The organism is Ruegeria sp. CDSA089, from assembly GCF_059612205.1.
In genome coordinates, this window is sequence record NZ_JBXWQD010000003.1 from 113180 (window position 1) to 223003 (window position 109824).

Below are 109824 nucleotides of genomic sequence, written 5' to 3' on the forward strand. Positions count from 1 at the left end.
CAAGGTCCAGGCGCTTCTTTCGATGCTTCAAGGGCAGTTCGATCCCGTCGCAAATCAGCGGCTCGCCTTCCAACAATTCGGTATCCGGGGCACCGTGCACTTGTCGAAACGCCTGAATCAAACGGATACGTGTCGCATTGCGCCAGACCAGAACCGGGCTGCGCGCCATCAGATCAACCTCGACCCGCTGCCCCCACACAACGCGGTCATCCTGCCGGGCCGTTTGTTCGACCAGACGCTCGAAATCTTCAAACCCCATGGCAGGGTCGGCCAACGCATGGGCCAGATCCAAAATGGGATTGTCTGCCGTCTGACGGTGCACGCGATGCAGGATTTGTTTTCGCGGCTCGGGCAGACCGTCAAACACCATGCTGCCCGATTGATTGACCGGAGCCAGCTGCGCCGGATCGCCAAACAGCAACAGTGTCGGGAAAATCTCCTGCAGGTCCTCGAACTGCCGGTCGTCCAACATCGAGGCTTCGTCCACGAACCCGATATCCAAGGGCTCTTCTCGACGCTTCCAGCCGGTGATGAAATCCGACCCACGCAGCCCCGCCGCGGCCAAAGCACCCGGAATGGATTTGTTGTTTTCATAAAACGCGGCAGCACGGTCCAGTGCCTCGTCCGTCAACCCTTCGATCTCGGGGCGTTCGTCGTTTCCGGCCAGCCACTCGGCAATCCGCTCATATTCGGGGTCATAGACCGGTGTGTAGAGAATTCGGTGGATCGTGGTCGCAGGAACGCCGCGCAACCGCAACACGCTGGCCGCCTTGTTGGTGGGGGCCAGAATAGCAAGGCTGCGTTTGTCCCGCGCCTTGCGGCTTTCAAAATCGCCCGAAACGATCTGAACACCGGTTTCTGCCAGCGCCTTGTAAAGCTCGGCCAACAACAGGGTCTTTCCCGACCCAGCCTTGCCGATCACCGCCATCACACCGGATTTTCCGTTTCCCGGCAGTTTCAGAAGGGCATCGTCATCCAGATCAACGCCTGCCGACCTCAACATCTCGGCGATGTTGTCATAGGCGGCGGCTTGGTCGTCCGAGAAGGTCACTAAAGGCGTAGACATGGCGCGACCCTACAAGGCCGCGCCCGCTATCACCAGATGTGGTTTCCGGTTTTCAACAGCTTATGCCGACAAGGCAAACCGATGCTGCCGACCAGTGCCAAACGCGGTCTTGAACCAAAGGCGCGACAACTCACGCGGGATACCGGCACGTTCGGCCACGCGGTAGCAATCGTCGGATGAATAAGGCCACAGCCCAACCGAGATCTGATCCCGCCCCTTCCCTTCCGAGCCAAGTACGACCGGAGACGACCCTATCAGCCGGTAAATCCGGATCATGCGCGCATCAAACACACCCGCGATATGGGTCAGACCGAACCCTTCCATGATTTCACCCCCGCTCAGCATAATAGCACCGGCGGTATGTGGGCTGGCCGTTCGGGACAGGCAAAAGCGTGTCACCTCCCAGATCAGGGGGCTGTTGATCGGTTCACCCCCGGTCAGATGCCCGAATACTTCGTTCACCATAACGCGCCCAGTGGTAGGCAACACACGCATGGACCCGCCGTGACTACCATCCTCTTCTTCCCAGATAACGTAGAGCGGGTTCAGATCGTCATACTGATCCCTCTCTTCCCCCTTTTCGTTTATACGCACGTCCCAACCCAGCCGGGTTTTGAATTGATCGGCCCGGTCGCGGAACATTCCGTCGGCGAGATCCGGAAACTTGTGAAGTTCGTTGGCAAACAAATAGCGCAGCATGACTTTTTCCCCTTGTCGTCCTGTGCAGGAACGAAGGGGGTACAAAGTCGTGGTTAATTTCCGGTTCGAGGGGCGCGCGGTCGTTAAACGACTATTAATCCCCGACTGAGCGCCGTTGCGATCGCGTGGGTGGTATTCTGCGCCCCAAGCTTGGCGCGGGCGCTTTCGATATAAACACGCAGCGTGTGTTCAGAGATTGACAAGGAATGCGCCACTTGCGCTCGGCTATAGCCCAGCGCCAGAAGGGTCATGGCATCCACCTCGCGTGGGGACAGCCCGCGCGGCGCATCCGGTTGACGGTCGCGTTCAAACTCCAGCGCCTTTCGATTGAAATAATGCGCAATCAGGATCAGCTCACGCCCATGGGTATCGATGAAAGCTTTCCAACTGGCGTCGTCGCAGGTGTGGTTTACGGTGAACAGCGCAAACTGGCCGTTCGGGCCCCGGATCGGGATCGAATAGCCCTGGTTGCCTACCCCGTGCTCCAACGCGTCCTGTAGGAAATTCTTCGCCACCTTGCCGGACCAGTCCAGAGATTTCCAATCCACAGGATGAAAGCGCTGAAAGCATCCCAGGATGACGGGGTCAATACGGTGGTAATTCCGCTCGAGATATCTTTCGGCCCAGGCGTCGGGATAGGTCGTATACCCGTACTGGTCCCCGGCCCCGTCGACCCAATGATAGATCAGATGCTCGATGTGCAATCGGTCGCGTAATCCAAGGGCGACCGCACCCAATTCATCAAGCGTGCTGGTGTTTTCCAAGTCCTCCAGGACCTGAGCCATATCCAGATCTGTTCCCATTCGCGGGCGTCCGAGCCTCATCCTTCAAGGACGCAATCTCGGCCGCTGCGATCAGCTTGGTGTCATCCAACTGCTCGGCAAGGGCGGTCAAACCGTTCTCAACCGCAAAGGCGTTGAGATCCGACAAAACGTCCAGTATCCACTCATTTTTCGCCATCTAGAGTCGCTCCGAAACGGTTAACGAAGGGTTAACACAACCATAACATGTGCAGTGTTTTTTAGGCTATTCACTGGTTTCTACTCCCCAAAAATAGCGGGGCTGGGTTCTGCAAGTCGTTGAAAAGGATCACCTGCGCATAAAACGCAGCGCGCCCGCGAACCTGACTAACGATTCGCGGGCGCGATTTCTGATAGAGCAGGTCGGTTATCCGCGTGCGTCCAGAACCTCTTCCAGAGTCCGCATGCCAGTGCGCGGTGCCTGAACCAGAACCGACATGTTGCCCGGTTTATGTTCGTTGCGCATCATTTTCATGTGGGCTTCGGGCAGCTCGTTCCACGCAAAGACTTCAGACATGCAAGGGTCCAGACGACGTTCGACCATCAACTGGTTCGCAGCGGACGCCTGTTTCAGGTGCGCGAAGTGCGAACCTTGCAGGCGCTTCTGGTGCATCCACATGTAACGCACGTCGAAGGTCAGGTTATAGCCGGTTGTTCCGGCGCAGATCACGACCATACCGCCCTTTTTCACAACGAAGGTCGAGACAGGGAAGGTGCTTTCGCCGGGGTGTTCGAACACCATGTCGACATTCACACCCTTACCGGTGATGTCCCAAATGGCCTTGCCGAATTTGCGGGCCTCTTTGAACCACTCGGCATATTCCGGCGTGTTGACGGTAGGCAGCTGACCCCAGCAGTTGAAATCTTTACGGTTCAGAACGCCCTTTGCGCCCAGACCCATCACGAAATCACGCTTGCTTTCATCCGAGATCACACCGATCGCATTTGCGCCCGCCGTATTTATCAGCTGGATCGCATAAGACCCCAGACCACCCGAAGCGCCCCAAACCAAAACGTTCTGACCGGGTTTCAGGTCATGCGGCTCGTGACCAAAAAGCATCCGGTATGCGGTGGCCAGTGTCAGCGTATAGCAGGCGCTTTCTTCCCAGGTCAGGTGCTTCGGGCGCGGCATCAACTGCTGCGCTTGGACATTGGTGAACTGGGCAAAAGACCCGTCCGGTGTCTCATAGCCCCAGATACGCTGGCTGTCGGAGTACATCGGATCGCCGCCATTGCAGGCTTCGTCGTCGCCGTCATCCTGATTGCAATGGATCACGACCTCATCACCCACTTTCCAGCGGCGCACTTTGTCGCCCACGGCCCAGACGATGCCCGAAGCATCCGAACCCGCGATATGGAACGGTTGACCGTGACCGTCAAACGGGCTGATCGGTTTGCCCAACGACGCCCAAACGCCGTTATAATTCACACCTGCCGCCATCACCAGAACCAGCACCTCGTGGCTGTCCAGCTTGGGCACATCGACCACTTCCAGCTGCATGGCCGTGTCCGGCTCGCCATGGCGCTCCTTGCGGATTGCCCACGCGTACATCTTCTTGGGTACAAACCCCATCGGAGGGATCTCACCCATTTCATAGAGGTCTTTTTCCGGCGCGTCGTAGGTCGCGATACCGCTTTCGGTGTCCAAAGCCATGTTGGCCTCCTTCCATCTCAATGTTTGCCGCGATGCAGAATCGCAGGCCTTACCAGATGAAATATTGGGCCACGGGAAATATTGCAACCAATTTTGTATCTATTTTGTAATTTTATGACCCAGCGGATGCAGAAATTCCCTTTGCGAGCGCAGCATCTCCGAACTCCACATCGCCCGGAACCGAGGCCGCATAATACTCCAGCAAGTCAACCCTTTGACCAGATTGGGATATTTTCCCGTCCACTTGTCTCAGAATCCGCCTTTGGACAAGCTGATCCAAAGCTTGGGTGATTGCAGCCTCACTCGGGTCGGTCAAAGTTCCGTCACGTCGCATGGCCTGCGCGACAAGGCTGCGCACATCATCCTCCAGCAACTCGGTTCGGTCTTGGATCAGCTTGCAGATCGCAGGCAGCGGTACCAACGGGATTGCATCCTTGATACGTCCCATCAAAGCACGGGCGAGGTCAGTCATGACGTCTTGTTCATGTTCGGCCCGGAAGTCCTGCAACGAAATGGGCCGGCCATAGCGCACCGACGCCAGACCAAAGCGCGTATAGCGCCCGATCAGGCGGCGGCCGATCTGCTTCAGAATCCACCCGGTGATCACTCCGATCCGAGCCCGAAACCGCCTCTCACTCCCAAGTGCGGCCTTGGTCAGGATCGTGTCCTCAAGCACCCGGTCATAATTCAGCGCAACAGGAACAAACACCACGTCCTTGCCGCCCGGCTTGGTCCCGTCCAGTATGTATTTCAACAGACCAAGCTTGGGGCGCCCCAAGGCCCCGGTCAGACTAAGCCCCCCTTCAGGGAACATGGCCTGCGTCACTCCCGCTTCGGTCGCGTGTCGCACGTAACAGGCCAGTACCTGCCGGTACAGATCACTGCCCGATCTGCGCCGGATAAAGTAGGCCCCCATGGCCCGGATCAAGCGGCTGAGTGGCCAAACTCGTGCCCATTCCCCCACCGCGTAAGACAGCGCTGAATGTTGCGCGGCCAGATATGTGACCAGCACGTAATCCATGTTGCTGCGGTGGTTCATCACGAACACAACGGTCGCATCCGGGTCGATAGTCTTGATTGCCTCTTCATCCTGATAGCTGAGCCGCACGTCATAAAACGCATTACTCAGCATCCGCGCCAACCTTATGGCGATGCTGAAATAGGCTACGGCTGAAAAGGAGGGCACGATTTCACGCGCATAGCGGCGGGCCATTTCGAAGGCCACCGCCTCGGGCACCCCGGTTTCGCGGGCGTGGTCTTGCACAGCCTGCCCCACCTGCGGATCATAGATCAGACGTTGGATCATGTCGTGCCGCTCGGCCAACTTGAACGGTTGGATCGGGCGTTGCAGGCGAGTGTTCAGACGTTTGACTGCGCGTTCAAGGCGACGGCGAAAGAACCACCGCACCGAAGGGAACAGGAAATGCGAAGCAAATGTGACCGCGGCAAATACCAGGATCAGCAAAAACAGCCAAAGCGGAAGCTCCACGGTCTCAGTCATGCGCGCACCCTGACAGCAAACGTTGCGTCCTACAATCACAAGAACCACATATGCCGCAACGCAGCGAATTGACATATCCCAAAAATTGCGCTTTAGAGGCTTCGTGAGTAATTTTATTGCCCAGGAAAGACACGAGGCCCAGCTATGACGCAGATGCAGAAAGATCGCCCCTGGCTCATCCGAACCTACGCCGGTCATTCCACCGCCAAGGCGTCAAACGCGCTGTATCGCGGCAACCTGGCCAAAGGTCAGACCGGCCTTTCGGTCGCTTTCGATCTGCCGACTCAGACAGGGTATGACAGCGACCACACTTTGGCGCGCGGCGAGGTCGGCAAGGTCGGCGTGCCGATCAGCCATCTGGGTGACATGCGGGTCCTGTTCGACCAGATTCCGTTGGAACAGATGAACACCTCGATGACCATCAACGCGACCGCGCCGTGGTTGCTGGCGCTGTATATCGCCGTGGCCGAGGAACAGGGCGCGGATGTGTCCAAGTTGCAGGGCACGGTTCAGAACGATCTGATCAAGGAATACCTGAGCCGCGGCACCTATGTGTGCCCGCCGAAACCGTCGCTTAAGATGATCGCGGATGTGGCCGAGTACTGCTATACCAATGTGCCGAAATGGAACCCGATGAACGTGTGTTCCTATCACTTGCAGGAAGCTGGCGCGACACCCGAACAAGAGCTGGCCTATGCACTGGCAACGGCCATTGCCGTTCTGGACGAGCTGCGCCCGCGCGTACCGGCCGAAGATTTCCCCGCGCTCTGCGGTCGGATTTCGTTCTTTGTGAACGCGGGCATCCGTTTTGTCACCGAGATGTGCAAGATGCGCGCCTTCGTGGATCTTTGGGATGAGATTCTGAAAGACCGTTACGGGGTCGAAGATCCCAAGTTCCGCCGCTTCCGCTATGGCGTGCAGGTGAACTCGCTCGGCTTGACCGAGCAACAACCAGAAAACAACGTCTATCGCATCCTGATCGAGATGTTGGCCGTGACTCTATCGAAAAAGGCACGCGCGCGCGCGGTTCAGTTGCCTGCCTGGAACGAGGCGCTGGGTCTGCCCCGCCCATGGGATCAGCAATGGTCCATGCGGATGCAACAGATTTTGGCTTATGAGACCGACCTGCTGGAATATGGCGACTTGTTCGACGGCAACCCCGCTGTCGATGCCAAGGTTGAGGACCTAAAGGAAGGTGCACGCGCCGAACTGGCCAACCTGGATTCGATGGGCGGTGCGGTCGCCTCGATCGAATACATGAAATCCCGCTTGGTGGATTCAAATGCCGAACGCTTGAACCGGATCGAGCGGAACGAGACCGTCGTCGTCGGCGTGAACAAATGGACCGAGGGCGAGCCCTCGCCGCTGCAAACCGAAGATGGCGGCATCATGGTAGTTGATCCGGCTGTCGAGCAGGAACAGATCAACCGCCTGAACGAATGGCGGTCCGAGCGTGACGACGCCGCAGTCTCCGCAGCGCTCGCGGCTTTGCGCGAAGCGGCGCAGACCGGTACGAATGTCATGGAGCCTTCGATCGCAGCCGCCAAGGCGGGCGTCACCACCGGTGAATGGGCCGAGGAGATGCGCAAGGTCTACGGCACCTACCGCGGACCCACTGGTGTGTCGGGGTCGGTCTCGAACAAGACCGAAGGGCTGGACGAATTGCGCGCCGCTGTGGATGCGGTCAGCGACAAGCTGGGGCGTCGTCTGAAATTCCTGGTCGGCAAGCCGGGGCTGGACGGCCATTCCAACGGCGCAGAACAGATCGCCTTCCGCGCGCGCGATTGCGGCATGGACATCAGCTATGAAGGCATCCGCCTGACGCCCGAGGAAATCGTCAACGCCGCTATCGAAGACAAGGCACATGTGATCGGTCTTTCGATCCTGTCCGGCAGCCACATTCCCCTTGTCGAGGACGTCATGGCCCGCCTGAACGCCGCCGGATTAGACGTGCCTGTGATCGTCGGCGGCATCATCCCGGATGACGACGCCGAGAAACTAAAAGCGATGGGTGTTTCCGAAATCTACACACCCAAAAATTTCGAACTGAATGCGATTATGGGTGACATCGTGACTCTGGTCGATCCGCAAAATCTGGCGGCGCAATAACAGTTCTGTTTCTTTCTGGATTCTCAATTTCTATTCCTTGAGAAAAGGGATAGATAATGCCTGTCATTGGAATTCCGGTTTGGCTTTGACACCATCCGGAATTCGATTCGAATACAAGGGAAATCAGATGGGAACCAATCTGGAAAACATGTCGCGCAAAGAGCTGATCGCTCTGCGCGAAAATGTTGATAAGGCGTTGAAAAAAGCAGAGAAAAGAGAGCGGCAAGAAGCTCTGAAAGCTGCTGAAAAAGCAGCGGCGGAATACGGGTTTTCGCTGGCTGAATTGTCAGATGGCGGTTCTGTGACTGGAAAACAAGCCAAATCCAAAGCGAAATATCGCAATCCTTCTTCGCCCGATCAAACCTGGTCCGGGCGCGGCCGAAAACCGCAATGGGTGCATGATGTGCTGAATTCCGGCGCCAATATGGCTGATTTGGAAATCTGATTGGAATTGACCTGACATGACAATTCATATTGGCGCTGAAAAAGGCGAAATTGCAGAAACGGTATTGTTGCCCGGCGATCCCTATCGGGCAAAATGGGCCGCCGAGACCTTTTTAGACGACGCAAAACAGGTCAACAATGTGCGCGGCATGTTGGGTTTCACCGGCACGTGGCAAGGTAACCCGGTTACGATTCAGGGCAGCGGCATGGGCATGCCCTCACTGTCGATCTACGTGAACGAATTGATCCGTGACTACGACGCAAAAACTCTGATCCGCATCGGTTCGTGCGGCGGAATGCAGGACAGCGTCAATATCCGCGACGTGATTTTGGCGATGACGTCGACCACACTCAGCACGCCTTCGCGGGGCATCATGAAAGAGCTGAATTTTGCCCCCTGTGCCGATTGGGGCCTGTTGCAAGCAGCGGCGCAGGCTGCGGCTGCCAAAGGCACGCCGACCCATGTGGGCGGCATCTATTCGTCGGACGTGTTCTATGACGAACGGCCCGATCTGAACGAACAGATGGTGCGCCACGGCATTCTGGGCGTCGAGATGGAAGCCGCCGAGCTTTACATTCTCGCCGCCCGTCACAACTGCCGCGCGCTGGCCGTGTTGACGGTTTCTGACCACTTGCTGACCGGCGAGGCGCTCCGCTCATCCGAGCGGGAAAGCAGCTTTGGCGACATGGTCGAGATTGCCTTGCAGGCCGCGTTTCCTGAGGCCTGAATCCAGACGGGCCTACCGTCACTCTCGTCCTTTGAGGCATGCGGTAGGAGAGGTCTCGCCCTTCTGCCGCGCGCCGCAAAAAGCGCAAGTCCAAACCCCTTCTTTACGGTGCTGACGCCAACGGCAATCACGCGTCAGAGTCGTTGTGCGGGATCGCCAGAACAGATAGGCGAAGACACCGGCAGCAAGCAAAAGCAACAGAATGGGCATGGCCTTCCATCGCCCATTCCAGTCGGCGGATCAAGCCGCGTTTGCGTATTCAAACAACTCTGGCTCATGCTGCTCTTGGGTCGAGTTCGGCTCGGGCATGTAGTAGGCCCACGCCTGATCCAACAACTCCAGTGCTTCTGCCGCAGCGGCTTGTTTTTCTGAGGGTTTTTTTTCCATCGGAGCGATCCCTAATTGGTTCAATCACTCCTCCCTGACCAGACTATAAGCCCGATCAACACCCGTCGCAGCGCATGATTTTGCAATCTTGCCATGCGCTTACCGCAAAGCCACAAAGCATGGCTGTACGGGTTAAACCGCGCGTTCGACCATCATCTTTTTGATTTCGGCAATCGCTTTGGCCGGGTTCAGACCCTTGGGGCAAGTCTTGGCGCAGTTCATGATCGTGTGGCAACGATACAGCTTGAACGGATCTTCCAGCTCATCCAAACGCTCACCCGTCGCTTCATCGCGGCTGTCGATGATCCAGCGATAGGCGTGCAGCAACGCGGCGGGCCCAAGATAGCGGTCACCATTCCACCAGTAGCTGGGGCATGAGGTCGAGCAGCTTGCGCACATCACGCATTCATACAGACCATCCAGTTTTTTGCGATCTTCGATGGACTGCTTCCATTCCTTCGCCGGGCGGTTGGTCTTGGTTTCCAGCCACGGCATGATGCTGGCATGCTGAGCATAGAAATGCGTCAGATCAGGGATCAGGTCCTTGACCACGGGCATATGGGGCAGCGGGTAGATCTTTACGTCGCCCTTGATCTCATCCATGCCATAGATACAGGCCAGCGTGTTGATCCCGTCGATATTCATCGCGCAGGATCCGCAAATACCTTCGCGGCAGGACCGGCGGAAGGTTAGCGTCGGATCGATCTCATTCTTGATCTTGATCAGCGCGTCCAAAACCATCGGGCCGCAGCTGTCCATATCGACGAAATAGGTATCCACCCGAGGGTTCTGACCATCATCCGGGTTCCAGCGATAAATCTGAAACTTGCGCACATTGGTCGCGCCATCCGGCTTGGGCCAGGTTTTACCGGTGGTGATCCGGGAATTCTTTGGCAGGGTGAGTTGTACCATTTCTGACCTCGCTAAATTCCTGCCTGTTGATACACTTTGAGAGGCGGAAAGCCAACCTTTTCGCCTTGAAAACAGTCAATAAAATTAGGCATTTTCGCCTTTACAAACTGATTTTGCGCGGGAAACGTGCAAGAAGTGAAATGGCTTGGAATTCCAGCAGGTGCAAACCCGAAAAATGCCGACAAACGTCGCAAATATTCCTTTCGGGACAAAGAACCCGTATCAGAAAATGATGTATTCCGCCTGCGGGCCGGAATTCAATCTGACCACATCTAAGAACGTGGAGTTTTCAGAATTTGCACACCCTGATTTTCAGGAAGAAAACAGGATTCTCCACCTACATTGGGATGATAGGCTGTTTCGAGAATCAGGCGAGGATGATGCGCTTAAATTCCAGCAGGCGCGCGCGCACTTGGACCGGTTCAAGCAAAACGGTGGCCGCTTGATCTGGACCATCCACAACCATCAGGCCCACAGCCATGGTGACGCCAACGACCTATTTTCCGAAAACCGCCGTGCCCTGACGAAAATGGCGGATTTGATCCACGTGCACACGCCTCATGCATGGGCCTATATGATATCCGAATACGGGGCCGAGTCTGAAAAACTGCGCCTGATCCCGCATCCCAGCTATCTGGGAGTTTATGAAGATGCCGAAGTCTCAATGGCCCGTCCCCTCGCACCCCGCCAGATCACGCGGTTTCTGACCTTCGGCGCCATGCGCGGCAATCGTGAGTTGGACCGGCTTCACCTCGCGGCCCGTAAACTCACCAATCGAGGGCACGCGTTTCACGTCTCGATCGCCGGGCGTGTATTTCGAAAGGGCCGCCGATTGGCGCGTCGGCTGGATGGCATCGCCAATGTTTCGGTCATTGCCGATCGCATACCCGACAGCGAAATACCCCAGCTGTTTTCGCAGGCCCACGTCTATGTGCTACCATCGACAACCACCTTCACCTCGGGCACGGCGATGTTGGCGCAAACCTTCGGCTTGCCAATAGTCGGACCCGATATCGAGGCGCATAAACAAACCACACCCGAAACCTGCCACGATCTGCTTTACCCTGCGCAAAACCCCCGCGGGTTGATCCGTATGATGATGCGTATGATGGAGATGTCTGACGCGGAACTGAATGAGAAACGGCTTGCCTGTTTCGAATTCGCCGTCCAACGCGATCCGATGCGTGTCTCGGGATTGTTAAAGAATGCGTTGTCAGAACTTGTTTGATCCGCACACGCGCCAAACAAAAAAGCCACCCCAATTCGGGATGGCTTTGACAGATCAACCGATCAGAAGGTCCGCGCCTTCGGGGCGATTTTCTTTAAGCTGATGCCGCCTTCGGCTTCGGTCGTCAGCGGGTCCGCAATCACAGGGCGATAGCTGAGCTCGACCTTGTTGCCCTCGACCCGGCTAACGGTGTGAACGCGCCAGTTCTCATCATCGCGCTCGGCAAAGTCCTCATGGGCGTGGGCACCACGAGATTCCTTACGCGCTTCGGCTCCGACGATCGTCGCCAATGCGCTCGGCATCAGGTTGCCCAGTTCCAGCGTCTCCATCAGGTCGCTGTTCCAGACCAGCGAGCGGTCGGTGACTTTCAGATCGTCCATCTTGGCTGCAATGGCCGTCATCTTTTCGACGCCTTCAGCCATGGTCTTGGCGGTACGGAATACTGCCGCGTCAGCCTGCATGGTTTTCTGCATCTCAAGTCGCAAGTCAGCGGTCGGGATCGAACCATTGGCGTTGCGTGCCGCATCGAACCGGTCAAACGCCTTATCGACCGACGCCTGATTCAGTACCGGATTCGCAGCCTCGGCATCTACAACCTTACCGGCCCGGATCGCGGCCGCGCGGCCGAAGACCACAAGGTCGATCAAAGAGTTCGAGCCCAAGCGGTTTGCCCCATGAACCGAGGCACATCCGGCCTCGCCGACAGCAATCAGACCGGGAACCACGGCGGTTGGGTTATCGGCAGTGGGGTTCAGAACCTCACCCCAGTAGTTCGTTGGAATGCCACCCATGTTGTAGTGAACCGTTGGCAGAACCGGAATCGGTTCCTTGGTCACGTCGACACCGGCGAAAATCTTGGCCGACTCTGAGATGCCCGGCAGGCGTTCTGCCAGTGCCTCGGCAGGCAGGTGCGACAGGTTCAGGTGGATGTGATCCCCTTCTCCACCCACTCCGCGCCCTTCGCGGATTTCCATGGTCATCGACCGGCTGACATAGTCACGGGGCGCAAGGTCTTTATACTGGGGCGCGTAACGCTCCATGAACCGCTCACCTTCCGAGTTGGTCAGGTATCCGCCCTCGCCCCGAGCACCTTCGGTGATCAGGCAGCCCGAGCCGTAGATACCGGTCGGGTGGAACTGCACGAATTCCATATCCTGCAGGGCCAGGCCCGCGCGGGCGACCATGCCACCGCCGTCACCGGTGCAGGTATGGGCCGATGTGGCGCTGAAATAGGCGCGCCCATAGCCGCCGGTCGCCAGTACAACCATCTTGGCGTTGAAGACATGCATCGTACCGTCGTCCAGCTTCCAGCAGACGACGCCCTGACACTGCCCGTCCTCGGACATGATCAAGTCGATGGCGAAATATTCGATGTAGAACTCGGCGTTGTTCTTCAGCGATTGCCCGTACAGTGTATGCAGGATCGCGTGGCCGGTCCGGTCAGCAGCCGCACAGGTACGCTGTACTGCGGGTCCTTCGCCGAATTCAGTGGTGTGGCCGCCGAAGGGACGCTGATAGATCTTGCCTTCTTCGGTCCGGCTGAACGGCACACCATAATGTTCCAGCTCGTATACTGCCTTGGGGGCCTCACGCGCCAAGTATTCCATCGCGTCAGTATCGCCCAACCAGTCAGAGCCTTTGACGGTGTCATACATGTGCCACTGCCAATGGTCCGGCCCCATGTTCGACAGTGATGCTGCGATGCCACCCTGCGCCGCAACCGTGTGCGAGCGGGTCGGGAAAACCTTGGTCACGCAGGCGGTGCGCAGCCCTTGTTCGGCCATGCCCAGCGTGGCCCGCAGACCCGCCCCACCGGCGCCGACAACGACCACGTCATATTCATGCGTTTCGTATTCGTATGCAGCCATTTCTTTCAGCTCCGGGAATTAGAGGGCAATGCGGGCGATGGCGAACAGGCCCGCCGCAGCCGCGCCATAGGACAGGCAGGTTGTCAGGATGATCAGGACCTTCTCGGTCGTGCCGTGGGCATAATCCTCAAGCATCACCTGTGCGCCTTCGGCGAAGTGTTTCATACCGATCACCAATGTCAGCGCCGCAACAATCGCCGGGAACGGGCGCGAATAATAGTCCAAGACCACATCGTAGGGCTGCCCCAACACGGGACCAAAGGTGAAGATGAACAGCGGAACAAGGATCAGCAAAGCCACCGAGCTGACCTTCATCCGCCAGAAATGGGCTGTGCCCGCTTTGGCCGATCCCAGGCCAGTTGCGCGTTTGCGGTCTGTCAAATAACGCATGGTTGGCCTCCTTTATGCAACGATAATCAGGGTCAGAAGGGTCAGGACAACCGATCCGCCAACTACAGCCCAACCCAATTTAGTAGCAGTGGGAATATCCAGGCCCATCGCGTTGTCCCAAATCAGATGCCGAATACCGGCCAGCGTGTGATACCACAGCCCCCACAAAGACAGCGCCATGACCAGATCGCCCAAAACCGACGTCAGCCACCAGTTCGCGCGCTCGAATGCCTCGGGCGAGGTCGCAGCGGCCAGAAACCACCAGACGATCAGCAAAGCAGCCACGATCATGGCGTTCCCGGTGATGCGTGTCAGGATGGATGTGACCGAGGTCAATTGCGGACGATAGATCGACAGATGCGGAGAAAGCGGGCGATTGCCCCGATTAACATCGGCCATGGCGGCTCCTTTTCGGTTGGCTACCGAACGTTTTACTGGTTTTTGCGACACTGTCACGTGCTGCACATGCAAAAAAGCCGCAAATTGACGCAATATGGCAGATATCGGCAAGTTGTGATCACGCAAAATAATGACGTGATCACAAAATTAATCACGCGCTTGGAATGTTAGCGCCCGAGCCTCGAATCTATTCCAATCCAGCGGTTTGCTGCGTCACCTCGCGCAGCAGTTTTTTGCGGATGCGCTCGGGGTAATCTTCGAACCCGGCGGCCGACACCACAAAGGCACCTTCACCCACGATGACGTTTTCGAAGAAATATGCCGTAAGGTCGGGTTCGCTTTCTTCGATGGCAATGGCATTCACAGTGACGCCGCGGCGGCGCAGGGTCTCGTGAATTTCGGTCGGCTCAACCCCTTCATTGGAAATTCCATCACCCGAGATGTCGATCAAATGCCGCTTGCAGGTGGCAACCTCGTCAAAATTCACCAGAGTCATCTCAAGTGCTTCTCCGATAGCTGTCGAGAAGTTGCGCCAGACCCGAGGATCAGCACCCACCTGATCAGCAAACCGGTCGAGGGTTTCGAAACTGTCGATTTTGGTCCAGGGGATGGTTATTCTTTGCCGCGACGCGCCGGTCCACTGAACCAGCATCAGGCGCGCGTTTCCGCGCACCAAAGCTTCTGAGACGACGGGATCCCGCAATCCTTCCGCCAGCCCGTCCATCTGGATACGGTATTCCGACGAATCGACCGAACCCGAGACATCCACCGCAAGCGCCAATGCCAAATCACACGCCCAGGCGGGCGGCGAAAGCAGAATGCAGGCAGCTAAGGATCGAAGCAACATGCGCGCAGCCTAGCACGATTGTGCCGAGCTGCGATCACATGAATGTGCGCACAGATCAGATTGGCATCAGCGCCCAATAATCGAGGTCTAAAAGCACGCCCGGCATGTATCGGCCGTCCTCATTTTTCAATTCAAATGGTTCGCCGCCTTTCGTAGCAACCAAACGCAGGCGGATGGCACCTACACCCGGCACACCGGTTTCGGCCTTGTCCAGAACCTCGGACCAGGCCTTGATCGTGTCACCCGCGAAACACGGGTTGGCGTGCGCACCGCCGTTCAGACCCACGATCATCTGCGCGTTGGCCAGGCCATTGAACGACAACGCCCGCGCCATCGAGATCACGTGCCCGCCATAGATCAGTCGCCCCTCGGGGCGGAAGGTCAGGTCGAAATGCACTTTGGCGGTGTTCTGCCAAAGGCGGGTGGCGAGCATATGCTCGGCCTCTTCTATGGTGACACCGTCCACGTGGTTGATCTTTTCGCCGATCTCATAATCGCCCCAGCGATGCGCCTCACCGGCTTGGGCAAAATCGTAGTTCGAGAAATTCAAACCCTGCGGAATGACCAGATCACTTGGCTCCAACGCCTTTTTCAACTGCGGCACAACCGCTTCGGGCGCGGGGGCGGACAGGTCTGATTTGCGCACCATCACCCAGCGGACATACTCCATGACTGCCTCGTCGCGCTGGTTCAGGCCACGGGTGCGTACGTAAACCACCCCGGTCTTCCCGTTCGAATTCTGCTTGATCCCAATCACTTCGGATTCCGACCGCAACGTGTCACCGGCATAGACCGGCTTCAGCCAGCGCCCCTCGGCATAGCCCAGATTGGCCACCGCATTCAGCGAGACATCCGGCACTGTCTTGCCGAACACCACGTGGAAGGCCGCCAGATCATCCAGCGGGCTTTGCGGCAGGCCAGAGGCTCGGGCAAACTCATCCGAAGAATACAGCGCATGACGCGCTGGATAGAGCGCGTGATACATCGCGCGCTCACCATCGGTTACGGTGCGCGGCACCGCGTGCTGCAGCACCTGCCCGACGGAATAGTCCTCGAAAAAGCGGCCCGAGTTGGTTTTTGCCATTATTGTTGTCCCAGTTTCATATCGGGTGAATAGTCGGCCGCGACCTCTTTGGTTACAGCCTGCGCACAGCGCATCACGTTATTGGCGGCGTCAAAGGCATAAGACGGGTCGCCATACAGCTCCCACCCTTTGGCCAGCGCGTCGGACACTTTGTGGCAAAAGGCCGAGGTGTCCTCTTCGGTCAGCAGACGATAGAGTTTTGCCATCTTGTTCCCCTCACGATCCGAACGGCGATGGGCCGACCAGCCCATGGATATAGCCGATGAAACCCAGCAGAACGATCGAGGCCACAAAGAACATCGCGTCTTTGCCGTAAGTCCCGGGTTCGCCGGGGGTCCAGTCAAGTTCGGACTTGTTGATCACGATCACTTCGACCACGGCCCAGGCCAGCAATCCGCCGAACAGGATGATCGAGGCCAGATCGCCATTCACCAGCAGATGCGCAAAGGCCCACAGCTTGAACCCGCCTAGCATCGGATGGCGCAGCTTGTTCAGCAGGCGGCCTTTCTTGGGTGCGGGGCTCATCAGGAAGATGGCAATCAGCACCAGCAGGTTGTTGACGTGGATCAGGAATGTGGGCGGCGCCCAGACATAGATGAAATCGGTCATGCGATAGCCGAAGATCATCAGCAAAATCGCCGCCACCAGCGCCAGTGCCACCGCACCTTTGCCGCCATCGCCCATGGCCGCCCGCCGTGCGGGCGCGACGCGTTTGAACAGATGTGCGGCCCACCAAAGCGCCACACCAAGGATCAGAAGAACGAAGCCCATGCTGGCTTACCCCGCTTGCAAAGCTGAAATCGCCTCTGCTTTTGCCAGAATTTCGCGGGCGGTTGCAACGTGCAGGTTTTCAACGATCTTGCCATCCACGACAGCAACGCCCTGCCCCTGCGCTTCGACCGCTTCAAAGGCCGCGATCTGACGTTGCGCCAGATCAATTTCGCTGTCCGAGGGCGCATAGGCGGCGTTCGTGATCTCGACCTGAGCGGGGTGGATCAGCGTCTTGCCGTCAAAGCCCATATCGCGGCCTTGCGTGCATTCTGCGGCCAGACCTTCGTCATCCTTAAAGGCATTGTAGACACCATCCACGATGATCAGCCCCTCGGCCTTGGCGGCCAACAGGCACAGGCCCAGCGAGGTCATCAGCGGCAAGCGGTCGGGGCGGAACCGGGTCTGCAACTCCTTGGCCAAGTCGTTGGTGCCCATCACGAAACCCGCCATCAACGGATGTGCGGCGATATCGGCCGCGTTCAGCATCCCACGCGGGGTCTCCATCATCGCCCAGATCGGGATATCGCCGGTGATCGCAGCCAGCGCGTCTACATCAGCGGCCGAGTTCACCTTAGGCAGCAAAACCACGTCGGCATCCATGTCCCGCACGGCCTCGGCATCGGCGCGACCCCATTCGGTGTCCAGCCCGTTTATGCGCACGATCTTGACCCGCGCGCCGTACCCGCCTGCGGCCAGAGCGGCCTTGAGCGTTTCACGCGCGTTCTCTTTTTCATCCGCTGCAACTGCATCCTCCAGATCAAAGATGATCGCGTCGATTGGCAAGGTGCGTGCCTTGTCCAGCGCCCGATCACGCGAGCCGGGGATATACAGTACAGAGCGATAGGGGCGCTGACGGGGGTCCATTGGCCTCTCCAAAAAGAAATAAAGTTGCGCAGAATGGGGCATTTTTTTTCGGAAAGTTCAAGAGCAAAATCGCCGCATCGCAGCATTCGCGACGCAACGTGCGTTGGTTTAACCGGATTTCGGTGCCTGATCCGCACCCTTTGGGACAGATGGATTCGAAAGGGTGCACGTATGAAGAAGACGCTGTTCAAGATGACAATGGGGCTGAGCATCATGGTTCTGGCCGCCCAACAGGTGCAAGCAAGAACCTGCGCTCCGCGCGAAGACGTGGTCAAGCGGTTGGCCGAAACCTATGGCGAGACCCGGAAAGTTATCGGCATCGCGCGTCAGGGTGCGGTGATGGAGGTCTACGCCTCTGCCGCAAGCGGCAGTTGGACGATCACTGTCACACTGCCGGACGGGGTAACCTGCCTGATCGCGTCCGGTCAGTCCTATGAGGATATGGCCGAGGCGCTGCCGCCCAACATCTAGGTCAGCGCGTCCCAGATCAGTTTGCCGCCTGTCAGGGTCAGCAGGACGTAAGCGATGCCAAAGAACAGGCGCTCGGACATCATGAAATGTGCCCGGACGCCCAACCACGCGCCAAGAATGGCGAAAGGGGTCAGTAGTAAATCCGCCAGCGCGGTGTGCCAGGTGAACAGGCCCAGATAGGCGAAGGGCACAAATTTCGCCGCGTTGATCACCCAGAAGACCAGCACGGTGCTGGCCTGAAACTCGGTCTTCGACAGGCGCTGCGACAGCAGGTAGACGGCGGCGGGTGGGCCGCCAGCATGGCTGACAAAGCTGGTGAACCCGGCCACCAGCCCCGCAAACAGCCCGGCCGAGGGCGGCAACCGGTTGGCAAATCCGCGAATCCAGCCCTTGCTTTGCGCCATATGCCAGATCACGAACCCAACCGAGATCCCTCCGATCAGCAGGCGCAACAAATCGTCATCTGTCACGCGGTACAGCCACGCGCCCAGCGCGATGCCGGGCACAGCGCCAAGGATTAACAGGCGCGAATCCGGCCAGCTCCAGCGCTTCCAATAAGGCTTCAACGTGGCAACATCGATCACCATCAGGATGGGCAACATCAGCGCTAGCGCCTGTCCCGGCGTCAAGATCAGCGCCAGAATCGACGAGGAAGCAAAGGCGACGCCCGACCCAAACCCGCCCTTGGAAATGCCCGCAAAGATCACCGCAGGGATCGCCACCGCAAAAAACAAAAAATTTAACTCAAACATGCGGCGGTTCCGAAAAAGCGTATCTCAAAGGCCGTTTAGCGCAACCAAAGCGACCCAGCAACGGTATGCGGTTGTATGCCACGTCGTGAAACCCTTGCGTATTGCCGCTTTAGCGACTAGCACAACCGCGATTTCAAAATCCATCGGAGATATTCCACATGGCCAGACCCAAGATCGCGCTGATCGGCGCAGGTCAGATCGGCGGCACGCTCGCCCACCTCGCTGCAATGAAAGAACTGGGTGACGTCGTCCTGTTCGACATCGCCGAAGGCACCCCCGAAGGCAAGGCGCTGGACATCGCAGAATCCGGCCCCTCCGAAGGGTTTGACGCCAAGCTTAAGGGCACCCAGTCCTACGAAGACATCGCAGGCGCGGACGTCTGCATCGTGACGGCTGGTGTCCCACGCAAACCGGGTATGAGCCGGGACGACCTGCTGGGCATCAACCTGAAGGTCATGAAATCCGTGGGTGAAGGCATCGCCGCCAACGCGCCCGATGCGTTCGTCATCTGCATCACCAACCCGCTGGACGCAATGGTCTGGGCGCTGCGCGAATTCTCGGGCCTGCCCCACAACAAAGTCTGCGGTATGGCAGGCGTTCTGGACTCGGGCCGTTTTGCTCACTTCCTGTCGGAAGAGTTCAACGTCTCCATGCGCGATGTGACCGCATTTGTGCTGGGCGGCCACGGCGACACGATGGTGCCGTCGGTGCGCTATTCAACCGTCGCCGGTATTCCTTTGCCGGATCTGGTCGAGATGGGCTGGACCACGCAGGAGAAATTGGACGCCATCGTTCAGCGTACCCGTGACGGAGGCGCCGAAATCGTTGGCCTGCTGAAAACTGGTTCGGCCTTCTACGCTCCGGCCACCTCGGCTATCGAAATGGCCGAAGCTTATCTGAAAGACCAGAAGCGCGTTCTGCCTTGCGCCGCCTTTTGCAATGGCGAGCTGGGTGTTGACGGCATGTATGTGGGCGTTCCCACCGTGATCGGTGCCGGCGGCATTGAACGGATCGTCAACATCAAGCTCAACGAAGAAGAGCAAGCTGGCTTTGACAACTCGGTCAACGCCGTGAAAGGCCTGATCGAAGCATGTAAGGGCATCGACAACTCTCTGGCGTAAGCTGCGGACCCAATCCAAATTGAAACCGGTCCAATTCTGGGCCGGTTTTCTTTTGGTCGCGTGTCGTCGCATATCGGTCGCACATGTTGGCGCAAACAGAGTAAATACCGGTTTCTGAATGCGTTACCTATCGCGAAGATGGCGTGCTCGAATCACTTTCCACATCAGTTTATTTTTGTGATCACACCTGAAAATACTGTGATCACAAATAGTGAAAATCTTCGTGAAATACCGCTTTGCTATCAAAAAAGCCTTTAAACTTGTCCCCTACACACCCCTATAAAAGGTCAATCGTAGTCAGACGGGACAATTTCGATGAACATTCACGAATACCAAGCCAAGGCGCTTCTTCGCAGCTATGGCGCCCCGGTCTCCGACGGTCGCGCGGTTCTGCGCGCCGAGGAAGCCAAAACCGCAGCCGGTGAACTGGATGGCCCCCTTTGGGTCGTAAAGGCACAAATCCACGCGGGCGGCCGCGGCAAGGGCAGCTTCAAAGAGGCTGATGCCGGTGAAAAGGGCGGTGTCCGTCTGACCAAATCGGTCGAAGAAGCCGCCGAAGAGGCCAAAAAAATGTTGGGCCGCACGCTGGTCACGCATCAGACCGGCCCTGCGGGCAAACAGGTCAACCGCATCTATATCGAGGCCGGTTCCGGCATCGAGACCGAGATGTATCTTGCCCTACTGGTGGATCGCCAAACCAGCCGTATTTCCTTCGTCTGCTCGACCGAAGGCGGCATGGATATCGAAGAAGTGGCTGCAGCCACGCCCGAGAAAATCCTGTCCTTCTCGGTTGATCCGGCCACCGGCTATCAACCTTATCACGGCCGCCGCATCGCATTTTCGCTGGGTCTGCAAGGCGCACAGGTCAAACAATGCGTCAAACTGATGAGCCAGCTTTACACCGCCTTCGTCGAGAAGGACATGGAGATGCTGGAGATCAACCCACTGATCGTCTCGGACAAGGGTGATCTGAAAGTGTTGGACGCCAAGGTTGGTTTCGACGGCAACGCGGTCTACCGCCACCCCGATATCGCTGAACTGCGCGACGAGACCGAAGAAGACCCCAAGGAACTTGAAGCCTCGAAATACGACCTGAACTACATCGCGCTGGATGGTGAGATCGGGTGCATGGTGAACGGAGCCGGTCTGGCGATGGCGACGATGGACATCATCAAACTGTACGGGGCCGAGCCCGCCAACTTCCTCGACGTGGGTGGCGGTGCCACTAAAGAGAAAGTGACCGAGGCGTTCAAGATCATCACCTCGGACCCAAACGTCAAAGGCATTCTGGTCAACATCTTCGGCGGAATCATGCGCTGTGATGTGATCGCCGAGGGCGTTGTGGCGGCCGTGAAAGAGGTCGGCCTGCAGGTTCCGCTGGTCGTGCGTCTGGAAGGCACGAATGTTGAGAAAGGCAAAGAGATCATCAACACCTCTGGCCTGGACGTGATCGCGGCGGACAACCTGAAAGACGGTGCCGAGAAGATCGTGAAAGCGGTTAAGGGGTAACTTGCGTGCCGTTTGTGATCAAATCGCACCCTAAACAAATTTCGTCGACGCGCACGCCGTCTGTCGAGTTTGTCGAGTGGTCATACGAGAATGCCCAACCTGCTTTGGGTGATGATGCGATTTGGTTTACAGCGGAAACCAGCGGCGGCTTCGGTCTCTACGCTCTTGGTAGAATTACCAGCGACGCAGCGGATGCTGGCAAGAACAACAAAGGTAACTCTTTAGTTTCTTTCGCCGCTGAGTTCTATGAATTCGAGCCGAGATACCCCCTAGGAAAAGCCGACTTTAGAAAGTTAGAGCGGATTGGCGTCGGCTCGCCAATCCAAAACCTAAACCGATGCTTGTGCATGAATTCACACGTAAAGGTTGCTGAAATAGACGACGAGACTTTTCGGTTTCTCGTTTCTCGCTTTTAAGGAGACTCCCAAAATGGCAGTCCTCATCGACGAAAATACCAAAGTGATCTGTCAGGGCTTTACCGGCTCGCAGGGCACATTCCACTCTGAACAGGCCATTGCTTATGGCACAAAAATGGTCGGCGGCGTGACCCCCGGCAAAGGCGGGATGACTCATCTTGACCTGCCCGTGTTCAACTCGGTCCACGAGGCCAAGCATGTGACCGAGGCGAACGCCTCGGTGATCTATGTTCCGCCGCCGTTCGCCGCAGATTCGATCCTCGAAGCGATTGATGCCGAGATGGAAGTGATCGTCTGCATCACCGAAGGCATCCCGGTTCTGGACATGATGAAGGTGAAACGCGCGCTGGAAGGCTCGAAATCGCGCCTGATCGGCCCGAACTGCCCCGGTGTCATCACGCCCGACGCCTGCAAAATCGGCATCATGCCCGGCCACATCCACAAGCGTGGCTCGGTCGGCGTTGTGTCGCGCTCGGGCACCCTGACTTATGAGGCCGTCAAACAGACCACCGATGTGGGTTTGGGCCAGTCCACCTGTGTGGGCATCGGCGGCGACCCGATCAAAGGGACCGAGCATATCGACGTGCTGGAATGGTTCCTGGCGGATGACGAGACCCACTCGATCATCATGATCGGTGAGATCGGTGGCTCAGCCGAAGAAGAAGCCGCACAGTTCCTGGCGGATGAGGCCAAGAAGGGCCGCAAAAAGCCGGTCGCTGGCTTCATTGCAGGCCGCACAGCCCCTCCGGGCCGCCGCATGGGCCACGCAGGCGCGATCGTCGCCGGCGGCAAAGGTGGTGCCGAGGACAAGATCGAAGCCATGCGTTCGGCCGGTATCGTTGTGGCCGAAAGCCCCGCGACGCTGGGTGAGGCCGTGCTGGAAGCGATTGGCTGATGACAAACCGACTCTCCACAGGCGCTGAGGGCAGCGCCCGACCCTGGGTGGGTGCTGCAAGCGCCCTCCCGGGGGGAGGGTCGGGCGCTACCCGGCGTTGCCGCCGGGCGGGTGGGTGCTGATGGGACCAAAATGCGCTATATCGTTGGGTTTTCGAAAGGTCTTTGATTTTTCGGGACGCGCCTCTCGATCCGAATTCTGGTGGATGTTTCTCGCGAGTTTGGTCGTCACTCTGATCTTCCAGATTTTCTCAGCAAGCCTCATAGTCGCGTCACTGGGGTCAAGCGCTTTGGCATCCGGTCCGATAACGGCGGAAAACCTTCCGCTTGGCTTGATGGTCTCAGCTTCCGTTTTTCTCTTTTGTTTTCTAATGCTCCCGACGGTATCCCGAAGGTTCAAAGACCATGGCTGGCGAGGTGGCTGGTTCTACATTGCTGCATGGATAAACGGCGTTTCAGGTGCTGCCCTCACGATTTGCGCGATGCTTTTCCTGGCTGGGCGTGCAGAAACTGCCGTGCAAATCCTTGTTCCCGCCATGCTATTGGGCTTCATCCCCTACGGAAGCGTATTGTGGTGTTTCTGGATTGGGTTTGTAAAACCTGAGAACAGCTCGAATCGATATGGTTTGAACCCTGTTGGAGCAATCCCATGACCTTCTCTGACGCCATCCGCACCTGTTTCTCCAAGTTCTTCACCTTCTCGGGTCGTGCCTCGCGGCCTGAATACTGGTTCTTTTTCCTGTTCATCGTGATCTGGAGCCTCATCGCAGGTTTCATTGACCTTCAGTTTTTCACGCAAGTCGCCACGACCGAGACCGAAACCACGAAATCCGTCGCTGCCACTTCGAGTCAACCGGTGCAGAGCATTGTCAGCCTAATCGTCTTCTTCCCGCATCTCGCGGTCGCATGGCGGCGGATGCATGATACCGGCCGCAGCGGGCTTTATGCTCTGTTTCCGCTGCTCCTGATGGCCGGGGCCGTTGCGGTGCTAGTGTTTGGCATTGGAATGGCGTCCAGCTTCCAGCATGGCGGCAATCTGGATATCTTGTTCACCCGCGCGACTTTACTGATTGTTATACCCACACTTCTAGTCCTGATGATCTCGCCCCTCCTGGTGCTGTGGTGGCTGACCCGCCCCAGCCAGCCAGGCACCAACCAATACGGTCCCAACCCATATGAGGTAACCCAATGACCGAGCACTCGCCCAACTCCGCCTTTCATGCCTCAAGCTTCATGCAGGGGCACAATGCCGAATATCTGGAACAGCTATACGCTCAATACACGCGGGACCCGAATGCAGTAGATGCGGCCTGGGCCGAGTTCTTTCGCGCCATGGGCGATGCCTCACCGGATGTGCAGCGCGAGGCCGAGGGCCCGTCCTGGGCGCGCGCTGACTGGCCACCTATGCCTGCGGATGACCTGACGGGCGCGCTTACCGGTGAGTGGGCCGAGATCGACGCCAAGGCGGCGGGCAAAAAGATCAAGGACAAAGCAGCGGACAAGGGCGTTGCGGTCAGCGAAGATCAGATCAAGCGCGCGGTTCTGGACAGCCTGCGCGCACTGATGCTGATCCGGGCCTATCGTATCCGGGGTCATCTGGCCGCCAATCTGGACCCGTTGGGGATGCGTGCTGCGACCAACCACCCCGAATTGGACCCCAAGACCTATGGCTTTACCGAGGCCGACATGGACCGGCCGATCTTTATCGACAACGTGCTGGGCCTGCAGATGGCCTCGATGCGGCAGATCGTCGATATCGTGAAGCGGACCTATTGCGGCACCTTCGCGCTGCAATACATGCATATTTCCGATCCCGAACAGGCCGCGTGGCTGAAAGAGCGGATCGAAGGCTATGGCAAGGAAATCGCGTTCACCAAGGAAGGCCGCAAGGCGATCCTGAACAAGATGGTCGAGGCCGAGGGTTTCGAGAAATTCCTGCACGTCAAATACATGGGCACCAAGCGGTTCGGTCTGGACGGCGGTGAGGCTCTGATCCCCGCGATGGAACAGATCATCAAGCGCGGCGGCGCGCTGGGTGTGCGTGACATTGTTATCGGGATGCCGCACCGAGGCCGTCTTAACATTCTGGCCAACGTGATGCGCAAACCCTATCGCGCGATCTTCAACGAGTTCCAGGGCGGCAGCTTCAAGCCCGAGGATGTGGATGGTTCGGGCGACGTGAAATACCACCTGGGTGCGTCCAGCGACCGGGAATTTGACGGCAACAATGTTCACCTGTCGCTGACCGCCAACCCCAGCCACCTTGAGGCCGTGAACCCGGTAGTTCTGGGCAAGGTCCGCGCCAAGCAGGACCAGCTGAAGGATGACGAGCGTACGGCGGTGATGGGCATTCTGCTGCACGGCGACGCGGCCTTTGCAGGTCAGGGCGTTGTGGCCGAAGGGTTCGGTCTGTCCGGCCTGCGGGGGCATAAGACCGGTGGCACCATGCATATCGTGGTGAACAACCAGATCGGTTTCACCACGGCGCCTCATTTCAGCCGCTCCAGCCCCTATCCCACCGATATCGCGCTGATGGTTGAAGCGCCGATTTTCCACGTGAACGGTGACGATCCCGAGGCGGTGGTTCACGCCGCAAAAGTGGCGACCGAATTCCGCCAGAAGTTCCACAAGGACGTGGTTATCGACATCTTCTGCTATCGCCGGTTTGGTCACAACGAGGGCGATGAGCCCATGTTCACCAACCCGATCATGTACAAGAAGATCAAGACGCATAAGACCACGCTGTCGCTCTATACGGAACGCTTGGTCAAGGATGGCCTGATCCCCGAAGGCGAAATCGAGGATATGAAAGCCGCTTTCCAGGCCCACCTGAATGACGAGTTCGAGGCCGGGAAAGATTACAAACCCAACAAGGCCGACTGGCTGGACGGGCGCTGGTCACATCTGGACAAAAACAAGGAAGAGTATGTCCGGGGCGACACGGCGATCTCGCCGGAAACCATGGCCGAGGTCGGCAACGCTCTGACCCATGTGCCCGAAGATATCGCGCTGCACAAAACCGTCGGCCGACTTTTGGACCACAAGAAAAAGATGTTCGAAAGCGGCAAGGGGTTCGACTGGGCAACTGGCGAAGCGCTGGCGTTTGGCTCGCTTCTAACCGAGGGCTATCCGGTCCGCTTGTCCGGTCAGGATGCAACGCGAGGGACGTTCAGCCAACGCCACTCGGGCTTTGTGCATCAGGAGACCGAGGCACGATACTATCCGCTCAACAACATCCGGGCCGGACAGTCGCACTATGAAGTGATCGACTCGATGCTGTCAGAATATGCGGTGCTGGGTTTTGAGTACGGCTATTCGCTGGCCGAACCCAATGCCCTGACCTTGTGGGAGGCGCAGTTCGGCGACTTTGCCAACGGCGCGCAGATCATGTTTGACCAGTTCATCAGCTCGGGTGAAAGCAAATGGCTGCGTATGTCCGGTTTGGTCTGTCTGTTGCCGCACGGGTTTGAAGGTCAGGGGCCTGAACACTCGTCCGCGCGTCTGGAACGCTTCCTGCAGATGTGCGGGCAAGACAACTGGATCGTGGCGAACTGCACGACGCCGGCGAACTATTTCCACATCCTGCGCCGTCAGCTGCACAGGACTTTCCGAAAACCGCTGATCATGGTGACGCCAAAATCACTGCTGCGTCACAAATTGGCCGTCAGCACCGCGGATCAATTCACCACCGGATCCAGCTTCCACCGGGTGCTGTGGGATGACGCGCAGCATGGCAACTCGGACACCAAGCTGGTCGCAGATGACAAGGTCAAGCGGGTCGTTCTGTGTTCAGGCAAGGTCTACTATGACTTGCTCGAAGAACGCGACGCGCGCGGGATCGACGACGTCTACCTGATGCGGATCGAGCAATATTATCCGTTCCCGGCGCATTCGCTGATCAATGAGCTTGAGCGCTTCAAAGGGGCCGAGATCGTCTGGTGTCAGGAAGAGCCCAAGAACCAGGGTGCCTGGTCCTTTATCGAACCCAACATCGAATGGGTTTTGACCCGGATTAAAGCAAAACATACACGGCCCCGCTATGTCGGCCGCGCTACTTCGGCCTCGCCCGCGACGGGTCTGGCCAGCCAACACAAAGCCCAACAAGAAGCGCTGGTGAACGAAGCGCTGAGCATTGAAGGAAAATAATGATGTCCATTGAAGTTCGTGTTCCCACGCTGGGCGAGTCGGTCACCGAGGCCACAGTTGCAACCTGGTTCAAGAAACCGGGTGACGCAGTGGCCGTGGATGAAATGCTGTGCGAGTTGGAGACTGACAAAGTCACAGTCGAAGTTCCTGCCCCCGCAGCGGGCGTGATGGGTGAGATCGTCGCGGCCGAGGGTGAAACCGTTGGCGTTGATGCCTTGTTGGCCACTATCACCGCAGGCGAAGGCGCAGCCGCTGCTCCGGCACCGGCGGCGGCGGCCCCGCCAGCTGAGGCTCCGGCCGCATCGGGTGGCAGCGTTGACGTAATGGTCCCCACTCTGGGCGAATCCGTGACCGAGGCGACCGTGTCCACATGGTTCAAACAGGTCGGCGACGCCGTCGCGCAGGATGAAATGCTGTGTGAGCTGGAAACCGACAAGGTTTCGGTCGAAGTTCCGGCCCCCGCCGCAGGTGTTCTTGCGGAAATCACCGCGCCGGAGGGCACGACCGTTGACGCATCGGCGAAACTGGCCGTGATCTCGGGCGCAGGTGCTGTTGCGGTTCCGGCGGCTGCTCCGGCAGCGGCGGCCCCTGCAGCTGCGGCCACGGGCAAGGACGTGTCCAACGCACCTTCGGCTGAGAAAGCGATGGCACAAGCCGGTCTGTCGGCTGATCAGGTCACCGGCACCGGCCGCGACGGCCGCATCATGAAAGAGGACGTGGCCCGCGCCGTGGCAACGGCTGCCGCACCCGCGCCTGCTGCCTCTCCGGCACCTGCCCCTGCGCCGCGCGCGCCTGTGGCCGCCGATGACGCCGCGCGCGAGGAACGGGTCAAGATGACTCGCCTGCGCCAGACCATCGCCAAGCGTCTGAAAGACAGCCAGAACACCGCCGCCATGCTGACCACCTATAACGAGGTGGACATGACTGAAGTGATGGCACTGCGCAGCCAGTATAAGGACCAGTTCGAGAAGAAGCACGGCGTGCGTCTGGGCTTTATGTCCTTCTTCACCAAGGCCTGCTGCCACGCGCTGAAAGAAGTGCCCGAGGTGAACGCCGAGATCGACGGCACCGACATTGTCTACAAGAACTTCGTTCATATTGGCGTGGCCGCCGGCACGCCGACCGGTCTGGTGGTTCCGGTCATCCGCGATGCTGACAGCATGTCTTTTGCTGCGATCGAGAAAGCCATTGCCGAAAAAGGTAAGCGCGCCCGTGACGGCAAGCTGTCCATGGCTGAGATGCAGGGCGGCACCTTCACCATCTCGAACGGCGGTGTTTACGGCTCGCTGATGTCCTCGCCGATCCTCAACCCCCCGCAGTCGGGTATTCTGGGCATGCACAAGATTCAGGACCGCCCGATGGCGATCAATGGTCAGGTGGTGATCCGCCCGATGATGTATCTGGCGCTGTCCTATGACCACCGGATCGTTGACGGCAAAGGTGCGGTGACCTTCCTGGTTCGCGTCAAAGAGGCGTTGGAAGATCCGCGCCGCCTGCTGATGGATCTGTAATCATGGCAACCCATGTTCTCTGGCAGGCCGATGTGGCCGATTTCGATGCCTGGCTGACCGTGTTCCGCGAAGATCAGCCTATGCGCAAGGCGGCAGGTATCCACGACCTGCACGTCTGGCGCGATCCCGATCAGCGCGATCACGCCATCGCCATGTTTGAGGTGCGCGATCTGGAGAAGGCCCGTGCTTTTCTGGATTCGCAGGAGCTGGCGATGCACCACGAACGCGGCGGCGTTGCCCATATTCAAGTGAAACTGCTGAATCCAGTCTGAACTGAAACAAACCGTGTGCGGGGTCATCTCGCACACGGGCACGCAAATACCCGTGAACCCAGCCTGCCTTCGCGCCCGGTGAATGGTAGTCGCAAGACCGGACTGAGATTGACAAAAGGATACCTATCATGTCTTCCGAGCTTTCGATTCTTGCCCTCTATGGCCTAGTGGTCATTATTGTGGTTTTGCTGAATATCCTGACTGCAATGTCTCAGGTCGGGTTGATGACGCTGGGCGGCGCACGCGATGACATGCCGCCGCTGACCGGCGTCGCAGGTCGGGTGGAGCGCGCTTTGGCCAATTCAGTCGTCGCTATGGCCCTGTTTGCACCTGCCATTCTGATCCTGTCCGCCAAGGACGCTTTTACCGGCGGTACGTTGTTTGCCGCGCAGATATTCCTGATCGCGCGGATCGTTTTTGTTCCGATCTACGCGTTTGCCATTCCCGTACCGTTCCTGCGCACAACCGTCTGGCTGGCCGGTTTTTTTGCAACCGCCTATCTATACCTCCAGGCGCTTTGAGGCGTTTTCGGCCGCGGCTTTGACGACGCGGCCACTCTCAGGCCCTGCTAAAATCGGATACCCAAATGACCCCCGAAATCACAGTTTTGACCCTGGCCGCCTTGCTTTGGGCCGTTCAGTTCATTGCCTATCTGGCCGTCAGCCACGGCAAAATGGATGTGAACAAGGCGATCGGGCCCCGCGACACGGAAATTGACCGGCCCGGAGCCTCGGGGCGGATGCATCGTGCGCTCAGCAACCTGACCGAAGGGCTGACCCTGTTTGCCATCGCCGCCCTCGTGATTACCGTGACAGGACAATCGACCTCATTCACCGCCGCTGCTGCCTGGATTTTTCTGATTGCACGCGTCATCTATGTCCCCGCTTATGCGCTGGGTTGGACACCATGGCGTACAATCGTCTGGCTTGTCAGCTTTTTCGCAACTGTCGCAATGCTGCTTGCGGCGCTGTTTTAATCTTGCATCTCACGCTGGTATAAGAAGCCTACGGACCCGGGCGCATGCCCTCCCCCGAGAACAACAAAGGACCATTTGAATGGCAAACTATGACGTCATCGTAATCGGAGCCGGCCCCGGCGGCTATGTCTGCGCCATCCGTTGCGCCCAGCTGGGCCTGAAAACCGCCGTTGTCGAAGGGCGTGAAACGCTGGGCGGCACTTGCCTGAATGTGGGCTGCATCCCGTCCAAGGCGCTGCTGCATGCCAGCCATCAGCTGCACGAGGCAGAACATAACTTTGCCAAGATGGGCCTCAAGGGTAAAAGCCCCTCGGTCGACTGGAAACAGATGCAGGCCTACAAGGACGAGGTGATCGACGGCAACACCAAGGGCATCGAGTTCCTGTTCAAGAAGAACAAAATCGACTGGCTGAAAGGCTGGGGCTCGATCCCAGCTGCCGGCCAGGTGAAGGTGGGTGACGAGGTTCACACCGCCAAAAACATCATCATCGCATCAGGGTCCGAGCCGTCCTCGCTGCCCGGTGTCGAGGTGGACGAAAAGGTCGTCGTGACATCGACCGGCGCGCTGTCGCTGGGCAAGATTCCAAAAAAGATGGTTGTAATCGGCGCGGGCGTGATCGGGCTGGAACTGGGCTCGGTCTACAGCCGTTTAGGGGCCGAGGTGACAGTGATCGAATTCCTCAAGGAGATCACGCCGGGCATGGACCCCGAGGTTCAGAAAACCTTCCAGCGTATCCTCAAGAAACAGGGCCTGAATTTTGTCATGGGGGCTGCGGTTCAAAAGACCGAAGCCACCAAGACCAAGGCCAAAGTCACCTATAAGCTGTTGAAAGATGACAGCGAGCATATGATCGAGGCCGACACCGTGCTGGTCGCCACCGGGCGCAAACCCTTCTCGGACGGGCTGGGGTTGGACGCGTTGGGGGTTGAGATGACACCGCGCGGTCAGATCAAGGTCGGCAGTGACTGGCAAACCAACGTGCCTGGCGTCTACGCCATCGGTGACGTGACCGAAGGCCCGATGCTGGCCCATAAGGCCGAGGATGAAGGCATGGCCGCAGCCGAGCAGGTCGCAGGCAAGCACGGCCATGTGAACTATGGTGTCATTCCGGGCGTGATTTATACTTGGCCCGAAGTCGCGAATGTGGGCGAAACCGAAGCCACGCTGAAGGAAGCAGGGCGTGCCTACAAAGTTGGCAAGTTTATGTTCATGGGCAACGGCCGCGCCAAGGCAAACTTTGCCGCCGACGGGTTTGTAAAAATCCTCGCCGACAAGGACACTGACCGCATTCTGGGTGCGCACATCATTGGCCCCGCAGCTGGTGACCTGATCCACGAGGTCTGCGTTGCAATGGAATTCGGTGCCTCGGCCGAAGATCTGGCCCTGACCTGCCACGCGCACCCGACCTATTCCGAAGCAGTGCGCGAAGCGGCTCTGGCCTGCGGCGACGGGCCAATCCACAGCTGATACGGAAAAGCGGCGCGATGCTCCGGGTACATCGCGCCGCACCTTAACTTGGCGAATTACTCGGCAGGTTCACTGCTGTGAGGTTGCTGCGCATTAGGTTTGGCGCGAAGTTTGCGCCGCATAAGGGTCCATGCGTCCTTGAAGGGCACGAAATACAGTCTCATACAAGTATTCAGTTCCTGGCCTTTGTCTTTCTCGGTCACACCAAATTTCACATCTCGATTGTCGTCCGGCATGACATATGTGCCAAACAACACGTCCCAGACCGGAAACATGAAGGCAAAGTTCTTGTCCAGATGATCCGGGTGACAACTGTGATGCACATGATGATGAGCCGGAGATGGGAAGACCTTGGACCAAACACCAGGCCAACGCAGCCAAATATGGGAATGCCGCAGATTGTAGCCCACGGCATTGAACAAGAACATCAACAGCGGCACACCTAGAATAACGGGAATATTTGGATGATATCCCAGTATGCGAAAGGTAAAACCCGTTACCGCGCCGCTGCCTAGGCCAATCGCCAGGTGATAGAACAGGTTGTCAACGGGATGTTCGCGGAAGTTCGAGATCGGATGCATGACCTCAGCACTGTGATGAACTTTATGAAACTGCCACAACAGTGGAATTTTGTGCTGTAGATAGTGGCAGTAAAAGCCAATGAAATCCAACACCAGAAAGAGCACAAACATATAGACTATGGTGATAGTGGCCCCCACCCAACCTGTGAGGTGTTTGCCATCCTCAACGGTGGAAGGATCAAACCCACCACTGGCCCAATAATAGGATACCGCCGCAGAGCCGGCCAGAAGACCTAGCAATAGGAAATGCCCAATCAGCATGTGGAAGAAGAAATATCTTACGTCCAGCCACGCTGACGGATGTCGCCAGACTTTCTTTGGAAACAGAAACCCGAAGAACGTCGTTTCTCCGTCAACCTCTGAAGACACACGCCTTTTCCGGGCATAGATCCAGAACGCGATGAGGAAAGAAGTTGCCAGATACAGGACATAAACTCGGTTATCTGGGTTAAGCGGATACAAGAACACGCTTTTTGCGTGGATTAGGAACTCTTGCCAATATGTTTGCAACTGCTGCATCTAAGCCTCCGGTTTCGCTCATCCTATTTTTACGTCCGTATTTGTCCACCCGTGTGGCGATACCGTGAAATATTGTGGGCTGATCACCACATCGTTTTCTCGGCGCGCGCGCGCCATTCGGCGTCATAGCGCGCGCCGCCTTCGTCTCCGTTCGAAGCTTCGGCCAGGATCTCCCCCATCGTCGGAAGGGTGGCGCTTTCGTCACCACTGCGCCAAGTACGGGCCCGCATCAAAGCACGGGCGCATTGGGTGTAGACCTCAGCGATGTCGATAACGATCACCGTGGCGGGGTGCTTGCCCTTTTTGTCAAACCGGGCGGTCAAGCTGGGATCCGCAGTCACGCGGGCCGTTCCGTTCACGCGCACCACGTTGTTGGAACCGGGCACTATGAACATCAGCGCCACGCGCGGGTCACGGACGATATTACGCAGGCTGTCCAACCGGTTGTTTCCACGCCAATCCGGCAGGGCAAGTGTCCTGTCGTCCAGCTCCAGAACCACCGGACCATCGTCGCCACGCGGGCTGCCATCCACACCTTCCGGCCCAACCGTGCTGAGGATGCACAGCCGCGAAGCCATGATCCATTGCCGGTAAAGCGGAGTCAGAAGAGGCGCAACCTTGCGCAAAGACGGTGCCGCTGGCGTACCATAGAGCGCCTCGAGCGTTTCGATATCGTCAATGTACTGCATCCAGGTCAAACCCCACTTCCTGCATCAACGCGTTCGAGCGCGTTTCGATCACCTCTTCTAGGCGGGCCAGAAACGGATCGCGGTCAACGCCGGGCTCGATCTGGTCAAGGAAATCGACGATCGCAAGGCCCGGCTTGCGCATAATGCCCGTGCGGGGCCAGAAAACACCCGCATTGGTCGCCACAGGAATGCACGGAAAGTTAAGCCCCTCATACAGCACGGCGGTTCCAACCTTATAGGGTTTGCGCGCGCCGGGCGCGACGCGCGTTCCTTGCGGGTAGATCACCAACTGGCCGGGTTCGGAAAACTCTTTGGCCACATCCTTGACCATCTTGGCCACCGCCGCGCCACGCTTGCCACGATCCACCGGGATACAGCCCAGCCGACGCGCATATATCCCGATGATCGGTGTCCACATAAGCTCGCGTTTCATGATGAACTTGGCCTGTGGCATGGCATTGAAGATCATCATAATATCAAGAAACGACTGGTGTTTTGCCCCAACAACCACTTCATCAACCGGTGGCGTGCCACGCACTTCACAGCGGATACCGACCATCCAGCTAGCCAGCCACATGGTGCTGCGCGCATAGGTCTTGCACGCCCGTCGCGCACCTTGTTTTGCAAAGATTGCATAGGGGGCGAACACGATCCCAAGAATCAGCATCCACACATAGATCACGATCATGAAGATCAGTGACCGAACCCATTGAACTGCCGCCATCACGAAAGCTCCTTCAATTTGCGCGTTGCCGCCGTCCAGGTCGCCAGAAAAGCCACGGCTGCACCGAGGATCGGGATCAGCGCCGGCAACAACCAGCCCAAACCGCGAAATCCCAGACCGGTCAGAAACCCTCCCTCATCCGAGGCTTCGGGCAATAGCAACACCCCGATCATACCGAACAGAACACCGACCACAGCCCCAAAAAAAGCGCGATAGGTGAAACGGCGCACAAAAGCATGGGCGATGAACCGGTCGCGGGCACCGACAAGCCGCAGAACCTCGATAATCTGGGCATTGGCCGCAAGCGACGCATTAGCCGCCAGAGTAATCATTGCCGCCGTTGCCCCTCCGATCAGCAGGATCGAGATCCAACCCAAACGCCGCAGTGACATGGCCGCATCGACCAGCGGTGCGCGCCAGCGGGTGTGGTCGTCCAGAACGGCGCCCGGTGCCTCGGCCCCCAGACGCAGGCGCAGACCGGCCACATCCATGCCGGGCTCGCCCTCGATAATCTCGATCAATTGCGGTACGGGCAGCGTGTCCAGTGGCAGGTCGGACCCGAACCAGGGGGACAACAACGCGATCTGTTCCTCGGCAGTCAACGCGCGCGCCGAAGCCACACCCGGTGTTTGTGACAACACATCCAACGCGGCCTTAGTCTGGGCCGCCATCTGATCTGCCGGGGCATTGATACGCAGGGTGGCCGCACCAGCCAGTTCCGTGGCCCATCGTTCGGCCAATCGGTCAGATGCAAGCGACAGTGCCAGTGCAAACACCGCCAGAAAGGCCATCGCGCCGGACACGAACAGGGTCAGATGCGCCGTATACCCGGTCGGGGGCACCACCCGGTCGGCCCTGCTATCGGGCAACAGCATGTTGCGAAGACTGTCTTGCGTCACAGATCAGCCCCCGCCAGTTGCACGTTGCGTTGCGAAATCCGCAGAACCCGTGCCTGCACCTGGCTTTTGGCCGCCCGGATCAGGCTAAGATCATGGGTCGCGATCAGCACAGTTTTACCCATCTTGTTCAACTCGACCAGCAGCCGCAACAGGCGCTGCGACATGTCCCAATCGACATTTCCGGTGGGTTCGTCGGCCAGAACCACATCTGGCGACAGGATAACCGCCCGTGCCAGGGCGGCGCGTTGCCGTTCGCCGCCGGACAGCTCGGGGGGCAAAGCATCCTGCCGTGCGCCCAGCCCGACCCAGTTCAGCAACTCGTCCATATCCTCTTTCTGCGCGTTTTCACCTTTGCCGGACACCATCAGTGGCAGAGCAATGTTTTCCGCCAATGTCAGGTGATCCAGAAACCGGCAATCTTGGTGGACGACCCCAATCCGCCTCCGTAACAGAGCCATCTGATCCCGATCCAATTCCGCAACATTCTGATCGCAGGCAGTCAACCGTCCCGAAGTTGGCAACAATGCGCCATAGCAGAGCTTCAGTAACGTGGTTTTGCCCGCGCCAGACGGGCCGGTCAGAAAGTGGAAGGACCCCGGTTGCAGATGCAGGGACACATCGCTCAGCAATGCGTCACCACCATAGGTATAGCTGACATTTTCCAGCTCGATCACAGGGGCCCCCAGGTTGTTCACCGCCCTTCTTGCCCGAGCGCGGTTTATGTTTCAATCTCTGCACCGGGTCGAATTGGCGACACTTGTCGTGTGAAACCGAAAACACCCTTTGCGGTCAGGTCTTAACGGAATATCATTCCTGAAAAAACTATTATCGGGCCAATATTGTGGCCAGGAGGCAGTATGCGTCTTACATGTCCGAATTGCAGTGCCCAGTATGAGGTTCCGGACGAGGTGATCCCGGCAGAAGGCCGCGATGTGCAATGTTCGAACTGCGAAAAGACCTGGTTTCAGGCCAAGACCACCGTACCCCAACCTGACCCGATTGTACCCGAGGTAGAGGCAAGCGAACAAGCGCCCGAGCCTCAACCGGCTTCGCGACCCGCGCCGCAGCCAGAACCCGAGCCGCAGTCTGCACAACAACCTGCGCCGCAACCAGAACCCGAGCCGCAGCCTGCACAACAACCTGCGCCGCAGCCGGAGCCCGAGGCAGCGCCACCACAGCCAGAACCAAAGCCCGCGCCGCCGCCTCAGCCGGAACCGGAACCCCAACCCACACCTCAGGCGGCGCCCAAACCTGCGGATACCCCCACAGGCAGCCATGTCGACCCATCGGTCTCCAGCATCCTCAAGGAAGAGGCCGCGCGCGAGGCCGATCTGCGGGCGCAAGAGGCAGAAAGCCTTGAAACGCAGACCGATTTGGCCCTGACCCCGCCAGAACCCAAACCTACGCCGGAGCCTGAACCTGAACCCGATCCGGAGCAGGCGATCCGCGAACTGACCGCCACCGAGGCCGCCAAAGACTCTGCGAAAAAAGAAGATTTGCCGGACGTGGAGGCCATAAATTCAAGTCTGCGCAGCGACGAACCTGTTGCGAAAAAGAAGCCCAAGAAAAAGAAGAAAGAACAGGTTCAGCCTTTGCCCCGCAAGGCCCCCAGCGGCGGGTTCCGCCGCGGATTCCTGCTGATGGTCGTCATTGGCGTGATCCTGTTTCTGATCTACGGCAACGCGCAACAGATTTCCGAAGCTGTCCCTCAAGCCGATCCGGTGCTGGACAGCTATGTCTCGTTAGTTGATCAGGCGCGGCTGTGGCTACAAGCGCAGACCAGTTCAGGCGCGCAGTAAATCAGACCTTGAGAAATCAGAACCGTTCGAGCAGACGTTTGAGGTATTCAAGCTCAAGCTGCGGGCGGTCTGATTCACCGGTCCGGCGGCGGATTTCATCCAGAAGCTCGCGCGCGCGGCGATAGACGTCCTCGCCTTGAAGCATGCCTTCATCGGTCGAGATTGACCCAGACGACCCCGGACTGCGCCCCAGCGGATCGCGGTTATTGGCCTGCATATCACCGTCCTGCGTGCCTTGACCCGGTTGGTTCTGCTGGTTTTGCGCCAATGCCTCGCCCAATGAGCGCATCCCTTCGCGCAGCGCCTCCATCGCCTCGGATTGACGGTCAATCGCCTCGGCCAGATCATCGCCGCGCAGGGCCTGTTCTGCATCATCCATGGCACGACCCGCGCGGTCCAATGCGTCACGTGCGGCATCCCCTTCGGGCGTTCCGCCACCCGGCAGGTTCTGCTGCTGGCGGCTCAATTCATCGCGCAGGGCCTGTTGTCGGTCCGCCAGCGATCCCTGACCCTGCTGGCCCTCGCCCGCCTGATCCGAGCCCTGACCCTGGCCGCCTTGCCCTTCATGGCTTTCGCCGCGCCCCTGACCACCGTTGCGGCCTTCATTGCCTTGGTTTTCACCAGCCTGCGCGCCCGGATTGAACTGTTCCTGCAAATCCCGGAACGCCTGATCGCTTAGTCCCTGCTGTTCGCGCAGCGTCTCGGCCAGTCCTTCCATGGCCTGTTGGCCTTCGGATTGTTGGCCCTGACCCTGTCCTTGGGTGACACGCATATTCTCCATCATCTGCTGGAATTCCTCCAGCGCCTGTTGGGCTTCGGCCATCCGGCCCTGTTCCATCAGCTCCTGAATACGGTCCATCATGCGTTGCAGGTCGTCCTGCGTCATTTGCATGCTTTCGCCATTCTGGCCGGACTGACGCTCTTCGCTATCCCCTTCCTGCGCTAGGCGCTGAAGCTGACGCATGTACTCGTCCGTGGCCTCGCGCAGCTCTTGCATCAACTCCGCGATTTCCTCATCTGTCGCACCATTCTGCATCGCTTCGGTCAGGCGTTCTTGCGCGCGCCGCATCCGTTCCAGCGCATCGGCCAGCGTTCCATCTTCGATCTGCACCGCCAGATCCCACAGGGCCTGCGCAATCTCGGCCTGCTGCTGAGGTTTCAGACCGTATTCATTGAAAGTCTCAAGCCGCCGCAATGTCACGCGCAGCCGCAAGTATGCGGTATCCGAGCGGAAGAAGCCTTCGGGAAGGTGCGACACCGCGCGCAACAGTTGGGAGACTCGCGTTGCGTTGTCCCGTGTCCAAAGCAGGTCGCGACGTTGTTCGATGATTGCCGCCGCCAGCGGGTCAAAGAACCTGCGCGCCGGCAAAGCGGTCATATAGGGCTCAGACTGCGTTTCCTGATCAGCCGCATCGCGCGCGGTCAGGGTAATCTTGACCGGCAGATGCGCCCAAGGGTGCTCCGAGAAGTCCTCGATCAGGTCTTCGATGAAATCAGACCGGTCGCCGGTGATCGGCATCGGTAGCTCCACCGCAATCGCCTCGCGCGGTTCGGGTTCAAGCGTCAGGCCATAGCGGCGATCGACCGAGGCCAGATCAAGTTCAATCAGGGCCGAGCCGGATTCGACCCCATAATCATCCCCCGCTGCGAAAGGCAGCTTCATCCGCCCACCCGCCTCGGACTCGGCGATATCTGCCACCGCGATATGGGGCGGTGCGTCTGCGATGATATCCAGCGCCCAATCCCGGCCTGAGGGGCCGTCGATTTTCAGAACACCCGATTTATCGACAACGATTTCTTGTTCCGGATCGGTCGCGCCTTCGGTGCCCAGAGGCGTGGTGGTTTCAGTCAGGCTATGCGCGCCGACTTCTCCGTAAAACCGCAAAGTAATTCGGCTTCCCTGAGGAATCGACAAGGTCGGGTCGGACTGATCGGCCAGATACAATGTCGGCAGACCGGTATAACGCGGAGGCTCGACCCAGCCTTCCCAACTCGGCCCCTGTCCTGCGACAGCGGCGCCGGGGGTCATCTCGGCCACCGTACCAATACGCCAAAACGACCCGAAGAGCGTTGCGATCACCAGCGCCAACAGGGCCGAATAGCGCAGGGCATAGGGATCACGATCCGCAAGCCGCAGGTTGGGCTTCACCGGCTCAGCCTGCGCGGCACGTGCGGCCATGCGGGATTGGTGCGCCTGCCACAACGCCACAGAATCGGCATCCATCGCACCAATGGCCTGATCATCCATCAGAGCCTGAATCGGCCGCCCTGGCAGGGTCTCATCCAACCGCATCAGCGCCTCGGCCCGGCTGGGGATATGGAATCGCCTTGCGCCAATGACCAGCGCGCCCAACAGACTCAGTAAAGCCAGTGCGCCGACGATCCAGACGGTTTCAACCCGTACGAAATCCTGCAATCCCAGCATCAAAGCCGCCAGAATCGCCATCAGGATCGAGAAAAACGGCCAGAAAGCCCGCCAGACCTGCTCGGCCAACATCCCTGCATGGGTCAGCCACAGGGACAGTCTAGGGATCGGCAGGGTCTGTTTAGCCATTAAGGCGGGCCTCCGTCAGCAGGCCCGCGCGCCTATCGCGTCAGAGCCATTCGGGTATGGTATCGCGGTTTATGATTTCGTCAAAGCTCGGGCGTTCACGAATTACGGCGAATTGATCTTCGTGCACCAGAACCTCGGGGATCAATGGGCGCGTATTGTACTCACTGGCCATCACCGCACCATAGGCCCCGGCGCTGCGGAAAGCGACCAGATCACCGGCTGCAAGCGGCGGCATGTTGCGCTGTTTGGCAAAGGTGTCGCCGGTTTCGCACACGGGGCCCACAATGTCATAGGGTTGCTGTTCCACGCCTGGCGCTGGCTCGGTCACGGCGACGATGTCGTGATGTGCCTCGTACATCGCGGGGCGGATCAGGTCGTTCATCGCACCATCAAGGATCAGGAAATCACGCCCCTCGCCCGATTTCACATAGATCACCTTGCTGACCATTAGCCCCGCGTTGCCTGCAATCAGCCGACCGGGCTCAATTTCAATCTCGCACCCCAGATGGCCCAGTGTTTTCTGGATCAGCGCGCCGTATTCCACCGGCAGCGGCGGCGCGTCATTGGCGCGGGTGTAGGGGATGCCCAGCCCGCCTCCCAGATCAAGACGGCGGATATTGTGCCCTTCGCTGCGCAGTTGCTCGGTCAGCTCAGCGACCTTTGTATAGGCCCGTTCGAACGGCTCTAGCTCGGTCAGTTGCGAACCGATATGGACGTCGATACCAATTACATCCAGCCCCGGCAGGGTGGCGGCATGGGCATACACCTCGGACGCGCGGGCGATCGGGATGCCGAATTTGTTTTCCGACTTGCCGGTGGCGATCTTGGCGTGGGTCTTGGCGTCTACATCCGGGTTCACCCGCACGGTGATCGGCGCAATCACGCCCAAGTCCAGTGCAACCGCGTTGATCACCTCCATCTCAGGTTCGGATTCCACGTTGAACTGGCGGATGCCGCCGGCAAGCGCAGTGCGGATTTCATCCGCTGTCTTGCCAACGCCCGAGAATACGATCTTTTCGCCAGGCACGCCCGCGGCCTTTGCCCGCAGGTATTCCCCGCCCGAAACCACGTCCATCCCCGCGCCCGCCTGCGCCAAAGTCTTCAAAATCGCCTGATTGCTGGCCGCCTTCATTGCGTAGCAGACAAGATGATCCATCCCGTCCAGCGCGTCATCGAACAGCTTGAAATGCCGCAGCAAGGTCGCCGTCGAATAGACATAGAACGGGGTTCCGACCGCGGCTGCGATTTCGGAGATTGGGACATCCTCGGCGTAAAGCGCGCCGTCGCGGTAGAGAAAGTGATCCATACAAGCGCGCTTAGACCAAAAGAGGTCTGCGGATCAATGGATTCCGTGCACGGCGGCGCGGGCCGTTACTTGCGAACGCCGACCCCGACCCGACCATAGCCTGAAATCGAAATGCCAGACCCGCTGGTTTGCGCTTCAGGCTCGGGGCGCGGTGTGTAGGACGGATCACAGGCGGCCAGGAAGAGAACGGGCAGAAACAGTGCGATGAATTTCATATTTGTCTCATGTATTTCGATCCGGTCCTTCAGATCGGGTCAGGTTCGAAAGTTCAGAATTTGAATTGACGATCAGTTACAGCCCCAAGAACACGCCCAGACCGCCTTTACGCAACCCGACACCAACGCCGCCATAGGTGCCGCTGCTGCCGACGCCGATATTGGCGCTCATGGTGGGTTGGATCGGCTCGCCATCCGCACCGCACCCGGCCAGCACCGCACCAGCCGAGACCAAAAGCACCACACGTAAAATCCGCATCACACCAGCGCCTTCCACCGCTTGATCTGGGCCCGCACCTGATCGGGTGCCGTGCCGCCAAAGGATTGACGCGAGTTTACCGAATTTTCGACCGTAAGGACAGAATAGACATCGTCGGTGATATCAGCGTGAACCGATTGCATGTCCTCAAGGGTCAGATCAGGCAGGTCGCAGCCCTGGGCTTCGGCCATGGCAACAAGCGATCCGGTGACGTGATGCGCATCGCGGAACGGCAGGCCCAGCACCCTTACCAGCCAGTCAGCCAGATCGGTCGCCGTCGAGAAACCTGACCCTGCCGCAGCCGCCAAACCGTCGCGGTTGGCGGTCATGTCCTTGACCATGCCCTCCATCGCGGCCAGCGCCAGCATCCAGTTGTCGGCGGCGTCAAAGACTTGTTCCTTGTCTTCCTGCATGTCCTTGGAATAGGCCAGCGGCAAGCCCTTCATCACCATCATCAGCGCGGTGTTCGCCCCGTAGATCCGGCCGACCTTGGCGCGGATCAGCTCGGCCGCATCGGGGTTTTTCTTTTGCGGCATGATCGACGAACCGGTCGAGAAGCGATCCGACAGCGTCACAAACCGGAACTGGGCCGAGGACCAGATCACCAGTTCCTCGGCAAAACGCGACAGGTGAACTGCGCAGATCGAGGCGGTGGACAGGAATTCCAAAGCAAAATCTCGGTCGCTGACCGCATCAAGAGAGTTCGCGGCTGGGCGGTCAAAGCCCAGCGCCTGGGCGGTCATGTCCCGATCGATAGGGAAAGACGTGCCCGCAAGCGCAGCAGCGCCCAAGGGAGATTCGTTCATCCGCGCGCGGGCGTCACGGACACGGGAAAGGTCGCGGCCAAACATCTCGACATAAGCCATCATGTGATGACCCCATGTGACGGGCTGCGCCGTTTGCAAGTGGGTAAATCCGGGCATGACCCAATCGGCCCCAGCCTCGGCCTGTGTCAACAACGCCCGGATCAGCGCCAGCAGGCCGGTTTCGGCCGCATCGAACTGATCACGCACCCACAGTTTAAAATCAGTCGCGACCTGATCGTTTCGCGAACGCCCTGTGTGCAAACGACCCGCGGGCTCTCCGATCACCGCTTTCAGGCGCGCCTCGACATTCATATGGATGTCTTCCAGCGCCGTCGAAAACTGAAACGAACCGGACTGGATTTCTGACAAGACTGTGAGCAGCCCTTCCCGAATAGCCTGCGCATCACTATCACTTATGACGCCTGTGGCCGCTAACATGGCGGCATGGGCGCGCGAGCCTGCGATGTCCTGGGCTGCCATCCGCTGATCGAACCCGATCGAGGCATTGATTGCCTCCATGATCGCGTCTGGACCGGCGGCAAAGCGGCCGCCCCACATCTGGTTCGAGGATTGATCGGTCATGTAAGAAAACCCGGAGTTGATATGCGCCTATTTCGTCTGATCCCCCTTTATATGGCCCTTGCGCTGGGTGCAAATGCGGCTTTGGCCGCAGATATAGAAACTCTTAAGCTATTGCGCGAAGGCACGTTGAAACGGCTGATCCTGCACAAAGAGCCCAAGCCCAAGGCCGCTGTTGAGTTTCAGTTGGAAGATGACGGCGGTACAGCGACACTGGCCGATTACAAAGGCAAATATGTTCTGGTGAACTTCTGGGCCACGTGGTGTGCGCCTTGCCGAAAGGAAATGCCCCAGATCGCTGAGCTTCAGGAAGAGTTCGGCGGCGACAAGTTCGAGGTTGTGACACTTGCCACTGGCCGTAACTCACCTGCCGGTATCAAGAAGTTCTTCGACGAAACCGGTATCGACAACTTGCCCCGCCATCAGGATCCCGGTTCGGCTGTGGCGCGGGAATTCGGCGTGATTGCCCTGCCGATTACTGTGATCCTTGATCCCAACGGAGACGAGATTGCCCGTCTGATCGGCGATGCCGAATGGAACTCGGACAGTGCCAAGGCGATTGTCGGCGCATTGGTGGGCGGCGAAAGCTGATCGCAGTCGACTTTAAAAATGCAGTAACCGGTCCGTGCCTCGCGGGCCGGTCGTTTTCTGCGAAAGGCTTACGCAACGCCACCTTTGACACTGCCGCAGCCGACTTGCACTCTGTCCTGCGGGAGGATGGTCATGCCGCTTGGAATATTGCTGGTTCTGGTGATCGGGGGGATCGCGGGGATCACCTTGATGATGCATCTTGCGGGCAAGTCTCGTGTCACGCAGCTAACCCCGGACGTCGCAAAAGCCGCTTGGTTGCGACATGTACCCGGCGACGAGGTTGTTGATGTAACAATCACCAATGACGGCCATACGGCTTTGATCCGCACACCTGCGGGCAACGGTCTTGTTTGGTCTTTCGGCGCCGACACGGTCGCGCGACACCTTCAGGATTTCGATTGGCTGGACCACCCCAAAGGGTTCGAGGTCCGCTTTCACGACTTCGGCACGCCCCGCGTCCTGATCCACCTCGATGACACCGAGCGCCAGCACTGGCACAACCTGATGGAGCCCGCATGACCGACCAAGTCACCTTTCCGGATGCCGTTCAGTGGGCCGTCCCCTTTTTCATCGCTGCGATTCTGGCCGAGTTTCTTTGGATAGCCGTCAAAGGCAAAGGTGGCCGGTACGAGACACGCGATGCTATAACCTCGTTGATCATGGGCGCGGGGAATATCGCTTCGGGCCTGCTGCTGGGGTTCATCGCCTATGCGTTCTTCATGTGGCTGTGGCAGATCACTCCGTTGGATCTGGGCACCTCGATCCCCGTCATCGTCCTTTGTTTTGTGTTGGATGACCTGCGGTATTACTGGGTGCATCGGTTCGGCCATCGCATCCGCTGGGTCTGGGCCAGCCATGTGAACCACCACAGCTCGCAGCATTACAACCTGACGACCGCGCTGCGACAGACCTGGACCTATACCTTCACTTTCATGATGGTCGTGCGCGCACCCCTGATATTGTTGGGGTTCCACCCGGCCATGGTTCTGTTCGTGGGCGGTCTGAACCTGATCTATCAGTTCTGGATCCACACCGAAGCCATCGGCAAGATGCCCCGCTGGTTCGAGGCGGTGATGAACACCCCCAGCCACCACCGCGCCCATCATGGCCGCAATGCGCGCTACTTGGACAGCAACTATGCCGGTGTCTTCATCATCTGGGACAAGATGTTCGGAACCTTCGTCCCCGAGCAGGAGGATGACCGCGTTGATTTCGGACTGGTCCACAATATCGGCACATTCAATCCGTTGCGCGTGGCGTTTCACGAATGGGTCGGGATCTGGCGCGATGCCTCGCAACCGGGCCTGACCCTACGCCAGCGTCTGGCCTATTGCTTTGCCCCACCGGGGTATAGCCACGATGGAAGCCGGGACAATTCCCAACAGATCAAAGCCAAGCACATCGCCCTGCACCCCGAAGATCGCGGAACGCCCGGATTCGAGCATTTCCGGGCCGACCTGCCCAAATCGCAGGCAGAACAGGCTTAAATTCGCCGATCCACACGGTTTCGTTTCTTGAATACCGATCCGAGCGGTCCATATCACATTGATACGCAGCCGCTTAACCCGGAGATCTGATATGACCCGCATCACGACCCTTTCGACCTTTCTGGGATTGGCGGGTCTGGTCGTGGCCATGTTGTCCGCGCTCAGCGGCGGTGCAGCGCCTCTTATCGCGTTTGGTTTCATTATGATGGCTCTGGGATTTGCAGGCGCAGTCATCGGGGCGGCGATTACGGTCGGTCGTGCCTGGGAGGTTGCCCGTTAGTCGGCAATCGCACCCTCATTAACCTCAAATTCACAAGTTTCGTCTGAAATCCAACCTTGACCTAAAGCGACAAAAGGCAAGGCAATCATGGCGGACAAACACCTGGCAGATTTGCCCGAAGGGTCGGACAGCCCTTTGGACGCGGCTGTGACATCGCGCGATGCCTCAACGGTTCAAATGGCCTCGGACGCCGTGAAGCACAGACAATGCAAGCTGGCCTTTCAGCCGGTGATGCAGGCCAACGCGCCGCACGGCGTCGCCTTCTACGAAGGGTTCATCCGGGTACTGGACGAAACCGGCCGGGTAATTCCCGCGCGAGATTTCATGCCACAGTTGGAAAACACGCCTATCGGTCGGGAACTGGACTGTATTGCCTTAGAGATGGGGTTGCGCACACTGGCCCGACACCCCGATATCCGCCTGTCCATCAACATGTCCGCGCGCTCGATCGGCTTCGCGCGATGGTCCCGCGTGCTGGAGCGGTTCTTGAAGAAAGACACCAGCATCGGCGACCGCCTGATCCTTGAGATTTCGGAAAGCTCGGCGATGACCCTGCCCGATCTGGTGATGGATTTCATGGATCGGATGCAACCGCGCGGTATTGCCTTTGCGCTGGACGACTTCGGCGCCAGCAATTTCAGTTTCCGCCATTTCCGAGAGTTTCTGTTCGATGCCGCCAAGATCGACGGCCAGTTCGTACGCGGCATTGCCGCCAACCGGGACAATCAGGCCCTGGTCCGCGCCCTGATCGCCGTCGCCCGCGAGTTTGAGATTCTTGTCACTGCCGAATCGGTCGAAAGGAAAGAAGACGCAGAGTTTCTTGTCGCAAATGGCGTCGATTGCCTTCAGGGTTTCTTGTTCGGCGCACCCAGCGTATCGGCGCCATGGACGGCAAAGAACATTGAACAATCAGCGGGTTGACCCGCGCGGCATTACCCAACTTCGGCCTGAGACAAGCTGACCGTTGCTGCATGTGCAGCATTGCGCTATTCCATGGACAGTTGGAGCGGGGGATCATGAGGCGCTCTGAACCGATAAGGGCCTTTCCCTATCGCCTGCGCCGTCACGTTTCCCACAGAACCTTGACGGTAAAGGATTGTCTTAATGACCAACGTAGTAATCGCATCCGCAGCACGCACAGGCGTCGGCAGTTTTGGTGGCTCGTTCGCAAACACACCCGCGCATGATTTGGGTACCGCCGTTCTCGAAGCCGTCGTCGAACGCGCTGGGATCGAAAAGGGTGAGGTCAGCGAGACCATCATGGGCCAGGTTCTGACTGCGGCACAGGGTCAGAACCCAGCGCGTCAGGCGCATATCAATGCGGGTCTTCCACAGGAAAGCGCGGCCTGGGGGATCAACCAAGTCTGCGGTTCGGGCCTGCGCGCGGTTGCACTGGGTGCGCAGCATATCCAACTGGGCGATGCGGAAATCGTCGCTGCTGGTGGTCAGGAAAACATGACCATGTCTCCTCACGCTGCCGCGCTGCGCGCCGGTCACAAGATGGGTGACATGAAATATATCGACACCATGATCCGCGATGGTTTGTGGGATGCGTTCAACGGCTACCACATGGGTCAGACAGCCGAGAACGTAGCCGAGAAATGGCAGATCAGCCGCGATATGCAGGATGAATTTGCCGTCGCCAGCCAAAACAAGGCCGAAGCCGCACAAAAAGCTGGTAAGTTCGCAGATGAGATCACGCCCTTCACCATCAAAACCCGCAAGGGCGACATCGTGATGGACAGCGACGAATATATCCGGCACGGCGCAACGATGGAGGCGATGGCCAAGCTGCGCCCCGCTTTCACCAAGGATGGCTCGGTCACGGCGGCCAACGCATCCGGCCTGAATGATGGCGCAGCGGCGACCCTGTTGATGTCGGCAGAAAACGCCGAAAAGCGTGGGATTGAACCTCTGGCCCGAATCGCCTCCTATGCGACGGCGGGCCTGGACCCATCGATCATGGGCGTTGGCCCGATCTACGCTTCGCGCAAAGCACTGGAAAAAGCGGGCTGGTCAGTCGACGACCTGGATTTGATTGAGGCCAACGAAGCCTTCGCTGCGCAAGCTTGCGCCGTGAACAAGGACATGGGTTGGGACCCGTCGATCGTAAACGTGAACGGAGGCGCAATTGCCATCGGCCACCCGATCGGTGCCTCGGGCTGCCGCGTTCTGAACACGCTTCTGTTCGAAATGAAACGCCGCGACGCGAAGAAGGGTCTGGCGACCCTTTGCATCGGCGGCGGCATGGGCGTCGCCCTGTGCGTGGAGCGCGACTAAGCTATTAAGCACTGAACATAGAAAGGGCGCCCCGCAGGCGCCCTTTTTTGTTACATTGGGGCTGACCCAAAGATGCGACGATATTGCCCTATGGGTTTTGTTGATTCTCGACGAAACAATATTGCGCAAGATCACCTATCAAAGTAACAGCATTACCAAGACGACTTAAATTGGAGGAAGCCTAAATGGCACGTACAGCACTCGTCACCGGCGGTTCCCGCGGCATCGGCGCAGCAATTTCCAAGGCGCTGAAAGCCGAAGGGTACAATGTTGCAGCCACCTATGCCGGAAACGACGAAGCGGCCGCAAAATTCACCGAGGAAACCGGCATCGCCACATACAAGTGGAACGTGGCTGATTATGACGAATCCAAAGCGGGTATCGAAAAGGTTGAGGCCGAGGTTGGCCCCATCGACATCGTGGTCGCCAACGCGGGCATCACCCGCGACGCTCCGTTCCACAAGATGACCCCGGAACAGTGGCATCAGGTGATCGACACCAACCTGACCGGCGTGTTCAACACCGTCCACCCCGTCTGGCCCGGCATGCGCGAGCGCAAGTTCGGCCGCATCATCGTCATCAGCTCGATCAATGGTCAGAAAGGTCAGTTCGCACAGGTGAACTATGCCGCGACCAAGGCCGGTGATCTGGGCATCGTGAAGTCGCTGGCACAGGAAGGCGCGCGGGCTGGTATCACCGCAAACGCCATCTGCCCCGGCTACATCGCAACCGAGATGGTCATGGCTGTGCCTGAAAAGGTACGCGAGTCGATCATCGGCCAAATCCCGGCGGGACGTCTGGGTGAGCCCGAAGAAATCGCACGCTGCGTGGCCTTCCTGGCATCGGACGATTCGCAATTCATCAATGGCTCGACCATTTCGGCCAACGGTGCGCAGTTCTTCGTCTGATCCCAAATTCAGAATCAAAAAAGGGCTGGTCACTATGACCGGCCCTTTTTTATCCCGTAAGAACGCGCGCGCTGCGCTCAGCGGGAACCAAATAGCCACTTCACCAAGTCACCGATCGCGCGGGACCGTTCGAAATGGGCACGCCGAAAGGCGCGGGCGACAGAGGGGCTGGAGGTAGCCTCGATCATGACAAGTATCCTTTCAGTTCAGCTTTGTTTGACTTGAGATCAATATGAGGCTTATTTTCTAAAGCGACAAACGAGCTTTTTTCTGATCTCAATTAAGAATTTCTTGCCCTATGAGCGACTACCTTCCGCCGCTGACCGCCTTGCGCGCCTTTGATGCCGCCGCCCGTCACATGTCCTTTGCCAAGGCTGCTGAGGAACTGCATGTCACGCCCTCAGCCCTGTCCTTTCAGATTAAGTCGCTGGAGGAACATCTGGGACGCCCCCTGTTTCGTCGCCTCAATCGGGCGGTGGAATTGACAGAGGCTGGGCGCGCCTTAGCCCCTGGCGCGGCAGACGGGTTCGCCACATTGCAAGCCGCGTGGCAGGCCGCCCGGCGGCAAGGGAATGATACCAGTCTGACCGTTACGGCGGGCCCGGCGTTGACGGCCAAATGGCTAGCTCCCCGACTATATGACTTTGCCCGGGCGCATCCTGAGATCGACCTGAAGTTCTCGGCCACATTACGTAACATGGACCTCGAACGGGACGATGTGGATGTGGCGATCCGCTTTGGCTATGGCGGGGATGAGGGCCTGTATTCCGTGCCCGTCCGCAAGGAATGGCTGACCCCGGTGATGACACCGGATTTGGCCGAACAATTCCCAACGCCTGAAAGCCTGCGGGAGGCGCCATTGATCTTTGACGACTCGATTGCGTTTCTGCGGCCCCCGTCTGACTGGCCCACCTGGTTTCGGGCCGTCGGGGTAGACTTCAACCCACAGCACGGCGCGCATTTTTCCAACGCGGATCATGCGATTGACGCGGCAGTTGCCGGAGTGGGCGTCGTGCTCGGTCGAAGGGCTATGATTATCAAGGATCTGGCAGAGGGCCGGTTGGTCGCCCCCTTCAAGGTCGCAATCGAGACCATGGGACGATTCCGGTTCCTGTGTCTGAAAGGGGCCGAAAGCAGACCTCAGATTGCGGCATTCCGCGATTGGTTCATGTCCGAGATTGAAAAGACTGCGCACTTATCGGATGAGTTCGAAATCATTCCTGTGGAAGAGGTACCCGCACCGTGACAAGAACGCACGCAACAGGAATCGGTTTTGTCGCCGTCCTGCTTTGGGCCCTGCTGGCCCTCTTTACGGTTGGGTCCGCGCCCACGCCGCCTTTGCTGCTGAACGCCCTATGCTTTTCCATCGGGGGGACGCTGGGATTGGTTTGGACATGGGCCACAGGCGGGTTAAGTCAGCTTCGAGAAATCCCCTGGACCACCTATCTGTTCGGGACAATCGGACTTTTTGGCTATCATGCGCTGTATTTCTCGGCTTTGCGAATGGCCCCTGCCGCAGAGGCCGGGCTGATCGCCTATCTGTGGCCTCTGCTGATTGTTCTGCTCTCGGGGCTCTTGCCCGGAGAACATCTGCGCATCGGCCATTTGATCGGAGCCTGTCTGGGTTTCGCCGGGGCCGCCGTGATCATCGCGGGTGGGGGTAGCAGCGGTTTCCAGGCCGAACATTTGCCTGGCTATGCACTGGCACTGCTGTGCGCGCTGACATGGTCGGGCTATTCCGTGCTGTCGCGTCGTCTGGGCGACACGCCAACCAGTTCGGTCGCTGTGTTCTGTGTGGCCACGGCCGTTGCCTCGGGCCTTTTGCACATCGCCATTGAAGAGACTGTCTGGCCAGAAACCATTCTGGGCTGGGGATCGGTCATAGCTCTTGGGCTGGGGCCCGTTGGCTTGGCGTTTTATGTCTGGGATATCGGGGTCAAGCAGGGAGACATTCAAATTTTGGGCACGTCATCTTACGCGGCCCCGCTTCTGTCTACACTTGTTCTGGTGGTCGCCGGGATCGCCGCCCCAAGCTGGGGTCTGGCGATCGCGGCCGTTTTAATCACTGGCGGCGCTACAATCGCCGCCCGGGCCAGTATGCGCCGTTAACTCGACAATCGCTCAATCTCTTCCTTGAGCTTTAGTTTCTGTTTTTTGAGCTGAGCAATGTGAAGGTCGTCGATACCAGGCGAGCGTTGTGCTTGTTCAACTTCAAGACCGAGGTTTTCGTGCTTTTTCTTCAGTTCGGTCAGGTGTGCGCTCACGCTCATGGCGGTACTCCTCTGTTGATGTCTGAGTTTCACGTAAGAAGTTGAGCACATCGTTTCCACCCTGTCACGCTGCGGGTGCATAGAAAATATAACAAATCCGACAAAATCGGCTGGTTAATGCCTGTCAGCTGGAAAATCCAGGCAAGCCAGCCCCTTCGCGCAATACGGCCGAAACTGGCGGAGTGTAACTGTCACCGTCTACCTCATGGCGCTCACCTGAATGGAGAACCAGCGGGGCATGCAGTTGAAACGCGGCTTTTCCGCCCTTTCTAGCCCTCAGAATAACCAGTTCAGCACGTCGACCGACACGGGCAGACAACGGCAATACTTCGACAGACCCCAAGCACCCTTCACAGGCGGCCAGCATATCTGGCAAACGGTCCGCTTTCTGAATCATGTGCAGATACCCCCGGGGGGCAAGGCGTTTGGCCGCAATCTCGATCCAAAGGTTCAACGGCGTGTTTTCACCCAATGCGGCGCTACGGCCTTCATCCGCCGCAGGGCTGTGCGCTCCGGCCCGATAATAGGGCGGGTTCGCAATAACGTGATCGAACTGGCGCTGTTTGAGATCGGACGGCAAAGCGGTCAGATCAGCCTCAAAAACCTCAAGCGCGGTGCCGTTGTCAGCGGCATTCCGACGCGCCAGATCAGCATAAGCGGGCTGCAATTCGACCCCCACAGCCTGCAGGTCAGGCACCCGCACCAGCAGGCATAAAACGGCGGCCCCAGCACCACACCCCAATTCCAGAACCGTCTGGCCGGGCATTGAGGGTACAGATGCGGCCAATAAAACAGGGTCCACGCCTGCGCGATACCCCTTACGGGGTTGCCGCAGGCGCAAACGTCCTCCCAAAAAGTCATTTCGGGTCAGGTCGGCGTCAGCAAACAGTGTCATCGACCCAAAGGGATATCATTGTCGTGCATGACACGTTCGGCGCGGGTCAGGTCATCCGCGCGAACCATCAAGCGGCGAGGGAAGATTCCGATACCACCTTCGAGGATGCTCATATTTACGTCCATCTGAAAGCAGTCTATATCCTCGCCCTCAAGAAGAGCGGATGCAAAGGCCAGAATCGTCGGATCAGTGCTGCGCAAAAGTTCTTTCATGGGGATGGATGTAAGGGCAAGCCGACTGGGATGTCGAGCCTTGTATCAAGGGTGTGATGAATATCGACACGGTCACAAAACCGCATGAGCGTTTGGCGGAAATCCTGACGGGCGAAATGAGCGCGGTCAACGAGTTGATCCGCACGCGCATGGCGTCAGAACACGCGCCGCGCATTCCCGAAGTCACCGCGCATCTGGTCGAGGCAGGCGGCAAACGCCTGCGCCCGATGCTGACCTTGGCGGCAGCGCGGCTGTTTGGCTACGGCGGGGATCACCACGTGCGTCTGGCCGCGACGGTCGAGTTTATTCACACCGCAACCCTGCTGCATGATGATGTGGTCGACGAGAGCGCCCAGCGACGCGGGCGGCCTACTGCGAACCTTCTATGGGACAACAAATCCAGCGTTCTGGTCGGCGACTACCTTTTCTCCCGCAGCTTCCAGTTGATGGTTGAGACGGGATCGCTGCGGGTTCTGGATATCCTGGCCAATGCCTCGGCCACGATTGCCGAGGGCGAAGTGCTGCAAATGACCGCCGCAACCGATCTGGGCACGACCGAGGCGATTTACCTGCAGGTTGTGCGCGGTAAGACGGCGGCGCTGTTCTCGGCCGCAACCGAGGTGGGTGGCGTAATTTCCGGCGCAACCGAGGAACAGGTCAAGGCGCTTTATGACTATGGCGACGCGCTGGGGGTTGCGTTCCAGATTGCGGATGATCTGCTGGATTACCAAGGCGACAGCGCAGCCACCGGCAAGAATGTGGGCGACGATTTCCGCGAGCGTAAGCTGACCCTGCCGGTGATCAAGGCCGTCGCGCAGGCCACGCCCGACGAACACGCCTTCTGGGAGCGCACCATTGGGCGCGGTCGTCAGGAAGAGGGCGATCTGGACCATGCCCTTGGCCTAATGGCCAAGTACAGTACGCTTGAAGCGACGCGAGCGGATGCCTTTGGCTGGGCGAACAAGGCCAAAGAATCGCTGGACGCCCTGCCCGACCACGAGATCCGCACGCTGTTGCGTGATTTGGCCGACTACGTGGTTTCGCGCCTCAATTAAGCTGAGTCGCGCGGCACCACCAATTGGGATGGGCTGCGCCAATCTCATAAGCGGCGAAATGCGCGTCTTTCATCGTGGGATAAAGCGCAAAACAGGTCGAACCCGACCCTGACATGCGGGCCATAAGGGCCGCTTTGGTGCCATCAAGTTCATCCAAAACGCGGGCGACTTCGGGAGCCAAGCCCGTTGTTGGCGGTTCAAGGTCGTTGCGTTGATCCCGCAACCAATCGGCGCAGGGCTCGACAGTCTCAAATTCAGGGATCTCTGCGGGCATTGGCAGGTTGTCGCGGCTTTCCAATGCCGCGAACACGCGCCCGGTGGGGACTTCGACGCAAGGGTTAACCAACAGGGCTGGCAGAGACGGCAGCGAAGCGGGTGTCAGATCGTCCCCAATGCCCCGCATCCGCATGGCCTGAGCCGCGACGCAGACCGGGATATCGGCCCCCAGCGACAAGGCCACGTCGGGCGAGACTGTCCTGCCCTGCTTTGCCGCCATCCGAAGCGTCGCCGCCGCGTCCGAGGACCCGCCCCCAATGCCGCCTCCATGCGGCAGCACCTTGTTCAGGTCGATATGCCCGGTCCAGCCCGCTGCCTGTGCGGCCTTCCAGGCCAGATTGCGGTTGTCCGTGGGAACGCCATCGGCGTGTTCACCCGTCACAGCAATCGACAAATCGTTGCCCGGGGTGAACTGCAGCCTGTCGCCCACATCGGCAAAGACCACCAGCGAATCCAGCAGGTGATAACCATCCGCTCGGCGGCCAGTCACATGCAGGGTCAGGTTGATCTTGGCAGGGGCAAATGCCTCAGCCTTCATTGGCGACCTTCAGCGGCTCGGCCCCTTCTTCGACAAGAACCGCGTCCAGCCCGATTTCCAGCTTGCGGCGTATGCGATCCGGGTCAGCCTCACCATCGGTGTCTTCGGGGTCGATGAAGGACAGGGCGCGTTTCCACTGGAACTCAGCCTCGCGCGCGCGGCCGACAGCCCAGTAAACATCGCCCAAATGGTCGTTGACCACCGGATCAACCGGCATCAGCTCGACCGCGCGTTCCATATGGCCCACGGCTTCGTCATAGCGGCCTAGACGGAACAGAACCCAGCCCAGGCTGTCAACGATATAGCCACTGTCCGGGCGGGCTGCCACGGCGCGTTCGATCATGTCCAGCGCCTCATCCAGCTTTTCCTGCCGCTCGACCAGCGAATAGCCCAGATAGTTCAGCACCTGCGGCTGGTCCGGGTTCAGTTCCAACGCGCGGCGGAAGTCGGCCTCGGCCTGATCCCATTGCTTGAGACGCTCATGCGAGATGCCTCGGGCGTAGTGCAGGAACCAATTGCTGCCCGCACCTTCCTCGATCAGTTCGATGGCCTTGTCATAAGTCTGAACGGCCTCAGCGTAATCCTCTTGCCGCCGCTGCAAATCAGCCAATGCCACATGCACGCTGGGCAGATCCGGGCTCTGCGCGGCGAGGGATTGCAATACTTCGGCCGCGGCATCGGTTTTGCCTGCCCGGCTTAGAACCTCGGCCCGACCCAGTTCGGCGGCATGGTAGTCGCTGCTGTCAGCGGGAACCCGGCGATAAGCTTGAACCGCCAGATCATATTGCTCCAACGCATCCAGCAGTTCAGCCGTCAGCAAGATCGCGTCGACATGGTCTGTGCGCAGGAACGCGGCGACCTGCGCATATAGCAGTACATAGGTTTGGGCGGCTTCGCTGCTAAGCGCGGCACCGACGGAAAAGAACACCTCGGCCATGCCATCCTGCGGGGTACGGACATGGGTAAATGGCAAGGTCTCGCCCGCGGCCAATCGCGCCTCATACCCTTCGATGGACGGATCGCTTCCGGCGGCAAACACGGTGCTGAGGAAAAGCAGTGCATCCTCGTTTCGGTCCAGTTGCGACAATACCTCGGTTCGGGCCAGCGCGGCACGGCGCGTGAACCGCGCGACCGCATCGTTATCCGCCGAAAAGATCGCCTCGGCCCCTTCGAAATCCCCGACTGAAGCCAGCGCCAGTGCCTTGTGGTACATCGCGAATTCGCGCAGGCCTTCCTGGGTCGAGACCTGGTCGAACTGTTCCATCGCCTTGGTCATCGCACCCTGACCCATATGGGCCCAACCCATCATCAGGCCATCGACCAGCGGCCCAACACCCTGCGTTTCCGGGTCGCGCGCCAGAAATTCCTCCAACGCGCCATCTGCGACCATATTGGCCGCAATCACCATGCGCGCCGCCTGGCTTGGCATGCCACGCTCCTCTATCGCCTCAGCGACAGGCAGGGCACGCTCGATCTCGCCCAGCGATAGACGGGCCACGACCACGCTTTCAAGAAGTTGGTTGTTTTCGGGATCGGACCGCAGCGCCTCGGAATAATACTGCTCGGCCGCCGCGTAATCGCTTTGGAAAATTGCCTGACGCCCGGCAAGATACGCCCCGGACCCCGTGTCTGCGAGTGACGGAATGGCAAAGGTAGAAGTAAACAGCACAGCCAGTGCTGCGCGACGTAAACGGGATGCCACCGAAATCCTGCCTTGCTATTGTTGACTGCCACACAAGCTAGGGCTTCGGTCGGAAAGAGGCAATGGCCACGCCTTCACGACGCCGCCATTGCCTGTTTTTTGCTTACATGTTGGGATAATTCGGCCCGTCACCGCCCTGCGGCGTGGTCCAGGTGATGTTCTGGCTGGGATCCTTGATATCGCAGGTCTTGCAGTGAACACAGTTCTGGAAGTTGATGACGAATCGCGGGCCGTTCTCATCTTCGACCATTTCGTAGACACCCGCCGGGCAGTAGCGCTGTGCCGGTTCATCGAACTTGGGCAGGTTGACGCTGACTGGGATCGCCGGGTCTGCCAGCTTCAGGTGGCAGGGTTGGCTTTCTTCGTGGTTGGTGGCCGCGAAGGAGACGTTAGTCAGACGGTCGAAAGACAGCACACCATCGGGTTTGGGATAGTCGATGGGATTGTGTTTGCTGGCGTCCTCAGTCGCCTCGGCGTCGTTCTTGCCATGGCCCACGGTACCGAACAGCGAAAAGCCCAGCGTATTGGTCCACATGTCCAGACCACCCAGCATCAGCGATGCGGTCAGGCCCCATTTCGACCAGATCGGTTTGACGTTGCGCACCTTCTTCAGGTCTGCACCGATAGCGCCGTCGCGTACGTCGGTCTCATAAGCGGTCAGTTCGTCACCCGAGCGGTCGGCTTTGATGGCGTCAAAGGCGGCCTCGGCTGCGGCCTTGCCCGACAGCATCGCGTTGTGGTTGCCCTTAATACGAGGCACGTTGACCATGCCCGCCGAACAGCCCAGCAGCGCCACGCCCGGAGCCACCAGCTTGGGCATCGACTGATAGCCGCCCTCGGTGATCGCACGGGCACCGTAGGCCACGCGCTTGCCGCCTTTCAGCAGTTCGGCCACCATCGGGTGATGCTTGAAGCGCTGGAACTCCATGTAGGGATACAGGTGCGGGTTCTTGTAGTTCAGGTGCACCACGAAACCGACATAGACCTGATTGTTTTCCAGGTGATAGATGAACGACCCGCCACCCGCATTGCTGCCCAGCGGCCAGCCCATCGTGTGAGTGACCGAGCCTTCTTTGTGCTTGGCTGGGTCGACCTCCCAGATCTCTTTCATGCCGACGCCGTATTTCTGCGGCTCTTTCCCAGCTTGCAGGTCGTATTTGGCGATCACTTCCTTGGACAGCGAGCCACGGACACCTTCCGACAGGAAGACGTATTTGCCGTGCAGTTCCATCCCCGGTTCGGTGTTGGGGCCATAGGAACCATCCGCTTCCAGACCGAAGACACCGGCGACCACGCCTTTGACTTCGCCATTCTCACCATAGACCAGTTCCGAGCACGCCATTCCGGGGAAGATTTCCACGCCCAGCTCTTCGGCCTGTTCGGCCATCCAGCGGCAGACATTGCCCATCGAGACGATGTAGTTGCCATGGTTGTTCATCAGCGGCGGCATGGGGAAGTTTGGGATACGTATCTGACCGGCTTCACCCAGCATATAGAAATTGTCTTCATGCACCGGCACGTTCAGCGGCGCGCCCTTTTCTTTCCAGTCCGGGATCAGGGCGTCCAGGCCGCACGGGTCCAGCACCGCACCCGACAGGATATGCGCGCCCACTTCCGAGCCTTTCTCAAGCACCACGACGTTCAGATCGGCATCCAGTTGTTTCAGACGGATGGCCGCCGACAGGCCCGCAGGACCTGCGCCCACGATCACCACATCATATTCCATCGCTTCGCGTTCAATATCGGCCATCGTGGGCTCCTTAGCTAACTTTCCGAATTGGCGCTGTTTCAGCTTGGCTGGCGCAATTTTGTTTCACGGCTGATTACATGCTGAGAAAGACATAGGTCAATCGAAACACGGCGTAACAATGCCGCTATTCGACACTTCAGCCCTCAGGAGTGTCCCCCATGAGGTATCTGGGGCCGCTTCCTTTGGATTTTGCCCGGTCATCGGGATTGTAGAGCGCGCATTTGGGCAAGCTCAGACAGCCACAGCCGATGCAGCCATCCAGATTGTCCCGCAGCCGGGTCAACGTGTCGATTCGCTGATCCAGGTGCGCGCGCAGCCCGACGCTGATCTCTTTCCAATCCTGCGGCGTGGGAGTGCGGTTTCCAGGCAGGCCCGACAGCACCTGACGAATTTCCGGCAGGGACAGCCCGAATTGCTGGGCGATCATAACAAAACTTAACCGCCGGATATCGGCACGCTGATAGCGCCTTTGCCCGCCCGCATTGCGCCACGGTGTGATCAGCCCCTGCGCCTCATAGTAGCGAATGGCCGACACCGCCAATCCTGTGCGCCGGGCCAAAGCTCCAATTGCCAGTCCTTCGGATACCGCCATTTCAACCTCTATAAATCTCTTGACCTAAAGTTAGGTTTAGAAATTACGGTGAGTCGGGACAAGCCTCAATTCGCAAAGGAGATCCCATGATGGCAACGCTTGAACACACCAACTTTACCGTCCGCGACCCGCAGGCTTCGGCCAAGTGGATGCACGACGTCTTTGGCTGGAAAACCCGGTGGGAGGGTCCGGCCATTGCCGGAGGATACACCGTCCATGTTGGCAGCGCGCACACCTATCTGGCGCTTTATGCGCCCAGCGATCCGAAACCGTCGTCCGAAAGCAGTTATGACATCGTGGGCGGGCTGAACCATGTGGGCGTTCTGGTCGAAGATATCGACGAAACCGAGGCCAAAGTCGTCAAGGCCGGATTCACGCCAAAATCCCACGCGGATTACGAACCGGGCAAACGATTCTATTTCGACGATGACAATGGCATCGAATTCGAGGTGATCAGCTACGCCTAGGCTGTAATCCGCATCGGGGCGATTTAGCCCCCTTGCATTTTCCACGCCATTTGGGTCAGGTAATTGACGACCCATTCATTCGCCCCGGCGCCTATTTCGTGCGGCGGGGCTAATCACTTTACGCGTGGACGACAAGAATATGGAAAAAATTCCAATGACGCCTGCGGGCAATGCCGCGCTCGCAGCCGAGCTCAAAAACCTCAAATCCGTCGAGCGCCCTGCGATCATCGAGGCCATCGCCTCGGCCCGAGAGTTGGGCGATCTGAAAGAAAACGCCGAATACCACTCAGCCCGCGAGAAACAGGGCTTTATCGAAGGTCGGATCAAAGAGCTTGAAGGCATCCTGTCGCTGGCCGACGTGATCGACCCGGCAAAGCTGTCCGGTGCTGTGAAATTCGGCGCCAAGGTCACGTTGGTTGATGAAGATACCGACGAAGAAAAGACCTGGCAGATCGTGGGCGAGTATGAGGCCAATATCGAAGCGGGTCTGCTGAACATCAAATCCCCTATCGCCCGCGCGCTGATCGGCAAGGATGAAGGCGACAGCGTCGAAGTGCGCACCCCCGGCGGCGTGCGCTCGTATGAGATCCTGACCATCGAATACGCCTGACCCCGGAGCGCACGCATGTCCGACCCCACGACAGAGCAGGAAGCCGAGCAGCCAACTTCGCTGGGTATCTATGACAAGCCCGCCTTGCCTGCCCTGACCGAGATCGAGATCGCGGCCATCGCGCTCAGCGTTATCTGGCTGATCGTTTCGGTCGTGTTTCTGGTGCTGCCCGACAAGGTCGAAGGTGGCGGTTTTGTGGTGACATTGCTGGCGGTGTTCATGCCCGTTGCGATGATCTGGGTTGCAGCGACTGCGATGCGGGCCAGCCGTATCATGCGCGAGGAAAGCACGCGGCTGCAAACCTCGATCGATGCGCTGCGCAATACGTTCATCGCCCAGCAGCAGCGCAGTTCCAGCGGGTATGAGCCTGCGGTCACGCAAAAGCTGGACCAGATCGCCGAGACCGCGAAGAAGACCGAAACCGCGCTGGCCACATTCTCGACCCAACGTACTGAGCCGGTGCGAGGGAAATCGCCCAACGCAAACGGGGATCAGACCACGCTAGAACTGGGTACGCAGGCCGAAGATATCGCGCCCCCGCTCAGCAATGATGTGTTTATTCGCGCACTGAATTTCCCGGAAACCCAGGAAGATACCGAAGGGTTCAACGCCCTGCGGCTGGCGCTGAAGGATCGCAAGGCGGCGCAACTGGTACAGGCGTCTCAGGATGTTCTGACCTTGCTTAGCCAGGAAGGCATCTACATGGATGACCTGCGCCCCGACATGGCGCGCCCCGAGATTTGGCGGCAATTTGCGCAAGGCGCGCGGGGCCGATCCGTGGCGGCCTTGGGCGGCATCCGGGACCGCTCCTCTCTGGCGCTGACTTCGGCCCGGATGAAGCAAGACCCGATTTTCCGGGACGCAGCCCACCATTTCCTGCGCCGGTTCGACCATATGATTATCGAGTTTGAACCCGAAGCCAGCGATGCTGATCTGACCGCCTTGGGCGATACACGCACCGCGCGGGCGTTCATGCTGTTGGGACGAGTTGCCGGGACCTTCGATTAAAGACCGAAACTGCCATACGGGATGAACCGGACGAGGTCGCCCGGTTGGATATGGCGCGCGCCATCTTCAATCTCGACCAGACCCTCTGCCCAACTCAGCCCGCTGATCCGGCCTGATCCTTCGGATGCAAAGACCTCGACCCGTCCATCGCGCACACGGGCGCGCAGGTATTCGCGGCGGCCCGGTTTCTTACGTTTCTCGAAGGCGGCGGGCACGTCGAATCCTTGCGGCTCCAGCCAACCCTCGCCTGCCAACAGACCCAAGGCAGGACGTGCAAAGATCAACGTGCAAACCAACGCGGCCACCGGGTTTCCCGGCAGGCCGAACACAGGCGTTCCGTCCCACATCCCAAGCGCCAGAGGCCGACCCGGTTTCAGTGCAATCCGCCAATCCTGCATCGCCCCTGCCTGCCGCAACAGGGCCGAGACATGGTCCTCATCCCCGGCAGACGCGCCGCCACTGGTCAGGATCACATCCGCTCGTTCAGCGGCTTGGTTCAGACAAGTCCACAACGCCTCGCGGTCGTCGGGCACCCGGCCCATATCGACCGCCTCAAACCCCATGCGTTCCAACAAGGACAACAGCATCGGACGGTTGGCATCGTAAATCTGGCCCGGACCGGCGGATTCACCCGGTTCGACCAGTTCATCCCCCGTGGACAGAACCGCCACGCGCAGCACTTTGCGCACCGGAACCTCGGCCAGACCGGTGGCCGACAACAGCGCCAGATCGGCCGGGGTCAGGCGACGTCCGGCGGGCAGAACCGCGTCGCCCTCAGCCACGTCCTCGCCTGCCTTGCGGGTATTTGCGCCGCGTTTCAGGGGTCCGTGAAATGCAATGTGCCCGTCCTGAACGGTCACGTCCTCTTCCAAAATGACGGTATCAACGCCCGCAGGCAGCGCTGCCCCGGTCAGCACACGCAGCGCATGGCCTGCGGGCACCAAGCCGTCAAACGGTATCCCAGCCGCCGCGCGCCCCGGATGCAGCGGCATCACTTGCGGCCCGTCAGGCGCGGCCCCGGCAAAGCCATAGCCATCCACCGCCGTATTGGGCTGCGGCGGATTCGAACGTTGGGCGATAACCTCCTGCGCCAGAATACGCCCTGTGGCCTGCGCCAAGGGCACGGTTTCCACGCCCGCAACCACGGTCAGCCGGTCGCGCAGCAAGGACAGCGCGTCCTCGACCGGGGTCCAGTTCACCCCGGCAGGCAAGGCAAAACAATCGTTGCGCAAGGGCGGAGGTGTGATGTCGGGTTTGGTCATAGCCCCACCTCTTGCAGGATGAAATCGGTAATCGCCGCCGTGTCGTTCAGGTCAAAAACCGGTTGGTCGACCTTTAGCGGCGTGTCGCTGGCCACGGCGCGGATCGTCGGGTTTCCAGGGGCCATCAGAGCGTTCCCGGCCTCGGCCCGGAAGGCCTCAATCTTGGGGTGATCCTCGCGTTTGAACCCTTCGATCAGCACCAGATCGATCGGAGACAGCCGGGCCAGCAGATCCGCCATCGAAGGCTCGGGCGCACCGCGCAGTTCTTGCATGATCGCGAGACGCTGACCCGAGGCCAGCAGCACCTCGGACGCGCCCGCCGTTCGGTGGCGATAGCTGTCGGTGCCGGGCTGATCCACATCGACGCTGTGGTGCGCATGCTTAAGGGTCGAGACAGAAAACCCCCGCCCGGTGATCTCGGCAACCAAACGCTCCATCAACCCGGTTTTGCCAGCGTTTTTCCAGCCGGTGACGCCGTAAACCCTCATGCCTGCTCCAACAGTTGTTCGGCCCGCGCAAGATCGTCGGGCGTGTTGACGTTGAAGAACGGATCGAACGGGTCGGCGGGGAACAGCGCCTCGCGCCCGTCATGCTGGTCGGTCCAGATCACCACCTTGCGCAGCCCATCCTGCAACGCCGCCCGCAGATCTTCGCGCAGCGCAACGGGCCAGAGGCCAAAGGTCGGGTGCCGGTTGACACGTTTGCCACCGCCGGATTTCAGCGCCTCATCTCCCGCGCGCGGCGTGGTGGCCAGCACAAGCGGACGGGTCTGCCCTTCGGCGGCGTCTACCAGTCTGGCCACCAGATCGCGCGGAAAAAATGGCGTGTCGGCAGCGGCGGTGACGATGCAATCGGCCCCTTCTTCGGCGGCCCAGTCCAGCCCAGCCAGAACACCGGCCAGAGGGCCCGCGAACCCTTCGACCGTGTCCGCGATCACCGGCAGGTTCAGGTCGGAAAACCGCGCGGGATCGCCATTGGCGTTCAGCGCCAGACTGTCCACCTGCGGGGACAAGCGGTCGATCACATGACCAAGCAGGCTTTGTCCGCCGATTTGCAACAGGCCCTTGTCACCGCCGCCCATCCGGGTGGCCAGACCGCCTGCGAGGATGATGCCGAGGGGGCGGGTCAAGCTGCCCTCTCCGCAAAACGCCAGTTTTCAACCGTTTCAAGGAAGTTCTGAGCGTCCCCTGTGCTCAGAAGTTTCTTGGGCAGCACATAGACGAAAGCACCAGCGTAAAAGAAGAACCCAGCCTTATCTTCGATAACTTTCTCAACAGCACGCCAAGAAACATTCCAAGTTACATAGGGCGACCGCATATCCAAACCGTCTGGTGTGAATGTAAAGTCAGTTCCGCCGTTGTAAATCGGCGATGCCATCATCTGCCTGACTTTCAGCCTTCTGGAAAAACGTTCCGCAAAAAAAAGCACGCCAGCTCCAATTATCCCTCCGGATACAGGTGCAAAAAGACCTTGTGTCAGAGGGAGAGCGCCAAGCGCACGAAACGCTATGAAAGCGACAACAATTCCGCCAACAACAGCCAAAATTCCTCTTATTGAATCCAATGCCACGTAGCCCCAGTAAGCGCCTTTTCCGGTGTTACTTTGCCTGCACTTACCCATGGCTCTAACGAGGATCTTGTCGTCAATTTGTTCTGACAAGTGATATTTGTAAGTCAATGTCTACTCCGCACTCTTCCGCCTGTTTTTCTTATCCTCAACCGCCACGCTGGCCGGGTCGATGTCGCGCAGCAGACGGTCCTCACCCGACAGGCACACGAACCGCTGGCCGCGCATTCGACCGATCAGGGTCAGGCCGACCTCGCGTGCGATCTCGACGCCCCACGCCGTAAACCCGGACCGGGACGCCAGCACCGGGATGCCCATCATCGCCGTTTTGATCACCATCTCGGAGGTCAGACGGCCCGTCGTATAGAGGATCTTGTCCTCGGCCACCGCGCCCTCGGACAGCATCCAGCCCGCGATTTTGTCGACAGCGTTGTGACGACCCACGTCTTCCATATAGACCAGAGGGCGACTTTCGTGGCACAGCACCGTGCCGTGAATCGCCCCGGCTTCAAGGTACAATGACGGCGTGCGGTTGATCTTGGCGGCCAAATCATACAGCCACGAGGTCCGAACCTGAACCTGTGGCAGGCGCACACCCTCGAGCCCCTCCATCATATCGCCAAAGACCGTGCCCACTGCGCAGCCACTGGTGCGGGTCTTTTTCTTGAGCTTGTCCTCATAGGATGTCTCACGCGCGGTCCGCACGACCACGGTTTCCAGATCGTCGTCATAGTCAACGCGGGTGATGTCATCATCGGTCAGCAGCATCCCCTGATTGCGCAGGAAGCCCAGTGCCAGATATTCGGGATAATCACCAATTGTCATCGCCGTCACGATTTCCTGCGAGTTGAGGAAAATGGTCAGCGGGCGCTCCTCGACCACCGAGATGTGGCGGACCTCACCATTCTGATCCACGCCCTCGACTGCGCGGGTCAGGCGGGCGGCGCCTGGATCAGGGGCGATGAGATAGTCTGACAGGTTCTGTTCGGTGGCCAATTGCAACCCTTTCCCAAGACCGCTACTGCTGCGGATAACACCATAGGATTTAGCCATGGCAGACACCACATCCAAGTCATACTTCTGGAAGGGTTTTCGCGACGGGACGCCGTTCATCTTTGTTGCGATCCCCTTTGGTACCCTGTTCGGCGTCTTTTCGACCGAAGCCGGGCTGAACGTCGTACAAACGCTGGCTTTTTCCGCCACCGTCTTTGCCGGGGCCGCCCAGTTCACCGCCTTGCAGCTTTTGCAGGACAATACACCCACTGCGATCGTGCTGGCCTCGGCTTTGGCGGTGAACTTGCGGGTTGCGATGTATTCCGCCTCGCTGACGCCGTATCTGGGGGCGGCACCGCTGTGGCAGCGGGCCTGTGCGGCTTATCTGACGGTGGACCAGACCTATGCCTGCTCGATCATGCGGTTCGAAAAAGAGCCGGACATGACCATCCCGCAACGCATGGTCTATTTCTTTGGCACCGCAACGCCGCTGACCCCGTTGTGGTTGTTGGCGACCTATCTGGGGGCGGTTCTGGGCACGCAAATTCCCGAAAGCTGGGCGCTGGACTTTGCGCTACCGATCACCTTTCTGGCCATGATCGGCCCGATGATGCGCACGCTAGCGCATGTAATCGCCGCTCTGGTTGCCATCGTGGTCGCGCTATTGACCGTGGCTGTGCCCTTTAATCTGGGTCTGTTGATTGCTGGCACGGCGGGCATGATCGCAGGTGCGCAGGCCGAGCTGTTTCTGGAGCGTAGGAAATCATGACCCACATCGACACGACCACCATCTGGATCATCATCCTCGGGTTGGCCGTGGGCAGCTTTGCCCTGCGCTTTACTTTTATCGGCATCGTTGGCGACCGCCCGATGCCCGCATGGCTGCTGCGGCACCTGCGTTACACGGCGGTGGCTATAGTACCGGCCCTGATCGCGCCCTTGGTGGTCTGGCCCACCGCGACCGAAGGGCAGCCAGATGTCCCAAGAATGACCGCCGCTGCGGTCACGCTGGCCGTCGGGATTGTCACCAAGAACGTGATCGCAGCCATCTTCAGCGGGGCCGCAACGCTTTACGGACTGCTCTACCTATTGGGCTGAGCTAGCCTCCAACTGGTTCAAACGCGCATTGTTGAAAGCGAGACCGGTTTGCAGATCGGCGTCGTCGTTTTCCCGGTACTCGGCGGTTTGAACACCCGGTAGCTGGGCAAATTGGTCCGACAGCTTGACGGGATAAAAGGTGGTTTCGATCTGCTCGAACCCCGGCACCTGCTGCAGCAACTGAGCCGTCGAATTGGCGCAAAACGCACCTGCAACCGGCCCTGACTGCTTGGCAAGCTGCAGGGCAATCTCGGCCTGCTGAGGGGTCACTTCGACGGTTTGGATGCGCGCATAATGCGTTTCGCGCGCATGGCTGCTGCGATAAGCGCGTTCCACGTTGGGGGTGATGCCGTACAGGACGTCGTCCTTGATCGGCACCACATCCGCCCGGAATGATCCCGCAGGGTCAAAGATCACCCTTTCACTGCCACTGATCATCAGCGACGTGTGGGCACCCGAACCCGTCCGGGTGCTGATCATCGTATAAAGGGTCAAGGTCGACGGTCCGGGATCACGATAAGATCGCGACACGATCTCGGCCTGCTCGGCTTGCGGGCGTTGCGATCCGGTGCAGCCGGCCACTGTCACTGCCAGCAGGCAGGCCATTAAAATCCTGATCACAACCGACCCCGATTCTTGAATTTAAGAGGCGAAAACCGCCAAGAAGAGGCACAGGAAGGCAATCGCAACCACGCACCAGGTGGTGGCCTTGATAAAGCCGTCAAAGGTTTTTTCCTGAACTTTGATGTCCATTTCGCCGTGCTTGTGTTCAGCCATCTGAAAGATTCCCAATTCGCGTATTTGAAATGTTGGATAATCGAAAATCCAAGGGCTGTCACCACGTCATTCGCGCGCAGGTGCAAGAGACGGAAACACCGAACATCCCGGATACCCAAACCCCCAACGCCAGGGCAGCCCCGAGCAGGGCGCACCCCCAAACCGGACCGCTGCATACATCGCCTCGGCCGTGACCGAATGGGCAGTGCGAATCTGGTCGGGTGTCATATCGTAGAGGACAGCGTATTCTTCCGCGTGATCCGCGCCATGCTGCTTGACGCAGGCGCGCAGCGTATCATCGGCGGACAAGCGCGCGGTATAGCTGTCCTCGGCAAAAAGCCCGGCTCCTGCATTGTGATATGCGCGGTCATGGGTCACGCAGCAATATTCCCACGGCGGATGCGTCTGATAAAGCGCGCGGAACTTGGGAAAGGTTTCGGCCACGAAGCGCCAGCTTGATGACAAACCGCCAGAACAGCCGTCGGTTTCAAATGGCGTCAGAGGGGAACCGGCCGCGGCTGCAATCAACGCGCGGTGGGCGGGCATTTCCAGATTGCGCAGGATGTCCTGTGCTGCCGCAGGTCCCGCCATCAATATCACAAGGATGGCTGACTTAAGGGCTTTCATCGCGCATCGTCTCGGTATCAACAGACATTCCGAAGGTGGTGGCGAACCACAGCAAAAGGCGCTCAGCCGGACCCATCTCGGCACGAACGCGCAGGACCTCATTTGCCATGGCGGGGCGGTCGGTGATTAACCCGTCCACACCCATTGAGGCCATGGCAGACATTTGCAGTGGATCGTTTACAGTCCAGACATAGATATCCTTGCCTGCCGCCTGAACGCTACGAACCAGTCCCGGCGTTGCCATCGCTGCGTTAACGGCGACAAATTCACCCTCCAACCCGGACAGATCGCCGACGGCAGTCGCCGCCAGAACACCAGCGCGCCAATCTGGGCGCAGCTTTTTCATCTTTTGCACGGCGGGGTATTTCAGCGACATGGTGGCGATGTCGTCTTGCATGTCGAACTCTTCCACCAGCGCGGTGACGCGGTTTTCCAGATCGACGTCGTGGCCGTAATATTTCAACTCAATAATAACCTTGGATCTGCCTTTGGCTGCCTCCAGAACCTGTCGCAGGGTCGGGGTGCGTTCATCGGCGTATTCAGGATCGAACCAACTGCCGATGTCGATCTCGGCCACGTCTTCCATCGTGGCATCCCAAACCTTGGTGGGCACACCGGCCAGTTTCATGAAATCACTGTCATGGGCCACAATTACAACACCATCCGCCGATTCTTGCACGTCGATCTCGACCCAATCCGCGCCATCCTCGATCGCTTTTTCAACAGCAGCCATGGTGTTTTCGGGCCGCAACGCCGCCGCGCCCCGGTGTCCAATAACCTCGGCCCGGTCTGGGGCCTGAATGTTCTCAAGCAGGCCTTGCCCCAGCCATAGCCCGATCAGCACCGCTACAGCGGCCGCACCGACGGCGCCCAAAAGCGGCACACGCAGGTTGCCCGGCTCTGGGTGCGGCGGTTCCGAGGTCTTGATCTCGAAAAACCCATCCAGCAACACGGCCAGAGCGCCCAGTGCAGTTGCCGCCAGGATCAGCCCGGCCAGCGACCACAGACCCGCAACGATCAGGCTATAGATCAGTGCCAGCCGCAGATGCGCCGCTCCTTGCAACGGAACCAGATCGAACAGAAGCCCTGCAACAGTTGCGATCAAACCGGCAATGACAAGGCGCAGGACAAGCCAAATCGCCAGCTCAATTTTCAACCGCCCGCGTTTACCCTCCATCCGGTTGGCGCTGATGTTAAAGGCGCTAGCCGGAGCAACCCCTTCGAACAGGACCAGATGCAGACCCAGCGCCCAGGCCGACAGCCGGCGGATCAACACCCATGCCATCGCCAACATAACCGCCCCGATCAGCCCTACCGCAATCCAGAAGGACGGAGGCTGAAAGGTCAGATAGTAGTTGATGTCATATTCCGTCAGCGTCCACCACGCGATCAGGGCCGAGACGGCCGCGAAAGGCAGAATCAACAGCAAAACCCGCAAAATAAACCGCGCGGCAAAACTAAAGAGCGCAGGCAAGCGCGACAGGATCAAACGGATCGCGGAACTGCCCGCCCGCCACGCGTCGCTTTCCCCCATCCGCAGCGATCCGGCCATGACGGAAAACACCAACACTTCAGCCAGCAGAAAGATGCTGAGCACTGCGATCGCGACCACGAAGCCGACCGGAGACAGGATGAAAGCCGCGATATCCTGATCGGTCAGGGCGGTCTGATCGGACAGCGAGACCGCCAAGTTCACCGCAATCGCCACGCCGGGCGCAATCAGGGCCACCAGCAGCAGTCGTACGGCGATGTATACCGGCACAAAAACGTGCCATCGCGCCCATGCCCCCCTGTAGGCATTTGTAACGTCAACGAAAGTCGTCATGCCGCGCCCCTCCTGAATGGTGCACTCATTCAAGGCTGCGCAAACGTGAATTGCAAGTCAGGTAATCAGCTATCTTCCAGATCAGCCGCCAGCCTGAACCCGATCCGGTTGGCCGGTTTATCCTCGACCGATTTGGGTAGGGCGCGCAGCATCACGTTCAACTGACTGACGTGTTGCACCAGTTGCGTCCGCGCGCCCGTCGCATCCGATCCATAAAACGTGATCATATCCGGGTCGAAATAGCCCATCCCTTCGATCCGCATCACGCCAGCGTCGCCACCGGTAAAGCCCATGGCAACTTCGTGATCGGCATCCAGCGTCTTTTCGAAATTCTGGATATAGAGGATCAACCGCTCGTAAGCCCATTGCGCGGGGCTTTTGGTCTCGACCGGTTTCTGCAGCGTGTTGGGCAACTCCTGTTCCCCGGATTGAGCGTCAGGATTGGCATGGACCTCGTAGCATCGGGGAAGGGCTGCGGATTCTGCCGCCTCGGCCGAGGTATCGATCTTGTCCATGGTTTTACCCTTTGCGCTGAAACTCCCACGCCCCGTCTGCGCGCCGCGTCCGGGTCACCGCTCCAATGTGATAGAGATGGTTCAGATGTGCAACTGACTCGACCAGCGCCAGCCCATATTCGCCGTCGCCGATCTCGCGTTTGAACAGGGGCGGAAAACACTCAGCGGCGGTTTTTGGCGTGTTCAGAAAATCGGTCAGACGTTCCAGCGCGCTGTGATGGTTGTTGATCAATTGCTTCATCCGCAGCGGCAGCCCGGTAAAGGGCAGTTTGTGCCCGCCCAGCGCCAGATGATCGGGCTGCGCGAGGCCCTGCAAACGCTCGCACGCGTCCAGCCATTCGGCTACCGGGTCGGCCAGCGGCTCGGTGACGTAGACCCCCAGATTGGGGCTGATCGAGCTGAGGATCTGATCGCCGGTGATCACCAGATTGTCGTCGCGGCTCCAGAAGGTGGCATGTTCGGGCGCGTGGCCATTGCCGATATGCACGTCCCAGTCGCGCCCACCCATGCGGATCACGCTGCCCTGCTTGATCCGGGTAAAGCCCAGTGGCATCGGATAGACCGTGTCGCAGAAGTTAAAGGGCCGTTCGGTCATCCGTTTGGCCAGGAAATCCGCATCCATACCGGCGCTGCGGTAATAATCCAGCGTCTCGGTCGGCCAGGTTTCCTGGACGTCCAGTTGCAGCATTCGGGAAAACAGCCAGGCAGTGCGGGTCGTGACCAGTTCGGCCCTGTGTTCGGACTGAAACCACCCGGCGTTGCCCACGTGATCAGGATGGTGATGTGTGACGACCACCCGTTTGACGGGCTTGCCAGCCAGCGGACCCGCCATCAGGTCGGTCCAGATGCGCCGGGTCTTGTTCGAGGACAGCCCCGCGTCAATCACCGTCCAGCCGTCACCGTCATCCAGCGCATAGACATTGACGTGATCCAGCGCCATAGGGAGCGGCAGGCGCATCCACAACACGCCCTCGGCAATCTCGATCGCTTCACCCGGTGCCGGGGGCTCGGGCCAAGGATAGCGGATCGTCAGCGCGGTATCTCCGTCCATCAGGCCACCATTTCATCTACGTCCATTGCGTAGATGTCGTCAGCGCCATTCTGCGCCTGCGCCAACAAACCGGCACATTCAGGCAGCAGCGCGTTGATATAATAACGCGCCAGCTTGAACCGAGGTCCATCGGCCGCAGCCAGCGCCGCCTTGAGGTGAAAATGTCCGCCCAACACGCGCGCAAACGCATGAAGATAGGGTACCGCACCGGCAAAACGGGTGTTCATATCGCTCTGCGAAACCAGCCATTCGGTGGTTTCACGCAAGCTTTCGGTCGCTTCCCAAACCGGGCCCGCAAGTTCGGGCATGGTTGCGCGGGCCTTTTCGGCGTGATCTTCGATCTCGTCCAGCAGGCGACCCGCCGCCTCGCCGCCATCCATCATCTTGCGCGCGACAAGGTCCATCGCTTGAATGCCGTTCGTGCCTTCGTAAATCGCGGTCACGCGCACATCGCGATAGAACTGCGCCGCGCCGGTTTCCTCGATAAAGCCCATGCCGCCATGCACCTGAACCCCTGTTTCCGAAACCCGCATTCCGGTTTCAGTGCCAAAGACCTTGCTGATTGGCGTCAGCAGCGCTGCGCGCGCCACCCAATCAGCATCCCCGGTGGCTGTGGCCATGTCGATGGCCGCAGCGTTGGCCAGCATGATTGCACGCGCCGCAAAAACATCGGCACGCATACCCATCAGCATCCGGCGCACATCCGCATGGTCGATGATGGTGCCCGAGGGGGTCTTGCCCTGCTTACGTTCCTGCGCATAGGCCAGTGCGTGCTGATAGGCCCCTTCGGCCGCACCCACGCCCTGCCCGCCGACGCCCAGACGAGCGTTGTTCATCATGGTGAACATCGCGGCCATACCGCCATGTTCCTTGCCCACCAGCCAACCGGTGGCCCCGTCATACTGCATTACACAGGTCGGCGAGCCGTGCAGACCCATTTTATGCTCCAAAGAAACCACTTTCAGGTCATTAGCCACGCCGGGGTTCCCATTCTCATCCGGCAGGTACTTGGGCACCAGGAACAGCGAAATCCCTTTGGTTCCGGGCACACCGTCGGGCAGACGCGCCAGCACCAGATGGCAAATGTTTTCGGCAAAATCGTTATCGCCCCACGAGATATAAATCTTTTGGCCCGAAACCGCATAGGTGCCATCACCGTTGGGCTCGGCTTTGGAGGTCAGAGCACCCACATCTGAACCGGCCTGCGGTTCGGTCAGGTTCATTGTGCCCGACCATTCACCTGCGATCATCTTGGGCAGATACAGTTCTTTCAAGCTGTCGCTGGCGTGATGTTCCAACGCCTCGATTTGGCCCTGGGTCATCAAAGGGGCAAGTTGCAGCGACAGACAGGCGGCCGACATCATCTCGTTAACAGCCGTGGTCAGGGTCATCGGCAGGCCCATACCACCATATTCCGGGTCAGCGCTCATCCCGATCCAGCCGCCTTCGGCAATTGCTTTCCAACCGTCGCCATAGCCCGGCGAGGTGCGCAGAACGCCGTTTTCCAGGCGCGCGGGCTCCAGATCGCCGGGGCGTTGTAGCGGGGCCATAACCTCTTCGCACATCTTGCCCGCTTCGGTCAGAATTGCGCTCACCACATCTTCGCTGGCTTCCGAAAACCGGTCCGTCGCCGCGATCTGATCGAACGCGACGCCGTGGCGGAACAGGAACTCATAGTCGGAAACGGGAGCGCGATAGGGCATGGCTTCACCTCGGGGCTTTCAATGGGTCTCAAACGGCAGGGTTGGAAAACCCGGCACCCGCCGTTATTCATCTGGATTTAGACGATTAGGTACCTGTCCCCATGATACAAGCAATCGAAACGCGGCGTCACCCCTCATGATCCCCAACGGAACCCTCGAACTGTCCGCCGACCCGACCGGAATTGCGCAGGCGGCGGACCTGCTGCGGCAGGGTCTGCTGGTCGCCTTCCCGACCGAGACTGTCTATGGGTTGGGTGGCGATGCTTGCAACGGTGAGGCGGTCGCAAACATCTACGCGGCCAAGGGACGGCCCAGTTTCAATCCTCTGATCGCGCATGTCGCCTCGGTTGAGGCGGCACAGCGCTTCGTTCAGTGGTCGGATCAGGCCGAAGCACTTGCGCATGCCTTCTGGCCCGGCCCGCTTACGCTGGTGCTGCCCCTGCGCGCGGATCATGGCGTGTCGTCGCTGGTCACGGCCGGGTTGGATACGTTGGCGGTGCGGGTTCCGGCCCATCCTACAGCGCGCGCCATTTTGACGGCGTTTGACGGCCCCGTGGCCGCCCCATCTGCCAACCCTTCGGGCCAGATCAGCCCAACCACCGCCGACCACGTACGCGCCGGTCTCGACGGGCGCATCGCGGCCATTTTGAATGATGGTCCCTGTGGCGTAGGCCTGGAGTCCACAATTGTCGGGCTTTCAGGTGAGCCAACCCTGCTGCGCCCCGGCGGCGTGGCCCTGGACCAGATAGAACAGGTCTTGGGCGCTGAGCTTCACCCCCACCAACCTGATGGCATCTTGACGGCGCCGGGTCAGCTGCAATCGCATTACGCGCCGGATTCCCCGGTTCGCCTTGAGGCTGATCAGGCGCAGGGGGATGAGGTTTTGCTGGGTTTCGGCGCGGTGGATTGCGATCTGAATCTGTCGCCGACTGGCAATCTGACCGAGGCCGCCGCCAACCTGTTTGCCGCCCTGCACAAGCTGAACGATACCGGACGCCCGATTGCGGTGTCGCCGATCCCCTCTGTCGGGCTGGGTGTAGCCATCAATGACCGCCTGCGCCGCGCCGCCGCGCCGCGAGATAGCTGATCAGGCGCGCCCGGCGCTGGCCGACAGCGTCAGCGGATCAACACCAAGAGTCGCCAGCGCGGCCTCCCATTTGTCATCATCGGGCACGTCGAACACCAGTTTCGAGGTCGCATCCGTGGTCAGCCAGCCATTCATAGCGATCTCATCCTCAAGCTGACCCGGACCCCAGCCGGAATAACCCAACGCCAGGGTCGAATTCAGCGGCCCACGCCCCGAGGCCAGATCTTCGAGCACATCCAGCGTCGCCGTCATACTGAAATCATCCGAGATCTTCATCGAATGCAGATTGGCGTCATAATCCGCACTGTGCAAGACAAAGCCACGCGACATCTCAACCGGACCCCCGAAATGCACCAGACGTTCGCCGACAATCGGAATACGGCAGGGGATATTTAGCTGGCTCAGCAGGGTCTTGATCCGCAGGTCTGCCGGTTTGTTGATAATCAGGCCCATCGCCCCGTCATCGCCATGGCTGCACATAAACACCACCGAATGATCGAAACGCGGATCGCCCATGCCAGGCATCGCAATCAACAGTTTTCCGGTTAGGTCCATAAAACGACATCTCTTGCTGAGTCACCTTCAACAATGGCCCCTGCGGACGGGCATTGGCAAGGGATCACAGCAGTTTTCCGCAGATTTCATTCAGGTGACCGGAACGTGACTTGGAATCTGCGCTGCAACCGCGCATTTATATATTATGAACGCGCATATGACATTTTCAGCGGTCGCTTTGACCCTCATCCTCGGCGCGGCCGGTGCGGCCACGGCCGAGGTCAATGGCCCTGTGGCTGAACTGGACATTCTGGATGGTGGACGCACCGCCAAGGGCACCTATCTGGGCGCCGTGCGGGTGACGTTGCAGGACGGATGGAAAACCTATTGGCGCGCGCCAGGTGATGCGGGTATCCCGCCTCAGTTCGACTGGACCAGTTCGGACAATGTCGGGGATGTGTCGATCACGTGGCCCGCACCGGATATCTTTGACCAGAACGGCCTGCAATCTATCGGCTACGAGGACCAACTTGTCCTGCCTGTCGAGATCACGCCTGCAAATCCGGCAAAGCCCGTGCATCTGAAAGGCACAATGGACTTGGGCATATGCAAGGATGTCTGCATTCCTGAACGGCTGGGCTTTGATCACACGCTGAACGCTGATGCCGGGCGCAACCCGACCATCGCCGCAGCGCTGGCTCAGCGCCCTTATTCGGCGAAAGAGGCACGGGTGTCCGGTGCACATTGCAGCCTGACCCCCACCTCGGACGGGATCAAGATAGAAGCACGCGTGACCATGCCCTCGGCCGGAGGGCAGGAGATCGCGGTTATCGAGCCCGGCGACCCAACGCTCTGGGCTTCGCAGCCCTACACTTCGCGTCAGGGCGATACGCTGGTTGCGACCTCTGAAGTTGTCAGCGCCTATGGGGCCGCTTTTGCTCTGAACCGGTCTGCAATTCGGATCACCGTTCTGGGCGAAAACCATGCCGTCGACATTCAGGGGTGCAGCGCAGGCTGACCCCGCATGACCCAAACCCCCAAAATCGGTGCGCTGGCCGTTGTCGTGCATGCCGGGCAGGTTCTGTTGGTCCAGCGTGGCAAACAGCCTGATGCTGGGCTGTGGGGGTTTCCCGGGGGTCATGTCGAATGGGGCGAAACCGTTCTGGAGGCCGCCCGGCGGGAATTGCTTGAGGAAACCTCGGTCAACGCACGCCCATTACACTATCTGGACAATTTGGACCTGCTGCGCCGAGATGCCCAAGGCGCGGTTCTAAACCATTATCTGCTGGTCGGTGTGGCCTGTGAGTATATCTCGGGTCAGCCTGCCCCAGGCGATGACGCACCGGATGCGCAGTGGTTTCCGCTGGATCAGATCCAACGCGGCGACCTGCCGATGAGCGACCGGGTCCCCGACCTTCTGGCAACCGCCCTGCGCCGAGGCTAGGCCATGCGCCCCTTGAGCCGCGCATAGAGCAGGCCGGACAGCGCAATACTTATCACTAGAATCATAGCAGCCCCTGCGACAAAGGCCCCAAGCCCCATATTCAACGCCGCGATTCCATCTTCGGCCCCGTAAAGACCAGTCAACATCGATATCGGTGCCCCAGTGGCCACCGGCCAGACCATGGTCAGCCCGAACCAGACCAGCAACACAAACCCCGTTGCCGTCAGCATCGCCTGTACGACCCGATCCGGGGCACGCAGGGCGCGGCGCATGGCGGTCATCGGGCGCGACAGGTCGTTCAGAATCGCCAGCAGCGCCGGAACCAACAGCAGCACCAACAGCATCCCGAAGGCCAGCCCATAGACCAGCGTGATGACAGTCGGCTTCAGGAACTGGGCCTGTTGCGAGCCCTCATACAGCAAGGGTGTCAAACCCAGAACCGTGGTCAGCGTCGTCAGCATGACCGGTCGCAACCGGTCGGCGGTGCCTTCGATGATCGAGGGCACAAGCCCCCTGTCCTGCTGATAGGCATCAATGGTCGTAACCAGAACAATCGAGTCGTTGATGATGATCCCGGTCATTCCCAACAGACCGACAACCGTGAACATGCTCAGCGGGACATCCCAGACATAATGCCCCCAAATGGTGCCAACCAGACCGAACGGAATGATCGCCATGACCACCAGTGGGCGCGTCCAACTGGCAAAGACCCAGGCCAGAACCAGATAGATGCCGGTCAGGCACAGGATCAGACCGGTGCGCGCCTCGGTCAGGAATTCATTTTCTTGTTCGCTGAGGCCAGCCATGGTCCATTCCACCTGCCGTTCAGCGGCGATATTGGGCAGGATCTCTTCTTGCATGGCGCGCGCGATCTCGGCTGCTTGGGCCGGATCGTCTTCCGATATATCTCCGTTGACCGAGATCACCCGCAATCCATTCTCACGCCGCACGGTGGAAAAGCCAGACTTGCGCTGGACCGAGACGATATCGGCCAGCGGCACGTAAACCCCATCCGGGGTACGCATCAGCGTGCGCTCCAGAAAATCGGCGGTTAGCTCGCCTTCAGGCAGTTCAACTCTGATCTCAGCGCTGCGAGGGCCATCGGGGAAGGTCGCGGCCTCGATCCCGTTTAGCCGGTCGCGCAGAACACGGCCAAGCGTTTCGATGCGGAAACCCAACGCCTGCCCCTGTGCCGTCAGATCGAGGATGTATTCTTCCTTGTCATAGGCCAGATTGTCTTCCAGCGCGGACACTTCGGGGTATTTCGACAATTCAAGCTGAAGGTCCTCGGACGCGGCCTTGAGCGTGTTCACATCCGCACCAGAAAACTGCACGTCGATTGCATCGCCGCCCGGTCCTGACCGCCACCCCCTAAAGCTGAGCAATTCGACCTTCGGATGGCGCGGGACGTAGTCCTGAAGTTCTCCGATGAACTCAAAGCCGGAATAGGGGCGCAGGTCGGCATCGATCAGTTCGATCGAAATCCCGCCCAACAGATCTGAATCCTTGCCGTCCGCCGCAGCCAGTCCGAACCCGGCGGTGCCGCCGACCTCGGCCAAAACGTATTCGATGGGGTTGCGGCCGTGGCGCTCTTCGTAGATCTGCCCCATCTCTTCGACCGCGATCTGCAACTGCCGCATCATCGCCAGCGTGTCCGTGCGGGTCGCACCCTCGACCATGATGAAATTACCGGTGACCGAGCCACGTTCGGGCGCGTTAAAGAACCGCCAGTTCACGTCGCCCTTGATGAACAGAGCCACCTGGCTGGCCAACACCATCACCATGGCAGCCACCACCACATACCGTCCGGCGACGGCCCAGGCGATCACCTTGCGGAAGACATGATCCCGCACCCAGCGGAACCCGCGATTGACCACGCGGTTGGGCAGATCGTACCAGTGCTCCTTGGCCGAATGCGCGATAGCATGGGCCATGTGGTTCGGCAGGATTAAGAAGCATTCGATCAACGAGGCGATCAGCACCGCAATCACCGTGAAGGGGATATCGCGGATCAACTCGCCAAACCGACCTCCAATCGCGGTCAGGCCGAAAAAGGCAATCACCGTCGTCAACGTCGCGGCAAAGACCGGCATGGCCATCCGGCGTGCGGCGCGTTCGGCGGCGACCATGGGCGGCTCGCCTAGTCGTCGGGCACGGAAATCGGCGTGTTCGCCCACCACGATGGCGTCATCCACGACAATACCGAGCGTGATGATCAGACCAAACAGCGAGACCATGTTGATCGACAACCCGCCGATATACATGAAGGCAATCGCCGCAGACATCGCCACCGGAATCCCCGCCGCCACCCAAAAGGCGATCCGCGCGTTGAGGAATAGAAACAGCAGGCACACGACCAGTCCCAACCCGACCAGCCCGTTGTCGATCAAAATATCCAGACGGTCGGTGATGGCCTGCGCACGGGTTCGGATCAGCTCGACCGTGACACCTTCGGGCAGACTGGCCTGCATTTCGGCGACCACGTCTTCGACCGTGTGCTGAATTTCAATCGCATCCCCCAGGTTCGAGCGGTCAACCCGCACCGACATGGCCGGGTTTTCGCCGACGAAATAGCTGCGATCGCGGTTCACGCCCTCGACCCGGATCTGCGCCACATCGCCGATCAACAGCTTCGAGCCATCGTCGAAATTACGCAGAGGGATGCCCTCAATCTGCTCGGGGCTCCGTTTTTCGGTACCTGTGCGGATGCGCGCATTGGCCCCGGTCACATCGCCTGCGGGGTTTGCTGTGACCTCGGCAGCGACTGCTTGTGCAATCTCGGACAGGGTGATGTCATTGGCGATCAGTTGCGCGGTGGGCACCTCGACCACGATACGCGGCGCAGCAAGGCCCCGGATCGTGGTCCGCGTGACGCCCACGGCAAACAGGCGGTTGATCAATTCATCGGTGAACTTTGCCAACTGATCCGGCGCGACCGGCCCTGTCACAACCAGATCGGTCACCCGATCGCGCCAAGCCCCGCGCCGAATAGTCGGCTCGTCCGCATCTTCGGGCAGGTTGGTCACGCCATCAACGGCAGTTCTGACTTCTTCGACCGCGCGCGACATATCCCAGTTAGGCTCGAACTCCAGCCGAATGCGGGCATTGCCCTCGCGCGACGTCGCATCTGTGCTGGCCACGCCCTCAACCGCCAACAGTGCCGGCTCCAGCACCTGAACAATCCCGTTATCCACGTCTTCGGGGCCCGCGCCTTCCCATGCGACATTCACGTCGACCCGTTCCAGGATCACATCTGGAAAGAATTGCGCCCGCATGTTTGGGGCCGCCGCGATGCCCAGAACTACCATGACCAGCAACAACAGGTTGGCGACGGTCCTATGGCGGGTGAAATAGCTGAGAATGCCGCTGGCCGCACCGGGGATTTCGCGCATCATCGCGCCTATCCTCCGGCCCGGTTTTCAATTCGCTGCACCAGCGAGGCGGGGACTTTAGGCTCGCTCAATTGAGTCAGCACGCGCTCTTTCATGTCCTTGGGCATCCGGTCGCTGGCTTCGACCTGCGCCACAAGCTGCGCTCGCTGTTCGTCTGACAGTTCGACCAAGCCCGCATCCGCTCCGGCGCTCGCCTCAACCCGCAACGGGCGCACACGTACCCCCGCGCCCAGCAGCGGCGTGCGGCCAATTACGACCTCTCGCCCTTCCAAGCCTTCGCCACGCAGCAGAACCTCATCCCCCTGACGGCGGACCAGTTGCACAGGCAGCGCCTCAAGCCGGTCATCGGGGCCCAGTACCAGAACCGTCCCCACCGCATCCAAAGCAGACGAAGGCAGGCGCACCACATTGTCCAGCGGCTGTTCCTGCACAGTGACGGTCACGAAATCCCCCGGCTTGAAGCCCGAGGCCCCGTCAAGCCGCGCATAGATCAGACGCCCGGTCTGCCCTTCCCCGGCAGACCCACTGTCACGGCTGATCTGTCCCTGTGCAGTCAGATCCGCGCCCGTGACCTCAAGCGAGACCGTGACCGGGGCCGAGATCAGATCGCCATTTGCATCCAAAAGACGCACGAACTGCGCAGTCGAGACGCGAAAAGCGACCTCCAGCGCGTTGGGGTCCACAAGTTCGGCCAGCTTTTCGTTGGCCGCAACCAAACGCCCTTCGACCAGCGTGACATCGGTCAGCGTTCCACCAAATCGGGCGTGGATGGTCATGTCGCCCAGATCACGTTCGGCGGCTTCAAGCGCGATACGGGCGCGAGACAGCAGTGTCGTCGCCTGATCCACCCGCGATTCCGCCTGCGCCAATGCGATACGCCTGGCCAGAACTGCTTGCTCGGCCGCGGCTGCTGCAAGTTCCGCATCATCCGCCGCCGCGACAGAACCAACACCCCGAGCCAGAAGGTCCTGCTGCCGTTTCATCGCGCGGTTTCGCAATTCAACCTGCGTTTCTGACGATTTCAACTCATCCTGCGCCAACAGAAGCGAACGCTCGGCGTCACGTTCTTCGAACTGGGCATCCAGCAAATCCGATTTGGCGCGATCAAGGGCCGATTGCGCATTTGCCGGGTCCAACTCGACCAGCACTTCGCCTGCGGTTACCGCACCGCCATCCTCGAAATCCTCAGACAGGGCAACGACCCGCCCACCCAGCGCCGCGCGCAGTTCCAACCGGCGACGGCTTTGAACCTCACCGAACGCTTCCAGATTAGGGGTGACGGTTACAAACTCGGCCGGGCGTACGGATACGGCAAAGATGCGTTCACGAGCCTTCGGCGGGCGATCTTCGCGGGTCAGCACTTCTTGCACGGCCCCCGCGATCATCTGGGCCGCAACAAACAGCAGCGCCAGCGTCACGGACGCCAGAAACACACCGACAAGGCTCTGCCTCAGAAATCGCATGTTGCACTTACCCCGGTTGCATCAAGCCGCCACCTACAAAAGGTAGCCGGGCGGTCAAAAATGCCAAGCCACAAAGCGGTTATAAAATGTTGAACGTGCGAGCAGTCTACTTCCGTCGCAGATGTTCGTCCAATCTGGGCATTATTTCTACAAAATTGCAGGGACGGTGGCGATAATCGAACTGCTTTTCCAGAATCGCATCCCAGGCGTCCTTGCAAGCACCGGGGCTGCCGGGCAGCGCAAACAGATAGGTGCCACCTGCCACGCCGCCCGTTGCGCGGGACTGAACGGCCGAGGTACCGATCTTCTCCATCGAGACAATCGTGAAGACGGTGCCAAAGGCCTCAATCTCTTTTTCGTAGACGTCCCGATGCGCCTCGACCGTCACATCACGCCCCGTCAGCCCGGTGCCGCCGGTCGAGATCACAACGTCGATCTCGGGGTCGGCAATCCAAGTGCGCAGCTGATCTGCGATCTGGGCGCGCTCATCGCGGATGATTTTGCGATCCGCCACCGAATGGCCCGCCTTTTCGATCCGGTCCACCAAGGTTTGGCCCGAACGGTCCTCATCCAGTGAACGGGTGTCCGAGACGGTCAGGACCGCAATCCGAACGGGAATGAAATCCATGGTTTCATCAATGCGTGACATCTTGCGTCAGGCCCTTTCCAGAATAGCAAGGCGGATCGCCAGAGCAGTGAAAATCCCGCCCGTCACCCAACCAATGATACGTGAGGCGCGCGGGTTCGAAATCAGCACTCGCCCAGCGCCTCCAGCAAAAATCCCCACCAGTCCGTTCACCACGAACCCACCCAGCGCGATGATCACGCCCAGGATGAGGAATTGCGGCAGGATCGGTCCGATGGCCGGGTTCACAAATTGCGGGATAAAGGCCAGCACGAACAGGATCACTTTGGGATTGGTCAGGTTCACCACCATCCCGTCCCGAAACGCATAGCGCGCCGGTTTAGCAGGCGCATCCGCAGACACAGCCCCATGTCGGATCGCACCCCAGGCCAGATACAGCAGATAGGCCACACCCATCCAGCGGATCACGTCGAACAACCATGGCAGAGCAGAAACCGCAGCCCCAAGCCCAAGCCCGGCCAACAACACATGCACCATCAGCCCCGTCGAAACTCCGGCACTAGCGACCAGCGCGGGTTTTGCTCCGGATTTCAAACCCTGCCCGAAACAGAACATCATGTCCGCGCCGGGCGTAAAGTTCAGCGCCATTGCCGCCGGGATGAAAGCCAATAGAGTGACTGTTTCGATCATATCTCAACCTCGAACCAATTCACGCGCGGCCCAAGATTGGCGATCTGTGTCTGCCCTAGCGTGCCGCGATAGCCCCAGCTGTCGTGGATGTGCCCATGTAGCGACATCTGCGGTTGCAACCGTTCGATCGCATCTCGCACCGCGGTCGACCCAACCGCATCACCGGTCGAGGTCACATCGCCATAGCCTTTGGGAGGCGAATGCGTGATCAGAACTTCCGCCCCTTCGCACCGGTCCAGCAACTCAGCGGCCTCGCCCTCGGACAGGTCACAGGACCAGTCTCCGAACGGCGTCGGCGGCACGCCATAGCCCAGACCGAACAGGCGCAACCCGTCCACAGTCATACTTGTCCCGTGCAGGACATGAACGCCATGCGACGCGGCAGCGGTCAGTTCCTCGGCGCTTTCGGCGTTGCCGGGCACAAGAACCAGCGGAGCGGTGATGCCGGACAACATGTCCATCGCCTCACCCAGACCCTGCCGCATGTTGCAATAGTCCCCGGCGCCGATCACCAGATCGGCCTCGGTACTCGCAGCAACCAGTTCGGAGGCGCGGTGACGTGCCATATGCAAGTCAGAAAAGGCCAGAATGCGCATCACTTACCCTCCAGCCGAGCTTTCAGTTCCAGCAGATCGGCCCAGGCCTGTCGTTTGGCCTGCGGCTGGCGCAGCAGATAGGCAGGGTGGAACATGGGGATCACCGGCAGATCCAGCGCCTGAGCCCATTGCCCGCGCAGCCGGGTGATACCTCGTTTGCCCAGCACTGCCTGACAACTTATATTGCCCATGACCACCAGCACGTCGGGCTTGGCCAGTGCCACGTGACGTTCCAGAAACGGCTTCATCATCCCGATCTCTTCGGGCTTGGGGTCGCGGTTCTGCGGCGGCCGCCATGGCAGCACGTTGGTGATGTAGACGTTTTCCCGCCGATCCAGATCAATCGCCGCCAGCATACGGTCCAACAACTGACCCGCGCGGCCTACGAAAGGTTTGCCCTCACGATCCTCGTCCCGGCCCGGAGCCTCACCGATGATCATCACCCGCGCACCCGGCGTGCCATCGGCAAAAACCAACTGTCGCGCGCCGCGCTTCAACTCGCAATGATCAAACCCGTCCATCGCCGCGCGCAACTGATCCAGCGACCCCGCCGCTGTGGCCGCGGCCTTGGCAACCGCCACAGGATCGACCTGTTTGGGCTTTGCAGGCGCGGCCTGCACCTCCGGCTTTTTGGCTTTGGGTGCGGTATCGGGCAGCGCATATCGGTCAACCGGCGCGTCGCCAATTGCATCCGTTGCGCCCAGTTCGATCTGCCAATCCAGCAGCGCCCGCGCGGTGTAATAGTCCAAAGCCGATTCCATGCCCCTCAATCTAACCAGCTTTTGACCGAGGGAAAGCGAATAGCACTTGATCGCCCGCCCTGCCGCGCCGACCATTGTCGCATTCATGTTGACCCTTTTGCGATTCTTTCTGGTTGCCGTGTTGCTGATCCCCTTCAGCAGCCCAAGCTTTGCGCAGATAAATGACCGCCTCGGCATTCAAACCCCAGGCATCCATAACCGCAACGGCCTGTCGCAACGCAACCGGGTTCAGGACCGCGTCAACCAATGCCGCGCGGGGCAATTGCGGTGCGGGCGCAACTGCTGTCCGGTCGGGCAACGCTGCGGTTTTGACGGACATTGCATCCCACCCGGCGGCACCTATTGCGGCGGCGGGTTTTCCTGCGGTCCGTTCGAGCGTTGCATCGGCAGTCGCCGCTGCGCCCCAAAAGGCGAGAACAAGTGCCGAACAAGCCTGGATTGTCCCAGTGGCACCTCGTGCAACGGGCGCGGTGAATGCGAAGCGATCCAGCTGGAGTTTAACCTGCCCCGCCCACAAGCCAGATGTGACGACGGCAGCACCTGCGCCAGCGGTACAAGTTGCTTGCCGGGCGGCGGCTGCACCCGTCCGGGCTGGTTCCTATGCGAAGAAACCGGCTCGCAATGTCGGCAAGGATTCAAATGCTCAGCCAATCAAGGCTGCGTCCCGGTCAAGGCCGTTGATTGCGGCAATGCCAAATGGTGCAGACCCGGCGAGCGTTGCCTGCCCGAAGGCGGGTGCGAGAAACTGCCCGAGGGGTCGGAACCATAGGTTGCCTTAGCCCCCGCAGGTTTCTATAAGCGGCTCGATTGTCAGACAGGAGCCCGCCCATGCGTTTCGCCCATCGTCACCTTCTTGGCATCGAGCATCTGTCACAATCCGATATCACCGCCATCCTTGATCTGGCCGAGACCTATGTCGACATGAACCGACAGTCGACCAAGCATTCCGACGTGCTGTCAGGGCTGACGCAGATCAACATGTTCTTTGAAAACTCGACCCGAACGCAGGCCAGTTTCGAACTGGCGGGCAAGCGGCTGGGCGCGGATGTGATGAACATGGCGATGCAGGCCAGCTCAATCAAAAAGGGCGAGACTCTGATCGACACGGCTATGACCCTGAACGCGATGCACCCCGATCTGCTGGTGGTGCGGCATCCGCATTCCGGTGCTGTGGACCTGCTGGCGCAAAAGGTGAACTGCGCTGTGCTGAATGCAGGTGACGGCAAGCACGAACACCCGACGCAGGCGCTGCTGGACGCATTGACCATCCGCCGCGCCAAGGGTCGTTTGCACCGTCTGAACATCGCGATTTGCGGGGACGTCGCGCATTCGCGTGTGGCACGGTCGAACCTGATCCTGCTGGGCAAGATGGAAAACCGTATCCGCCTGATCGGCCCGCCGACGTTGGTGCCTTCGACCTTTGCCGAGTTCGGGGCCGAGATTTACGACGACATGAACGAAGGTCTGAGGGACGTCGACGTCGTGATGATGCTGCGCCTTCAGAAAGAGCGGATGGATGGCGGCTTTATCCCCTCGGAGCGCGAATATTACCACCGCTACGGGCTGGATTCGGCAAAACTGGCGCTGGCCAAACCCGACGCCATCGTCATGCATCCCGGCCCGATGAACCGCGGCGTGGAAATCGACGGCACGCTGGCCGATGATATCAACCGCTCGGTCATTCAGGAACAGGTCGAAATGGGCGTCGCCGTCCGCATGGCCGCGATGGAGTTGCTGGCCCGCAACCTGCGCGAGGCGGCATGAACAACCTGACCGTCGCCCCCCATGAACGCGGCGTGATCCGCCTATTCAAGCTGGATATGCGCGCTGAGGAGGCCAAGTTCCTGCGCGAACCCGGTGCCGCCGATCAAGTTCTTGGGGTCGATGGTCTGGATACAGGGCAGATCGATATCTTTCCCGTTTCAGACCTCGAAGACCTCGGGCTTTATGGATACCTGCACGAAGGTTGCGGTGTGTCCGAGGATCAGCTGAACCGCGCCACGCTGGACGCCATCGAAGGCTGGGTGATGGTGGTGCGCAGTGCCGCGTTTCACGATCGCGCGGCCAACTTGACGCCTGACGCCCGCCTTCACCTGCAAGGACTTTATACCGAAGAGGCCACCAACTGGACCGGCGGCGCGATCGACACTGAAAGCGCGCGGCCCTTCTCGGCCCCGCAATCCCCGATCGAGACCGGCGCACCCAACCGCATCGGCTCGGCCCTGTTGGCGGTGATCATCTTGTTTGTTGTCGGAGGTGCCCTGTGGCTGATCCTGTAGTCTTCACCCCGAACAAGCGCGCCTATATCCAAACCAACCTGACCCTGGCCGCCATCGCCATGGCGGGCGCGATGATCGTGCTTTGGCTGATCGGAAACCCCTATGTCTGGACCGGAGCGCCCGCCGGGCTTGCAGCCATCGGCATCCGCGCGTGGTATCTGGCGTCCGAGGAACTGAGCAATGCGTGGGAAATGTCTGACAGCACCCTCACCGGTCCCGGCCCGCGCAAGGTTGCGCTGAACCAGATCGAAGCCGTCAACACGATGGGCAGTTTCGTGCAGGTCGTCACCAAAAGCGGCGACAAGCACCTGATCAAGTACCAAGCCGACCCCGCCGCCACCAAAGCCGCCATAGAAAGGGCCATGGGATGAGCGACGACTGCTGGCGCAAGAAAATACCCGACACTGAACAGGTGCTGTGGCATGGGCGGCCTGACCAGGGATATTTTCCTCCACGCCTGAGATGGGCATATGGCATTCTAATTGCCTGCCTTGCGCTCAGTTGGATTGCCAGCCCATGGTTTGCGGAGACTGCGCGCGATTATTGGAAGCTTATCGGTTGCACGTTGTTGTTGGCGTTTTTCATGTGGTGGGAACAGTTAATCCGCACGCGGCGCGTCTATGTCGTGACCAACCGCAACGTCTGGTGGATCAGCGAGATATTCAAAGCAAAATCCTTATCCGTTCATCCCGACCTGAAATTCTATCGCAACGGACACAACATCGTGTTTTCGCAGCTGCGGTTTCTGGTATTCGAATACCTGCCCGACCCGGACGCCGCCATGGCAGCCCTGATCAAAGCCCGAGAGGCCCAGACATGACCGACCAGATTTTCACCAATGCCCGCCTGATCGACCCCGAGGCCGGAACGGACACAGTTGGTTGGCTGCACGTCTCGGAAGGCCGCATTGCTGGCCTCGGCGAAGGTGCCGCTCCGGCCACAGACGCACAGGTGATCGACTGCGGCGGGCAATGTCTAGCCCCCGGCATCGTCGATATCGGAGTCAAGGTTTGCGAGCCGGGCGAACGGCACAAGGAAAGCTATAAATCCGCCGGCTTGGCTGCCGCAGCGGGCGGCGTAACCACCATCGTTACCCGTCCCGATACACTGCCCGCCATCGACACACCCGAAACGCTGGAATTCGCCACGCGCCGCGCGCAGGCGGATGCGCCGGTCAATGTGCTGCCCATGGCCGCGCTGACCAAGGGCCGCGAAGGGCGCGAGATGACCGAGATCGGCTTTCTGCAAGATGCAGGCGCTGTGGCCTTTACCGATTGCGACCACGTAGTCGCCAATACCAAGGTTTTTTCCCGCGCGCTGACCTATGCCAAATCCTGCGGCGTGCTGGTGATAGCGCATCCGCAGGAACCGGGACTCAGCACCGGGGCCGCCGCTACCAGCGGTAAGTTCGCCGCGCTTTATGGGTTGCCTGCCGTTTCGCCCATGGCAGAACGCATGGGGCTGGACCGCGATATTGCTCTGCTTGAGATGACCGGAGCCGCCTACCACGCCGATCAGATCACCACCGCCCGCGCCCTGCCCGCGCTGGAGCGCGCCAAGCGGAACGGGCTGAATATCACCGCAGGCACCTCGATCCACCATCTGACGCTGAACGAATTGGACGTGGCCGACTATCGCACCTTCTTCAAGGTCAAGCCGCCGCTGCGGTCCGAGGATGACCGGCAAGCCGTAATTGAGGCGGTGCGCACTGGGCTGATCGACATCATCAGTTCGATGCACACGCCACAGGACGAGGAAAGCAAACGCCTGCCGTTTGAAGAGGCAGCATCGGGCGCAGTGGCGCTTGAGACGTTATTGCCTGCCGCACTGCGCCTCTATCACGCCGAGCAACTGGACCTGCCGACCCTGTTCCGCGCCATGGCCTTGAACCCGGCCAAACGGCTGGGGCTGGAGAGCGGACGACTAGCCGAAGGCGCACCAGCTGATCTGGTGCTGTTTGACCCGGACGTGCCCTTTGTGCTGGATCGCTTCAGCCTGAAATCGAAATCGCAGAACACTCCGTTTGACGGCCAGCGGATGCAGGGTAAGGTCACGGCAACCTATGTCGCAGGCCAAGAAGTATACCGGAGACCCTGATGCCCCCAATTGACAGTTCCACGGCCCAACTGATCCTTTGGGCCGCATTTGGCTATCTGATAGGGTCGATCCCTTTTGGTCTGATCCTTGCCAAGGTGATGGGGCTGGGAAATCTGCGCAATATCGGCTCGGGCAATATCGGCGCGACCAATGTCCTGCGTACCGGGAACAAACGCGCTGCTGCGCTGACCCTGATCTTTGACGCCGCCAAAGGCGGGGTCGCTGTCCTGCTGGCGCGCGCACTGGCCGGAGAAGACGCCGCTCAAATCGCCGCCCTGGCCGCGTTTTTGGGCCATTGCTTTCCGGTCTGGCTGGGGTTCAAGGGCGGCAAGGGTGTCGCGACCTTCCTCGGCCTGTGGCTGGCATTGGATTGGCGCGTCGGCGTAGCCTGTTGCCTGACATGGCTGGTGACGGCGCTGATCTGGCGCATCTCGTCTCTCGCGGCTCTGATGGCTGCGGCGATGTCGACAATCTGGATCATGGTGCTGACTGAGTCCCCGACATTTGGGCTGGGTGTTATCCTGACCTTGCTGGTCTACTGGCGCCATAGCGCCAATATCGCGCGCATCAAAGCTGGAACCGAGCCAAAAATCGGTCAGTCTTGACCGCCTCGGACACGTTTCTGACCGCATTCTTCGCAATCCCTCTTGGCACGTCTAATGGGCAGAGCGGCGCCAAATCCTATGTCGTCAGTCGATCCGAGTTGGCGGGTGGGAAATCCCACAAACTGGTGGCCCGTGAACGCGGTGGGCCGGACTATATCAGCCTGAACCTTTATCTGACCAAAAACAGCGGCGCCCTGCTGCGCCCCTGTGAGATGTCGGCACAAAAAGTCACTGAATTCGTGATTTCTTTTCAGCCCGAAAAGTAAGCATCGCCCTTTATTCATGGGCGAAACGCGTTTGTTACCTCATGATCACATTTGATTGTTTTGAACGTGATCAGACCGGCCCCCACTTCGGGGTCGTGACGGCCAATTACCGACCGCACAGAACAAAATCGACAGGGTTGCCCAGATACAATTACTGTGTCGTCCGGTGGCTCAATTCACGAAAGGTGAACACCATGAACAAGATCAAATCCCTCATCGGCGGCGTTGCGCTGTCCGTCGCAGTTGCAAGCACGGCTCTGGCCGCTGGCGTTGAACTGAACGCAAGCTCGACCGGCCTGGCGCTGCAGGGTTATGACCCGGTTGCCTACTTCACCGTTGGCGAAGCCACCAAGGGCGACTACCGCATCACCACACTGCACAACGATGCGCTGTACCGCTTTGCTTCGGAAGAAAACAAAGTTGCATTTGAAGAAAACCCCGAAGCGTACCTGCCCGCATATGGCGGCTACTGCGCATTCGGCACCGCGATGGGCTTCAAGTTTGACGGCGACCCGAACTACTGGAAAATCGTTGACAACAAGCTGTACCTGAACCTGTCGGCCGACATTCAGGAACGCTGGGAAGGCGATATCCCGGGCTTTAACGAGCGCGCAGACGCCAACTGGAAAGACATTGCCGGCAAAACTCCGGCAGAGCTGCAAGCTCAATAATCCACTCACGGATTACCTCGGGGCGGCGGCAGAGAAATCTGCCGCCGTTTTTCGTTGGACAGCTATCTGTAGATAGTTTCCCTTCCGCAAGCAAACTTTCAACCGCACGACGCCCCTCTGCCACGTCGGTTCGGTGAAAACCCCCTCCTTCGCTAAATCACCGAGTGATCCAACCCTTCGCTCAAACGCATTCAAATATGCAAGTGCGCGATCCAAGCCGGGAAAGGCGCAATAAACCGAGCTGAGGGAAAGAAGCACGACATGAGAAAAAAGATTTTGGCGGCCACTGGCCTTGCGTTTCTGGCGGCGGGATCAGCCGCTGCGCAATCTTCAGGCGACTGGACGTGGTTCTATGGCGGTCTGCAAGTCGGATATGCCGATATCGACACAAACATCTCGGGCATCGACGGCGACGGTGCGATTGGCGGCATCATTCTGGGCTATGACTACGATCTTGGCGATTGGGTTGTTGGCGGCGGCTTCGACTACGATTGGACAGACGTTGATCTGAGTGGCGCAGCCACGGTCGAGGATGTTTGGCGCATCAAAGCGCACGCGGGTTACAAAGTCACATCGCAAGGGCTGCTTTATGGCATCGGCGGCTTTGCCGAAGCCGGAACCGATAATCTGGGTAGTGACGATGGTTGGTTCATCGGTGCCGGGTACGAACAGATCGTTGCCCCGAATGTAAGCATCAGTGGCGAAATCCTGTATCACGAGTTCAACGACTTCAATTCATCCGGCGTCGACGTCGATGCGACCACCTTTCAGGCCCGCGCCGCATACCGGTTCTGACCCATTCCTTGCGCACAAGCTTGGTCCCGACCAGAAGTCGGGGCCATGTCAGATCATAGTTCCAGGATGGTGCTGCCCGTTGTCTTGCGTGCCTCAAGCGTGCGATGCGCCTCAGCCACCTGATCCAGCGGGAAACGCTGGTCGATGTGGATTTTGACCTCGCCCCCATCAACTTTGTTGAACAGACGGCGCGCCATCGCCTGACAAACGCTGTGATCGGCAATATGCGTGAACAAGGTGGGCCGTGTGATCTTGATCGAGCCTTTCTTGGCCAGAATGCCGATGTCGATAAGCGGTACCGAGCCCGATGCATTGCCAAACGAGATCATCATCCCCAGTGGCTTGAGACTGTCGAGCGAGCCGTTGAACGTATCCGCTCCGATCGAGTCCATTACCACGTCCACGCCTTTACCACCCGTGATCTCGGCCACGCGCTCGGCGAAGTCTTCGGTGCGATAGTTGATGCAATGCGCCGCCCCGTTGAACTTGGCGAGGCTACATTTTTCGTCCGTTCCTGCGGTCCCGATCAGTTTAATCCCCTCGGATTTAGCCCATTGGCAGGCGATCAAGCCTACACCTCCGGCTGCGGCGTGGAACAGAACCGTATCCCCGCGTTTCAACGGCGTCGTGCGATGAAATAGATATTCGACCGTCATCCCCTTGAGCATCATTGCGGCAGCCGTGTCAAATGAGATGCTTTCAGGCAGCGGGCACACTTGCGCCGCAGGCATAACCCGCGCCTCGCAATAGGCCCCGGCTGGCATTGCGGCATAGGCCGCGCGCTGACCGGGTTCCAGATGGGTCACGCCTTCGCCCGCTGCCTCGATCACGCCCGAGGCTTCCATTCCCAGCGCGTGTGGCAGCTCAAGCGGGTAAAGACCCGCGCGCTGGTACACGTCGATAAAATTCAGTCCGCAGGCACGGTGACGAATGCGCACCTCGCCCGGTCCCGGCTCGCCCACCGGGCGATCTTCGAGGGTCAGAACCTCGGGGCCACCATGTTTGTGAATGACGACTGTACGTGCCGTTTGCTGCATACTCACCTCCTGTACCCTGACGACAAGCTAACACGCTTGTGACGCAGCGCAATCGGCACAAAAGCGCAACCCGGCGCAAATCGGGAAAAACTGTGCTATACTCGGGGGTAAGCGTTGCCGGCGGGTCCGGCCCAGGGCAACCGATGCCGGATTCTCTCTGCTGCGCCAAGCCGCAAAAGAGGAGGGGATGACGATGGCGAAAACGATTGGAAACCCGGTAAGCTGGGCTGCGCGAAATCTTGGCGCTACCAGCGATCACATCGCGGAAAGCGTCAACAGCCTAGGCAGTGCCGACACACGAAAACTGCCAGCTGTTCGAGATCTGACCATGCAGGACCTGCGGGAATGTTTGAAGGCCGGGGGTCGCGACTTTCTGGAAACCCGCGCGGATGCGGTGTTTGTCGTGCTGATCTATCCGATTGCGGGCTTGCTGATGTTTGGGTTGGGGCTGGACCGCAACATGATCCCTCTGCTGGCCCCTCTGGTCGCAGGGTTCGCGCTGATCGGCCCTGTAGCCGCCGTTGGCCTCTATGAGATCAGCCGCACCCGTGAAAAGGGCGGCGAGGCGCATTGGCTGGACGCGCTGTCTGTATTCCGCTCACCTTCCTTCGGCGCCATTCTCGCGCTGGGGTTCTATCTGGTTATGTTGTTTCTGATCTGGCTGATGGTCGCACAGAGCATCTATGTGCGAACCCTTGGTCCTGATCTGCCAGAGTCGTTGGGCGCATTTCTGACTCAGACCTTCACGACCGGCGCGGGTTGGACCATGATCCTGTTCGGCAACGCGGTCGGCTTTTTGTTCGCCCTGATCGCGCTTGCGGTCAGCGTTGTCAGCTTTCCGCTGTTGCTGGACCGCAAGGTCGGGCTGCCGGTTGCTGTGGTGACGTCGGTCCGGGTGCTGAGACAGAACCCCGCCGTCATCCTGGGTTGGGGATTCATCGTCGTCGGAATGCTTATCCTGGGCGCGATCCCGCTGCTGCTGGGGCTGATCGTGGTGATCCCGGTTCTGGGCCACGCCACGTGGCATCTCTACCGCCGCGCCGTGGCCTGAACAGGCTGGCGGTGTTTAGCCGCCCACCTTCAGAACGATTTTGCCGATATGGCCCGAGCTTTCCATCCGTGTATGGGCCGCTGCGGCCTCGGCCATATCAAATTCGCTGTCCATAACCGGTGCAACCTTGCCTGCATCCAACAGCGGCCAGACCGCCTCGCGCAGGTCCTGGGCGATTTTGGCCTTAGCCAGATCGGATTGCGGGCGCAGGGTGCTGCCGGTCAAGGTCAGGCGTTTCACCATCATCATGGCAAAGTTCAGCTCGACCTTGGGGCCTTGCAGGAAGGCGATTTGAACCAGCCGCCCATCCTCGGTCAGAGCCTTAACGTTGCCCGGGATATAGTCCCCGCCCACCATATCAAGGATTAGGTTCGCCCCGCCTTCGGCGCGCATGGTGGATACGAAATCCTCATCCCGGTAATTAATCGCCTTTTCGGCCCCCAGTTTCTCGCAGGCGGCACATTTCTCGGCCGATCCGGCGGTGGCAAAGACCCGTGCGCCGAACGCATTTGCAAGCTGGATCGCCGTTGTTCCGATCCCGCTGGACCCACCGTGAACCAAAAACCGCTCGCCCGCTTTCAGACCGCCGCGTGTGAACACATTGGACCAGACGGTAAAGAAGGTCTCGGGCAGACACGCAGCCTCCTTAAGGCCCATCCCCTCTGGCACGGGCAGGCAATGGGCAGCGGGCGTGGCAACGTATTCGGCATAGCCACCGCCGGGCAACAAGGCGCAAACCTGATCGCCGATGGCGACACCTTCGACCCCTGCGCCGAGGGCAACGACTTCGCCCGACGCCTCAAGCCCCGGCAGATCACTCGCGCCCGGAGGCGGATCATACGCGCCCGCACGCTGCAAAGCATCCGGGCGGTTCACACCCGCATAGGCCACTTTCAACACCACCTGACCAGCGGCGGGCTCGGGCACTGGGCGTTCGGTCAGTTGCAACACATCCGGGCCGCCGGGCTTGGTGATTTCAACGGCGCGCATCATTTGGGTCATAGGCAAGTCCTCCTTGGCGCAATGCCTAGCAGGCGAAATCGGAAAGGCCCAGACACTTACGTGCTACTTGCGTGGGTTCAGCATTCCCGGCAGATCAGCCCGCATCTTCATCGGCGCTTTCACCTGACCGGCCAGCCAATTCGGAACCGCAAGGAAAGGTTTGAACAGAGGGTTGCCGTTCACCTGCGCCTTGAGCTTTTCAAACTGCATGACGTTATCGATGCGGCGATCCAGAAACTCCCACGTCTTCTGATGATCCGGCGAATCATCCCCCAGCCAGAACAGTACGGTCGAGGAATAGACCCCCGACAGCGTCGCCCGTTTGGTGTACCAGTTCACATCATCCGAGGTATCCCCCAGCGTGTCCCAGATCAGGTCGCAGGTCTGCCACATCGCCTTCGCCCCATCCGCCGCATGCATCGGCAGCGAAAACAGCGTCATGCCGCGGCGCACCAATTCCTTATCATCGACGGCCTGTAGGCGAAACCGGACCGCAGCGGCGATACGGTCGCGGAACTTCAGATCGCTCAAATCCTCGGCTTTCAAGCGTTCCACCATGGCCGCATCCCCCTGGGCATGAAAAGCCAGCGCCATATCGACCGCGCCACGGGGGCAGATTGAGCGGGCCAGCGCCACATCAATATCGCAATCACTGATGGCCATGCGAAAGCTGGTTTCCGACCATCCGTCAAACGGGACATGGTCCAGCATCGCATTCAATAGCTGCTCTTTTGCGTCTACATAAGTGGTGGTCATGGCGGTTCTCCGGGTTCTGGCACCAGTACTAGACAAGTTAGAACGGCTTTGCTATACGGCCACTTCCTGCAATTTCCTTGCAACTCTATCTAGAAAGGTGGTGACAACCACATGCAGGTTAGTGTTCGCGACAATAACGTCGATCAGGCGCTTCGTGCCCTGAAGAAAAAGCTGCAGCGCGAAGGCGTGTTCCGTGAAATGAAGCTGAAGCAACATTTCGAGAAACCGTCCGAGAAAAAAGCGCGCGAGAAAGCTGAAGCGATCCGCCGTGCCCGTAAACTGGCACGTAAGAAAGCACAGCGCGAAGGTTTGCTCTAAAACCCCGCTCGTCCAGCTTTGGATGACACTATTTGACGACCCCCGACGCATCGCTCGGGGGTTTGTCGTTTCTGGCCCAAAGAAAAACGCCCCGGAACATCAGGGGCGTCAGGATCAGTAGATTTTGGGCACGTGCAGCTCATCCGGCAGAACACGACGTTCATATTCGGGGTTGTACTTGCGATCCGGCAGATTGACCTTTTCTTGCGGTACATCGGTGTAGGGGATCTTGGTCAACAAGTGTTCGATACAGTTCAGACGTTCGCGCTTTTTGTCATTGCCTTCGACGATGTACCACGGCGCTTCCGAGATATTGGTGCGGAACAGCATATCCTCTTTGGCCTTGGTGTAAGCCTCCCACCGGATGCGGGATTCCAGATCCATCGGCGACAGCTTCCACTGTTTCATCGGATCGTGAATACGCATCAAGAATCGCAACTGCTGTTCTTCATCGGTGATCGAGAACCAGTATTTCAGCAAAATGATGCCCGAGCGCACCAGCATCCGTTCAAATTCGGGAACATCCTGAAAGAACTGTTCAACCTGATCTTCGGTGGCAAAACCCATGACCCGCTCGACGCCCGCGCGGTTGTACCATGACCGGTCAAACAGCACGATCTCGCCCGCCGCCGGCAGGTGCGGAACGTAGCGCTGGAAATACCACTGGCTTTGTTCCCGGCGACTGGGCGCGGGCAAAGCCACAACCCGCGCGACCCGAGGGTTCAGACGCTGGGTGATCCGCTTGATCACGCCCCCCTTGCCCGCGCTGTCACGCCCTTCGAACAGGATACAAACCTTGGCCCCGGTATGCTGTACCCAATCCTGCACCCTGATCAGTTCAGCCTGAAGGCGCAGCAGGTTGCGGAAATAGACCTTGCGGTCCAGCATCTCAGGGTGCTGATCCTTATAGATCTTGCGGATCTCCATCGAGAGCATGGGCTCGCTAAACTCGATCTCGAAATCTTCGTCTAGCGTGTCTTCCAGCTCGGCCTCAAGCCAGTCTTTGGGGGCGTCGTTGTATTCGTCAGCCAAGGTCTGCTCCTTACTAGTAACCGGGTTCGGACCCTATCGGGCGCATGTAACCGCCTGATGTCATCAGATGAATTGATGAAAGCCCTTTCCTATGCTCATCGGACCGTTACGGCAAGGTCGCGGGTCGGACACGGAAACGGCACCCTTTCCAAATATGTGGACCTGAAAACGCCCGAATGCAAGCGACGGAATTGACGCATTGCCAGTGGGTTGCACTCCGCCGGCTTGCATCAACGTGCCCTATTGCTGCATCAAGGCCCGGTCAAAACCGCGAGAGGCCTGTGGCGCATTTCCTTTCCCTTCTGCCCGTTATTTGGCCCTGGCTCATCCTGATCGCCGCTCAGATCAGCGCGATGTACAGTCGATGGCGTCTTTGCGCATCGTTGCTGAGCCTGTTCGGAACGGTCGCCTTCGCGCAGGGGCTGGTTTCGGCCAGCGCCTTAATGGTCGCGATTGCCGGGCTTGCAGGGGCCGCAGCGCTGCGCCGCACCTCCGGGCTTTGGTCTTTGCCTGGCCATATCGCGCTGATCTTGTGGTGTGTGGCCTTGGGTGCGCATATCGTTCCGGGGTTCAACAATCTTCTGGTGCTTGATCAGGTGCAGGCCGGACCAGAAAGCACCGATTTCTCCATGTATTTGAATCTGGACAAACCTTTGGTTCTGTTCGCCGCACTTCTGGTCTGGCCCGGTCAGAATGCAGGCTTGCCCGCTATTCGCAAAACGCCATTGATCCTGGGGATTTTGACCTTGCCCGCTTTATTTGCGCTAGGCCTGTCCCAGCAAGCGGTGCGCCCCGAGGTTGGTCTGCCACATTGGTGGCTGATCTTTGCGCTGTCCAACCTGTTCCTAACCTGTTTGGCGGAAGAGGCCTTTTTTCGCGGCTATCTGCAATTGGCCCTGTCCTCAAAGCTCGGCGCGGCCTTTGGTATCGCTGCGGCCAGCCTGTTGTTTGGGCTGGTGCATTTTGCCGGTGGCCCGGCGCTTGTCGTGTTCGCAGCTATTTTGGGCGCGGGATGCGGATTGGGATATTACGCGACCAACAGGTTATGGGTGCCGGTTCTGATGCATTTCGCCTTCAACGCAGCGCATCTGGCGCTGTTCACCTATCCCGGCCCCGCCTGACGTCAGACCGGCAGCGCCGTAGTCTTGAACACAGTTCTCAGCGCGAATGAGCTTTGCATCTGCGCCACACCCGGCAAGCGCGAAAGGTATTGGCGATGAATGCGGGCAAAATCTTCGGTATTTTCGGCCACGACTTTCAGAATGTAATCCGCCGTCCCGGCCATTAGATGGCATTCCAGCACATCGGGGATACGGGCAACGGCTTTTTCAAACGCGTCCAGAACTTCTTCGGCCTGCCCCTGCAAGGTGATCTCGACAAACACCGTGGTCGGTACGTTCATCTTACGTGCGTCCAGCAGGGCCACATAGTTGCGGATATAGCCCTCAGCCTCAAGCCGTTGGACCCGACGATGGCAGGCCGAGGGCGATAGATTCACCTGCTCGGACAGCTCTGCATTAGACATCCGGCCATTTTTCTGTAACGAGGCCAGAATCTTTCGATCCGTCGTATCTAGGCTCATGGGCGCAATTCCTTTGCGTGACTGGAGCATTATACAGGAAATTCTCCCGAATAGAACCGCCAGGACAGGCAGAGTTTCACAGAAATTGCAGCGCAGTTTGCCCATTATTTAGGCAGTTTATGAACGGAGAGACCAAATGAAAATCGGTTGCCCAAAAGAGATCAAACCGCAGGAGTTCCGCGTCGGCATGACCCCGAATGCTGCGCAGGAAGCGGTTGCGCGGGGTCATGAGGTGATCATCGAAACAGGCGCGGGCCTGGGCTCGGGCTTTGACAATGCCGACTATGTCGCTGCTGGTGCACAGATCGTAGACACCGCCGCCGAGGTATTCGCCACCGCTGACATGATCGTCAAGGTCAAGGAACCTCAGGCAGGTGAGCGCAAGATGCTGCGCGAAGGCCAGTTGCTGTTTACCTATCTGCACCTCGCCCCCGATCCGGATCAGACCCATGACCTGCTGTCCTCGGGCTGTACTGCCATCGCCTATGAGACAGTGACCGATGCAAACGGCGGCCTGCCGCTGCTGGCTCCTATGTCAGAGGTTGCCGGGCGTCTGGCCCCGCAGGTCGGGTCTTGGACGCTGCAAAAAGCCAATGGCGGACGCGGTGTGCTGATGGGCGGCGTGCCAGGTGTCGGGCCCGCAAAAGTTGTTGTGATTGGCGGCGGTGTGGTCGGCACGCATGCGGCCAAGATCGCTGCGGGCATGGGCGCGGATGTGACGGTTCTGGACCGCTCGCTGCCCCGCCTGCGCTATCTGGATGACGTGTTCGGCAGGCAGTTCAAGAACCAGTATTCTACCGCTGGTGCCACCGCCGAGCTGATCCAGACGGCAGATATGGTGATCGGCGCGGTTCTGATCCCCGGCGCAGCAGCACCCAAACTGATCACCCGCGCGCAACTGTCCACCATGAAACCCGGCGCGGTTCTGGTCGACGTTGCCATCGACCAGGGCGGCTGTTTCGAGACGTCGAAGGCCACCACGCATGCCGATCCGATCTACGAGGTCGATGGCGTCATGCATTACTGCGTTGCCAACATGCCCGGTGCCGTGGCGCGCACATCGACCATCGCGCTGGGCAATGCGACAATGCCATTCATGCTGGCTCTGGCTGACAAGGGCTGGAAACAGGCCTGCCAGGACGATCCACATTTGATGGCAGGTCTGAACGTCCATGCAGGTCAGCTAACCTACTACGCGGTTGGCAAAGCCTTGGGGATCGACGTCGTTTCCCCCAACGTGGTCATCAAAGCCTGAACGGCTCCCGCCCCTGAGAGCGCCCTCTCCCGAGGGCGCCTACAGCGTTGGGCATAGCGCCGCGTCTGCGACGCGGCGCGGAGGGCACAAGACGAACGCTCCCGCAAAACGCAACAGCGCCGCGCGATTAGCGCGGCGCTGGGCCCAACCGGAAAAGGGCATTTCAATGCCCGTATGACGGGCGGGAGATTTACGCCTGCTTGTGAATCTCGACCGAATGCGGGTAAGGGATCGAAACGCCCTTGGCGTCGAATGCCTCTTTCACAGCTTTGGTCAGCTCGAATTTCACGTCCCAGTAATCTCCTGCGTCACACCATAGGCGCGCTGTCAGGTCGACCGAGCTATCGCCAAGATTTGTCACACGTACCCAGGGCTCCGGGTCGCTGTGAATACGCTTGTCGGTTTTGGCCTCGTCCAGAATGATCTGCATCGCGGCATCCGCACTGTCGCCATAGTCGATCCCGAACACCAGATCGACGCGGCGAGTGTCATGGGCCGAGTAATTGGTGATCACGCTGCCCCAGGCCTGCCCATTGGGCACGATGATCTGGACGTTGTCAGGGGTGACCAGTTCCGTTGTGAACAGGTTCAGATCCTTCACCGTCCCGGCAGTACCGCCAATATCGACATACTGACCCAGCTTGTACGGCCGGAATACGACCAGCATCACCCCGGCCGCCAAATCGCTGAGCGTCCCCTGCAAGGCTAGACCAATGGCCAGCGAGGCGGCACCCAGAATAGCGACGATACTTGTGGCCTCGATCCCGAAAATGCCCAGAACAGCGACCAGCACCATCGCCAGGATCGCCCACTTCACCAGGCTGGCAACAAAGTTCCCTAGCGTCGGATCGATTTGTGGGGTTGCGTTGATGCGACGCCGCACCACGCCCGCGATCATTCCAGCCACGGTCCAGCCCAGCACCAGAACAATCAGTGCCTTCACGGCATTCATCACCAGCGGCGCAAAAGCACCGACCTGTGTTGCAACTTCATCCACGCGTTTCTCCTTCTACAAGCCATAAGAAAACCCGCGACGCGCGCGGAGATCACCAAACTGTGAGCGATAAATACGCGCCAGTCTAGGTGCGGATTACTCTGCTTTTCCCCGCCTGTTCCCGAATGCACAATATCTGACCAGTAACGCACAGCGCGCGCCACTGGTAGATCGGCGCCGCAACACCTAACTGTGTTCGGAACCTTCATACAGGAGCCCCCATGCTGGACGCCGCAAACCACCCGATCACTGCCCGCTGGCCCGCACAGTCACCGGAAAAACTGCAACTCTATTCCTACCCCACGCCCAACGGCGTCAAAGTCTCGATCATGCTCGAAGAGATCGGCCTGCCCTATGAGGCGCATCTGGTCACGCTGGCGGACTCAGACGTAAAAAGCCTCGAATTCCTTTCGCTAAACCCCAACAACAAGATCCCGGCCATCATCGACCCGAACGGACAGGATGGCGAGCCGGTCTCATTGTTCGAAAGCGGTGCGATCCTGCTGTATCTGGCTGAGAAAAGCGGTCAGCGGATCGGAAAAACCGCGGCGGACAAAGCACGTGTGACCCAATGGTTGATGTTCCAGATGGGCGGGCTGGGTCCGATGTTCGGGCAGCTTGGCTATTTCCACAAATTCGCTGGCAGCGAGATCGAAGACCCTCGCCCGCGCGAGCGCTACATCAACGAGGCCAAGCGTCTGTTGAACGTCGTTAACACGCAGCTGGACGGGCAGGACTGGATCGCCGGGGACTACTCGATCGCCGATATCGCCATAGTCCCATGGCTGCGCGGGTTGGACTACTACGGCGTCAAAGACCTGCTCGGATGGTCGGATTTCGCCAACCTTCAGCCTTATGTGGACCGCTTCCTGGAACGTCCAGCAGTCCAGCGCGGATTAACTATACCTGCGACAAGCTAAGGTAGATCGGGGGCGAGGCATTGCCCCGCCCCATCGCCCGCTATCCGGGCAGTTGTCCGGTCAGAACATAGCGTAGCACCTCGACCACCTGAGCGGGGTGCTCGGCGACGGCCAGCGCGGCGGCGTCGACCTCTTTCAACGCGTGCTGGTGATCGGGGCCGTGCAGCACGATCAGCGATTTGCCCAAGGCTGCGGCGTAGCCCGCATCAAACGCGGCGTTCCACTGTTTATATTTGTCGCCAAACCGCACAACGACCACGTCGGCATCCGCAATGCCCTTTCGGGTGCGAATGGCGTTGACCATCGCACCTTTGTGGTCGTGCCAGTATTTGTTCGACTCTGCCCCCAGAATGGCCACGCCGCAATCGTCGCTGGCGGCGTGATCGGTGACGGGGCTGTTGAAAGTGACATCCAGCCCCTTCGCGCCATCGATGATCTGTTCCCGCCAATCGGTATGGATTTCACCCGAGAGGTATACGTTCAGGCCCATAGGTAACTCCTTGTTATTTGTCTGCGACCCTAGTCAGAAATCGGCGGCAACCCAAGGGGCCATCAGAAGCGCAACCGCCAGAAAATCGACTGATCCTCTTTCACCGCCCGCCGGGCTGTACTGCGATGCTTGCTGCCCAGCATTGGGGGCATCTCGCGCGTTTGTTGGAACCCGAATGCACGCGGGAGACGGGTATAGATCGAACGCGGCGGCAGCCTGCCCCATGTGATCCCCTTCAGTTTGGCACCGGGCTCTGGCTGATGCATCCAGACATCACGCACGGCAAACTCATCCCGCAGCAGCATCAGGACCGACAGCATCATCACATCGGCCCAGATTTTGGCGTATCTCTGCTGCAGGCTTTGCTCATAGTCGCTGGTCAGCCGCAATGCCCGCGACCGGGGCGCACGATGTTGCAACCGCCGCCGGGCGCGACCCACGAAACGTAGCCAGTCGGACTGGATCTCTTCGATCAGGCAATGGCCGCTTTGCAGGTCCAGATCCAGACGACACCAAGCCAGTGTCGGGCGCCCGTGCCTGCGAACCGGGTGCAGGCTGCTTTGATAAGCGCCAACCTCAGCACGCTGTTCGAATTGCCACAGTAACGCCGCGTGTTCGCTTGGGAACCCAAGCTGAACCACCAGATTGTGGGCTTTACGTGTTGTCTGCTCGCCGGACCAGATGTCGAAGCTCAGGCAGAAATCCAGCCAATCGGATTGATACACAACCTCTAGCCCCCTTGTCGTCGCCGGGCCCAAAGCCCCAAGCCGCATCGCGCGGTCCGCATGGGCCACGGCCATTACATCGTGCCGCCGCAAGACCCCGCCACAAGACGCAACGATCGGCTGCACCAAAGGGCGCATCAGAAAGCGGGACAGTTCAGACTGTTTAAGGTCCGAGATCGGCATCTCGGCCTGCATCGACTGGCACAGCAACCACGGGCTTTGCCGGTCCGGAAAATAGGGAAAGGGCATCTCTTGCGGCAATATCTGCCGGATCATCGAGATGTCTTGACGTTTCATGACAGCTCTCCAACGGGAAACAAGGCCCGCCGGAATGCTGGCGGGCAATCAGAAAATGAAAGGCGCTTGGGCGCGTTTGGGATCTGACATCTGGCAGACTCCGGGGTTTGATTGCGTTAGGAGGGCGTAAATAGGGTGGCTTGCCGATTCTGCTCAACCCCCTGAAAGGGCCCGCAGCTTTCTGTTGCGACACGGCAACACCATTCCCAGAAACGAGAAAAGCGCGCCCGCAGGCGCGCTTTGCATTTGGATCAAGGCCGGTTTAACCGCGCAGAACGCCGCCAGTGGCCTTACCGACCTTGGCGATGATCTTCTGGCCCACCGCCTCGATATCTTCTTCTTTCAGCGTCTTGTCCGTCGGTTGCAAGCGCACGGTAATGGCCAGAGATTTCTTACCCTCACCCAGGCTGCCACCGATGAATTCGTCAAAGACACGCACATCCTCGATCAGCGCCTTATCCGCGCCCGCCGCTGCATTGACCAGCGTCAGCGCCTCGACATCAGCATCTACGACAAAGGCAAAGTCACGCTCGACAGCTTGCAGATCGCGCAGTTCCAATGCTGCGCGGGTTGCGCCGGATTTGCGGGGCAGAGGTACCTCGTCCGGCCAGATGGTAAAGGCCATCGCCGGGCCTTTGATACCCATCGCCTGCAAAATACGCGGGTGCAGTTCACCGAACACACCCAGCACCTTTTTCGGTCCCAGGCAGATCTTGCCGTGCCGCCCAGGATGCCACCACACATCACCATCGCGCAGGACCTGCACCTTGGCGGGCGCTCCGATGGCCGCCAGCACAGCCTCGACATCCGCCTTGACGTCGAACACATCCACTGCGCGCGTGGCCCCATGCACATCCTTTGGGCCATCGCGGCCCACCAAGAGACCGGCGATCTGGGTTTTCTGATCGCCCGGCTCGCCATCATGGAAGACCGGACCAACCTCGAACAGAGCGACATCCGCAAAGCCGCGCGCCTGATTACGCGCGGCCGCCTGCAGCAGGCCGGGCAGCAGATCGGGACGCATGTGGCTCATTTCCGAGGAAATCGGGTTTTCCAGCTGCGTCGCGGCATCGCCACCCCCAAAAAGGGCGGCCGAGGCCTGATCAATGAAGGTATAGGACACACATTCATTGTATCCCAGCGCCGCGCAGGTCCGGCGCGCCATCGACTGACGGCGCTGCGTCGGTGTCATCACCGCCTTGGGGATGCCATCAGTCACACGCGGCAGCGGTTTGCCCTGCAGCTTGGTCAGGGAGGCGATCCGCGCGACCTCTTCCACCAGATCGGCCTCACCCATGATATCGGGACGCCAACTGGGCACATGGGCCATCTCACCCTCAAGACGGAAGCCCAGACGGGTCAGGGTCTGGCGCTGTTCGCTTTCGGGTATCTCCATCCCGACCAGAGACTGCACCCGCGCCGCATCCAACTTATAGGCACGCGCGTGGTTCGGAGCCTTCCCGGCCTCAACAACCGACGACACTTCACCGCCGCAGATATCCAAAATCATCTGCGTCGCCTGCTCCAGCCCTTCACGGGTGAATTGCGGGTCAACGCCGCGTTCAAAGCGGTAACGCGCGTCCGAGTTAATCTTCAGCGCGCGGCCCGTCAGGGCGATCTGCACATGATCCCAGAAGGCGCTTTCGAGGAAGACATTGACCGTCTCATCGGTACAGCCGGTTTCCTCGCCGCCCATGATACCCGCGATGGATTCCGCGCCCTTGTCGTCCGAGATCACCATCATACCGCGCTGCAGAGTGTATTCCTTCTCATCCAGCGCCACCAGCGTTTCACCACCCTTGGCGCGGTGAACCCGCAGGTTGCCCTGCACCTTGTCGGCATCGAAGACGTGCAGCGGGCGGTTCTGGTCAAAGGTCATGTAGTTGGTGATATCCACCAACGCCGAAATGGGCCGCAGACCGATGGCCTTCAACTGATCCTGCAGCCACTGCGGGCTGGGACCGTTCTTGACGCCCCGGATCACACGACCGGTGAAATGCGGCGCGCCGTCCAGTGTGTCGTCATCAATCGTCACCTTGATCGGGCATTCGAAATCCCCCGGCACTGGCGCGTGGATATGCTCTTTCAGCGTGCCAACCCCACGCGCTGCCAGATCACGAGCGATGCCAGCCACACCCAACGCATCGGGGCGGTTCGGCGTGATCGCAATCTCGATCATCGGATCGACCTTGGACGGATCATTCTCGGCCAGCCAGTCCACGAACCGATCACCGACTTCGCCCGAGGGCAGTTCGATAATGCCATCATGCTCGTCCGACAACTCCAGCTCGCGCTCGGATGCCATCATGCCAAAGCTTTCGACGCCCCGGATCTTGCCGACGCTGATGGTGATATCCAGACCGGGGATATACATGCCCGGCTTGCAGACCACGACGGTGATGCCTTCGCGCGCGTTGGGGGCACCGCAGATGATCTGCAGATCGCCTTCATCCGTCGCCACCGTGCAGACGCGCAGCTTGTCGGCGTCGGGGTGTTTCTCGGCCTGTTTCACATGGCCCAGCGTAAAGCCTGCCAGCCGGTCCGCCGGGTTCACGATCTCTTCGACCTCTAGCCCGAGGTCGGTCAGCGCCTCGGCGATCTCATCAACCGACGCGTCCGTGTCGAGGTGGTCTTTCAGCCAGGACAGAGTGAATTTCATTGCTCGGGGCCTTTTTTGGCAGATATCCAGTCGGCACAGGCAATGACAAAGAATGCGCCAAGGTGCAAGCGCTGCGCGTCACGGATAGGTGGGGGTGCGGCCCAAAAGCTCGTCCAATTGCCGCCCGATCCAGCCATGGGGGATAAAATGCCCGCCCGGATGCGTGTCCAGCGTCACCTGCCCGCGTGCGCAATCGGTCCACTCGACCCGGCTGAGGGTCAGGATCGGCACCACACTCCAATCGCCGCGCGGGGTGGCATCGTGGCACTCATACGCCGCGCGCCAAAGGGCCACCGGATAGGTCGTGTCCCCGTTGGTGCCATAGGGGAAGTCCATCACTGTATCGCTGAGGCCATGCACATGGCGCGCCTCGCGCGGGGCTTCGGGGCAGTCCTCGGTCTGGCGGATGCTGCCCGCAACGGCCAACAGGGCGGCAATGTCATTGCCAGACTGGCACACATAGCGCCACGCCATCGCGCCACCAAAGGAATAACCCGAGACGTAGATACGTTCAGGATCAACCGGATAGCGCTTGGCCACATCCTCAAGCACCGCATCGGCAAAGGGCACGTCGCGCGTGTCTGATGTCCAGAAGTCCCAGCTTTTGCCCAAGCCGTTGGGGGCCACCAGCAACACGCCGCGCAGTTTTGTGGCCCCAGCGATGCGCTGATGGTTCACCACCACGGTGCCCTGACGCGCCCAGCCGTGGAAGTGCAACAGAACGGGCAGAGGGGTCTCCCCGTCCCATTCCTCGGGCTCTAACACATGATACGAGCGATCACCCAGATCACAGGCGGTGTCGCCATGGCAATCGGATTTCCAAGGCCCCATGGCGAGTGTCGGGGTTGCGGTTAGCAGCAGAAAAAGCAGTTGGTAAATCATAGGCCGGAGCCTAGCTGCCTGACGCGGACTGTCACGTCACAACCCTGTGGGAGACTGTAACACGCGCAGATTTCGGCCCTCCGGACAGAGCGCAAGCGGCGCTATCGCCAGACCGCGGGATAGCGGTCTGCCAGCTGTGCTGAGCACTTTGTGCCTGCCAAATCCGTGTACTGTTGGAGCGTTGCGCTGGGGGAGATAAATCGCCAGCCTGTCCGGGCGGTGTCGTCCATTGGGCTTGAACCAATTGCGCCACAATGAACGACCAATAGCGCGGCGGCCTATCGGCCTTTGCTCCGCGTCGTCTATTTCCGAAAGCCCTTCATGAGCTTTTTTGTTTTCTGAAGCTTCTCAAACTCATCTTGTCGCCGCTTGGATTCCTTTGACCAAACGTCAGCCGCGATCCGCAAAAAGCCAAACACCGGAAGAAGAACCAAGCCCGTGAATAAATAGCCGATCAATTCCCCGCCAAACCCGAATGCCACGAGCATCGCGACGGATGAAAGCGTGAACAATCCGAATAATTGCCACACCGGATCCCAGTTGCACGTCTTTTGCACCAATCCACATAACGCGCCAGATATACACCCAGAGGATACAATTACCGGCTCAAGCCACCATGCAGGTTCGGCATATCCAGCGCCGCGAACCCATAGTGCCGCAGCCAGCGCAGATCGCTGTCAAAGAACGCCCGCAAGTCAGGAATGCCGTATTTCAGCATCGCCAGGCGGTCGATGCCGATTCCGAAGGCAAAACCCTGATAGACCTCAGGATCAATGCCACCGGCGGCGATCACCTTGGGGTGGACCATGCCCGAGCCCAGAATCTCCATCCAGTCATCACCCTCACCGATCTTCAGCTGACCGTTATCCCAGGAACAGCGGATATCGACCTCGGCCGACGGCTCGGTGAACGGGAAGTGCGAGGCGCGGAAGCGCAGTTCGACGTCGTCGACCTCGAAGAACGCTTTCACGAACTCTTCCAGAACCCATTTCAGGTTCGCCATCGAGATGTCCTTGTCGATGGCCAGCCCTTCGACCTGATGGAACATCGGCGTGTGGGTCTGATCATAGTCGGCGCGATACACACCGCCCGGGCAGATCACGCGGATCGGCGCGCCCTGCAACTCCATCGAGCGGATTTGCACCGGAGACGTATGGGTGCGCAGCACATGCGGCGGGCGCTCGTCGCCTTCGGCGCGGTGCATGTAGAACGTGTCCATTTCGGCCCGCGCGGGGTGGTGGCCGGGGATGTTCAGCGCGTCGAAGTTGTGCCAGTCGGTCTCGATCCGCGGCCCTTCGGCCACCGAGAAGCCCAACTCGGCAAAGATCGCGGTCAGTTCCTCGGTCGCCTGACTGACCGGGTGGATCGAGCCCTGACGGCGCGCGCGGGTCGGCAGGGTGACGTCCAGCCATTCGGTGCGCAGGCGCTCGTCCAGCGCAGCATCGGCCAGCGCGGCTTTCTTGGCCGACAGGGCCGAGTTGATCTCATCCTTCAGCGCATTCAGCGCGGGGCCCGCGACCTGGCGTTCCTCGGGCGTCATTTTGCCCAGCTCGCGCATCTTCAACGCGACCTCGCCTTTTTTGCCCACGGCAGCGACTCGGATCGCCTCAAGCGCGTTCTCGTCACCGGCCTCGGCGATTTGGCCCAGATATTTTGCCTTAAGATCGTCCATGACGCCCTCTGAATTTGGTCGCCAACCTGCTATCGGGCCAGCCCTGCGAATGCAAGCGGGACGGTGCGGATCAATAGCTGTATTCGGGATAAATCCGGGTCAGATCGCCGTTCCAGTCGCCATTGTAGTGATCCAGCAACTCATCGGCGGGGACTTTCCCTGTATCGATGCTTTCCTTCAGGGCGTTCAGGAAATGCGTCTCATCCGGCACCAGCCCGCCTGCGCCGGGGAAGGCGCGGGATTTCAGACCGGCCTCGGAAATCGCCACGACCTCGCGCGCCAGATCGTGCATGTTGATAACGCCAACCTGCGCCTGAAGACCCTGAACGGCAGCCTGAACGCGTAGTTCTTCGCGGGTTTCCGCATCCCAGCCTTTGACCAGATCCCATGCCGCATCCAGCGCGCCTTGGTCATATGTCAGACCAACCCAGAAGGCAGGCAGTGCGCACAAACGCCGCCACGGGCCGCCATCCGCGCCGCGCATCTCCATGTATTTCTTGATGCGAGCCTCGGGGAAGGCGGTTGTCAGGTGGTCGGCCCAATCAGACAGCGTCGGGGTTTCACCGGGCAGCGCAGGCAGTTTGCCCTGCAGGAAATCGCGGAAAGACATGCCCAGCGCGTTAATATATTGACCGTCGCGGTAGACGAAATACATCGGCACATCGAGCGCGTACTGCACATAACGCTCGAACCCAAAGCCCTCTTCGAACACAAACGGCAGCATGCCCGTCCGCGCATCATCCAGATGCCGCCAGATATGGCTGCGCCAGCTTTTCTGGCCGTTGGGCTTGCCCTCAAAGAAAGGCGAATTGGCGAATAGCGCCGTCGCGACCGGCTGCAGCGCCAGCGCCACGCGCAGCTTCTGGACCATGTCGGCCTCGGACCCAAAGTCGATATTGACCTGAACCGTGCAGGTGCGCCGCATCATGGCGCGGCCCATGGTGCCGACCTTTTCCATATAGTCGTTCATCAGCCGATAGCGGCCCTTGGGCATCAACGGCATCTCGTCATGGGTCCAGATCGGAGCCGCGCCCAGCCCGATGAAGCCCACGCCGATCTCATCTGCGATGTCCTTCACCTCGCGCAGGTGGGTGTTCACCTCATCGCAGGTCTCGTGGATCGTCTCCAGCGGGGCACCCGAAAGCTCCAGCGCGCCACCGGGTTCCAGGCTGACATTCGCGCCGTCCTTTTCCAGACCGATCAGGTTGTCGCCCTCGCGCACCTCAGCCCAGCCATGGCGGTCGCGCAGACCTTCCAGCACGGCGACGATCGAGCGTTTACCCTCGAACGGCAGCGGTTTCAGCGTGTCCTTGCAATAGCCGAACTTTTCATGCTCGGTCCCGATGCGCCAATCGGCTTTGGGCTTGCAGCCCGATTCTAGATATTCCGCTAGCTGTTCGTGGCGTTCGATCGGCCCGCCGCCGGACTGGGGGATGGACATGAACCGCTCTCCGATCCTGATGTGTCTGTCTTTGGGTGAGTCGTGGGGTGAAATGCCGCCAGTGTCAATGCAGCCGCAGATGCGCCGGTCGCATCGGGCGCTTTTCCCAGATCACCACGGGATGCACCGCACCGCCGTTCAATTCGGCCAGCATCTGTTCGGTTTTCAGCCCCGGCAGGTTCGAGAACACATCAAAAAGCGCCTCGGCCCCTTCGGCATTCACGGGAATGTGAAGCGTTGGCTGGCCCGGCTGAGACAGTACCCAATGCGCCGGGTTCGAGGTCGGGTCCAGTGCCAGCCGTTCGATCTCGCGCGTGGCGACCATGCCGCCGTCCAGCGGGCCCAGATAGGTGATCTGACCTTCGTCGATGGTGACAACGCCGGGGCCGCCTGCCCCAGTGCGAAATCGCGCGCGCTGAAAACCTATGACGGCCAGCGCCACGGCCACGGCAACCAGAACCCAGCCCATCCAGCCCAGCAGGCCACCGGGACCGCCAATCCAGCTCAGGCCAACCAGCAGGACGGCCACGGCAACCAGCACTTCGCGCCAGCGCCACAGGGTCAGTTTGGCTTCGGGTCGGATGAAACTCATGCCGGGTCCTTCGGGTTCTTGAACAGGATCAGCGAGAACTGTCCTGCTGGTTTGAATCCGATTGCCATATAGGCACGCGCCGCCGAATTGGAAGCCGCAAACAGCACCGCGCGCGACACGCCGCTGGCATTTGCCTCGAGCAGATGCAAGGAAACAGCCAACCGTGCATAGCCGCGCCCGCGCAGCTTGGGCGGGGTATAGACCCCGCCGATCTGAACCACATCGGGCAGGCGCGCATTGAACCCTGTCATCGCCACGGGCTGACCATCGACCACAAGTACCCGGTGCGAATTTAGGTCCAGATAGGTCACATAGTCCTTACGCGCTTGCTTCCGCGCGCGGTCAGGAGCGAAATCCATCGCCTCTATCAAATAGTCGCGTCGCCATTCTTCGGTGATGTCTCCGTTGAACCCACCCAAAGGCTCAAGCATCGCACCGGTGGTATCGGGCACCACAAGTTGGGTCAGGTCCAGAGTGAACCCCGGCTCGTCACTATTGAGTGTCGCGGGACGGCCCGCCCAGCCCGCAAGCTGCATGATCCGCCGCGCTTGGGTCGCCTCGGCTGCAATCCCGAACAGCGGCCTGCCGCGGATCAGGTCGATCGCGGCCAGCAGATCGGCGTCGGAACAATCGGGGCATTGTGGCAGAATCATACCTTCGTTGGTGATGGCAAAAACGGCCCACGGATCGTCACCCAACACCCAGGCACTCAGCGCGCGCGGGCTGGTTCCGCCCAAGCCGTATTCGCGCAGATTGGCCAGCGGAAACATCGAGGTCTGGACATGCCGCGACAGAAACCGGCGGATCGCAGGCACGTCCGTCGTATCAGCCGGTCGCCAGTTCATGACCAATCCCCCAAGGCCTGCTGCCACATGGTCAAGGCCGCCACCGCCGCCGTATCGGCCCGCAGGATGCGCGGCCCAAGACTGACGACATGGGAAAAGGACAACCCGGCCAGGCGCGCGCGCTCTCGATCCGAAAACCCACCCTCGGGCCCGATCAAAATAGCCCAGGGCTGGCCCGACTCATGGGCAGCCAGACGCAAGGCCGAGCCGACCTCGGCCTCATCACAGAACATCAGCTGACGGTCCTCGGGCCATGCGTCCAACAGTCGGTCCAAACGTTGCAGATCGGCAACCTCTGGCACGTAGGTGCCGCCGCATTGCTCGGCTGCTTCGACCGCGTGGGCCTGAAGACGGTCTTGCCGGATACGCTCGGAATTGGTGAATTCGGTTTGTACCGGCAGAATGCGCGCAGCCCCCATCTCGGCCGCTTTTTCAACGATGAAATCAGTACGGGCCTTTTTGATCGGCGCGAATAGGAACCACAGATCGGGCGGCAGTTGCAGCGGCTTGGTCTGGCGGGCGCAAGTCAGCACACCGCCACGCTTGCCCGCCTCGGCAACGTCGGCCAGCCACTCGCCATCTTGGCCGTTGAACAAGGACACTTGTCCGCCGACGGCCAGCCGCATGACGCCGAACAGGTAGTGGGCCTGATCACGCGTCAAAGGAACCGATTGCCCCGCACCCAAAGGGTGCTCTACATACAGTCTGATCTTTGCACTCATGAGACCTTAATATGCAAGGCAATGCCCCAACACCAGATGGTCAGGTCGCTGATGCCGTCAGTGGCAACTGGGTCGACACTCACGCGCCCGCCTTTACCCGCCCCTATCTGCGCCTCAGCCGCGCGGATCGACCCATCGGCACTTGGCTGCTGCTGATCCCTTGCTGGTGGGGCCTTGTGCTGGCTGTCCTCAGCGACGGCTCGCCCCGGTGGGAGGATCTGTGGATCGCCGCCGGATGCGCCATCGGCGCCTTCCTGATGCGCGGCGCGGGCTGCACATGGAATGACATCACCGACCGCGAATTCGATGCGCAGGTTGAGCGTACCCGCTCGCGGCCCATCCCCTCGGGTCAGGTCACGGTGCGGCAGGCGGTGGTCTGGATGGGGCTGCAATGCCTGTTGGCTTTGGGCATTCTGCTCAGCTTCAATCAGACGGCCATAGCAATGGGCGTCCTGTCGCTGCTGCCGGTCACGATCTATCCCTTCGCCAAACGGTTCACGTGGTGGCCGCAGGTGTTTCTGGGGCTGGCCTTCAATTGGGGTGTTCTGTTGGCCTGGGCCGCGCATACCGGATCCATCGGCGTGCCTGCGATTTTGCTCTATCTGGCGGGGATTGCGTGGACGCTGTTCTATGACACGATCTATGCCCATCAGGATACCGAAGATGACGAATTGATCGGCATCAAATCCACCGCGCGTCTGTTCGGAGAGGACACGGCCAAGTGGCTGAAATACTTCCTTGTGGCCACCGTTTCCCTGATGGGTCTGGCAATTATTGACGCAATAACCACGCAGGCCTCGATCATGGCGCTGTTTGTTGCGCTGGCCGGACCGTGGGCAATGGGCTGGCACATGGCGTGGCAATTGCGCGGGCTGGACACCGAGGACAACGCCAAGCTGCTGCAGCTGTTCCGCGCCAACCGCGACACCGGCCTTATTCCGCTGATCTTCCTGTGCGTGGCACTGTTGGTTTGATTGCACCTCGGCGCGGGGCTCTGTAAGAGTCCCCCCAACCACCCGAGGAGTCGTCTGCCCGCACATGCGCCTGCCCTATTTCTTAGCTGCTGCCCTGATTTTCCTCGTTTCGGCCGGGTTGTCCCTGCTGGCCGCTAGCTATGCGGTGACCGCGGTCGAGGAAGCATCGGAATTTGCCGTCCGCCGCGCGCTGGACCTGAAAGGTCATGACTGGGCCGAGGTCGAATCGGACGGGCTGCGCGTGGTGCTGACCGGCACCGCGCAGGACGAGGCCACCCGGTTCAGCGCCCTGACCGCCGCAGGGACAGAGGTTGATACCTCACGCGTCATTGATGACATGGAGGTGGCGCCGACAACGCAACTGGCCCCGCCCAAATTCTCGGCCGAGATTTTGCGCAATGACAGTGGCATCTCGGTTATCGGCCTGATCCCCGCCAGCCAGGACCGTGCCGCGCTGATCGAGCGGTTGCGCCGTCTGGATGCCGACAATGTATCGGACCTGATGGAAACGGCCGACTATCCCACCCCTAAAGGTTGGGACGACGCACTGGATTTCGCGATTGAAGCGCTGGTCCGCCTGCCCCGTGCCAAGATCTCGGCCAGTCCGGGGCTGGTCAAGATCACCGCCATCGCGGATAGTCGCCATGAAAAAGAGCGGCTGGAACAAGAGCTGACGCGCGCAGCCCCACCCAGCTTGCGGATAGGGCTTGCAATCTCGGCCCCGCGCCCGGTGATCACGCCCTTTACCCTGCGCTATCTGATCGACGACGAGGGTGGGCATTTCGATGCCTGCTCA

The 109824-nt window shown here is 59.5% G+C and carries 120 protein-coding genes and 1 pseudogene (2 of these 121 only partly in view); 53 read left to right on the forward strand and 68 right to left on the reverse strand.

What is annotated here, in order from left to right; translation table 11 throughout:
* From AC2FJ6_RS09385 to AC2FJ6_RS09410, 6 genes are all read right to left on the reverse strand, one after another.
* On the reverse strand, positions 1 to 1066 hold the 5' portion of the coding sequence (locus AC2FJ6_RS09385; RefSeq protein ID WP_170353500.1) for an ATP-dependent DNA helicase. It extends 467 nt beyond the left edge of the window; only the first 1066 of its 1533 coding nucleotides appear in the window; its start codon is at positions 1064 to 1066; the stop codon falls past the left edge of the window.
* Between the two features lie 60 nt (positions 1067 to 1126).
* Positions 1127 to 1765 (reverse strand): acyl-homoserine-lactone synthase, encoded by a 639-nt coding sequence (locus AC2FJ6_RS09390; RefSeq protein ID WP_170772512.1) that lies wholly within the window; start codon positions 1763 to 1765, stop codon positions 1127 to 1129.
* Positions 1766 to 1848: 83 nt separating this feature from the next.
* Positions 1849 to 2568, reverse strand: a complete 720-nt coding sequence (locus AC2FJ6_RS09395) for a helix-turn-helix transcriptional regulator (RefSeq protein WP_170789737.1) — start codon at positions 2566 to 2568, stop codon at positions 1849 to 1851.
* The gene (locus AC2FJ6_RS09400) at positions 2507 to 2725 is read right to left on the reverse strand and encodes a hypothetical protein (protein WP_170784701.1); all 219 of its coding nucleotides are present in this window, start codon (positions 2723 to 2725) and stop codon (positions 2507 to 2509) included. Before AC2FJ6_RS09400 ends, AC2FJ6_RS09395 begins: the two co-directional genes overlap by 62 nt.
* A 207-nt stretch (positions 2726 to 2932) precedes the next feature.
* Positions 2933 to 4219, reverse strand: a complete 1287-nt coding sequence (gene ccrA, locus AC2FJ6_RS09405; RefSeq protein ID WP_170772516.1) for a crotonyl-CoA carboxylase/reductase — start codon at positions 4217 to 4219, stop codon at positions 2933 to 2935.
* A 112-nt stretch (positions 4220 to 4331) separates the two neighbouring features.
* Complete coding sequence (locus tag AC2FJ6_RS09410) at positions 4332 to 5720, reverse strand: 1-acyl-sn-glycerol-3-phosphate acyltransferase (protein ID WP_170772518.1); 1389 nt, start codon at positions 5718 to 5720, stop codon at positions 4332 to 4334.
* A 141-nt stretch (positions 5721 to 5861) separates the two neighbouring features.
* Between AC2FJ6_RS09410 and AC2FJ6_RS09415 the strand changes: the two are divergent.
* The 3 genes and pseudogenes from AC2FJ6_RS09415 to deoD form a co-directional block, all read left to right on the forward strand.
* A pseudogene (locus AC2FJ6_RS09415) lies at positions 5862 to 7829 on the forward strand (methylmalonyl-CoA mutase family protein); the annotation flags it as partial.
* Between the two features lie 127 nt (positions 7830 to 7956).
* Positions 7957 to 8274: an H-NS histone family protein gene (locus AC2FJ6_RS09420; protein WP_170772522.1), complete on the forward strand. Its 318-nt coding sequence runs from the start codon at positions 7957 to 7959 to the stop codon at positions 8272 to 8274.
* Between the two features lie 16 nt (positions 8275 to 8290).
* The gene (gene deoD / locus AC2FJ6_RS09425; protein ID WP_170772524.1) at positions 8291 to 9001 is read left to right on the forward strand and encodes a purine-nucleoside phosphorylase; all 711 of its coding nucleotides are present in this window, start codon (positions 8291 to 8293) and stop codon (positions 8999 to 9001) included.
* Between the two features lie 240 nt (positions 9002 to 9241).
* On the opposite strand, the gene AC2FJ6_RS09430 is transcribed toward deoD, so the two are convergent.
* Both AC2FJ6_RS09430 and AC2FJ6_RS09435 read right to left on the reverse strand, forming a co-directional pair.
* The gene (locus AC2FJ6_RS09430; RefSeq protein WP_170772526.1) at positions 9242 to 9388 is read right to left on the reverse strand and encodes a hypothetical protein; all 147 of its coding nucleotides are present in this window, start codon (positions 9386 to 9388) and stop codon (positions 9242 to 9244) included.
* Positions 9389 to 9520: 132 nt separating this feature from the next.
* A complete protein-coding gene (locus AC2FJ6_RS09435) occupies positions 9521 to 10300 on the reverse strand; it encodes a succinate dehydrogenase iron-sulfur subunit (protein WP_170772528.1) in 780 nt (259 codons plus the stop codon).
* A 412-nt stretch (positions 10301 to 10712) separates the two neighbouring features.
* Here AC2FJ6_RS09435 and AC2FJ6_RS09440 point away from each other — a divergent pair, with 412 nt between their 5' ends.
* Positions 10713 to 11528, forward strand: coding sequence for a glycosyltransferase (locus tag AC2FJ6_RS09440; protein WP_496668889.1), 816 nt, complete (start codon positions 10713 to 10715; stop codon positions 11526 to 11528).
* A gap of 62 nt (positions 11529 to 11590) precedes the next feature.
* Here the strand turns inward: AC2FJ6_RS09440 and sdhA are convergent, their stop codons facing one another.
* The 8 genes from sdhA to AC2FJ6_RS09480 all read right to left on the reverse strand — a co-directional run bounded on the left by sdhA (position 11591) and on the right by AC2FJ6_RS09480 (position 17751).
* On the reverse strand, positions 11591 to 13396 hold the full coding sequence (gene sdhA / locus AC2FJ6_RS09445) for a succinate dehydrogenase flavoprotein subunit (protein ID WP_496668890.1): 1806 nt from the start codon (positions 13394 to 13396) through the stop codon (positions 11591 to 11593).
* Positions 13397 to 13414: 18 nt separating this feature from the next.
* Positions 13415 to 13786: a succinate dehydrogenase, hydrophobic membrane anchor protein gene (gene sdhD / locus AC2FJ6_RS09450; protein ID WP_170772533.1), complete on the reverse strand. Its 372-nt coding sequence runs from the start codon at positions 13784 to 13786 to the stop codon at positions 13415 to 13417.
* A gap of 12 nt (positions 13787 to 13798) precedes the next feature.
* The gene (sdhC, locus tag AC2FJ6_RS09455; protein WP_170772535.1) at positions 13799 to 14185 is read right to left on the reverse strand and encodes a succinate dehydrogenase, cytochrome b556 subunit; all 387 of its coding nucleotides are present in this window, start codon (positions 14183 to 14185) and stop codon (positions 13799 to 13801) included.
* A 187-nt stretch (positions 14186 to 14372) separates the two neighbouring features.
* Positions 14373 to 15032, reverse strand: coding sequence for a DUF1194 domain-containing protein (locus tag AC2FJ6_RS09460; protein WP_170772537.1), 660 nt, complete (start codon positions 15030 to 15032; stop codon positions 14373 to 14375).
* A 55-nt stretch (positions 15033 to 15087) separates the two neighbouring features.
* The gene (locus AC2FJ6_RS09465; RefSeq protein ID WP_170772539.1) at positions 15088 to 16116 is read right to left on the reverse strand and encodes a MaoC family dehydratase; all 1029 of its coding nucleotides are present in this window, start codon (positions 16114 to 16116) and stop codon (positions 15088 to 15090) included.
* A complete protein-coding gene (locus AC2FJ6_RS09470) occupies positions 16116 to 16322 on the reverse strand; it encodes a DUF1737 domain-containing protein (protein ID WP_170751789.1) in 207 nt (68 codons plus the stop codon). Before AC2FJ6_RS09470 ends, AC2FJ6_RS09465 begins: the two co-directional genes overlap by 1 nt.
* 10 nt (positions 16323 to 16332) lie before the next feature.
* Positions 16333 to 16887, reverse strand: coding sequence for an NnrU family protein (locus AC2FJ6_RS09475; RefSeq protein ID WP_170772541.1), 555 nt, complete (start codon positions 16885 to 16887; stop codon positions 16333 to 16335).
* Positions 16888 to 16893: 6 nt separating this feature from the next.
* On the reverse strand, positions 16894 to 17751 hold the full coding sequence (locus tag AC2FJ6_RS09480) for an HpcH/HpaI aldolase/citrate lyase family protein (RefSeq protein WP_170772543.1): 858 nt from the start codon (positions 17749 to 17751) through the stop codon (positions 16894 to 16896).
* A 171-nt stretch (positions 17752 to 17922) separates the two neighbouring features.
* Between AC2FJ6_RS09480 and AC2FJ6_RS09485 the strand changes: the two genes are divergently transcribed.
* Entirely contained in the window at positions 17923 to 18222 is a 300-nt protein-coding gene (locus AC2FJ6_RS09485; RefSeq protein WP_170772544.1) for a hypothetical protein, read from the forward strand.
* Here the strand turns inward: AC2FJ6_RS09485 and AC2FJ6_RS09490 are convergent.
* Entirely contained in the window at positions 18219 to 18974 is a 756-nt protein-coding gene (locus tag AC2FJ6_RS09490) for a sulfite exporter TauE/SafE family protein (RefSeq protein ID WP_170772545.1), read from the reverse strand. The genes AC2FJ6_RS09485 and AC2FJ6_RS09490 overlap by 4 nt on opposite strands.
* A 158-nt stretch (positions 18975 to 19132) precedes the next feature.
* On the opposite strand from AC2FJ6_RS09490, the gene mdh reads away from it, so the two are divergent.
* From mdh to lpdA, 12 genes are all read left to right on the forward strand, one after another.
* Positions 19133 to 20095, forward strand: a complete 963-nt coding sequence (mdh, locus tag AC2FJ6_RS09495; protein WP_170772546.1) for a malate dehydrogenase — start codon at positions 19133 to 19135, stop codon at positions 20093 to 20095.
* 315 nt (positions 20096 to 20410) lie between these two features.
* Positions 20411 to 21604: an ADP-forming succinate--CoA ligase subunit beta gene (sucC, locus tag AC2FJ6_RS09500; RefSeq protein WP_170784904.1), complete on the forward strand. Its 1194-nt coding sequence runs from the start codon at positions 20411 to 20413 to the stop codon at positions 21602 to 21604.
* 5 nt (positions 21605 to 21609) lie between these two features.
* Positions 21610 to 22020: a hypothetical protein gene (locus AC2FJ6_RS09505; protein ID WP_496668891.1), complete on the forward strand. Its 411-nt coding sequence runs from the start codon at positions 21610 to 21612 to the stop codon at positions 22018 to 22020.
* 13 nt (positions 22021 to 22033) lie between these two features.
* The gene (gene sucD / locus AC2FJ6_RS09510; protein ID WP_170353524.1) at positions 22034 to 22915 is read left to right on the forward strand and encodes a succinate--CoA ligase subunit alpha; all 882 of its coding nucleotides are present in this window, start codon (positions 22034 to 22036) and stop codon (positions 22913 to 22915) included.
* 121 nt (positions 22916 to 23036) lie between these two features.
* Complete coding sequence (locus AC2FJ6_RS09515) at positions 23037 to 23567, forward strand: DUF805 domain-containing protein (protein ID WP_170772549.1); 531 nt, start codon at positions 23037 to 23039, stop codon at positions 23565 to 23567.
* Entirely contained in the window at positions 23564 to 24106 is a 543-nt protein-coding gene (locus AC2FJ6_RS09520; RefSeq protein WP_170772551.1) for a DUF805 domain-containing protein, read from the forward strand. Before AC2FJ6_RS09515 ends, AC2FJ6_RS09520 begins: the two co-directional genes overlap by 4 nt.
* Complete coding sequence (locus AC2FJ6_RS09525) at positions 24103 to 27060, forward strand: 2-oxoglutarate dehydrogenase E1 component (protein ID WP_170772553.1); 2958 nt, start codon at positions 24103 to 24105, stop codon at positions 27058 to 27060. The genes AC2FJ6_RS09520 and AC2FJ6_RS09525 overlap by 4 nt, the downstream gene beginning before the upstream one ends.
* Positions 27061 to 27062: 2 nt before the next feature.
* Positions 27063 to 28571 carry a 2-oxoglutarate dehydrogenase complex dihydrolipoyllysine-residue succinyltransferase gene (odhB, locus tag AC2FJ6_RS09530; RefSeq protein WP_170772555.1) on the forward strand — a complete coding sequence of 503 codons (1509 nt, stop codon included), beginning with the start codon at positions 27063 to 27065 and terminating at the stop codon, positions 28569 to 28571.
* A gap of 2 nt (positions 28572 to 28573) precedes the next feature.
* Positions 28574 to 28843 carry a hypothetical protein gene (locus AC2FJ6_RS09535; RefSeq protein ID WP_170772557.1) on the forward strand — a complete coding sequence of 90 codons (270 nt, stop codon included), beginning with the start codon at positions 28574 to 28576 and terminating at the stop codon, positions 28841 to 28843.
* 128 nt (positions 28844 to 28971) lie between these two features.
* A complete protein-coding gene (locus AC2FJ6_RS09540; protein WP_170772559.1) occupies positions 28972 to 29364 on the forward strand; it encodes an MAPEG family protein in 393 nt (130 codons plus the stop codon).
* Between the two features lie 65 nt (positions 29365 to 29429).
* Positions 29430 to 29819 (forward strand): MAPEG family protein, encoded by a 390-nt coding sequence (locus tag AC2FJ6_RS09545; RefSeq protein WP_170772561.1) that lies wholly within the window; start codon positions 29430 to 29432, stop codon positions 29817 to 29819.
* A gap of 79 nt (positions 29820 to 29898) precedes the next feature.
* Entirely contained in the window at positions 29899 to 31287 is a 1389-nt protein-coding gene (gene lpdA / locus AC2FJ6_RS09550; protein ID WP_170772563.1) for a dihydrolipoyl dehydrogenase, read from the forward strand.
* Positions 31288 to 31343: 56 nt separating this feature from the next.
* Here the strand turns inward: lpdA and AC2FJ6_RS09555 are convergent, their stop codons facing one another.
* The 5 genes from AC2FJ6_RS09555 to AC2FJ6_RS09575 form a co-directional block, all read right to left on the reverse strand.
* Positions 31344 to 32387: a sterol desaturase family protein gene (locus AC2FJ6_RS09555; protein WP_496668892.1), complete on the reverse strand. Its 1044-nt coding sequence runs from the start codon at positions 32385 to 32387 to the stop codon at positions 31344 to 31346.
* Between the two features lie 83 nt (positions 32388 to 32470).
* Positions 32471 to 33076: a pyridoxamine 5'-phosphate oxidase family protein gene (locus AC2FJ6_RS09560; protein WP_170773056.1), complete on the reverse strand. Its 606-nt coding sequence runs from the start codon at positions 33074 to 33076 to the stop codon at positions 32471 to 32473.
* Positions 33063 to 33803 carry a lysophospholipid acyltransferase family protein gene (locus AC2FJ6_RS09565; RefSeq protein WP_170772567.1) on the reverse strand — a complete coding sequence of 247 codons (741 nt, stop codon included), beginning with the start codon at positions 33801 to 33803 and terminating at the stop codon, positions 33063 to 33065. Before AC2FJ6_RS09565 ends, AC2FJ6_RS09560 begins: the two co-directional genes overlap by 14 nt.
* On the reverse strand, positions 33800 to 34675 hold the full coding sequence (locus tag AC2FJ6_RS09570) for a cell division protein FtsX (protein WP_174819436.1): 876 nt from the start codon (positions 34673 to 34675) through the stop codon (positions 33800 to 33802). The genes AC2FJ6_RS09565 and AC2FJ6_RS09570 overlap by 4 nt, the downstream gene beginning before the upstream one ends.
* 20 nt (positions 34676 to 34695) lie before the next feature.
* Positions 34696 to 35373 (reverse strand): cell division ATP-binding protein FtsE, encoded by a 678-nt coding sequence (locus AC2FJ6_RS09575; protein ID WP_170773058.1) that lies wholly within the window; start codon positions 35371 to 35373, stop codon positions 34696 to 34698.
* Positions 35374 to 35556: 183 nt separating this feature from the next.
* Here AC2FJ6_RS09575 and AC2FJ6_RS09580 point away from each other — a divergent pair, with 183 nt between their 5' ends.
* Positions 35557 to 36498 carry a zinc-ribbon domain-containing protein gene (locus tag AC2FJ6_RS09580; protein WP_480875913.1) on the forward strand — a complete coding sequence of 314 codons (942 nt, stop codon included), beginning with the start codon at positions 35557 to 35559 and terminating at the stop codon, positions 36496 to 36498.
* Between the two features lie 16 nt (positions 36499 to 36514).
* Here the strand turns inward: AC2FJ6_RS09580 and AC2FJ6_RS09585 are convergent, their stop codons facing one another.
* From AC2FJ6_RS09585 to argH, 5 genes are all read right to left on the reverse strand, one after another.
* Positions 36515 to 39052: a TIGR02302 family protein gene (locus AC2FJ6_RS09585; protein WP_170772573.1), complete on the reverse strand. Its 2538-nt coding sequence runs from the start codon at positions 39050 to 39052 to the stop codon at positions 36515 to 36517.
* A gap of 40 nt (positions 39053 to 39092) precedes the next feature.
* Positions 39093 to 40358 (reverse strand): diaminopimelate decarboxylase, encoded by a 1266-nt coding sequence (lysA, locus tag AC2FJ6_RS09590; protein ID WP_170772575.1) that lies wholly within the window; start codon positions 40356 to 40358, stop codon positions 39093 to 39095.
* 65 nt (positions 40359 to 40423) lie between these two features.
* On the reverse strand, positions 40424 to 40573 hold the full coding sequence (locus AC2FJ6_RS09595; protein WP_170772577.1) for a hypothetical protein: 150 nt from the start codon (positions 40571 to 40573) through the stop codon (positions 40424 to 40426).
* Positions 40574 to 40649: 76 nt separating this feature from the next.
* Positions 40650 to 40832 carry an argininosuccinate lyase gene (locus tag AC2FJ6_RS09600; protein ID WP_170772579.1) on the reverse strand — a complete coding sequence of 61 codons (183 nt, stop codon included), beginning with the start codon at positions 40830 to 40832 and terminating at the stop codon, positions 40650 to 40652.
* Positions 40832 to 42220 carry an argininosuccinate lyase gene (gene argH / locus AC2FJ6_RS09605; RefSeq protein WP_170772581.1) on the reverse strand — a complete coding sequence of 463 codons (1389 nt, stop codon included), beginning with the start codon at positions 42218 to 42220 and terminating at the stop codon, positions 40832 to 40834. Before argH ends, AC2FJ6_RS09600 begins: the two co-directional genes overlap by 1 nt.
* 21 nt (positions 42221 to 42241) lie before the next feature.
* Here argH and AC2FJ6_RS09610 point away from each other — a divergent pair, with 21 nt between their 5' ends.
* The 9 genes from AC2FJ6_RS09610 (at position 42242) to yddG (ending at position 49872) form a co-directional block, all read left to right on the forward strand.
* Positions 42242 to 42808, forward strand: coding sequence for a TlpA disulfide reductase family protein (locus AC2FJ6_RS09610; protein ID WP_170772583.1), 567 nt, complete (start codon positions 42242 to 42244; stop codon positions 42806 to 42808).
* A 132-nt stretch (positions 42809 to 42940) separates the two neighbouring features.
* Positions 42941 to 43327 carry a hypothetical protein gene (locus tag AC2FJ6_RS09615; RefSeq protein WP_480550412.1) on the forward strand — a complete coding sequence of 129 codons (387 nt, stop codon included), beginning with the start codon at positions 42941 to 42943 and terminating at the stop codon, positions 43325 to 43327.
* A complete protein-coding gene (locus AC2FJ6_RS09620) occupies positions 43324 to 44295 on the forward strand; it encodes a sterol desaturase family protein (protein WP_170773059.1) in 972 nt (323 codons plus the stop codon). Before AC2FJ6_RS09615 ends, AC2FJ6_RS09620 begins: the two co-directional genes overlap by 4 nt.
* Positions 44296 to 44386: 91 nt before the next feature.
* Positions 44387 to 44575, forward strand: coding sequence for a hypothetical protein (locus AC2FJ6_RS09625; RefSeq protein ID WP_170784944.1), 189 nt, complete (start codon positions 44387 to 44389; stop codon positions 44573 to 44575).
* Positions 44576 to 44662: 87 nt separating this feature from the next.
* A complete protein-coding gene (locus tag AC2FJ6_RS09630) occupies positions 44663 to 45496 on the forward strand; it encodes an EAL domain-containing protein (protein WP_170772587.1) in 834 nt (277 codons plus the stop codon).
* Between the two features lie 183 nt (positions 45497 to 45679).
* Positions 45680 to 46855 (forward strand): acetyl-CoA C-acetyltransferase, encoded by a 1176-nt coding sequence (locus AC2FJ6_RS09635; RefSeq protein WP_170772589.1) that lies wholly within the window; start codon positions 45680 to 45682, stop codon positions 46853 to 46855.
* A 185-nt stretch (positions 46856 to 47040) separates the two neighbouring features.
* Positions 47041 to 47763 (forward strand): acetoacetyl-CoA reductase, encoded by a 723-nt coding sequence (gene phbB / locus AC2FJ6_RS09640; protein ID WP_170353550.1) that lies wholly within the window; start codon positions 47041 to 47043, stop codon positions 47761 to 47763.
* Between the two features lie 298 nt (positions 47764 to 48061).
* Positions 48062 to 49009, forward strand: a complete 948-nt coding sequence (locus AC2FJ6_RS09645) for a transcriptional regulator GcvA (RefSeq protein WP_170772591.1) — start codon at positions 48062 to 48064, stop codon at positions 49007 to 49009.
* Positions 49006 to 49872 (forward strand): aromatic amino acid exporter YddG, encoded by an 867-nt coding sequence (gene yddG / locus AC2FJ6_RS09650; protein ID WP_170772593.1) that lies wholly within the window; start codon positions 49006 to 49008, stop codon positions 49870 to 49872. The genes AC2FJ6_RS09645 and yddG overlap by 4 nt, the downstream gene beginning before the upstream one ends.
* Here the strand turns inward: yddG and AC2FJ6_RS09655 are convergent.
* The 3 genes from AC2FJ6_RS09655 to AC2FJ6_RS09665 all read right to left on the reverse strand — a co-directional run bounded on the left by AC2FJ6_RS09655 (position 49869) and on the right by AC2FJ6_RS09665 (position 51140).
* Positions 49869 to 50033, reverse strand: a complete 165-nt coding sequence (locus AC2FJ6_RS09655) for a YdcH family protein (protein WP_170772595.1) — start codon at positions 50031 to 50033, stop codon at positions 49869 to 49871. The genes yddG and AC2FJ6_RS09655 overlap by 4 nt on opposite strands.
* A gap of 124 nt (positions 50034 to 50157) precedes the next feature.
* Positions 50158 to 50928: a tRNA1(Val) (adenine(37)-N6)-methyltransferase gene (locus AC2FJ6_RS09660; protein ID WP_170772597.1), complete on the reverse strand. Its 771-nt coding sequence runs from the start codon at positions 50926 to 50928 to the stop codon at positions 50158 to 50160.
* A complete protein-coding gene (locus AC2FJ6_RS09665) occupies positions 50925 to 51140 on the reverse strand; it encodes a putative signal transducing protein (RefSeq protein WP_170353555.1) in 216 nt (71 codons plus the stop codon). The genes AC2FJ6_RS09660 and AC2FJ6_RS09665 overlap by 4 nt, the downstream gene beginning before the upstream one ends.
* A 56-nt stretch (positions 51141 to 51196) precedes the next feature.
* Between AC2FJ6_RS09665 and AC2FJ6_RS09670 the strand changes: the two genes are divergently transcribed.
* Positions 51197 to 52195 (forward strand): polyprenyl synthetase family protein, encoded by a 999-nt coding sequence (locus tag AC2FJ6_RS09670; RefSeq protein WP_170772599.1) that lies wholly within the window; start codon positions 51197 to 51199, stop codon positions 52193 to 52195.
* Here AC2FJ6_RS09670 and AC2FJ6_RS09675 read toward each other — a convergent pair.
* The 4 genes from AC2FJ6_RS09675 to soxR form a co-directional block, all read right to left on the reverse strand.
* Positions 52188 to 53009, reverse strand: a complete 822-nt coding sequence (locus AC2FJ6_RS09675; RefSeq protein WP_170772601.1) for a 4-(cytidine 5'-diphospho)-2-C-methyl-D-erythritol kinase — start codon at positions 53007 to 53009, stop codon at positions 52188 to 52190. The genes AC2FJ6_RS09670 and AC2FJ6_RS09675 overlap by 8 nt on opposite strands.
* On the reverse strand, positions 52999 to 54711 hold the full coding sequence (locus AC2FJ6_RS09680) for a tetratricopeptide repeat protein (protein ID WP_170772603.1): 1713 nt from the start codon (positions 54709 to 54711) through the stop codon (positions 52999 to 53001). The genes AC2FJ6_RS09675 and AC2FJ6_RS09680 overlap by 11 nt, the downstream gene beginning before the upstream one ends.
* A 103-nt stretch (positions 54712 to 54814) precedes the next feature.
* Positions 54815 to 56461, reverse strand: a complete 1647-nt coding sequence (locus tag AC2FJ6_RS09685; RefSeq protein ID WP_170772605.1) for an electron transfer flavoprotein-ubiquinone oxidoreductase — start codon at positions 56459 to 56461, stop codon at positions 54815 to 54817.
* Positions 56462 to 56597: 136 nt separating this feature from the next.
* Positions 56598 to 57053: a redox-sensitive transcriptional activator SoxR gene (soxR, locus tag AC2FJ6_RS09690; protein ID WP_170772607.1), complete on the reverse strand. Its 456-nt coding sequence runs from the start codon at positions 57051 to 57053 to the stop codon at positions 56598 to 56600.
* 86 nt (positions 57054 to 57139) lie between these two features.
* On the opposite strand from soxR, the gene AC2FJ6_RS09695 reads away from it, so the two are divergent.
* The 3 genes from AC2FJ6_RS09695 to AC2FJ6_RS09705 all read left to right on the forward strand — a co-directional run bounded on the left by AC2FJ6_RS09695 (position 57140) and on the right by AC2FJ6_RS09705 (position 59138).
* Positions 57140 to 57520, forward strand: a complete 381-nt coding sequence (locus tag AC2FJ6_RS09695) for a VOC family protein (protein WP_170772609.1) — start codon at positions 57140 to 57142, stop codon at positions 57518 to 57520.
* 139 nt (positions 57521 to 57659) lie between these two features.
* Complete coding sequence (gene greA / locus AC2FJ6_RS09700; protein ID WP_170772611.1) at positions 57660 to 58130, forward strand: transcription elongation factor GreA; 471 nt, start codon at positions 57660 to 57662, stop codon at positions 58128 to 58130.
* Between the two features lie 15 nt (positions 58131 to 58145).
* Positions 58146 to 59138 carry a hypothetical protein gene (locus AC2FJ6_RS09705; protein ID WP_170772613.1) on the forward strand — a complete coding sequence of 331 codons (993 nt, stop codon included), beginning with the start codon at positions 58146 to 58148 and terminating at the stop codon, positions 59136 to 59138.
* Here AC2FJ6_RS09705 and AC2FJ6_RS09710 read toward each other — a convergent pair.
* The 5 genes from AC2FJ6_RS09710 to AC2FJ6_RS09730 are packed head-to-tail and all read right to left on the reverse strand — an operon-like array spanning position 59135 to position 62968.
* Entirely contained in the window at positions 59135 to 60400 is a 1266-nt protein-coding gene (locus AC2FJ6_RS09710) for a molybdenum cofactor synthesis domain-containing protein (RefSeq protein ID WP_170772615.1), read from the reverse strand. The genes AC2FJ6_RS09705 and AC2FJ6_RS09710 overlap by 4 nt on opposite strands.
* A complete protein-coding gene (gene mobB, locus AC2FJ6_RS09715; protein WP_496668894.1) occupies positions 60397 to 60888 on the reverse strand; it encodes a molybdopterin-guanine dinucleotide biosynthesis protein B in 492 nt (163 codons plus the stop codon). The genes AC2FJ6_RS09710 and mobB overlap by 4 nt, the downstream gene beginning before the upstream one ends.
* A complete protein-coding gene (mobA, locus tag AC2FJ6_RS09720; RefSeq protein ID WP_170772619.1) occupies positions 60885 to 61529 on the reverse strand; it encodes a molybdenum cofactor guanylyltransferase MobA in 645 nt (214 codons plus the stop codon). The genes mobB and mobA overlap by 4 nt, the downstream gene beginning before the upstream one ends.
* Positions 61526 to 62077 (reverse strand): YcxB family protein, encoded by a 552-nt coding sequence (locus AC2FJ6_RS09725; RefSeq protein WP_170772622.1) that lies wholly within the window; start codon positions 62075 to 62077, stop codon positions 61526 to 61528. The genes mobA and AC2FJ6_RS09725 overlap by 4 nt, the downstream gene beginning before the upstream one ends.
* A gap of 3 nt (positions 62078 to 62080) precedes the next feature.
* Positions 62081 to 62968: a formate dehydrogenase accessory sulfurtransferase FdhD gene (locus tag AC2FJ6_RS09730; RefSeq protein ID WP_496668990.1), complete on the reverse strand. Its 888-nt coding sequence runs from the start codon at positions 62966 to 62968 to the stop codon at positions 62081 to 62083.
* Positions 62969 to 63017: 49 nt separating this feature from the next.
* Here AC2FJ6_RS09730 and AC2FJ6_RS09735 point away from each other — a divergent pair, with 49 nt between their 5' ends.
* Together AC2FJ6_RS09735 and AC2FJ6_RS09740 are read left to right on the forward strand one after the other, a co-directional pair.
* On the forward strand, positions 63018 to 63728 hold the full coding sequence (locus AC2FJ6_RS09735) for an AzlC family ABC transporter permease (protein ID WP_170772624.1): 711 nt from the start codon (positions 63018 to 63020) through the stop codon (positions 63726 to 63728).
* Positions 63725 to 64057: an AzlD domain-containing protein gene (locus AC2FJ6_RS09740; protein WP_170772626.1), complete on the forward strand. Its 333-nt coding sequence runs from the start codon at positions 63725 to 63727 to the stop codon at positions 64055 to 64057. Before AC2FJ6_RS09735 ends, AC2FJ6_RS09740 begins: the two co-directional genes overlap by 4 nt.
* Here AC2FJ6_RS09740 and AC2FJ6_RS09745 read toward each other — a convergent pair.
* The 7 genes from AC2FJ6_RS09745 to AC2FJ6_RS09775 form a co-directional block, all read right to left on the reverse strand.
* Positions 64046 to 64678, reverse strand: a complete 633-nt coding sequence (locus tag AC2FJ6_RS09745; protein ID WP_170772628.1) for a hypothetical protein — start codon at positions 64676 to 64678, stop codon at positions 64046 to 64048. The genes AC2FJ6_RS09740 and AC2FJ6_RS09745 overlap by 12 nt on opposite strands.
* A 21-nt stretch (positions 64679 to 64699) precedes the next feature.
* Positions 64700 to 64834 (reverse strand): aa3-type cytochrome c oxidase subunit IV, encoded by a 135-nt coding sequence (locus AC2FJ6_RS09750; protein ID WP_170772630.1) that lies wholly within the window; start codon positions 64832 to 64834, stop codon positions 64700 to 64702.
* 66 nt (positions 64835 to 64900) lie between these two features.
* Positions 64901 to 65461, reverse strand: a complete 561-nt coding sequence (locus tag AC2FJ6_RS09755) for a hypothetical protein (RefSeq protein ID WP_170772632.1) — start codon at positions 65459 to 65461, stop codon at positions 64901 to 64903.
* Entirely contained in the window at positions 65448 to 67286 is a 1839-nt protein-coding gene (locus AC2FJ6_RS09760) for a glycerophosphodiester phosphodiesterase (protein WP_170772634.1), read from the reverse strand. Before AC2FJ6_RS09760 ends, AC2FJ6_RS09755 begins: the two co-directional genes overlap by 14 nt.
* 65 nt (positions 67287 to 67351) lie before the next feature.
* Positions 67352 to 67801, reverse strand: coding sequence for a DUF6173 family protein (locus tag AC2FJ6_RS09765; RefSeq protein ID WP_170772636.1), 450 nt, complete (start codon positions 67799 to 67801; stop codon positions 67352 to 67354).
* Between the two features lie 4 nt (positions 67802 to 67805).
* A complete protein-coding gene (locus AC2FJ6_RS09770; protein ID WP_170772638.1) occupies positions 67806 to 68852 on the reverse strand; it encodes an MBL fold metallo-hydrolase in 1047 nt (348 codons plus the stop codon).
* Positions 68852 to 70555: an acyl-CoA dehydrogenase family protein gene (locus tag AC2FJ6_RS09775; protein WP_170772640.1), complete on the reverse strand. Its 1704-nt coding sequence runs from the start codon at positions 70553 to 70555 to the stop codon at positions 68852 to 68854. The genes AC2FJ6_RS09770 and AC2FJ6_RS09775 overlap by 1 nt, the downstream gene beginning before the upstream one ends.
* Before the next feature lie 136 nt (positions 70556 to 70691).
* Between AC2FJ6_RS09775 and AC2FJ6_RS09780 the strand changes: the two genes are divergently transcribed.
* Positions 70692 to 71642 carry an L-threonylcarbamoyladenylate synthase gene (locus AC2FJ6_RS09780; RefSeq protein WP_170772642.1) on the forward strand — a complete coding sequence of 317 codons (951 nt, stop codon included), beginning with the start codon at positions 70692 to 70694 and terminating at the stop codon, positions 71640 to 71642.
* On the opposite strand, the gene AC2FJ6_RS09785 is transcribed toward AC2FJ6_RS09780, so the two are convergent.
* Complete coding sequence (locus AC2FJ6_RS09785) at positions 71643 to 72197, reverse strand: YqgE/AlgH family protein (RefSeq protein ID WP_170772643.1); 555 nt, start codon at positions 72195 to 72197, stop codon at positions 71643 to 71645.
* 157 nt (positions 72198 to 72354) lie between these two features.
* Between AC2FJ6_RS09785 and AC2FJ6_RS09790 the strand changes: the two genes are divergently transcribed.
* Together AC2FJ6_RS09790 and AC2FJ6_RS09795 are read left to right on the forward strand one after the other, a co-directional pair.
* Positions 72355 to 73155 carry a protein-disulfide reductase DsbD domain-containing protein gene (locus AC2FJ6_RS09790; protein ID WP_170772645.1) on the forward strand — a complete coding sequence of 267 codons (801 nt, stop codon included), beginning with the start codon at positions 72355 to 72357 and terminating at the stop codon, positions 73153 to 73155.
* A 6-nt stretch (positions 73156 to 73161) separates the two neighbouring features.
* Entirely contained in the window at positions 73162 to 73581 is a 420-nt protein-coding gene (locus tag AC2FJ6_RS09795) for an NUDIX hydrolase (RefSeq protein WP_170772647.1), read from the forward strand.
* Here the strand turns inward: AC2FJ6_RS09795 and AC2FJ6_RS09800 are convergent.
* The 6 genes from AC2FJ6_RS09800 to AC2FJ6_RS09825 form a co-directional block, all read right to left on the reverse strand.
* Positions 73578 to 76976 carry an efflux RND transporter permease subunit gene (locus AC2FJ6_RS09800; protein WP_170772649.1) on the reverse strand — a complete coding sequence of 1133 codons (3399 nt, stop codon included), beginning with the start codon at positions 76974 to 76976 and terminating at the stop codon, positions 73578 to 73580. The genes AC2FJ6_RS09795 and AC2FJ6_RS09800 overlap by 4 nt on opposite strands.
* A 5-nt stretch (positions 76977 to 76981) precedes the next feature.
* Positions 76982 to 78436, reverse strand: a complete 1455-nt coding sequence (locus tag AC2FJ6_RS09805) for an efflux RND transporter periplasmic adaptor subunit (protein ID WP_170772652.1) — start codon at positions 78434 to 78436, stop codon at positions 76982 to 76984.
* Positions 78437 to 78542: 106 nt separating this feature from the next.
* Complete coding sequence (gene moaB / locus AC2FJ6_RS09810) at positions 78543 to 79085, reverse strand: molybdenum cofactor biosynthesis protein B (protein WP_170772654.1); 543 nt, start codon at positions 79083 to 79085, stop codon at positions 78543 to 78545.
* A gap of 6 nt (positions 79086 to 79091) precedes the next feature.
* On the reverse strand, positions 79092 to 79712 hold the full coding sequence (locus AC2FJ6_RS09815) for a LysE family translocator (RefSeq protein ID WP_170772656.1): 621 nt from the start codon (positions 79710 to 79712) through the stop codon (positions 79092 to 79094).
* On the reverse strand, positions 79709 to 80308 hold the full coding sequence (locus tag AC2FJ6_RS09820) for a metallophosphoesterase family protein (protein ID WP_480875975.1): 600 nt from the start codon (positions 80306 to 80308) through the stop codon (positions 79709 to 79711). The genes AC2FJ6_RS09815 and AC2FJ6_RS09820 overlap by 4 nt, the downstream gene beginning before the upstream one ends.
* A complete protein-coding gene (locus AC2FJ6_RS09825) occupies positions 80308 to 81069 on the reverse strand; it encodes a uracil-DNA glycosylase (RefSeq protein WP_170772660.1) in 762 nt (253 codons plus the stop codon). The genes AC2FJ6_RS09820 and AC2FJ6_RS09825 overlap by 1 nt, the downstream gene beginning before the upstream one ends.
* 85 nt (positions 81070 to 81154) lie before the next feature.
* Between AC2FJ6_RS09825 and AC2FJ6_RS09830 the strand changes: the two genes are divergently transcribed.
* The 10 genes from AC2FJ6_RS09830 to AC2FJ6_RS09875 all read left to right on the forward strand — a co-directional run bounded on the left by AC2FJ6_RS09830 (position 81155) and on the right by AC2FJ6_RS09875 (position 87782).
* Positions 81155 to 81838, forward strand: a complete 684-nt coding sequence (locus AC2FJ6_RS09830) for a scavenger receptor class F, member 2 (RefSeq protein ID WP_480506649.1) — start codon at positions 81155 to 81157, stop codon at positions 81836 to 81838.
* Between the two features lie 59 nt (positions 81839 to 81897).
* On the forward strand, positions 81898 to 82833 hold the full coding sequence (locus tag AC2FJ6_RS09835) for an aspartate carbamoyltransferase catalytic subunit (protein ID WP_170772661.1): 936 nt from the start codon (positions 81898 to 81900) through the stop codon (positions 82831 to 82833).
* On the forward strand, positions 82830 to 83348 hold the full coding sequence (locus tag AC2FJ6_RS09840; RefSeq protein WP_480875979.1) for a hypothetical protein: 519 nt from the start codon (positions 82830 to 82832) through the stop codon (positions 83346 to 83348). Before AC2FJ6_RS09835 ends, AC2FJ6_RS09840 begins: the two co-directional genes overlap by 4 nt.
* Complete coding sequence (locus tag AC2FJ6_RS09845) at positions 83333 to 83719, forward strand: hypothetical protein (RefSeq protein WP_170772665.1); 387 nt, start codon at positions 83333 to 83335, stop codon at positions 83717 to 83719. The genes AC2FJ6_RS09840 and AC2FJ6_RS09845 overlap by 16 nt, the downstream gene beginning before the upstream one ends.
* Positions 83716 to 84168, forward strand: coding sequence for a hypothetical protein (locus AC2FJ6_RS09850; protein ID WP_170772667.1), 453 nt, complete (start codon positions 83716 to 83718; stop codon positions 84166 to 84168). Before AC2FJ6_RS09845 ends, AC2FJ6_RS09850 begins: the two co-directional genes overlap by 4 nt.
* Positions 84165 to 85445, forward strand: a complete 1281-nt coding sequence (pyrC, locus tag AC2FJ6_RS09855) for a dihydroorotase (RefSeq protein ID WP_170772669.1) — start codon at positions 84165 to 84167, stop codon at positions 85443 to 85445. The genes AC2FJ6_RS09850 and pyrC overlap by 4 nt, the downstream gene beginning before the upstream one ends.
* The gene (gene plsY / locus AC2FJ6_RS09860; RefSeq protein WP_170772671.1) at positions 85445 to 86050 is read left to right on the forward strand and encodes a glycerol-3-phosphate 1-O-acyltransferase PlsY; all 606 of its coding nucleotides are present in this window, start codon (positions 85445 to 85447) and stop codon (positions 86048 to 86050) included. Before pyrC ends, plsY begins: the two co-directional genes overlap by 1 nt.
* Positions 86047 to 86316, forward strand: coding sequence for a hypothetical protein (locus AC2FJ6_RS09865; protein WP_170772672.1), 270 nt, complete (start codon positions 86047 to 86049; stop codon positions 86314 to 86316). The genes plsY and AC2FJ6_RS09865 overlap by 4 nt, the downstream gene beginning before the upstream one ends.
* Positions 86317 to 86510: 194 nt before the next feature.
* Positions 86511 to 86987 (forward strand): YHS domain-containing (seleno)protein, encoded by a 477-nt coding sequence (locus tag AC2FJ6_RS09870; RefSeq protein WP_170772674.1) that lies wholly within the window; start codon positions 86511 to 86513, stop codon positions 86985 to 86987.
* A gap of 261 nt (positions 86988 to 87248) precedes the next feature.
* Entirely contained in the window at positions 87249 to 87782 is a 534-nt protein-coding gene (locus tag AC2FJ6_RS09875; protein WP_170772676.1) for an outer membrane protein, read from the forward strand.
* Positions 87783 to 87835: 53 nt separating this feature from the next.
* Here the strand turns inward: AC2FJ6_RS09875 and AC2FJ6_RS09880 are convergent, their stop codons facing one another.
* A complete protein-coding gene (locus AC2FJ6_RS09880) occupies positions 87836 to 88819 on the reverse strand; it encodes a quinone oxidoreductase family protein (protein ID WP_170772678.1) in 984 nt (327 codons plus the stop codon).
* A 193-nt stretch (positions 88820 to 89012) separates the two neighbouring features.
* Between AC2FJ6_RS09880 and AC2FJ6_RS09885 the strand changes: the two genes are divergently transcribed.
* Complete coding sequence (locus tag AC2FJ6_RS09885; protein ID WP_496668897.1) at positions 89013 to 89870, forward strand: DUF2189 domain-containing protein; 858 nt, start codon at positions 89013 to 89015, stop codon at positions 89868 to 89870.
* Between the two features lie 15 nt (positions 89871 to 89885).
* Here the strand turns inward: AC2FJ6_RS09885 and AC2FJ6_RS09890 are convergent, their stop codons facing one another.
* Both AC2FJ6_RS09890 and AC2FJ6_RS09895 read right to left on the reverse strand, forming a co-directional pair.
* A complete protein-coding gene (locus tag AC2FJ6_RS09890; protein ID WP_496668899.1) occupies positions 89886 to 90872 on the reverse strand; it encodes an NAD(P)H-quinone oxidoreductase in 987 nt (328 codons plus the stop codon).
* 63 nt (positions 90873 to 90935) lie between these two features.
* A complete protein-coding gene (locus tag AC2FJ6_RS09895) occupies positions 90936 to 91628 on the reverse strand; it encodes a COQ9 family protein (protein ID WP_496668901.1) in 693 nt (230 codons plus the stop codon).
* A gap of 111 nt (positions 91629 to 91739) precedes the next feature.
* Between AC2FJ6_RS09895 and rpsU the strand changes: the two genes are divergently transcribed.
* A complete protein-coding gene (rpsU, locus tag AC2FJ6_RS09900; protein ID WP_005614280.1) occupies positions 91740 to 91946 on the forward strand; it encodes a 30S ribosomal protein S21 in 207 nt (68 codons plus the stop codon).
* A 114-nt stretch (positions 91947 to 92060) separates the two neighbouring features.
* Here the strand turns inward: rpsU and ppk2 are convergent, their stop codons facing one another.
* On the reverse strand, positions 92061 to 92978 hold the full coding sequence (gene ppk2 / locus AC2FJ6_RS09905) for a polyphosphate kinase 2 (RefSeq protein ID WP_170785014.1): 918 nt from the start codon (positions 92976 to 92978) through the stop codon (positions 92061 to 92063).
* 281 nt (positions 92979 to 93259) lie between these two features.
* On the opposite strand from ppk2, the gene AC2FJ6_RS09910 reads away from it, so the two are divergent.
* On the forward strand, positions 93260 to 94099 hold the full coding sequence (locus AC2FJ6_RS09910) for a CPBP family intramembrane glutamic endopeptidase (RefSeq protein WP_170772687.1): 840 nt from the start codon (positions 93260 to 93262) through the stop codon (positions 94097 to 94099).
* A 2-nt stretch (positions 94100 to 94101) separates the two neighbouring features.
* Here AC2FJ6_RS09910 and AC2FJ6_RS09915 read toward each other — a convergent pair whose 3' ends face one another.
* On the reverse strand, positions 94102 to 94560 hold the full coding sequence (locus AC2FJ6_RS09915) for an Lrp/AsnC family transcriptional regulator (protein WP_170772689.1): 459 nt from the start codon (positions 94558 to 94560) through the stop codon (positions 94102 to 94104).
* Between the two features lie 136 nt (positions 94561 to 94696).
* Between AC2FJ6_RS09915 and ald the strand changes: the two genes are divergently transcribed.
* On the forward strand, positions 94697 to 95815 hold the full coding sequence (gene ald / locus AC2FJ6_RS09920) for an alanine dehydrogenase (RefSeq protein WP_496668903.1): 1119 nt from the start codon (positions 94697 to 94699) through the stop codon (positions 95813 to 95815).
* 190 nt (positions 95816 to 96005) lie between these two features.
* On the opposite strand, the gene AC2FJ6_RS09925 is transcribed toward ald, so the two are convergent.
* Positions 96006 to 96767 carry a mechanosensitive ion channel family protein gene (locus AC2FJ6_RS09925; protein ID WP_174819443.1) on the reverse strand — a complete coding sequence of 254 codons (762 nt, stop codon included), beginning with the start codon at positions 96765 to 96767 and terminating at the stop codon, positions 96006 to 96008.
* Positions 96768 to 97030: 263 nt separating this feature from the next.
* Between AC2FJ6_RS09925 and AC2FJ6_RS09930 the strand changes: the two genes are divergently transcribed.
* The gene (locus tag AC2FJ6_RS09930; RefSeq protein ID WP_496668905.1) at positions 97031 to 97729 is read left to right on the forward strand and encodes a glutathione S-transferase family protein; all 699 of its coding nucleotides are present in this window, start codon (positions 97031 to 97033) and stop codon (positions 97727 to 97729) included.
* 40 nt (positions 97730 to 97769) lie between these two features.
* On the opposite strand, the gene AC2FJ6_RS09935 is transcribed toward AC2FJ6_RS09930, so the two are convergent.
* From AC2FJ6_RS09935 to AC2FJ6_RS09975, 9 genes are all read right to left on the reverse strand, one after another.
* A complete protein-coding gene (locus AC2FJ6_RS09935) occupies positions 97770 to 98219 on the reverse strand; it encodes a YtoQ family protein (protein WP_170772697.1) in 450 nt (149 codons plus the stop codon).
* Positions 98220 to 98281: 62 nt separating this feature from the next.
* On the reverse strand, positions 98282 to 99241 hold the full coding sequence (locus tag AC2FJ6_RS09940) for a hypothetical protein (RefSeq protein ID WP_170772699.1): 960 nt from the start codon (positions 99239 to 99241) through the stop codon (positions 98282 to 98284).
* Between the two features lie 262 nt (positions 99242 to 99503).
* Positions 99504 to 101900 carry a phenylalanine--tRNA ligase subunit beta gene (gene pheT, locus AC2FJ6_RS09945; RefSeq protein ID WP_496668907.1) on the reverse strand — a complete coding sequence of 799 codons (2397 nt, stop codon included), beginning with the start codon at positions 101898 to 101900 and terminating at the stop codon, positions 99504 to 99506.
* Positions 101901 to 101978: 78 nt separating this feature from the next.
* Positions 101979 to 102782: a CE1 family esterase gene (locus AC2FJ6_RS09950; protein ID WP_496668909.1), complete on the reverse strand. Its 804-nt coding sequence runs from the start codon at positions 102780 to 102782 to the stop codon at positions 101979 to 101981.
* 598 nt (positions 102783 to 103380) lie between these two features.
* Positions 103381 to 104454 carry a phenylalanine--tRNA ligase subunit alpha gene (pheS, locus tag AC2FJ6_RS09955; RefSeq protein ID WP_496668911.1) on the reverse strand — a complete coding sequence of 358 codons (1074 nt, stop codon included), beginning with the start codon at positions 104452 to 104454 and terminating at the stop codon, positions 103381 to 103383.
* A gap of 70 nt (positions 104455 to 104524) precedes the next feature.
* Complete coding sequence (locus tag AC2FJ6_RS09960) at positions 104525 to 105895, reverse strand: glutamate--cysteine ligase (protein WP_170772705.1); 1371 nt, start codon at positions 105893 to 105895, stop codon at positions 104525 to 104527.
* Positions 105896 to 105959: 64 nt separating this feature from the next.
* On the reverse strand, positions 105960 to 106487 hold the full coding sequence (locus AC2FJ6_RS09965) for a hypothetical protein (protein WP_170772706.1): 528 nt from the start codon (positions 106485 to 106487) through the stop codon (positions 105960 to 105962).
* Positions 106484 to 107332: a GNAT family N-acetyltransferase gene (locus AC2FJ6_RS09970; RefSeq protein WP_170772707.1), complete on the reverse strand. Its 849-nt coding sequence runs from the start codon at positions 107330 to 107332 to the stop codon at positions 106484 to 106486. The genes AC2FJ6_RS09965 and AC2FJ6_RS09970 overlap by 4 nt, the downstream gene beginning before the upstream one ends.
* A complete protein-coding gene (locus tag AC2FJ6_RS09975; RefSeq protein ID WP_170772709.1) occupies positions 107329 to 108054 on the reverse strand; it encodes a 16S rRNA (uracil(1498)-N(3))-methyltransferase in 726 nt (241 codons plus the stop codon). Before AC2FJ6_RS09975 ends, AC2FJ6_RS09970 begins: the two co-directional genes overlap by 4 nt.
* An 11-nt stretch (positions 108055 to 108065) precedes the next feature.
* On the opposite strand from AC2FJ6_RS09975, the gene ubiA reads away from it, so the two are divergent.
* Positions 108066 to 109028 carry a 4-hydroxybenzoate octaprenyltransferase gene (ubiA, locus tag AC2FJ6_RS09980; protein ID WP_170772710.1) on the forward strand — a complete coding sequence of 321 codons (963 nt, stop codon included), beginning with the start codon at positions 108066 to 108068 and terminating at the stop codon, positions 109026 to 109028.
* 64 nt (positions 109029 to 109092) lie between these two features.
* Positions 109093 to 109824, forward strand: partial view of an OmpA family protein gene (locus AC2FJ6_RS09985; protein WP_170772711.1) — the start only. Its footprint extends 1167 nt past the window's final position; only the first 732 of its 1899 coding nucleotides appear in the window; its start codon is at positions 109093 to 109095; its stop codon lies off the right edge, out of view.

Coding starts and splice junctions, on each gene's coding strand:
- odhB (WP_170772555.1), top strand. CDS start 27,063: ATGTCCATTGAAGTTCGTGTTCCCACGCTGGGCGAGTCGGTCACCGAG.
- AC2FJ6_RS09960 (WP_170772705.1), bottom strand. CDS start 105,895: ATGTCCATCCCCCAGTCCGGCGGCGGGCCGATCGAACGCCACGAACAG.
- AC2FJ6_RS09765 (WP_170772636.1), bottom strand. CDS start 67,801: ATGGACAAGATCGATACCTCGGCCGAGGCGGCAGAATCCGCAGCCCTT.
- AC2FJ6_RS09800 (WP_170772649.1), bottom strand. CDS start 76,976: ATGATGCGCGAAATCCCCGGTGCGGCCAGCGGCATTCTCAGCTATTTC.
- deoD (WP_170772524.1), top strand. CDS start 8,291: ATGACAATTCATATTGGCGCTGAAAAAGGCGAAATTGCAGAAACGGTA.
- AC2FJ6_RS09660 (WP_170772597.1), bottom strand. CDS start 50,928: ATGACACTGTTTGCTGACGCCGACCTGACCCGAAATGACTTTTTGGGA.
- AC2FJ6_RS09705 (WP_170772613.1), top strand. CDS start 58,146: ATGTCCGACCCCACGACAGAGCAGGAAGCCGAGCAGCCAACTTCGCTG.
- sdhC (WP_170772535.1), bottom strand. CDS start 14,185: ATGGCCGATGTTAATCGGGGCAATCGCCCGCTTTCTCCGCATCTGTCG.
- AC2FJ6_RS09545 (WP_170772561.1), top strand. CDS start 29,430: ATGACCCCCGAAATCACAGTTTTGACCCTGGCCGCCTTGCTTTGGGCC.
- AC2FJ6_RS09675 (WP_170772601.1), bottom strand. CDS start 53,009: ATGAAGGCTGAGGCATTTGCCCCTGCCAAGATCAACCTGACCCTGCAT.
- greA (WP_170772611.1), top strand. CDS start 57,660: ATGGAAAAAATTCCAATGACGCCTGCGGGCAATGCCGCGCTCGCAGCC.
- AC2FJ6_RS09410 (WP_170772518.1), bottom strand. CDS start 5,720: ATGACTGAGACCGTGGAGCTTCCGCTTTGGCTGTTTTTGCTGATCCTG.
- AC2FJ6_RS09835 (WP_170772661.1), top strand. CDS start 81,898: ATGCGTTTCGCCCATCGTCACCTTCTTGGCATCGAGCATCTGTCACAA.
- AC2FJ6_RS09915 (WP_170772689.1), bottom strand. CDS start 94,560: ATGAGCCTAGATACGACGGATCGAAAGATTCTGGCCTCGTTACAGAAA.
- AC2FJ6_RS09635 (WP_170772589.1), top strand. CDS start 45,680: ATGACCAACGTAGTAATCGCATCCGCAGCACGCACAGGCGTCGGCAGT.
- AC2FJ6_RS09535 (WP_170772557.1), top strand. CDS start 28,574: ATGGCAACCCATGTTCTCTGGCAGGCCGATGTGGCCGATTTCGATGCC.
- pyrC (WP_170772669.1), top strand. CDS start 84,165: ATGACCGACCAGATTTTCACCAATGCCCGCCTGATCGACCCCGAGGCC.
- phbB (WP_170353550.1), top strand. CDS start 47,041: ATGGCACGTACAGCACTCGTCACCGGCGGTTCCCGCGGCATCGGCGCA.
- AC2FJ6_RS09840 (WP_480875979.1), top strand. CDS start 82,830: ATGAACAACCTGACCGTCGCCCCCCATGAACGCGGCGTGATCCGCCTA.
- AC2FJ6_RS09665 (WP_170353555.1), bottom strand. CDS start 51,140: ATGAAAGAACTTTTGCGCAGCACTGATCCGACGATTCTGGCCTTTGCA.
- AC2FJ6_RS09685 (WP_170772605.1), bottom strand. CDS start 56,461: ATGGCCGATATTGAACGCGAAGCGATGGAATATGATGTGGTGATCGTG.
- mobB (WP_496668894.1), bottom strand. CDS start 60,888: ATGAGGGTTTACGGCGTCACCGGCTGGAAAAACGCTGGCAAAACCGGG.
- AC2FJ6_RS09615 (WP_480550412.1), top strand. CDS start 42,941: ATGCCGCTTGGAATATTGCTGGTTCTGGTGATCGGGGGGATCGCGGGG.
- sucC (WP_170784904.1), top strand. CDS start 20,411: ATGAACATTCACGAATACCAAGCCAAGGCGCTTCTTCGCAGCTATGGC.
- rpsU (WP_005614280.1), top strand. CDS start 91,740: ATGCAGGTTAGTGTTCGCGACAATAACGTCGATCAGGCGCTTCGTGCC.
- ald (WP_496668903.1), top strand. CDS start 94,697: ATGAAAATCGGTTGCCCAAAAGAGATCAAACCGCAGGAGTTCCGCGTC.
- ubiA (WP_170772710.1), top strand. CDS start 108,066: ATGCAAGGCAATGCCCCAACACCAGATGGTCAGGTCGCTGATGCCGTC.
- AC2FJ6_RS09755 (WP_170772632.1), bottom strand. CDS start 65,461: ATGAAAGCCCTTAAGTCAGCCATCCTTGTGATATTGATGGCGGGACCT.
- AC2FJ6_RS09555 (WP_496668892.1), bottom strand. CDS start 32,387: ATGCAGCAGTTGCAAACATATTGGCAAGAGTTCCTAATCCACGCAAAA.
- AC2FJ6_RS09850 (WP_170772667.1), top strand. CDS start 83,716: ATGAGCGACGACTGCTGGCGCAAGAAAATACCCGACACTGAACAGGTG.
- AC2FJ6_RS09890 (WP_496668899.1), bottom strand. CDS start 90,872: ATGACCCAAATGATGCGCGCCGTTGAAATCACCAAGCCCGGCGGCCCG.
- AC2FJ6_RS09600 (WP_170772579.1), bottom strand. CDS start 40,832: ATGCGGATTTTACGTGTGGTGCTTTTGGTCTCGGCTGGTGCGGTGCTG.
- AC2FJ6_RS09975 (WP_170772709.1), bottom strand. CDS start 108,054: ATGAGTGCAAAGATCAGACTGTATGTAGAGCACCCTTTGGGTGCGGGG.
- sdhD (WP_170772533.1), bottom strand. CDS start 13,786: ATGCGTTATTTGACAGACCGCAAACGCGCAACTGGCCTGGGATCGGCC.
- AC2FJ6_RS09795 (WP_170772647.1), top strand. CDS start 73,162: ATGACCCAAACCCCCAAAATCGGTGCGCTGGCCGTTGTCGTGCATGCC.
- AC2FJ6_RS09750 (WP_170772630.1), bottom strand. CDS start 64,834: ATGGCTGAACACAAGCACGGCGAAATGGACATCAAAGTTCAGGAAAAA.
- AC2FJ6_RS09480 (WP_170772543.1), bottom strand. CDS start 17,751: ATGGACCCCCGTCAGCGCCCCTATCGCTCTGTACTGTATATCCCCGGC.
- AC2FJ6_RS09595 (WP_170772577.1), bottom strand. CDS start 40,573: ATGAAATTCATCGCACTGTTTCTGCCCGTTCTCTTCCTGGCCGCCTGT.
- AC2FJ6_RS09645 (WP_170772591.1), top strand. CDS start 48,062: ATGAGCGACTACCTTCCGCCGCTGACCGCCTTGCGCGCCTTTGATGCC.
- AC2FJ6_RS09775 (WP_170772640.1), bottom strand. CDS start 70,555: ATGCCCTATCGCGCTCCCGTTTCCGACTATGAGTTCCTGTTCCGCCAC.
- AC2FJ6_RS09625 (WP_170784944.1), top strand. CDS start 44,387: ATGACCCGCATCACGACCCTTTCGACCTTTCTGGGATTGGCGGGTCTG.
- AC2FJ6_RS09695 (WP_170772609.1), top strand. CDS start 57,140: ATGATGGCAACGCTTGAACACACCAACTTTACCGTCCGCGACCCGCAG.
- AC2FJ6_RS09670 (WP_170772599.1), top strand. CDS start 51,197: ATGAATATCGACACGGTCACAAAACCGCATGAGCGTTTGGCGGAAATC.
- AC2FJ6_RS09580 (WP_480875913.1), top strand. CDS start 35,557: ATGCGTCTTACATGTCCGAATTGCAGTGCCCAGTATGAGGTTCCGGAC.
- AC2FJ6_RS09435 (WP_170772528.1), bottom strand. CDS start 10,300: ATGGTACAACTCACCCTGCCAAAGAATTCCCGGATCACCACCGGTAAA.
- AC2FJ6_RS09395 (WP_170789737.1), bottom strand. CDS start 2,568: ATGGGAACAGATCTGGATATGGCTCAGGTCCTGGAGGACTTGGAAAAC.
- AC2FJ6_RS09525 (WP_170772553.1), top strand. CDS start 24,103: ATGACCGAGCACTCGCCCAACTCCGCCTTTCATGCCTCAAGCTTCATG.
- AC2FJ6_RS09710 (WP_170772615.1), bottom strand. CDS start 60,400: ATGACCAAACCCGACATCACACCTCCGCCCTTGCGCAACGATTGTTTT.
- AC2FJ6_RS09780 (WP_170772642.1), top strand. CDS start 70,692: ATGATCCCCAACGGAACCCTCGAACTGTCCGCCGACCCGACCGGAATT.
- AC2FJ6_RS09965 (WP_170772706.1), bottom strand. CDS start 106,487: ATGAGTTTCATCCGACCCGAAGCCAAACTGACCCTGTGGCGCTGGCGC.
- AC2FJ6_RS09515 (WP_170772549.1), top strand. CDS start 23,037: ATGGGACCAAAATGCGCTATATCGTTGGGTTTTCGAAAGGTCTTTGAT.
- AC2FJ6_RS09465 (WP_170772539.1), bottom strand. CDS start 16,116: ATGGCAAAAACCAACTCGGGCCGCTTTTTCGAGGACTATTCCGTCGGG.
- AC2FJ6_RS09485 (WP_170772544.1), top strand. CDS start 17,923: ATGAAGAAGACGCTGTTCAAGATGACAATGGGGCTGAGCATCATGGTT.
- AC2FJ6_RS09540 (WP_170772559.1), top strand. CDS start 28,972: ATGTCTTCCGAGCTTTCGATTCTTGCCCTCTATGGCCTAGTGGTCATT.
- AC2FJ6_RS09760 (WP_170772634.1), bottom strand. CDS start 67,286: ATGACGACTTTCGTTGACGTTACAAATGCCTACAGGGGGGCATGGGCG.
- pheT (WP_496668907.1), bottom strand. CDS start 101,900: ATGAAATTCACTCTGTCCTGGCTGAAAGACCACCTCGACACGGACGCG.
- AC2FJ6_RS09805 (WP_170772652.1), bottom strand. CDS start 78,436: ATGCGATTTCTGAGGCAGAGCCTTGTCGGTGTGTTTCTGGCGTCCGTG.
- moaB (WP_170772654.1), bottom strand. CDS start 79,085: ATGTCACGCATTGATGAAACCATGGATTTCATTCCCGTTCGGATTGCG.
- AC2FJ6_RS09785 (WP_170772643.1), bottom strand. CDS start 72,197: ATGGACCTAACCGGAAAACTGTTGATTGCGATGCCTGGCATGGGCGAT.
- AC2FJ6_RS09885 (WP_496668897.1), top strand. CDS start 89,013: ATGGCGAAAACGATTGGAAACCCGGTAAGCTGGGCTGCGCGAAATCTT.
- AC2FJ6_RS09790 (WP_170772645.1), top strand. CDS start 72,355: ATGACATTTTCAGCGGTCGCTTTGACCCTCATCCTCGGCGCGGCCGGT.
- AC2FJ6_RS09870 (WP_170772674.1), top strand. CDS start 86,511: ATGAACAAGATCAAATCCCTCATCGGCGGCGTTGCGCTGTCCGTCGCA.
- argH (WP_170772581.1), bottom strand. CDS start 42,220: ATGACCGATCAATCCTCGAACCAGATGTGGGGCGGCCGCTTTGCCGCC.
- AC2FJ6_RS09400 (WP_170784701.1), bottom strand. CDS start 2,725: ATGGCGAAAAATGAGTGGATACTGGACGTTTTGTCGGATCTCAACGCC.
- AC2FJ6_RS09475 (WP_170772541.1), bottom strand. CDS start 16,887: ATGGGCTTCGTTCTTCTGATCCTTGGTGTGGCGCTTTGGTGGGCCGCA.
- AC2FJ6_RS09630 (WP_170772587.1), top strand. CDS start 44,663: ATGGCGGACAAACACCTGGCAGATTTGCCCGAAGGGTCGGACAGCCCT.
- AC2FJ6_RS09880 (WP_170772678.1), bottom strand. CDS start 88,819: ATGCAGCAAACGGCACGTACAGTCGTCATTCACAAACATGGTGGCCCC.
- AC2FJ6_RS09830 (WP_480506649.1), top strand. CDS start 81,155: ATGTTGACCCTTTTGCGATTCTTTCTGGTTGCCGTGTTGCTGATCCCC.
- AC2FJ6_RS09520 (WP_170772551.1), top strand. CDS start 23,564: ATGACCTTCTCTGACGCCATCCGCACCTGTTTCTCCAAGTTCTTCACC.
- AC2FJ6_RS09770 (WP_170772638.1), bottom strand. CDS start 68,852: ATGGACGGAGATACCGCGCTGACGATCCGCTATCCTTGGCCCGAGCCC.
- ccrA (WP_170772516.1), bottom strand. CDS start 4,219: ATGGCTTTGGACACCGAAAGCGGTATCGCGACCTACGACGCGCCGGAA.
- sdhA (WP_496668890.1), bottom strand. CDS start 13,396: ATGGCTGCATACGAATACGAAACGCATGAATATGACGTGGTCGTTGTC.
- plsY (WP_170772671.1), top strand. CDS start 85,445: ATGCCCCCAATTGACAGTTCCACGGCCCAACTGATCCTTTGGGCCGCA.
- AC2FJ6_RS09430 (WP_170772526.1), bottom strand. CDS start 9,388: ATGGAAAAAAAACCCTCAGAAAAACAAGCCGCTGCGGCAGAAGCACTG.
- soxR (WP_170772607.1), bottom strand. CDS start 57,053: ATGGCGGTATCCGAAGGACTGGCAATTGGAGCTTTGGCCCGGCGCACA.
- AC2FJ6_RS09470 (WP_170751789.1), bottom strand. CDS start 16,322: ATGGCAAAACTCTATCGTCTGCTGACCGAAGAGGACACCTCGGCCTTT.
- AC2FJ6_RS09560 (WP_170773056.1), bottom strand. CDS start 33,076: ATGCAGTACATTGACGATATCGAAACGCTCGAGGCGCTCTATGGTACG.
- AC2FJ6_RS09740 (WP_170772626.1), top strand. CDS start 63,725: ATGACCCACATCGACACGACCACCATCTGGATCATCATCCTCGGGTTG.
- AC2FJ6_RS09940 (WP_170772699.1), bottom strand. CDS start 99,241: ATGAAACGTCAAGACATCTCGATGATCCGGCAGATATTGCCGCAAGAG.
- AC2FJ6_RS09390 (WP_170772512.1), bottom strand. CDS start 1,765: ATGCTGCGCTATTTGTTTGCCAACGAACTTCACAAGTTTCCGGATCTC.
- AC2FJ6_RS09490 (WP_170772545.1), bottom strand. CDS start 18,974: ATGTTTGAGTTAAATTTTTTGTTTTTTGCGGTGGCGATCCCTGCGGTG.
- AC2FJ6_RS09925 (WP_174819443.1), bottom strand. CDS start 96,767: ATGAATGCCGTGAAGGCACTGATTGTTCTGGTGCTGGGCTGGACCGTG.
- AC2FJ6_RS09610 (WP_170772583.1), top strand. CDS start 42,242: ATGCGCCTATTTCGTCTGATCCCCCTTTATATGGCCCTTGCGCTGGGT.
- AC2FJ6_RS09820 (WP_480875975.1), bottom strand. CDS start 80,308: ATGCGCATTCTGGCCTTTTCTGACTTGCATATGGCACGTCACCGCGCC.
- AC2FJ6_RS09460 (WP_170772537.1), bottom strand. CDS start 15,032: ATGTTGCTTCGATCCTTAGCTGCCTGCATTCTGCTTTCGCCGCCCGCC.
- lpdA (WP_170772563.1), top strand. CDS start 29,899: ATGGCAAACTATGACGTCATCGTAATCGGAGCCGGCCCCGGCGGCTAT.
- AC2FJ6_RS09935 (WP_170772697.1), bottom strand. CDS start 98,219: ATGGGCCTGAACGTATACCTCTCGGGTGAAATCCATACCGATTGGCGG.
- AC2FJ6_RS09970 (WP_170772707.1), bottom strand. CDS start 107,332: ATGAACTGGCGACCGGCTGATACGACGGACGTGCCTGCGATCCGCCGG.
- AC2FJ6_RS09655 (WP_170772595.1), bottom strand. CDS start 50,033: ATGAGCGTGAGCGCACACCTGACCGAACTGAAGAAAAAGCACGAAAAC.
- AC2FJ6_RS09420 (WP_170772522.1), top strand. CDS start 7,957: ATGGGAACCAATCTGGAAAACATGTCGCGCAAAGAGCTGATCGCTCTG.
- sucD (WP_170353524.1), top strand. CDS start 22,034: ATGGCAGTCCTCATCGACGAAAATACCAAAGTGATCTGTCAGGGCTTT.
- lysA (WP_170772575.1), bottom strand. CDS start 40,358: ATGGATCACTTTCTCTACCGCGACGGCGCGCTTTACGCCGAGGATGTC.
- AC2FJ6_RS09620 (WP_170773059.1), top strand. CDS start 43,324: ATGACCGACCAAGTCACCTTTCCGGATGCCGTTCAGTGGGCCGTCCCC.
- AC2FJ6_RS09735 (WP_170772624.1), top strand. CDS start 63,018: ATGGCAGACACCACATCCAAGTCATACTTCTGGAAGGGTTTTCGCGAC.
- AC2FJ6_RS09825 (WP_170772660.1), bottom strand. CDS start 81,069: ATGGAATCGGCTTTGGACTATTACACCGCGCGGGCGCTGCTGGATTGG.
- AC2FJ6_RS09815 (WP_170772656.1), bottom strand. CDS start 79,712: ATGATCGAAACAGTCACTCTATTGGCTTTCATCCCGGCGGCAATGGCG.
- AC2FJ6_RS09570 (WP_174819436.1), bottom strand. CDS start 34,675: ATGCTGTTGCCCGATAGCAGGGCCGACCGGGTGGTGCCCCCGACCGGG.
- AC2FJ6_RS09895 (WP_496668901.1), bottom strand. CDS start 91,628: ATGACCACCACTTATGTAGACGCAAAAGAGCAGCTATTGAATGCGATG.
- pheS (WP_496668911.1), bottom strand. CDS start 104,454: ATGGACGATCTTAAGGCAAAATATCTGGGCCAAATCGCCGAGGCCGGT.
- AC2FJ6_RS09930 (WP_496668905.1), top strand. CDS start 97,031: ATGCTGGACGCCGCAAACCACCCGATCACTGCCCGCTGGCCCGCACAG.
- AC2FJ6_RS09950 (WP_496668909.1), bottom strand. CDS start 102,782: ATGATTTACCAACTGCTTTTTCTGCTGCTAACCGCAACCCCGACACTC.
- mdh (WP_170772546.1), top strand. CDS start 19,133: ATGGCCAGACCCAAGATCGCGCTGATCGGCGCAGGTCAGATCGGCGGC.
- AC2FJ6_RS09875 (WP_170772676.1), top strand. CDS start 87,249: ATGAGAAAAAAGATTTTGGCGGCCACTGGCCTTGCGTTTCTGGCGGCG.
- AC2FJ6_RS09585 (WP_170772573.1), bottom strand. CDS start 39,052: ATGGCTAAACAGACCCTGCCGATCCCTAGACTGTCCCTGTGGCTGACC.